Annotated in this window: 121 protein-coding genes (1 of these 121 cut by a window edge); 62 read left to right on the forward strand and 59 right to left on the reverse strand. The window is 44.6% G+C overall.

The genetic code is table 11. From position 1 onward, the window contains the following. Window positions 1-557: 557 nt before the first annotated feature. The 5 genes from NF543_RS09560 (at window position 558) to NF543_RS09580 (ending at window position 4,593) form a co-directional block, all read left to right on the forward strand. Window positions 558-1,712, forward strand: a complete 1,155-nt coding sequence (locus tag NF543_RS09560) for a CARDB domain-containing protein (protein WP_257667903.1) — start codon at window positions 558-560, stop codon at window positions 1,710-1,712. Between the two features lie 26 nt (window positions 1,713-1,738). Further along, window positions 1,739-2,263 carry a hypothetical protein gene (locus tag NF543_RS09565; protein WP_257667904.1) on the forward strand — a complete coding sequence of 175 codons (525 nt, stop codon included), beginning with the start codon at window positions 1,739-1,741 and terminating at the stop codon, window positions 2,261-2,263. Between the two features lie 213 nt (window positions 2,264-2,476). Then, complete coding sequence (locus NF543_RS09570) at window positions 2,477-2,974, forward strand: hypothetical protein (protein ID WP_257667905.1); 498 nt, start codon at window positions 2,477-2,479, stop codon at window positions 2,972-2,974. A gap of 141 nt (window positions 2,975-3,115) precedes the next feature. Then, window positions 3,116-3,274, forward strand: a complete 159-nt coding sequence (locus tag NF543_RS09575) for a hypothetical protein (RefSeq protein WP_257667906.1) — start codon at window positions 3,116-3,118, stop codon at window positions 3,272-3,274. A gap of 1,046 nt (window positions 3,275-4,320) precedes the next feature. Beyond that, window positions 4,321-4,593, forward strand: a complete 273-nt coding sequence (locus NF543_RS09580; protein ID WP_257667907.1) for a hypothetical protein — start codon at window positions 4,321-4,323, stop codon at window positions 4,591-4,593. Between the two features lie 132 nt (window positions 4,594-4,725). On the opposite strand, the gene NF543_RS09585 is transcribed toward NF543_RS09580, so the two are convergent. Beyond that, window positions 4,726-4,989 (reverse strand): hypothetical protein, encoded by a 264-nt coding sequence (locus tag NF543_RS09585; protein WP_257667908.1) that lies wholly within the window; start codon window positions 4,987-4,989, stop codon window positions 4,726-4,728. Between the two features lie 310 nt (window positions 4,990-5,299). Here NF543_RS09585 and NF543_RS09590 point away from each other — a divergent pair, with 310 nt between their 5' ends. From NF543_RS09590 to NF543_RS09600, 3 genes are all read left to right on the forward strand, one after another. After that, window positions 5,300-6,673, forward strand: a complete 1,374-nt coding sequence (locus tag NF543_RS09590; RefSeq protein ID WP_257667909.1) for a serine hydrolase domain-containing protein — start codon at window positions 5,300-5,302, stop codon at window positions 6,671-6,673. A 531-nt stretch (window positions 6,674-7,204) separates the two neighbouring features. Further along, the gene (locus NF543_RS09595; protein WP_257667910.1) at window positions 7,205-8,065 is read left to right on the forward strand and encodes a YciI family protein; all 861 of its coding nucleotides are present in this window, start codon (window positions 7,205-7,207) and stop codon (window positions 8,063-8,065) included. A gap of 14 nt (window positions 8,066-8,079) precedes the next feature. Next, entirely contained in the window at window positions 8,080-8,634 is a 555-nt protein-coding gene (locus NF543_RS09600; protein WP_257667911.1) for a DUF4287 domain-containing protein, read from the forward strand. Window positions 8,635-8,723: 89 nt separating this feature from the next. Here the strand turns inward: NF543_RS09600 and NF543_RS09605 are convergent, their stop codons facing one another. Beyond that, the gene (locus tag NF543_RS09605) at window positions 8,724-8,885 is read right to left on the reverse strand and encodes a hypothetical protein (protein WP_257667912.1); all 162 of its coding nucleotides are present in this window, start codon (window positions 8,883-8,885) and stop codon (window positions 8,724-8,726) included. Between the two features lie 318 nt (window positions 8,886-9,203). Here NF543_RS09605 and NF543_RS09610 point away from each other — a divergent pair, with 318 nt between their 5' ends. The 7 genes from NF543_RS09610 (at window position 9,204) to NF543_RS09640 (ending at window position 14,041) form a co-directional block, all read left to right on the forward strand. Further along, on the forward strand, window positions 9,204-10,247 hold the full coding sequence (locus NF543_RS09610; RefSeq protein ID WP_257667913.1) for a sensor histidine kinase: 1,044 nt from the start codon (window positions 9,204-9,206) through the stop codon (window positions 10,245-10,247). Continuing rightward, a complete protein-coding gene (locus NF543_RS09615) occupies window positions 10,241-10,948 on the forward strand; it encodes a LytR/AlgR family response regulator transcription factor (RefSeq protein WP_257667914.1) in 708 nt (235 codons plus the stop codon). Before NF543_RS09610 ends, NF543_RS09615 begins: the two co-directional genes overlap by 7 nt. Before the next feature lie 10 nt (window positions 10,949-10,958). Then, window positions 10,959-11,474, forward strand: a complete 516-nt coding sequence (locus NF543_RS09620) for a hypothetical protein (protein ID WP_257667915.1) — start codon at window positions 10,959-10,961, stop codon at window positions 11,472-11,474. Then, window positions 11,471-12,001: a hypothetical protein gene (locus NF543_RS09625; protein ID WP_257667916.1), complete on the forward strand. Its 531-nt coding sequence runs from the start codon at window positions 11,471-11,473 to the stop codon at window positions 11,999-12,001. Before NF543_RS09620 ends, NF543_RS09625 begins: the two co-directional genes overlap by 4 nt. A gap of 166 nt (window positions 12,002-12,167) precedes the next feature. Beyond that, window positions 12,168-12,623, forward strand: a complete 456-nt coding sequence (locus NF543_RS09630; protein WP_257667917.1) for a hypothetical protein — start codon at window positions 12,168-12,170, stop codon at window positions 12,621-12,623. 160 nt (window positions 12,624-12,783) lie between these two features. Then, window positions 12,784-13,413 (forward strand): dioxygenase family protein, encoded by a 630-nt coding sequence (locus tag NF543_RS09635; protein ID WP_257667918.1) that lies wholly within the window; start codon window positions 12,784-12,786, stop codon window positions 13,411-13,413. Continuing rightward, entirely contained in the window at window positions 13,406-14,041 is a 636-nt protein-coding gene (locus NF543_RS09640) for a YceI family protein (RefSeq protein ID WP_257667919.1), read from the forward strand. Before NF543_RS09635 ends, NF543_RS09640 begins: the two co-directional genes overlap by 8 nt. Window positions 14,042-14,381: 340 nt before the next feature. Here NF543_RS09640 and NF543_RS09645 read toward each other — a convergent pair whose 3' ends face one another. From NF543_RS09645 to NF543_RS09655, 4 genes are all read right to left on the reverse strand, one after another. After that, complete coding sequence (locus NF543_RS09645) at window positions 14,382-15,602, reverse strand: alpha/beta hydrolase (RefSeq protein WP_257667920.1); 1,221 nt, start codon at window positions 15,600-15,602, stop codon at window positions 14,382-14,384. A gap of 726 nt (window positions 15,603-16,328) precedes the next feature. Next, complete coding sequence (locus tag NF543_RS25510; RefSeq protein WP_373275001.1) at window positions 16,329-16,583, reverse strand: nuclear transport factor 2 family protein; 255 nt, start codon at window positions 16,581-16,583, stop codon at window positions 16,329-16,331. Further along, the gene (locus tag NF543_RS09650; RefSeq protein ID WP_257667921.1) at window positions 16,580-17,047 is read right to left on the reverse strand and encodes a zinc-binding dehydrogenase; all 468 of its coding nucleotides are present in this window, start codon (window positions 17,045-17,047) and stop codon (window positions 16,580-16,582) included. Before NF543_RS09650 ends, NF543_RS25510 begins: the two co-directional genes overlap by 4 nt. An 11-nt stretch (window positions 17,048-17,058) precedes the next feature. Beyond that, the gene (locus tag NF543_RS09655) at window positions 17,059-17,229 is read right to left on the reverse strand and encodes a hypothetical protein (RefSeq protein WP_257667922.1); all 171 of its coding nucleotides are present in this window, start codon (window positions 17,227-17,229) and stop codon (window positions 17,059-17,061) included. A gap of 35 nt (window positions 17,230-17,264) precedes the next feature. Between NF543_RS09655 and NF543_RS09660 the strand changes: the two genes are divergently transcribed. Next, window positions 17,265-18,134 carry an Rpn family recombination-promoting nuclease/putative transposase gene (locus NF543_RS09660; RefSeq protein WP_257667923.1) on the forward strand — a complete coding sequence of 290 codons (870 nt, stop codon included), beginning with the start codon at window positions 17,265-17,267 and terminating at the stop codon, window positions 18,132-18,134. A gap of 244 nt (window positions 18,135-18,378) precedes the next feature. Here NF543_RS09660 and NF543_RS09665 read toward each other — a convergent pair whose 3' ends face one another. The 10 genes from NF543_RS09665 to NF543_RS09710 form a co-directional block, all read right to left on the reverse strand. Continuing rightward, window positions 18,379-19,392, reverse strand: coding sequence for a terpene synthase family protein (locus NF543_RS09665; RefSeq protein ID WP_257667924.1), 1,014 nt, complete (start codon window positions 19,390-19,392; stop codon window positions 18,379-18,381). Window positions 19,393-19,398: 6 nt separating this feature from the next. Next, window positions 19,399-20,403: a terpene synthase family protein gene (locus NF543_RS09670; protein WP_257667925.1), complete on the reverse strand. Its 1,005-nt coding sequence runs from the start codon at window positions 20,401-20,403 to the stop codon at window positions 19,399-19,401. An 80-nt stretch (window positions 20,404-20,483) separates the two neighbouring features. Next, on the reverse strand, window positions 20,484-21,542 hold the full coding sequence (locus NF543_RS09675) for a terpene synthase family protein (RefSeq protein WP_257667926.1): 1,059 nt from the start codon (window positions 21,540-21,542) through the stop codon (window positions 20,484-20,486). Between the two features lie 179 nt (window positions 21,543-21,721). Then, window positions 21,722-22,705, reverse strand: coding sequence for a terpene synthase family protein (locus NF543_RS09680; protein WP_257667927.1), 984 nt, complete (start codon window positions 22,703-22,705; stop codon window positions 21,722-21,724). A 132-nt stretch (window positions 22,706-22,837) separates the two neighbouring features. After that, complete coding sequence (locus tag NF543_RS09685; protein ID WP_257667928.1) at window positions 22,838-23,833, reverse strand: terpene synthase family protein; 996 nt, start codon at window positions 23,831-23,833, stop codon at window positions 22,838-22,840. Between the two features lie 65 nt (window positions 23,834-23,898). Continuing rightward, on the reverse strand, window positions 23,899-25,086 hold the full coding sequence (locus tag NF543_RS09690) for a 1-deoxy-D-xylulose-5-phosphate reductoisomerase (protein ID WP_257667929.1): 1,188 nt from the start codon (window positions 25,084-25,086) through the stop codon (window positions 23,899-23,901). A 92-nt stretch (window positions 25,087-25,178) separates the two neighbouring features. Continuing rightward, a complete protein-coding gene (locus NF543_RS09695; protein ID WP_257667930.1) occupies window positions 25,179-26,198 on the reverse strand; it encodes a terpene synthase family protein in 1,020 nt (339 codons plus the stop codon). 91 nt (window positions 26,199-26,289) lie between these two features. Continuing rightward, window positions 26,290-27,522: a 4-hydroxy-3-methylbut-2-enyl diphosphate reductase gene (locus tag NF543_RS09700; protein WP_257667931.1), complete on the reverse strand. Its 1,233-nt coding sequence runs from the start codon at window positions 27,520-27,522 to the stop codon at window positions 26,290-26,292. After that, window positions 27,509-29,455, reverse strand: coding sequence for a 1-deoxy-D-xylulose-5-phosphate synthase (gene dxs, locus NF543_RS09705; RefSeq protein ID WP_257667932.1), 1,947 nt, complete (start codon window positions 29,453-29,455; stop codon window positions 27,509-27,511). The genes NF543_RS09700 and dxs overlap by 14 nt, the downstream gene beginning before the upstream one ends. A 129-nt stretch (window positions 29,456-29,584) precedes the next feature. Continuing rightward, on the reverse strand, window positions 29,585-30,556 hold the full coding sequence (locus NF543_RS09710) for a polyprenyl synthetase family protein (RefSeq protein WP_257667933.1): 972 nt from the start codon (window positions 30,554-30,556) through the stop codon (window positions 29,585-29,587). Between the two features lie 248 nt (window positions 30,557-30,804). Here NF543_RS09710 and xerA point away from each other — a divergent pair, with 248 nt between their 5' ends. From xerA to NF543_RS09740, 6 genes are all read left to right on the forward strand, one after another. Further along, window positions 30,805-32,400: a site-specific tyrosine recombinase/integron integrase gene (gene xerA / locus NF543_RS09715; protein WP_257667934.1), complete on the forward strand. Its 1,596-nt coding sequence runs from the start codon at window positions 30,805-30,807 to the stop codon at window positions 32,398-32,400. A 107-nt stretch (window positions 32,401-32,507) separates the two neighbouring features. After that, window positions 32,508-33,206, forward strand: a complete 699-nt coding sequence (locus NF543_RS09720; protein WP_257667935.1) for a DUF8737 domain-containing protein — start codon at window positions 32,508-32,510, stop codon at window positions 33,204-33,206. Window positions 33,207-33,348: 142 nt separating this feature from the next. Then, on the forward strand, window positions 33,349-34,281 hold the full coding sequence (locus NF543_RS09725; protein ID WP_257667936.1) for an ABC transporter ATP-binding protein: 933 nt from the start codon (window positions 33,349-33,351) through the stop codon (window positions 34,279-34,281). Between the two features lie 2 nt (window positions 34,282-34,283). Further along, complete coding sequence (locus NF543_RS09730) at window positions 34,284-35,468, forward strand: ABC transporter permease (protein ID WP_257667937.1); 1,185 nt, start codon at window positions 34,284-34,286, stop codon at window positions 35,466-35,468. Between the two features lie 206 nt (window positions 35,469-35,674). After that, complete coding sequence (locus NF543_RS09735) at window positions 35,675-36,238, forward strand: Crp/Fnr family transcriptional regulator (RefSeq protein WP_257667938.1); 564 nt, start codon at window positions 35,675-35,677, stop codon at window positions 36,236-36,238. A 69-nt stretch (window positions 36,239-36,307) separates the two neighbouring features. Then, window positions 36,308-36,787, forward strand: coding sequence for a hypothetical protein (locus NF543_RS09740; protein WP_257667939.1), 480 nt, complete (start codon window positions 36,308-36,310; stop codon window positions 36,785-36,787). A 232-nt stretch (window positions 36,788-37,019) separates the two neighbouring features. Here NF543_RS09740 and NF543_RS25515 read toward each other — a convergent pair whose 3' ends face one another. Then, window positions 37,020-37,196, reverse strand: coding sequence for a hypothetical protein (locus tag NF543_RS25515; RefSeq protein ID WP_373275002.1), 177 nt, complete (start codon window positions 37,194-37,196; stop codon window positions 37,020-37,022). A gap of 213 nt (window positions 37,197-37,409) precedes the next feature. After that, entirely contained in the window at window positions 37,410-37,595 is a 186-nt protein-coding gene (locus tag NF543_RS09745) for a hypothetical protein (RefSeq protein ID WP_257667940.1), read from the reverse strand. Window positions 37,596-37,814: 219 nt separating this feature from the next. Between NF543_RS09745 and NF543_RS09750 the strand changes: the two genes are divergently transcribed. After that, a complete protein-coding gene (locus NF543_RS09750; RefSeq protein ID WP_257667941.1) occupies window positions 37,815-38,540 on the forward strand; it encodes a superoxide dismutase in 726 nt (241 codons plus the stop codon). Window positions 38,541-38,577: 37 nt separating this feature from the next. Next, window positions 38,578-39,195 carry a trimeric intracellular cation channel family protein gene (locus NF543_RS09755; protein ID WP_257667942.1) on the forward strand — a complete coding sequence of 206 codons (618 nt, stop codon included), beginning with the start codon at window positions 38,578-38,580 and terminating at the stop codon, window positions 39,193-39,195. Here the strand turns inward: NF543_RS09755 and NF543_RS09760 are convergent. Next, complete coding sequence (locus NF543_RS09760; protein ID WP_257667943.1) at window positions 39,164-40,123, reverse strand: beta-propeller domain-containing protein; 960 nt, start codon at window positions 40,121-40,123, stop codon at window positions 39,164-39,166. The genes NF543_RS09755 and NF543_RS09760 overlap by 32 nt on opposite strands. A gap of 708 nt (window positions 40,124-40,831) precedes the next feature. Between NF543_RS09760 and NF543_RS09765 the strand changes: the two genes are divergently transcribed. Further along, the gene (locus tag NF543_RS09765) at window positions 40,832-42,250 is read left to right on the forward strand and encodes a phosphatase PAP2 family protein (RefSeq protein WP_257667944.1); all 1,419 of its coding nucleotides are present in this window, start codon (window positions 40,832-40,834) and stop codon (window positions 42,248-42,250) included. A gap of 98 nt (window positions 42,251-42,348) precedes the next feature. Here NF543_RS09765 and NF543_RS09770 read toward each other — a convergent pair whose 3' ends face one another. Continuing rightward, a complete protein-coding gene (locus tag NF543_RS09770) occupies window positions 42,349-43,029 on the reverse strand; it encodes a peroxiredoxin-like family protein (RefSeq protein WP_257667945.1) in 681 nt (226 codons plus the stop codon). A gap of 321 nt (window positions 43,030-43,350) precedes the next feature. Here NF543_RS09770 and NF543_RS09775 point away from each other — a divergent pair, with 321 nt between their 5' ends. Continuing rightward, window positions 43,351-44,787 (forward strand): dihydrolipoyl dehydrogenase family protein, encoded by a 1,437-nt coding sequence (locus NF543_RS09775; protein WP_257667946.1) that lies wholly within the window; start codon window positions 43,351-43,353, stop codon window positions 44,785-44,787. Window positions 44,788-44,904: 117 nt separating this feature from the next. Here NF543_RS09775 and NF543_RS09780 read toward each other — a convergent pair whose 3' ends face one another. The 4 genes from NF543_RS09780 to NF543_RS09795 all read right to left on the reverse strand — a co-directional run bounded on the left by NF543_RS09780 (window position 44,905) and on the right by NF543_RS09795 (window position 49,555). Continuing rightward, on the reverse strand, window positions 44,905-46,497 hold the full coding sequence (locus NF543_RS09780; protein ID WP_257667947.1) for a peptide chain release factor 3: 1,593 nt from the start codon (window positions 46,495-46,497) through the stop codon (window positions 44,905-44,907). Window positions 46,498-46,510: 13 nt separating this feature from the next. Beyond that, entirely contained in the window at window positions 46,511-48,052 is a 1,542-nt protein-coding gene (locus NF543_RS09785; protein ID WP_257667948.1) for a SulP family inorganic anion transporter, read from the reverse strand. A gap of 319 nt (window positions 48,053-48,371) precedes the next feature. After that, complete coding sequence (locus NF543_RS09790) at window positions 48,372-49,145, reverse strand: sulfite exporter TauE/SafE family protein (RefSeq protein ID WP_257667949.1); 774 nt, start codon at window positions 49,143-49,145, stop codon at window positions 48,372-48,374. Further along, window positions 49,133-49,555, reverse strand: coding sequence for a DoxX family protein (locus NF543_RS09795; protein WP_257667950.1), 423 nt, complete (start codon window positions 49,553-49,555; stop codon window positions 49,133-49,135). Before NF543_RS09795 ends, NF543_RS09790 begins: the two co-directional genes overlap by 13 nt. Before the next feature lie 358 nt (window positions 49,556-49,913). Between NF543_RS09795 and NF543_RS09800 the strand changes: the two genes are divergently transcribed. From NF543_RS09800 to NF543_RS09870, 15 genes are all read left to right on the forward strand, one after another. Continuing rightward, window positions 49,914-50,273 carry a DUF4180 domain-containing protein gene (locus NF543_RS09800; RefSeq protein ID WP_257667951.1) on the forward strand — a complete coding sequence of 120 codons (360 nt, stop codon included), beginning with the start codon at window positions 49,914-49,916 and terminating at the stop codon, window positions 50,271-50,273. Next, window positions 50,270-50,845 carry a hypothetical protein gene (locus NF543_RS09805; RefSeq protein WP_257667952.1) on the forward strand — a complete coding sequence of 192 codons (576 nt, stop codon included), beginning with the start codon at window positions 50,270-50,272 and terminating at the stop codon, window positions 50,843-50,845. The genes NF543_RS09800 and NF543_RS09805 overlap by 4 nt, the downstream gene beginning before the upstream one ends. A 136-nt stretch (window positions 50,846-50,981) precedes the next feature. Next, a complete protein-coding gene (locus NF543_RS09810; protein WP_257667953.1) occupies window positions 50,982-51,296 on the forward strand; it encodes a type II toxin-antitoxin system RelE/ParE family toxin in 315 nt (104 codons plus the stop codon). A 5-nt stretch (window positions 51,297-51,301) separates the two neighbouring features. Further along, on the forward strand, window positions 51,302-51,586 hold the full coding sequence (locus tag NF543_RS09815; protein ID WP_257667954.1) for an addiction module antidote protein: 285 nt from the start codon (window positions 51,302-51,304) through the stop codon (window positions 51,584-51,586). Between the two features lie 40 nt (window positions 51,587-51,626). Continuing rightward, window positions 51,627-52,121, forward strand: coding sequence for an ASCH domain-containing protein (locus NF543_RS09820; protein WP_257667955.1), 495 nt, complete (start codon window positions 51,627-51,629; stop codon window positions 52,119-52,121). Next, window positions 52,118-52,381, forward strand: coding sequence for an NAD(P)H-binding protein (locus NF543_RS09825; RefSeq protein WP_257667956.1), 264 nt, complete (start codon window positions 52,118-52,120; stop codon window positions 52,379-52,381). The genes NF543_RS09820 and NF543_RS09825 overlap by 4 nt, the downstream gene beginning before the upstream one ends. Window positions 52,382-52,737: 356 nt before the next feature. Continuing rightward, complete coding sequence (locus tag NF543_RS09830; protein WP_257667957.1) at window positions 52,738-53,637, forward strand: permease; 900 nt, start codon at window positions 52,738-52,740, stop codon at window positions 53,635-53,637. A 31-nt stretch (window positions 53,638-53,668) separates the two neighbouring features. Then, window positions 53,669-53,869, forward strand: a complete 201-nt coding sequence (locus tag NF543_RS09835) for a hypothetical protein (protein WP_257667958.1) — start codon at window positions 53,669-53,671, stop codon at window positions 53,867-53,869. A 161-nt stretch (window positions 53,870-54,030) separates the two neighbouring features. Then, a complete protein-coding gene (locus tag NF543_RS09840; protein ID WP_257667959.1) occupies window positions 54,031-54,360 on the forward strand; it encodes an ArsR/SmtB family transcription factor in 330 nt (109 codons plus the stop codon). 66 nt (window positions 54,361-54,426) lie between these two features. Next, window positions 54,427-54,993 carry a DUF6428 family protein gene (locus NF543_RS09845; RefSeq protein WP_257667960.1) on the forward strand — a complete coding sequence of 189 codons (567 nt, stop codon included), beginning with the start codon at window positions 54,427-54,429 and terminating at the stop codon, window positions 54,991-54,993. 119 nt (window positions 54,994-55,112) lie between these two features. After that, a complete protein-coding gene (locus NF543_RS09850) occupies window positions 55,113-55,550 on the forward strand; it encodes an arsenate reductase ArsC (protein WP_257667961.1) in 438 nt (145 codons plus the stop codon). After that, a complete protein-coding gene (gene arsB, locus NF543_RS09855; protein ID WP_257667962.1) occupies window positions 55,537-56,625 on the forward strand; it encodes an ACR3 family arsenite efflux transporter in 1,089 nt (362 codons plus the stop codon). The genes NF543_RS09850 and arsB overlap by 14 nt, the downstream gene beginning before the upstream one ends. Window positions 56,626-56,666: 41 nt before the next feature. Next, window positions 56,667-57,275, forward strand: coding sequence for a sigma-70 family RNA polymerase sigma factor (locus tag NF543_RS09860; protein WP_257667963.1), 609 nt, complete (start codon window positions 56,667-56,669; stop codon window positions 57,273-57,275). Window positions 57,276-57,580: 305 nt separating this feature from the next. Beyond that, window positions 57,581-57,829: a type II toxin-antitoxin system Phd/YefM family antitoxin gene (locus NF543_RS09865; protein ID WP_257667964.1), complete on the forward strand. Its 249-nt coding sequence runs from the start codon at window positions 57,581-57,583 to the stop codon at window positions 57,827-57,829. Further along, entirely contained in the window at window positions 57,829-58,083 is a 255-nt protein-coding gene (locus NF543_RS09870; protein ID WP_257667965.1) for a Txe/YoeB family addiction module toxin, read from the forward strand. The genes NF543_RS09865 and NF543_RS09870 overlap by 1 nt, the downstream gene beginning before the upstream one ends. 215 nt (window positions 58,084-58,298) lie before the next feature. Here the strand turns inward: NF543_RS09870 and NF543_RS09875 are convergent, their stop codons facing one another. From NF543_RS09875 to NF543_RS09885, 3 genes are all read right to left on the reverse strand, one after another. After that, window positions 58,299-58,883 (reverse strand): hypothetical protein, encoded by a 585-nt coding sequence (locus tag NF543_RS09875; protein WP_257667966.1) that lies wholly within the window; start codon window positions 58,881-58,883, stop codon window positions 58,299-58,301. Window positions 58,884-58,942: 59 nt separating this feature from the next. Next, on the reverse strand, window positions 58,943-59,515 hold the full coding sequence (locus tag NF543_RS09880; protein WP_257667967.1) for a Crp/Fnr family transcriptional regulator: 573 nt from the start codon (window positions 59,513-59,515) through the stop codon (window positions 58,943-58,945). 161 nt (window positions 59,516-59,676) lie between these two features. Next, window positions 59,677-60,537: a hypothetical protein gene (locus NF543_RS09885; RefSeq protein ID WP_257667968.1), complete on the reverse strand. Its 861-nt coding sequence runs from the start codon at window positions 60,535-60,537 to the stop codon at window positions 59,677-59,679. Between the two features lie 125 nt (window positions 60,538-60,662). On the opposite strand from NF543_RS09885, the gene NF543_RS09890 reads away from it, so the two are divergent. The 5 genes from NF543_RS09890 to NF543_RS09910 all read left to right on the forward strand — a co-directional run bounded on the left by NF543_RS09890 (window position 60,663) and on the right by NF543_RS09910 (window position 66,283). Next, window positions 60,663-60,905, forward strand: a complete 243-nt coding sequence (locus NF543_RS09890; RefSeq protein ID WP_257667969.1) for a hypothetical protein — start codon at window positions 60,663-60,665, stop codon at window positions 60,903-60,905. Between the two features lie 306 nt (window positions 60,906-61,211). Continuing rightward, window positions 61,212-62,189, forward strand: coding sequence for a sensor histidine kinase (locus NF543_RS09895; RefSeq protein ID WP_257667970.1), 978 nt, complete (start codon window positions 61,212-61,214; stop codon window positions 62,187-62,189). Between the two features lie 481 nt (window positions 62,190-62,670). Then, on the forward strand, window positions 62,671-63,387 hold the full coding sequence (locus NF543_RS09900) for an MIP family channel protein (RefSeq protein ID WP_257667971.1): 717 nt from the start codon (window positions 62,671-62,673) through the stop codon (window positions 63,385-63,387). Between the two features lie 137 nt (window positions 63,388-63,524). Then, window positions 63,525-63,725 carry an RNA polymerase sigma factor gene (locus NF543_RS09905; protein ID WP_257667972.1) on the forward strand — a complete coding sequence of 67 codons (201 nt, stop codon included), beginning with the start codon at window positions 63,525-63,527 and terminating at the stop codon, window positions 63,723-63,725. 71 nt (window positions 63,726-63,796) lie between these two features. Continuing rightward, a complete protein-coding gene (locus NF543_RS09910) occupies window positions 63,797-66,283 on the forward strand; it encodes a phosphocholine-specific phospholipase C (protein WP_257667973.1) in 2,487 nt (828 codons plus the stop codon). On the opposite strand, the gene NF543_RS09915 is transcribed toward NF543_RS09910, so the two are convergent. Continuing rightward, complete coding sequence (locus tag NF543_RS09915) at window positions 66,264-68,135, reverse strand: TonB-dependent receptor plug domain-containing protein (protein WP_257667974.1); 1,872 nt, start codon at window positions 68,133-68,135, stop codon at window positions 66,264-66,266. The two genes, NF543_RS09910 and NF543_RS09915, sit on opposite strands and share 20 nt — an antisense overlap. Before the next feature lie 77 nt (window positions 68,136-68,212). On the opposite strand from NF543_RS09915, the gene NF543_RS09920 reads away from it, so the two are divergent. Both NF543_RS09920 and NF543_RS09925 read left to right on the forward strand, forming a co-directional pair. Next, window positions 68,213-69,700: an aminotransferase-like domain-containing protein gene (locus tag NF543_RS09920; RefSeq protein ID WP_257667975.1), complete on the forward strand. Its 1,488-nt coding sequence runs from the start codon at window positions 68,213-68,215 to the stop codon at window positions 69,698-69,700. A gap of 149 nt (window positions 69,701-69,849) precedes the next feature. Next, window positions 69,850-70,407, forward strand: a complete 558-nt coding sequence (locus tag NF543_RS09925) for a collagen-like protein (protein ID WP_257667976.1) — start codon at window positions 69,850-69,852, stop codon at window positions 70,405-70,407. 3 nt (window positions 70,408-70,410) lie between these two features. Here NF543_RS09925 and NF543_RS09930 read toward each other — a convergent pair whose 3' ends face one another. Beyond that, window positions 70,411-71,358, reverse strand: coding sequence for a zinc dependent phospholipase C family protein (locus NF543_RS09930; protein WP_257667977.1), 948 nt, complete (start codon window positions 71,356-71,358; stop codon window positions 70,411-70,413). 323 nt (window positions 71,359-71,681) lie between these two features. On the opposite strand from NF543_RS09930, the gene NF543_RS09935 reads away from it, so the two are divergent. Both NF543_RS09935 and NF543_RS09940 read left to right on the forward strand, forming a co-directional pair. Then, the gene (locus NF543_RS09935) at window positions 71,682-72,683 is read left to right on the forward strand and encodes a glycosyltransferase family protein (RefSeq protein ID WP_257667978.1); all 1,002 of its coding nucleotides are present in this window, start codon (window positions 71,682-71,684) and stop codon (window positions 72,681-72,683) included. 3 nt (window positions 72,684-72,686) lie between these two features. Further along, complete coding sequence (locus NF543_RS09940; protein ID WP_257667979.1) at window positions 72,687-74,024, forward strand: GH1 family beta-glucosidase; 1,338 nt, start codon at window positions 72,687-72,689, stop codon at window positions 74,022-74,024. Here NF543_RS09940 and NF543_RS09945 read toward each other — a convergent pair. Continuing rightward, entirely contained in the window at window positions 74,013-74,174 is a 162-nt protein-coding gene (locus NF543_RS09945; RefSeq protein ID WP_257667980.1) for a hypothetical protein, read from the reverse strand. The two genes, NF543_RS09940 and NF543_RS09945, sit on opposite strands and share 12 nt — an antisense overlap. A gap of 16 nt (window positions 74,175-74,190) precedes the next feature. Here NF543_RS09945 and NF543_RS09950 point away from each other — a divergent pair, with 16 nt between their 5' ends. Next, on the forward strand, window positions 74,191-74,880 hold the full coding sequence (locus NF543_RS09950; RefSeq protein WP_257667981.1) for a DedA family protein: 690 nt from the start codon (window positions 74,191-74,193) through the stop codon (window positions 74,878-74,880). 17 nt (window positions 74,881-74,897) lie between these two features. Here the strand turns inward: NF543_RS09950 and NF543_RS09955 are convergent, their stop codons facing one another. Further along, complete coding sequence (locus NF543_RS09955) at window positions 74,898-75,938, reverse strand: metallophosphoesterase (RefSeq protein WP_257667982.1); 1,041 nt, start codon at window positions 75,936-75,938, stop codon at window positions 74,898-74,900. Between the two features lie 127 nt (window positions 75,939-76,065). Here NF543_RS09955 and NF543_RS09960 point away from each other — a divergent pair, with 127 nt between their 5' ends. The 4 genes from NF543_RS09960 to NF543_RS09975 all read left to right on the forward strand — a co-directional run bounded on the left by NF543_RS09960 (window position 76,066) and on the right by NF543_RS09975 (window position 79,329). Then, entirely contained in the window at window positions 76,066-77,289 is a 1,224-nt protein-coding gene (locus tag NF543_RS09960; protein ID WP_257667983.1) for an MFS transporter, read from the forward strand. Between the two features lie 67 nt (window positions 77,290-77,356). Next, complete coding sequence (locus tag NF543_RS09965; protein ID WP_257667984.1) at window positions 77,357-77,554, forward strand: FKBP-type peptidyl-prolyl cis-trans isomerase; 198 nt, start codon at window positions 77,357-77,359, stop codon at window positions 77,552-77,554. Next, window positions 77,551-78,447 carry an aldo/keto reductase gene (locus NF543_RS09970; RefSeq protein ID WP_257667985.1) on the forward strand — a complete coding sequence of 299 codons (897 nt, stop codon included), beginning with the start codon at window positions 77,551-77,553 and terminating at the stop codon, window positions 78,445-78,447. The genes NF543_RS09965 and NF543_RS09970 overlap by 4 nt, the downstream gene beginning before the upstream one ends. Before the next feature lie 24 nt (window positions 78,448-78,471). Continuing rightward, window positions 78,472-79,329, forward strand: coding sequence for a sugar phosphate isomerase/epimerase family protein (locus NF543_RS09975; RefSeq protein WP_257667986.1), 858 nt, complete (start codon window positions 78,472-78,474; stop codon window positions 79,327-79,329). 28 nt (window positions 79,330-79,357) lie between these two features. Here NF543_RS09975 and kdsB read toward each other — a convergent pair whose 3' ends face one another. The 3 genes from kdsB to trpS all read right to left on the reverse strand — a co-directional run bounded on the left by kdsB (window position 79,358) and on the right by trpS (window position 81,885). Then, entirely contained in the window at window positions 79,358-80,110 is a 753-nt protein-coding gene (gene kdsB, locus NF543_RS09980; protein WP_257667987.1) for a 3-deoxy-manno-octulosonate cytidylyltransferase, read from the reverse strand. A 163-nt stretch (window positions 80,111-80,273) separates the two neighbouring features. Further along, on the reverse strand, window positions 80,274-80,888 hold the full coding sequence (locus NF543_RS09985; RefSeq protein ID WP_257668278.1) for a deoxynucleoside kinase: 615 nt from the start codon (window positions 80,886-80,888) through the stop codon (window positions 80,274-80,276). Window position 80,889: 1 nt separating this feature from the next. Beyond that, window positions 80,890-81,885, reverse strand: a complete 996-nt coding sequence (gene trpS, locus NF543_RS09990; RefSeq protein WP_257667988.1) for a tryptophan--tRNA ligase — start codon at window positions 81,883-81,885, stop codon at window positions 80,890-80,892. Between the two features lie 160 nt (window positions 81,886-82,045). Here trpS and NF543_RS09995 point away from each other — a divergent pair, with 160 nt between their 5' ends. Beyond that, a complete protein-coding gene (locus NF543_RS09995) occupies window positions 82,046-83,146 on the forward strand; it encodes a fatty acid desaturase family protein (protein ID WP_257667989.1) in 1,101 nt (366 codons plus the stop codon). Here the strand turns inward: NF543_RS09995 and mazG are convergent. The 5 genes from mazG to NF543_RS10020 all read right to left on the reverse strand — a co-directional run bounded on the left by mazG (window position 83,141) and on the right by NF543_RS10020 (window position 90,569). Continuing rightward, window positions 83,141-83,944: a nucleoside triphosphate pyrophosphohydrolase gene (gene mazG / locus NF543_RS10000; RefSeq protein ID WP_257667990.1), complete on the reverse strand. Its 804-nt coding sequence runs from the start codon at window positions 83,942-83,944 to the stop codon at window positions 83,141-83,143. The two genes, NF543_RS09995 and mazG, sit on opposite strands and share 6 nt — an antisense overlap. A gap of 41 nt (window positions 83,945-83,985) precedes the next feature. Then, a complete protein-coding gene (locus tag NF543_RS10005) occupies window positions 83,986-86,520 on the reverse strand; it encodes a hybrid sensor histidine kinase/response regulator (RefSeq protein ID WP_257667991.1) in 2,535 nt (844 codons plus the stop codon). A gap of 115 nt (window positions 86,521-86,635) precedes the next feature. Next, complete coding sequence (clpB, locus tag NF543_RS10010; RefSeq protein ID WP_257667992.1) at window positions 86,636-89,227, reverse strand: ATP-dependent chaperone ClpB; 2,592 nt, start codon at window positions 89,225-89,227, stop codon at window positions 86,636-86,638. 181 nt (window positions 89,228-89,408) lie between these two features. Then, window positions 89,409-89,783, reverse strand: a complete 375-nt coding sequence (locus NF543_RS10015; RefSeq protein WP_257667993.1) for a GxxExxY protein — start codon at window positions 89,781-89,783, stop codon at window positions 89,409-89,411. A 75-nt stretch (window positions 89,784-89,858) separates the two neighbouring features. Next, window positions 89,859-90,569, reverse strand: coding sequence for an LOG family protein (locus tag NF543_RS10020; RefSeq protein ID WP_257667994.1), 711 nt, complete (start codon window positions 90,567-90,569; stop codon window positions 89,859-89,861). A 177-nt stretch (window positions 90,570-90,746) separates the two neighbouring features. Between NF543_RS10020 and recR the strand changes: the two genes are divergently transcribed. Then, window positions 90,747-91,361 carry a recombination mediator RecR gene (recR, locus tag NF543_RS10025; RefSeq protein ID WP_257667995.1) on the forward strand — a complete coding sequence of 205 codons (615 nt, stop codon included), beginning with the start codon at window positions 90,747-90,749 and terminating at the stop codon, window positions 91,359-91,361. Then, a complete protein-coding gene (locus NF543_RS10030) occupies window positions 91,342-92,163 on the forward strand; it encodes an SDR family oxidoreductase (RefSeq protein WP_257667996.1) in 822 nt (273 codons plus the stop codon). The genes recR and NF543_RS10030 overlap by 20 nt, the downstream gene beginning before the upstream one ends. A gap of 94 nt (window positions 92,164-92,257) precedes the next feature. On the opposite strand, the gene NF543_RS10035 is transcribed toward NF543_RS10030, so the two are convergent. The 5 genes from NF543_RS10035 to NF543_RS10055 form a co-directional block, all read right to left on the reverse strand. Continuing rightward, window positions 92,258-93,460 (reverse strand): MFS transporter, encoded by a 1,203-nt coding sequence (locus tag NF543_RS10035; protein WP_257667997.1) that lies wholly within the window; start codon window positions 93,458-93,460, stop codon window positions 92,258-92,260. A 63-nt stretch (window positions 93,461-93,523) separates the two neighbouring features. Next, entirely contained in the window at window positions 93,524-94,522 is a 999-nt protein-coding gene (locus NF543_RS10040; protein ID WP_257667998.1) for a metallophosphoesterase, read from the reverse strand. Continuing rightward, the gene (locus NF543_RS10045; protein ID WP_257667999.1) at window positions 94,497-95,258 is read right to left on the reverse strand and encodes a 5'-nucleotidase C-terminal domain-containing protein; all 762 of its coding nucleotides are present in this window, start codon (window positions 95,256-95,258) and stop codon (window positions 94,497-94,499) included. The genes NF543_RS10040 and NF543_RS10045 overlap by 26 nt, the downstream gene beginning before the upstream one ends. 176 nt (window positions 95,259-95,434) lie before the next feature. Further along, window positions 95,435-96,499 (reverse strand): EamA family transporter, encoded by a 1,065-nt coding sequence (locus NF543_RS10050; RefSeq protein WP_257668000.1) that lies wholly within the window; start codon window positions 96,497-96,499, stop codon window positions 95,435-95,437. A gap of 36 nt (window positions 96,500-96,535) precedes the next feature. Further along, window positions 96,536-97,033: an Lrp/AsnC family transcriptional regulator gene (locus tag NF543_RS10055; protein ID WP_257668001.1), complete on the reverse strand. Its 498-nt coding sequence runs from the start codon at window positions 97,031-97,033 to the stop codon at window positions 96,536-96,538. Between the two features lie 89 nt (window positions 97,034-97,122). On the opposite strand from NF543_RS10055, the gene NF543_RS10060 reads away from it, so the two are divergent. Beyond that, window positions 97,123-97,308 carry a hypothetical protein gene (locus NF543_RS10060; RefSeq protein WP_257668002.1) on the forward strand — a complete coding sequence of 62 codons (186 nt, stop codon included), beginning with the start codon at window positions 97,123-97,125 and terminating at the stop codon, window positions 97,306-97,308. Between the two features lie 131 nt (window positions 97,309-97,439). Here NF543_RS10060 and NF543_RS10065 read toward each other — a convergent pair whose 3' ends face one another. Then, on the reverse strand, window positions 97,440-97,730 hold the full coding sequence (locus tag NF543_RS10065) for a hypothetical protein (protein ID WP_257668003.1): 291 nt from the start codon (window positions 97,728-97,730) through the stop codon (window positions 97,440-97,442). Between the two features lie 7 nt (window positions 97,731-97,737). Between NF543_RS10065 and NF543_RS10070 the strand changes: the two genes are divergently transcribed. Both NF543_RS10070 and NF543_RS10075 read left to right on the forward strand, forming a co-directional pair. Further along, window positions 97,738-98,319 (forward strand): Crp/Fnr family transcriptional regulator, encoded by a 582-nt coding sequence (locus NF543_RS10070; protein WP_257668004.1) that lies wholly within the window; start codon window positions 97,738-97,740, stop codon window positions 98,317-98,319. An 88-nt stretch (window positions 98,320-98,407) separates the two neighbouring features. Beyond that, window positions 98,408-100,780, forward strand: coding sequence for a TonB-dependent receptor (locus NF543_RS10075; RefSeq protein WP_257668005.1), 2,373 nt, complete (start codon window positions 98,408-98,410; stop codon window positions 100,778-100,780). A 30-nt stretch (window positions 100,781-100,810) separates the two neighbouring features. On the opposite strand, the gene NF543_RS10080 is transcribed toward NF543_RS10075, so the two are convergent. The 7 genes from NF543_RS10080 to fsa all read right to left on the reverse strand — a co-directional run bounded on the left by NF543_RS10080 (window position 100,811) and on the right by fsa (window position 109,436). Then, on the reverse strand, window positions 100,811-100,981 hold the full coding sequence (locus NF543_RS10080) for a hypothetical protein (RefSeq protein WP_257668006.1): 171 nt from the start codon (window positions 100,979-100,981) through the stop codon (window positions 100,811-100,813). A gap of 55 nt (window positions 100,982-101,036) precedes the next feature. Beyond that, on the reverse strand, window positions 101,037-102,233 hold the full coding sequence (locus NF543_RS10085) for an AI-2E family transporter (RefSeq protein WP_257668007.1): 1,197 nt from the start codon (window positions 102,231-102,233) through the stop codon (window positions 101,037-101,039). 140 nt (window positions 102,234-102,373) lie between these two features. Next, window positions 102,374-104,503 carry a ribonuclease R gene (gene rnr / locus NF543_RS10090; RefSeq protein WP_257668008.1) on the reverse strand — a complete coding sequence of 710 codons (2,130 nt, stop codon included), beginning with the start codon at window positions 104,501-104,503 and terminating at the stop codon, window positions 102,374-102,376. 96 nt (window positions 104,504-104,599) lie between these two features. Next, window positions 104,600-105,316 carry a 3'-5' exonuclease gene (locus NF543_RS10095; RefSeq protein WP_257668009.1) on the reverse strand — a complete coding sequence of 239 codons (717 nt, stop codon included), beginning with the start codon at window positions 105,314-105,316 and terminating at the stop codon, window positions 104,600-104,602. A gap of 2 nt (window positions 105,317-105,318) precedes the next feature. Then, window positions 105,319-107,712, reverse strand: coding sequence for a penicillin-binding protein 1C (gene pbpC / locus NF543_RS10100; RefSeq protein ID WP_257668010.1), 2,394 nt, complete (start codon window positions 107,710-107,712; stop codon window positions 105,319-105,321). A gap of 490 nt (window positions 107,713-108,202) precedes the next feature. Further along, a complete protein-coding gene (locus NF543_RS10105) occupies window positions 108,203-108,667 on the reverse strand; it encodes a Fur family transcriptional regulator (RefSeq protein ID WP_257668011.1) in 465 nt (154 codons plus the stop codon). A gap of 109 nt (window positions 108,668-108,776) precedes the next feature. Next, the gene (fsa, locus tag NF543_RS10110) at window positions 108,777-109,436 is read right to left on the reverse strand and encodes a fructose-6-phosphate aldolase (protein ID WP_257668012.1); all 660 of its coding nucleotides are present in this window, start codon (window positions 109,434-109,436) and stop codon (window positions 108,777-108,779) included. Window positions 109,437-109,627: 191 nt separating this feature from the next. On the opposite strand from fsa, the gene NF543_RS10115 reads away from it, so the two are divergent. Further along, window positions 109,628-110,848, forward strand: a complete 1,221-nt coding sequence (locus NF543_RS10115) for an MFS transporter (RefSeq protein ID WP_257668013.1) — start codon at window positions 109,628-109,630, stop codon at window positions 110,846-110,848. A gap of 35 nt (window positions 110,849-110,883) precedes the next feature. Here NF543_RS10115 and NF543_RS10120 read toward each other — a convergent pair whose 3' ends face one another. The 7 genes from NF543_RS10120 to NF543_RS10150 all read right to left on the reverse strand — a co-directional run. Then, on the reverse strand, window positions 110,884-111,399 hold the full coding sequence (locus NF543_RS10120; protein ID WP_257668014.1) for a DinB family protein: 516 nt from the start codon (window positions 111,397-111,399) through the stop codon (window positions 110,884-110,886). Window positions 111,400-111,476: 77 nt separating this feature from the next. Beyond that, the gene (locus tag NF543_RS10125; RefSeq protein WP_257668015.1) at window positions 111,477-112,004 is read right to left on the reverse strand and encodes an SRPBCC family protein; all 528 of its coding nucleotides are present in this window, start codon (window positions 112,002-112,004) and stop codon (window positions 111,477-111,479) included. Next, window positions 111,994-112,467, reverse strand: a complete 474-nt coding sequence (locus NF543_RS10130) for an SRPBCC family protein (RefSeq protein ID WP_257668016.1) — start codon at window positions 112,465-112,467, stop codon at window positions 111,994-111,996. The genes NF543_RS10125 and NF543_RS10130 overlap by 11 nt, the downstream gene beginning before the upstream one ends. Before the next feature lie 12 nt (window positions 112,468-112,479). Then, window positions 112,480-112,794: an ArsR/SmtB family transcription factor gene (locus tag NF543_RS10135; protein WP_257668017.1), complete on the reverse strand. Its 315-nt coding sequence runs from the start codon at window positions 112,792-112,794 to the stop codon at window positions 112,480-112,482. Between the two features lie 124 nt (window positions 112,795-112,918). After that, window positions 112,919-113,827: a DMT family transporter gene (locus NF543_RS10140; RefSeq protein ID WP_257668018.1), complete on the reverse strand. Its 909-nt coding sequence runs from the start codon at window positions 113,825-113,827 to the stop codon at window positions 112,919-112,921. A 199-nt stretch (window positions 113,828-114,026) separates the two neighbouring features. Then, the gene (locus tag NF543_RS10145) at window positions 114,027-114,512 is read right to left on the reverse strand and encodes a hypothetical protein (RefSeq protein WP_257668019.1); all 486 of its coding nucleotides are present in this window, start codon (window positions 114,510-114,512) and stop codon (window positions 114,027-114,029) included. A gap of 12 nt (window positions 114,513-114,524) precedes the next feature. Next, a protein-coding gene (locus NF543_RS10150; RefSeq protein ID WP_257668020.1) for a hypothetical protein crosses the window boundary here: on the reverse strand, window positions 114,525-114,580 show its 3' portion. Its footprint extends 514 nt past the window's final position; 56 of the gene's 570 nt are visible here — the last part of the coding sequence; the start codon falls outside the window, past its right edge; its stop codon occupies window positions 114,525-114,527.

Below are 114,580 nucleotides of genomic sequence, written 5' to 3' on the forward strand. Positions count from 1 at the left end.
GCGCCATCAATTTCAAAGCGGAGAATATCCTCGGTGCTGAGCGTCGAAGTATGTATGAGGCATATGGCGCTACTGACCAGTATTATCAGCTTCGCATACCGGGGCGCAGCTTTAGCATTGGGTATAGTTATAATTTCTAGTGTCTATCTTTGTATAAGATTATACTAGAACTTTAATGAACTGCTTGGTAGATAGAAATGCCAAGCAGTTTGTTTTTCAAGCAGTTTGTTTTTATTATGCATATTTATTTCCACCAAACCTTCTGTCTTATTCATCGAGCCTCTTGTTATATTGCGCATTTGAGAAATATTTGGACATGCATATCAGCGAGGCCTACAAGAAAGAATATCATGGGTATAAATTCATACAAATGGCGGGGGAGGGAGATGTGGCTGAGCAAGCTAGATGCCGTGTTATTTTAGTCGGTAACCCCTCCAAGTTTATACAAGTGAACTGATTATATTGTGCTTTATTTGTTCATTATTTATTAATAATCAGATAATAATGAAAGGATTAGCTTTGGTTAAAATTCATCTATTAACTAATTAGTATTTTCCATGAAAAATTATTATCTCTCTTTTCTGGCTATTGTATTTACAATACAATCAATGGCGCAAGTAACCCCAAAGTATCATTTAGTTCGTGCTCTATCGGAGGATGCAACCTCTGTAGCAAATTATTGTAATAATGGGGTGCTTCCAACAACTTTTCAACTAGATCTAAATATCTACCTTGAGACTAAACTTCCGGTTAATACGGTGTTTATAGCAGATTTACAAAGTTCCGGCTCTTATAGGAAGTATTATGTAGTGGTTGAGTCGGGAGATTCTCCGTCGAGTAATCCTATTGAAACCATTACCAATTTTGCAAATTCTTGTGAAATTGTAGATTTCTGTAATGTTCCATTAAAGACATACAAAGGCCATAGATTTTATTATTTAGGAAGCACTATTTCCGGAATAGAATCTAAGTATTGTCAATATCTTCAAAACCCTCCAAGTAGCGGTATTAAAGTTAATGTTTTTAACACTATACCTTTAAAGCAAAATAGCGTGTACTATTATGACGGCGGAGAGCAAGGTTTAAGCAAAGGATATTATTTCATTGGGTATGCTGGAACAACTCCAAACGGAGATGAAGATGACAATATACATAATGTTGCCCTTTTACATCCTATTAGTTTTAATGATTCAGATTATGATGGTGTTCCTAACATATGTGATAATTGTGCCACCCAAGCTGGTCCTCCTTCAAATGGCGGATGTCCGTTACCACCTGCGGAGTTATCGTTAGATCCAGTGACCACTCATGTTTCCAGTGATTGCAGTACTTGCCCTCAATATTTAAGTAGCTTGGGGAGTAGGAGATATGAGATTGTTCGTAATGGGGGTGGAATGATTATGCAAGCCCGCATCAGAAACACTGGTCAGCAGTCGTCAGGAAATTATAAAATAAAGGTTTATCTTTCATCAGATGCGACTTTAAGTAGTGGTGATTTTAACTTTTACTCTTCAACAGTCTCTGCTTCATCAATTAACGCGGGAACAGTTAAGATAGAAAATATTACTGTATATGGAAGTCAATTTGAATATAATCAGGCTTATGGAAATTATTATATCCTCATTGTGTTAGATGCGGATAATAATGTTACTGAGGCGAATGAAAATAATAATTTGACGGCCGTTCCTATTTTATTTAAACAGAATTTTTAATTTATTTAAAACTAAAAGAAGAAATTATGAAAAATAATATTGTTAAATATGCTTTTATGCTTGCATTTGCGACCATTGCAATGTATTCTTGCAATCAGGACGAGGGACTTAAAGTCAATGGCAATGAAGAGTTAGACGAAGAAGTTTTTAATCACAGCTTCGGTCAACAAATCTTGGGCGGTGATCAAATTTTAAGATTGCCTATTTCAGAGTTGAATGGTGATAGTTCATTTTTAATGGAAAAGGCAGTTTTAATTTATTACAGTTTTGAAGGTGACAGTGCTGGTAATTGGCGTTCGGCTTTAAAGGTGGATCCCAATAAAGATTATCGGTTACATTTTTCGTTTGGGCAGAGTTCTGATAGCGACGCCTATGAACTGAGCATCGAGGCCCTTGATACTAATTCCACTGAACGTTATGGGAGTTCATTGAACTTTCGTGATGTAAGGATTTTAGCTCCCATGCATTCGAAGCTTAGGCCACTTAACAAAGCAGATTTGGATTTTTCGGATTATCATGCAGTAACCGAATATTTCGGATTAGATGATTAGCGAGTTACTAGTGTCCCGCTATTTAAGTTACGATATACATTAAAATATAAGTGTCCGGTCCTTTATTTATTGCCGGACACTTTTTTTGGAGTAAAAGCATAACCAAAAGAAATATCCTGTACAAACATAAAGCCTAAATACCTTAGCCAAAACTAAACACGCCATTGTGTAGCAGAATCGCTGTCTAAGTCGTTATCCAAAAAACTGAAAATTATGAAAACGAGATTTTACTGGATACTGTTGTTTGTTTTTGCAACCGCTGACCTATCTTGTGACAAAGAAAAAGATCCCTTCACCGATCTTACCGCTGATAACCTGACCGAATGTGCATCTTGTGACTTCCTGTACCAAGAGTCGACGCGTCTGGACGGCTTACCAGGCAATGCGATAGTCTTTCGATACAGAGCGTATTGGGCATCTGCGGATGGTACCTCAGTAGGCCCGAATTACAGCGGGCTGTCTTTTGAAATTCCCAGTGATAAGACTTCATTCAGTTACGATAAAAGTGTGATTACTACAGAGAAAGTAGAGCATGTTACCATGTGTATAAATTGCGGCACGGTTAACTTAGAGCCGGTTGATGGATTCATCAAAGGAAAGAAAGAGAAAAACAATAAATGGTTGGTGGAGGCAGAGGTTGCCTTGGCGGCCCCATCCGGTGAGATTATTGATACGGTGGCATTTAAACAATATTTTACGCCTGATAAATAAAATAGTTGGATACTCCCCGTATATAGCCCCGATGCCTGGGCTTACCGGCCAATCATCGTATGGGAGGAAGTGTTTGCATTGAATTTAACAAGATGCATTGATGTACAACCATCAGAAGGAAGCTAAAAAAAAGAGTGGCTGTTGAACACGCTGAAGTTAATGGAGATAAATTTCCAAACGATAGAGAAACGTCAAACTCTTGAGGAATATAACCAAGATTTGGAAGCAGGCGACGCTGAAATCGAACGCAGCGAATACATCACAGCCACCGATCTAAAAGACGAAATCAAGAAATGGTAACCGTTTGGAGCAAGCGCGCCAAACGAGAATTAACCAAAACCTTCGAAAAATACCGCTACGGCATACGTGACAATTGCAGATTAAGTTTACGTAACATTACGTGAAAGGCATATACTTTTTCATAGACATGGTTTACGTTTTCACAGACACGATATGCTTCCTCACCGACATGGTATAAAGTCCTCGCTGATTCGGTATACTTGTCCGGCGGCATAACAAATCCGCGGCGTAAACCAATATCCAATCTGTAAAACACTTCTATTGATGCGTGGAGGGTGTTTTATTGGTTGCCGAATGAGGATTGTTCCGCGGGAAACATAAACCGGTTCCCACGGAATTGGTAAACTGCGACGCGCGCCCAGTCTATAACTACGCACACTCAGCCTGTCAGGACACACACCCAGCATGTCGTTGTCCGCGGTTAATATGTTGCTGTGCGTAGGCGGTTTTCTTAATATCGATACTTATTATCTTTTTGATTAACCTTGTTTTGGTGTGCATCTACCCAGCTTGCTATTGAGTGGGAATGGGGTGCTTTTCCGTGGCAATTATACAGTTTTGCTGTGGACAGGTAGTTGTCCATACCCAGATAGTATTCCATTGTGTCGATACTATTGTCGTTTTGAGAAATATAGTATTGTTTATTGGTAATTTTATTTTGTTTTTTTGTTTCCGTGGATTGTTTTGGGTCATACAATTAATGCTTTGAGGCGGCTAGATAAGGTTTCCCATCACCATGGTACCGTCCTCATCGGGAATCATGTTGGTTTTTATTGAAAATGTGTTGCTTTTTTGTGGAACAATATTTCCTATAAAGAATGTTACGTAGTATCCATTCGGAAGCATATACTTTTGGGATGCTAGCAGACGGGTAACCAATCGGAGCGTTGAGGGTCTGGATTCTTCTGAATGCTCTGGAAATCAACCGGAATGGGTTGCTCGAAAAACAATCCTGATCCCTATATTTGTGGGACACCGGTATCGACCTGCTGGATGGAGCCGATGGATTGACAAACAGTCGATACGCCAAACGATATCGTTAAGACATGAAATATCAACGCGCGAAGGCAGGGTTTTTCCGTTACGCGGACAGCGAATTGCTGGTCACGGTTGGACGGATCGTCCGGACCATGAAAGCATCCACTGTTTTCACGGATCCGAAACCTTCCCTGGAAGAGGTGGAGGTTGCGTATGCCGACTATCAACGGAAGGTGATTGACGCGGCTGGGGCGGGTGTATCTATTCTACAGCCAAGCATGAGATTCGCCACTGGACTGCTGTATGGCAAACTTGGGAATAAAAGCTTCTACGGGGGATAGGATAAAGAGCTACAAAGACGTTACAGCCGGGCATGGCTGTGTGGAGACCCGGATATGCCACACCACCGGTTCGCTGGGATTCCTCGACGGCAGCGAAATCCCTGGGTGTTTGAATTCATCTATCGCTATGGGTTAGTGCTGATATGCTCCCCGGTCTATTTTACCCCCGGTAATACGGGGATGCCCGGCAAAATTCACGGCGCCGTGAAGCGATTCCGCGAGGATGGCCCCAGTGGCAACGGCCGGTGAAGACGGGGACGTGTGGAATTTGGCGCTTCCCGCATTGCTGAATTCAGGATCCTGGCCGTGCAACGAAGCCAAATCTACCAGCGAAGCCGATTGCCATTCGGCAAACGTGGCCTGTCCGGCACCGGACCATATCAGGCTAAAAGTCAATGCCGGTGCAGGTTCATATTCTTATGTAAGCTGGATATGGACGGTCAGATCCGTGACGCCAGCCTGATCCAGGAGCTTCTCAGGATAACTTCCGGCCTGAACCTATAGTACCCCTTCGAACTATCTCTTTATAGATGGTAAACGCATGCAACCTTTTTATATTTAACTCGTCTTTTCAATAATATTAATGGCAACCTTATTGCTATTTTCGTATAATAAAAAAGACACGTTAGACCTGATTTAAATGAAAGCACTTCTCTTTGTTTGTTTTTTACTAATGCAGTTGGCAACCTTAGCCCAAACCTCAACAGTGGAAAGTTATAAATCGGTGAACGATTCCGTGATTGCCCGCTATAACTGCAACGATTTTGAAGGCATCTATGCGCTGGGAAATGAATGGTTCAGAATAAATATCGATAAGGATTATTGCATCAACCGTTTCAAGGAAAATAGAGCTGTCACCGGTAAGATTCTATCAACCAGGCTAACGGATGACCTTGGTATGGTGAAGCACTTTGAATGGATAGGAGAAAATAGGAATCTGAACTTTGAGCTGAGGGTGGAAGATGGCCGTCTGAAACTTTTTGATATCAGCAATTTTGTCCGGCAAACAACTGATCCCATTAGACCTGTGCAGACCGACAACCCACTAAAAACCCATTTGGATTCCATTGTACAAAAATATGCGTTCATCTACATGAGTGATACAAGGTCTGTCGGGCTTTCCATCGGTGTATATAAGGACGGAAAGAAACAAATATATCATTATGGTGAAGCAAGAAAGGACTCGGGTATTCTACCAAACGACAGCTCTATCTACCAGATTGGCTCGGTAGCCAAAACATTCGTTGGCACCTTGCTTGCCAAAGCAATCATTGATAAAAAGATGAGTCTCCGTGATGACATCCGCAAATACCTGAAAGGCAATTATCCCAACCTACAGTACAACGGGCATGCCATACAGTTGAAGGATTTAGCTAATCATACCGGTGGATTTAACCAGTTTAACCTGATTGATTTTCCCAAAGATTTTGACAAGTGGGACGCCCATAAACAGAATGAATTCTTTTATGCTTACCCAACATCTAACTATATCCAAAACTGGCATCAACTGAAATTAGATACCATACCGGGCACGAATTATTATTATTCTTTGGGAGGTATTATGCTCATAAGGATGGCGCTGGAAAATGTATACGGTAAACCTTTGGATGAACTGGTAAGAGGTTATTTTGGTAACACTTTCCAGATGCATGATACCAAACTCAATTTGGCGAACACAGAAATAGCGAACCTGGCGGCACCTCATAGCCAAGGGGGAGAACCCATGGAACCGATGTTAAGATCAACCGAATCCATATTTACAATAAAATCCACTCCTGCCGATATGCTAAAATATGTTGAAGCTAATGTACGGGAAGAAGAATTAGCAATTCTTCTGTCCCATAAACCGACTTATGGAGACGTTAGGTGGTTTTCGTTAGGACTTACCTGGATGATAACGGATACTTGGGACAAGGGACTCCGTATCTTCCATAGTGGGCACGATGCGGGCTACAACACTTTATGTGCCGTTTATCCACAATCTGACTTAGGCTTCGTATTTATGTCTAACGAGGATGGACGCCAGGGCTACTTATTTAATCTTGAAAAAAAGATCTTTCAAAATATAGAAAACAGATAGCTGAAATTTCTTCGCTAAACCAAAGCCCGGCGTACCTTCGTCCATTTCACTCGACATAGGGAACGACATCATTCTTGTCGAGGTCCGGGCATTTAATCAACGTCCATGAATGGTTACCTGCAAATCTGCATTATGGCGCGGCACGAAAGGAAGATTTTTTACGAGTAAACCCCTTGTGGGCTTGGTCTTGGCTACTTTGGGATTGTCCAGAAATTTGCTTTAAAAACGCCGGATGGCCTTACCTTACAGGACATTTCCGGGCACTGTTGCAGGATAAGACTTTGAAGTGGCAGGCAACTGGCTGCCGAGGCACGAGGCTGCCTGTTGCGAAAACTGGGCGCAGCGGCCGAACGGAACGAAGTGTAGCAAGGCGGCTAAGACCAATGAGATAGCATCACTTTCGGAAGATATCCTTATCTTTATCTTTAGGATGGAAACTTGGTAAGCGGGCCGATATCATGTAGGCTTAAAAGAGATTGCACATCTTGTGTTACGCAAATTGTCCATTGGGAAAGAACAAACATAAAGACAATGAAATACATCTTGGCATTTTTGATCCTGTTCCTGACCGGCATGGCTTCTGCCCAACCGGTTTTTCCTGACTTTCTACAAGGGACCTGGAAAATGGAAAACAAAGAAATCTACGAGCATTGGGACAAACTCAATGACAATACCCTGAAAGGATTTTCGTATAAGGTAAAGAACGGACAAATGCTGATTTCCGAATACCTGGACATTTCCGGAAACGAAAATGAAACCATCTATACAGCCACCGTCCTGAACCAAAATCAGGGGAAAGGGATAAATTTTAAGATGGCGAAAACAGACAGCACGTTTACTTTTGAAAATCCCGATCACGGCTTCCCGAAAAAGATAGTTTACCAAAAACTGACGGATATGGAGATTTTTGTGCAGGTATCCGGCGGAGAACAAAAAGGCTTTGCTTACAAAATGAAAAGGCAAGGTGTAAAGCCTGTTGAAAAGGACAGCACTGTTTCAAATCCGAAATACGATGTTGCCCTAGCTGAAAAATTAGGTGCGGACGATTATGGAATGAAAAGCTATATATTGGCCATTCTCAAAACAGGGACTAACCTAACGACGGACAAAACCTTTATCAACAATAGTTTCAAAGGACATCTCGACAATATAAACCGATTGGTAGAACAAGGACAGCTCATCGTTGCGGGACCGCTTGGCAAAAATGACAACGGCTATCGCGGCATTTTCATCCTTAACGTAACGACTTTTGGAGAAGCTGAAAAATTATTGCAAACCGACCCGGCCATCAAAGAAGGATTATTGGATGTTAGCCTTTACAATTGGTTCGGCCCGGCGGCATTGCCCGAATATTTGGAGTTTTCAGACAAAATCTGGAAGGTAAAACCTTAAAAAGCAGCATAAACATGGATAAAGCAACGCAAACAATGATTGAAAACCTGTTCAAAAACACAGGCAGAACATTGGAACAATGGATTGGCATCGTTAGAAAAGAAAATTTTGAAAAACACGGGGAAACCGTCAAATTTTTAAAAGAGCGACACGCGCTGACCCACGGCTTTGCCAACCTTATTGCGCATAAAGCCAGGGGGTCGGACGCAGGCTCTTCCGAAAACCAGGACGATTTAATCAGCAGGCAATATCAGGGTAAAGAACATTTCAAACCACTTTACGCCAAATTGATGACTGAAATTCAAAAGTTCGGAGAAGACATAGAAATAGCACCTAAAAATGCTTATGTGAGTTTAAGGCGTAAAAAGCAGTTTGCAACATTACAGCCGGCGACAAAGACCCGATTTGAAATCGGCATTAACCTGAAAGGACAGGAGCCAGAAGGAAAATTGGAAGCTATCAACTCGACAAACGCAATGTGTTCCCACAAAATCAACCTTGCGAACATCAGCGACATCGACAAGGAAGTAATCGATTGGATAAAGGCGGCTTACGATAATGCAGGCTGATGGAATCACTGCCACCAATAACCAGATCATTCATAGTAAAGCTGTTTTAGGTGATTTGATTATTGGTTGTCCATTCATTCTTTTGTGATTTATTTTATCCACCCCACCCCTCTCCGCCATGCATTGAATCCAGTATCGGTATGCAAATCGCCTTGGCCACTCCCAGCCCGGTATTCCGTGATGATAGCTTCGGGTTGCGGTATCATCCCGACTTCCGTACGCAGCTTGTTCACCTTGCTTTTATCTTCCACGGGATATAATATCCCATCGTCATAGTGGGTGCCCTTGCATTTTGCCCGATGGCATAGATACAGGCTAGCAGTAATAAAACAATTGAGTGTTTGACCATAAGGAAAATGCCTGAATGGTTACCGCGGACAAAAGAAACGGAATAAAGCGCCATTCCGAAAAAAGTATACTAACTACCTAGAAAGTAGAGGAACGCCCGTTTACGTCTGATTTTACTACATTATTGCAAATCATCCGTACATTTAATCTACTTTTTGTGTAGTTGCTCTACTAAATTTGCCGCTCTTGCATATAACCCCTTAATTTACAACATGCAGCATATGATCAGCTCAAATATTAGGAATGGCTTAGCAGTAAAACGCCCATGGATCTATCTTGCCTACTGGGTGCTTGTTACCCTTATCTTTCTATATGACCGCACCTATCTGATTGAAAAAGCCGGTTTACCAAATTTCTTCATCTGTTCCGCGGTCAGGGTTACGCTGCTCATAGCCCTTGCATGGCTTAATATACACTGGCTGATACCACGTTATCTTTTGCGGAGAAAATATGGTAATTATTTCGGGTTGGTTTTCCTCTTAATCATAGGGTATTTACTGATGCAGAGCCTTTACGACCATTATCTATTTGGATATGTATTAGGCCCAAACCGGAACGTCCATCTTTCCGCTTCGCTTATCTATAATTTTACCCATACCTCGCTTTACCTGCTGTTAACCGTTGCACTGAAATTCAGTATCGACTGGTACGAGCAGAAAAAGTTATTGCAGGAAGCAGAGGTCGGTAAATTGCAGGCCGAAGTTAATTACCTCCGCTCACAGGTAAACCCGCATTTTTTGTTCAATGCGCTGAACAACCTATATGCCCTGACCATCAAAAAATCGGATAAGGCTCCGGATATTGTATTAAAACTATCCGAGCTGATGGAATATATGTTATACGAAAGTAATGAAACCTTTGTGCCCATAGAGAAGGAAATTAAATATCTCAGCAATTATCTGGAACTGGAGAAAATCAGGCAAGGCAACCAGGCAGATATCCGGTTGACGGTCACGGGCAATTCGGGCAACTGCCGGATACCACCGTTTTTAATATTACCACTGGTAGAGAATGCTTTCAAGCATGGCATCAGCAAGGCAGTTCATCACGCATATCTGCACGTCAGTATTTGCATAGGAAGGGAGCTTGAAGTAAAGATAGAAAACAATAAACTCAATTTTCAGCAACCTGACCAAAACGGAGGCATTGGCCTTTTCAATCTGAAGAAAAGATTGGAGCTGTTGTATCCCGGCAGCCATGATCTGAAAATTATGGACCAGCCGGATTACTACCGGGTACTGTTAAAAATTGACCTGCCATGTTGACCTGCGCTATCATTGACGATGAACCGCTTGCCAGGGAGATACTGGCAGGTTATATGGAACAATTGCATTATATTAAACTTGTGGGCAGTTTCAACAATGCCTTTGATGCTAGGGAATTTTTAAAACATAATGCCGTTGATGCATTGTTCCTGGATATCGAAATGCCAGAGATGAGCGGCATCGATCTCCTAAAGTCGTTGCCCAATCCCCCGATCACGGTATTTACCACCGCTTTCCGTGACTATGCTTTTGAAGGATATGAATTGGGAGTGATTGATTTTTTATTGAAACCGATATCCCTTTCCCGATTCCTTATATCGCTTGAGAAAATCAAAGACTTTCTTTCATTAAAAACGGATGATACCGATTTTGAAATTAGCAGCGATGAACCGGAATTTATTTTTGTTAAAAGCGGTGTACAGCGGATAAAGCTACTGTTTGGCGATGTTACCCATATACAGGGATTAAAGGATTATGCGATTATCCATACCGCAAAGGATAAAATTGTCATCAAAGGATCTGTCAAATCCATGCAGGAGCTCTTTCCGGAAAGCCAGTTTATACGGGTGCATAAATCATTTATTGTCTCCAGGGATAAAATCAGGCGGATGGAGAAAAACAGGATCATCATTGGCGACCACCAGATTCCAATAGGCAGAAACTATAAGGAGGAAATGGAAAGAAAAATTTCTAATACTTAAAACCAATCTTATGGAACGGGGAATGCAGCTATTTTTTGTAGCCATATTCGGCGCATTTTTAATGGCGATAAACGTTTATTGCCAAACAGCCTTTACAGGTAGTTCAACTGACTCCGTAATTTTCGTGGCGAGTACGCCCTGCAGTGCAGGAACACGGCCCCTGCCCGGTATCCCTGCAAAAGCGGCATGTGAGTTGATAAAATGGGAACTCAAGCTCTTCGGAGGCTCGGAGGCGCAACAATCCGGAACCTATATGCTGGATTGCGACTTTGGTGAGCCTAAGCAGGGCACCAAGGAACTGATGCATGGAGGAACACATCTCCATAGGGACGGGAAATGGATGATCGTGAATGGTACCGAAACCGATCCATCCGCAATCATCTATCAACTGGACCCTGATAAACCAGGGGAATCGGTTTCGTTTCTACGCTTAAATGAAAATCTCATCCACTTGCTGGATAATGAACAGCAATTGATGATAGGAAATGGCGGATGGAGTTACACGCTTAATCGAATAAAAAGATGAAACAGCTTATTTATATCCTATCGGCTTGTTTAGGTATGTGGCTACCCCTACATACCCATGGCCAAACGAAGGCATCAGACAACAAGATTTCAGAAAGTATTACCTTTTCCGAAAAACCAAAAGGTCTATCTGTATACGGAATATTTGAAGGGCGCACCCCAAGTGGCGAAATCAGCACGGAATGGAAAGTTCGTTTATCCCCCGCGGATGATCGCCTGAAATGGCAGATCATTCTGTTCAGGGATTCCCTGACCTTTAAGCCGACCACTTTTATATTGGAAGTCGGAATGTCACAGCGCCAAACGCAGAAAGGGACATGGAAAATTATCCAGGGCACAAAAACCAATCGAGTGGCCGTGGTCTACAAACTTGACGTCGGACCGGATGGCAAGCCGATCTATCTTTTGAAAGGCGATGAAAATGTTCTTTTTATCCTGGATGAAAACCTTGAATTCCGGACAGGCAATCAGCATTTCAGTTTTACGCTCAACAGAGTCCATAAGGTGCTGCGTTTGTCTAATCGGTAGTTAGGGCTAATTACAGAAAAACAACCGTTGCGATCATCCGAAACAAAAAACGGCTATTGGTCTACTACTTTGGTTGTTGGTCTACTATTTTTCTACTTCATTTACTTTTCGTTTAATATTGCTACCGGAGACTTATCAATTATTTTTTTATTTAATAGTTTATGTTATGCAACGCACAATATTCAAACAGGCATTTGCGCAACTATTTACACTTGTTACGCTATGCTTCATTGCAGTTGGTTTCACGACAGGGATAGGATTGGACAGTTACGAGATTTATCTTAACAACAAGCTCATCCTGAAACAGTCGGTGAACCAGCCCCTGAGTTTAAGAAAACTGCAACTGGGCAAGACAAATGACAATGACCAGCTACGCATTTATTACAAACATTGCACCGTAAAAGGGTCTGGTACGGACAGGAGCATTATCCTAAAAGATGAGAAGGGAAATATCTTGAAGAAATGGGAATTTGCCAATACTACCGGATCCAATACGGATATGGTGATATCAGCAAAAGAGCTGTCACAGTTAAAAAAGGACAATGTCCATCGTGATCTCAGCCTTCATTATACAGCACAGGAGCTTCCAAAAGGTGAAATGCTGGCATTCCTTTCGCCCTGAAATAAATGGTTTATGAAATTTGTTAGTCATGAGAACGAAAAATTTTCAGGGTTCATTGCTTTTACCACTACCGGCAGGCCCAATAATAATTTTTCCGATACTTAACAGTCATGTACTTAAATGTGTCGATGATTATAACCCCATTTAAAATTTTGTAAAAATGACAATATGTACATTGATCCTGGCACTTGTTTTATCATACACATCCTGCTATTCGCAGGACAGGAAACGGGGGAAAGCCAGCAGGGTTGGCGGACCCTGCGAGGGCTGTGAGGCCATTTACGAATATGGCGGGCGGCGTCTGGCCGCAATCGATACCCTCCCCGGATTCCGGGAAAACGAACCGAAAATCAAGGTAACGGGAACCGTTTTCAGGAAAGACGGAAAGACGCCCGCGGAAAACGTCATCGTATATATCTACCATACCGACAGGCAGGGGATCTATCCGACAAGGGGAAATGAAACAGGGTGGGATAAGCGCCACGGGTTCATCCGTGGTTGGATAACCACAGGCAAAGACGGGAAATATACCTTTTATACATTCAGGCCCGCGGCATATCCCAGCGGCGTGGAACCCGAGCATATCCACATATTGGTAAAGGAACCCGACAGGAATGAATATTACCTGGACGAATACGTATTTGACGATGACCCCCTGCTGAATGGCAAGGAACGGAAAATGCTTGAAAACCGCGGTGGTTCGGGAATAGTCAGACCCATTGCTGAAAAGGGGATGCTGACCGTAAAACGCGATATCATTTTGGGCCTGAACATCCCGGACTATGAATAGCCTGCCCCTTGCGATACCGGTGTGCCTGATCGTGCTGTTTTCCTGCACCGGCAAATACCGCTCTGATGTGCAAGAGGCCACCGTAGGCGAGGTTTCTGTTTCGACCGGCAGCCAGAATGGTGATACGTTGAAAATCGATCTGGACGCATCGAGCATCAGATGGAAGGGTACAAAGCTGCGTGCGACGAGAAAGCACGAGGGAACCGTCCGGCTCCGGCAAGCCTATTTATTGGCCAAAGGTAGACGGATAACCGGTGGGAACATGGTGGCAGACATGCAGACCCTCAGGGCTATGGACATCCCCGCACATGAAACCGAAGCTGAGCGGAACCTGAACGAACATCTCAGGGGTAGTGATTTTTTTGATGTGGAAAGGTATCCGGAAGCCGGATTTCGGATCATGGGAGTAACATACCGGGCAGGCAGCAGCCTGGACATCACAGGAAACCTGACGATCAAAGGCGTAACCAAAAGCATTGCGTTCGGTGCATCGGATAGGGACAGTATCTTTTCGGCAACATTCAGATTTGACCGTTTCCTGTGGGGTATTACCTATGAAGGCAACCTTGCCGAAAGAACGTTGATTGACCGTGATATTGAATTGACAGTCGAGCTTAAAATTGAATAAACGCACGTTCTACCGTTATGATACGGATGAGTCTTTCCGCACATTACGGTCATACTGGCTTTGATGAATTTGTCCATACGCCTTTTCTTATTTTTTCAGGTAAGCACATGGCACGTTTTTGGGGACATACCCAATCCCATAGGCATGTCCCAGCAACGTTGTGACGACTTTTGAAATCGTCACTTCATCCCAGGCATTTCGGGTAAAAGGCCCATAGTTCTTAAGCTATCAGCTTTCGGCAGCTAGCCTCTGCTTTATTTCCGTTAAAAAGTCCTTGTTCCATATTCCCTTAATCCATCACCAGATATTATAAAGTTGCCTATATCCAAACCCGGATCTTTTATTTCCCATAAAACTGGATCAAAATATCATCTAAACTTTGATCCCACATGGCCCCAGTATGGCCACTATTCACTTCCTTATAGACATGATCTATTTGATATTCTTCCAAACGATCATGGAACTGACGGCCTCCGTCAAGAAATTTGCTTTTTTCCTCTGGAAACTCCAGATCATAGGTGCCCACCTCGGTATAAATATTTTTCAAGGGGTACTTATCCTTTTTCGTTAAATAGACATCCAAAGCTTCATTAGCAAGTTTATTCATCAAAAGGGGATAGCTTCCAGTACCGCCACCTTGCGAGGATACATTCCCAAAAAAATCAGGATGACGAAAAGCGGTAACAATAGCACTGTGCCCGCCGGCTGATGCACCTATAATTCCCCGTTTATCGGGAGAACTGCTTACCCGAAAATTTTCTTCTACAAATGGGATCATCTCTTCAACAATCATCTTAGCATAGTCCGCACTTTGAGAGATGTACTCGTTCGACCTATCTTCGAATGCAACAAATACGACTACGATAGGCTCAATTTTTTCATCATAGATCAGGTTGTCCACCACATTGATAAAAGGCCTGAGATACATGGCCCACATGCCATCGTGCACGTATAATACAGGATATTCCTTATCTTTTGTATAATTATATGGCGTATAAACCCATATCAACCGGTCAGAAAACAAGGGGGTATCCGTTTTGAATACCCACCTGCTGGTGATACCTTTTTCAATATCATGGCGCGTATCTATGTATGGCGACCGTACAAAACCGGGCATTGAAAAGATATTACGATCACCATAGTCAAAACTTTGCGTTACCTGAGGGTTGTTTAAATCCATCACCTTTTTTCCATCAGCAATGAAACGGTACTCAAGTATCGCGTCTGAGGGAATCGTATAAGATATATGAAAGAAATCCCGGTTACCACAATCTATCCTGTTCAATGTTTCGGGGGTTGTCCATGACTTTTGCAGATCTCCCTCGATTTCTAACTTTTCAGCGTCCCCGTACCAGACAAAGTGAACGTTTTGCTTCCCCTCAATAATTGGCGTTGATTTTATTTCTGATAAGTACCGGTCAACCAGCAGCGATCTTTCAGCGACAGGCCTCTCCTCCAGCTTTTGTATGAAAGCTTCAAAAGGTTGATTTTCCTGCTCCTGTGCCCTACAAGGGAAGAGGACGCCAATTAGGGCAATAAGCACGTATATTTTCTTTCTCATATTCGTTTTCTTTAGGTTATAAAGATCTTTTCCGTAGCTTGATGTCCGCAAGCCAGCTTAATCGATCGTTCCTGCCAACTAGCTGGCGGATCACAGCTGGTAGCTACTCATCCCTTAAACTCTCCACCGGATTGACCACCGCAGCCTTAATGGCTTGGAAGCTCACGCTCCTTGCTTCTTACTCCTTGTTACCGTTTTTGCGGCCTAAACAACTATATCGAAAGGCCTTCCATATACCATCCGATATCCGTCAACTTTACCGATCGCGATAAAGTCAACAATGGCGATGATCTTTAATTTTTGCCATAATACTTTCGGTTACAGCGTGTTTTCCCTGAAAACCCGTATCAATAAAATTGCCAAACCCCATAAATGCGCCTGTGGGCCTTATTTTATGCATTTTCTATTTCATGGGACTGTCCGTTTCCGAACACTTGAATTCAAGTGTTCGGAAACGGACAGTTGATAGCAGGATATTACTATCTGAAGAATATGTAGGCCGGCACCTTAATTTGGTGATTTGATTGGTCTTAACCTGTGTATTTTATACAAAAAATCGGGAGTTGATCGTAAGCTGGTGAGCCCGTTACTTTGGTGCAGTCATTTGGGGGAATACCTGGTCTTTACTTTTGTATTGAACGTATCGCCCCCCAAATGCTGCATGAATAATGTGGTATCTTTAAAACGGGCTTCCAATGCGCTTTATTGTTTTCCCAAGGTCTTTTATCATCGTTTCCCTGATAGAAAAATACGGTTGCATTGCGGGCACCAACATCTTTTCAGTGATAGGAAAAGGGAGATAAAGGAGTCAACCAGTTCGGAAGGATTATTAAAAGAAGCAATGGTTTCTCCCTCTGTATTTTTAAATTCAGTGCGTGCATCCTCCGCTAAAACTTCATGTAATGATTCCCATTGCTTGGTATCCACATACCTGCAATATGCAGACATTATTCCCTGGATTATCTGAGTTGTGTCCGTCATAATGTTTCATTTACCTGTATAGCAATTTTCCCTTGCGTATGTACTTTTCCAATTTCAATGTGTGCTTCGGGTATGGCTTCAAAAGGAAAAACTTTGGAAACGTGTGGAATTAGTTTACCCTTTTTTAAAAGTCTGGCCACAAACTTCATATCCCCGCCACTATATTGGATGGCATTGTAAAAAGCGTTTACGCCTAACCGTTTGGCTTTGGTTGCTTCTTCCGGTGTAACACCTGACCATAAACTAATCAGGTTGCCACCTCGTTTTACGACTTCCATACTACGCAGAATGTGTCCGTCCGCTTTTACCGCTTCAACTACCAAATCTACATTTTGTACAACGTCTTCAAAACGCTGTGTTTTATAGTCCACGAATTCGTCCGCTCCTAAATTCAGTACGAAATCCTTTTTGGAAGCGGAGGCCAATGCAATAACATAAGCACCGTAATATTTGGCAAACTGCACCGCAAAATGCCCTACACCGCCACCGCAGCCGTTACAAATACACGGTCGCCTTTTTCGATGCCGACTTTATGAATGGGTTGCAAAGCGGTAAGCGCCGCCAAAGTGGAAACTGCGGCCTGTTCGTGTGTTATATTTTTAGGTGCCGGCGTATTGGTGGTGCAGTAATAAAACACTAAATACATTAGCTTTTAAGGGCTAGATATTTTATATTTGCTTCATGACCGAATCAAAACAGCCTACCATTGGGAAATTTATAGACCCACTAACGGACTGGGGTTTCCGCCATTTATTCGGGCAGGAGCCCAATAAGGAGATACTAAAGGAGTTTCTCAATGATTTGTTTCAGGGCGAAAAGCACATTGCCGACCTTGAATATGCACCCAACGAACATGACGGCGACAACGAAACGGACAAGCGCGTCATTTTCGATTTGCATTGCCGTGGGGATAATGGCGAGTATTTTGTCGTGGAGATGCAGCGCATACGTCAGGATTTTTTCAAAGACAGGGCGCTGTTCTATGTATCCCGGCTGATCCATCGACTGTTGAAAAAGGGGAGGGAGTCAAACGATTACCGGCTGCCCGAGGTCTATCTGATCGGCATCCTGGAGTTCAGCATAGATGCCAACGAAGATCAGCGGTATCTCCATGATATCGCATTAATGGAAAAGAATACCGGTAAATTATTCTATGATAAGTTGGGGTTTAAATTCTTGGAATTGTGTAACTTTGTGAAAAAGGGTGATGATTTGCTTGCAGACATGGACAAGTGGATGTACCTGCTGAAACACATGAGCACCTTGGATAAGGTTCCGACATTTTTGGATAAACGGGTTTTTCAGCTTATTTTCAAGATATCGGAAGTTGCAAAATTAAGAAAGGAGGAACGTATGGCATACGAAGCAAGTTTAAAGGCCAAGTGGGATACGCAGAATGCGTTTGACTCGGTCAAAAGGGAGACAAGCGAGCAGTTTGTGAAGAACCTAATTGGCAAATTTGGTTTTACGGATGAACAGGCTGCCGATGCCGCCGAAGTATCCATCGACTTCGTACGAAAAATCCGTTCGGCTTTGCAAAAGAAAAAATAGGTCTATATCTCAAAGCCGCCCAAGGTCGAAGATCTGCTTAAAACGCTTCCCAAAGAAGAGACCGCTCAATAAATGCGAATGCACTTTACTTTTCTTTAATTTTGATTTTTTACAGTGGTTTTTTCGGCATGAAGTCTTGAGCCTCTGCCCATTCACCAGCTTGTCGAAACGGTGTTTTACTGGAGCGCGTTTGTATGAATTTATGGTTACCGCGATTACGAAAATCGGTTGCCTGCCATTGATGTCAGGAATGATTGACAGTCTGCTCACGTGCTGGCCAGGGAAAACCTGATCCGTCAGAAGCATAGCGTGTGTTTTGATAATAAAAAGAATTCAACCCCTGTAACATGACACCTAAACCAAAAATGAATTGCTCAACCTGTTTATGGTGTAGTCCAAAATCAGGAAGGTCTGCCCGTAAGGCATCAAATTCGGCTAGATCTGCGTCATTTATCTTCATGGCTTCTGTCAGAGCATCTTTAAGCGAAAGATTACATTTCCGCTGTAAAACAATGATTAAATTCATGGTTTCTGAATTCATCCTCAATTCTTTCATTAAGCTATGGAAGTCATTTTGCCATCCTACCAACCTTGATACCAAAACCCGTAGGCGCTGTATCACAGGGTGTTCATCAATATCTTTTGGTAACACTGAATTAAATTCTACATCCACCATATACAAGTAGGGTATGCAGAGTACAGAATATTCCCGGAGTATCTGAAAATAGGCAAGCGATGGTACTGTCCCCGAATTCTTATAAGGCATTTCTTCGGCGGCACCGTACTTGGTTACGCGATGAAATCCTTCTATAAATCCTTCTATAAATCGTTCCAGCCATTCGTCTGGCATTACAGCACGGTATTCATTCCGGATAATCGCTGCCTGCCGAAACAATCCATGTTCCTCCGGAGTGGGCTGTGCCCCCTTAAATATAGTAACCAGACGTTCCCCGTATCGGCATACTTCTTCTTTTGTCAGAAATTCCAAGCTATCATCAAATGCAGTTTGAAAAAGTACAAATCGACTACAAGGCGTTACCCCTTCGTAGCTGGCATAAGGATACATGCGTCCTATGCAGTAATGCAGATTCATCCTTTTGTATTTCTTCCTGTGCTCTTCCGATAAATAGGTATAATCCGTATCGATCCAAAGCGCCTGATCTTCACCCATTTGTTCAATATGCGGATTCACATCGTTTGGCCAGGCATAGTGGCCAAATGGCAGGTAGTCCTGTGGGTTAAATTGTTCTGGTGTCATCTTGTTTTATAGTTTAAAAAGTCCTGTCTCCACCTCAGGCCAGGCAAAGCCTGATCCGCCGGGTAAATAACGCATGGTATCCTGAATATAAAAAGTATTAATCCCTTGTATCATAAGTCCAAGGTGATAGATATAGTTATCGACTTGCTCTTGATAAATACCAAATCCGCGAAATTCATCGTTCAAAGCAATAAATTCTGTCAGGTCTTCATTGTGGATGCGTAATCCTTCGATGCATGCTTCTGCTAATGAAATATGATGTTCCTGTTGCAATACCAGGATAAGGTTAAATACCTCTGTTTTTTTTGCTAGTTCTTTTGGAAGAGAATGAAAATCATTTTGCCAGGCAATAACTCTCACCATCAATGCTCTCAGGCGTTGTAGAATCGAATGTTCTGCAATGTGTTTTGGTAAAACAAAACCTGTTTGAATTTCTGCCCAACACAAATAAGGATACATGTTTACGGAATACTCTCGGATGGCTTTAAAAAGTGCAAGCGAAGGTGGACGGGTAGCTTTTTTATAAGGGGTTTCCACTTCTATCCCATACCTGGTGGTACGATAAAAGTCTTCTGTAAACCGTTCCATCCACTCTGCAGGCATAAAAACGAGGTATTCATCTCTCAGAAGTGCCGCATGACGGTATAGGCCATTTTCGCCTGGAGCTAGGTTGTCTCCTTTTAGTATTGCTGTAAAGCGTTCCCGTTGATGTTCAATTTCTTCAAGAGGGGCATGTTCCAATTGGTCGTCCATCGCAACATGGAAAAGCATAAATCTATTGCAAGGCATTGCTTGTTCATAACTTGCTTGTGGAACCATCCTGGCAGTGCAAGCATGTAGTCTCATTTTTTTATATTTCTCACGTTGCTTTTCTGTTAGAAAAGTGTAGTCATTATCAATCCAAGCATCCATATCCTTTCCCATTTGATCTACATGAGGGTTAATCAGGTTTGGCCAAGGATAACAGTTCAGAGGCAGGTAATCACTTGGATTATATTCTTCCGGTTTCATATTTATGTGAAGTTTGATTGAAAATAGAAATGTTTTGTTCCTACGTCATTGTTCTCCTTTATCATCTGGTCACACCTTGCTCAGCTTCTCCCGGAGTCCTGCTGCTTTGGGAAAGGCTGTTCCGTGTAACGGTCCGATTTGGAGTTTTGATATTCAGGCTCCACGTAACCACCCGGAACATAGCGGGATCTATCGTTGGTATGCCATGCATATACGCCTTGTACCATAATTCCTATCGTATGTACGTAATCATAGGCCAGTTCCTGCCATTGCCCGAAATTGGGCAGATGCTCGTGTAAAACCTTAAACTCGTTCAGGAGGTTGTCATGGAAATCCATCGCCATCATATAGGCTTCTTCCCATGATACATTATTTTCATTTTGCATAACTTTTATGATATTAATGACGTCACCTTTCCTGTTCAACTCTTTTGGTAAAGAAATAATATCGTTATGCAGTCCGATCATGAGGGCCGCCAATGTATGCAATCTCAAAATATGGGGATGTTCCAACACAGTATCCGGTAACATGCGAAAGTCCTTTTGCATCGCTACATATTTGCAAAAAGGTAATCCTCCACTGGTATCTTCGCGAAGTATTAAATAGACCGGAAGTGGCGGTATGGTATTAGTAGACATATAGCGCTTTTCATCCTGAAAACCTATAAGCAGGTTATGAATGCCGGCTATAAATCTATCATACAGGCGTTGTGGCATACCACATTTAATCGCACGCTGCCGTAGTAAATAGAACTGATGGAATATTCCGTGATCAGTGGGTTCGTCTTTATCCTGCCCATTGAGTAATGCCGTACTTCTTTCTCTTATGGCGTACATCTCATCGTAACTGCAATGGTCAAAATAGTCATCCATCATGGCACCATTAGCTGCCAAACTTGCAACCGGAAACAATTCATCCAGTGTTTTCAATAACGGCAGGCCGCGGGCCGCTATATCCGTTAGTATGTGCTTTTTATGTGTTTGCCGCGCTTTTTCAGAATGAAAGGTATAGTCTGTATCAATCCAATTATAATATATTTCCCGCATTTCTTGCGCAAACGGCGAGATCAGATTAGGGAAAGGATATTCCGGACGTGGCATATTTTGAAATAATGCATAGAATCCTTGTTCATTTGTCATTGTATTGAGTTTAAAAATGTAATTGTATTGAATATACCTGCTTCTCTATTTTTAAATCTTCTCCTATACTTTTCTGGCAAATCATTAGTTTGCCATAATTGTGTTTTTAGCTTTCTATCACACCTTACTCAGCTTCTCTCGCAGCTCCGTTGCATTGGAAGCTATCAGAACCGTAAATTTCAAACGGGCGGTTGACTATATTCCGGATAGGGGAATTCTGAGGGTACATAACGTACTGTATCACCTTGATACCATACATTAAGACCTTGTATCATCATTCCCATATGAAGTACATAATTATCCACATCCTTATGAATTGCCCCAAAGTCTGGCAGTGCTTTATGAAGTGCTACAAATTCCGCTACAAGTCCGTCGTGAATACGCAATGCTTCCGTGCAGGCTTCTTCCATTGACATGCTAAACTCATGCTGTAAAACAAACAGGATGTTTATTACCTCTGTATCCCGTTCCAGTTCCTTTTGAAGCGAGAAAAAGTCATTTTGAATGGACATGATCTGGCACATCACTGATCTGAGACGCTGAATGACCGGATGATTATTCACTTGTTTAGGCAGCATGAAATTAATAGCAGGATCAACCATGAGTGAATAGATAGGCACGGTAATAGAATATTCCCGCATAATCATCAGATGAGCTAACGAAGGATAGGTTCTTGTAAGCTTGTATGGAGTTTCTTCGATCATACCATATGTTATATATCTATAAGTGGCTTCGGCCACGCGTTCCATCCATTCATAGGGCATAAAGCGTAGAAACTCGTCGCGGGAATGCGCTATATCACGATATATGCCAATGTCAGTTGATTTGGGTGTTTCGCCCAGCAAAATTGCGACCAGGTGATCCCGGATAACCAACATTTCGCTAACAGGACATAATTCATAATAATCATCGAATATGGTAAGCCAGATCATTACTCTCGCAATTGGCCGCAAATGATCTACATTGGTTGTCGTACACGACATATGTTCAGCAGCGCTGACAAGTTGATGCCTGTTTTTATATTTATCATGAGTAGACGGTGATAAGAAATCATAATCTGTATCGTACCAGAAGAGCCCTTCTTCTGCCAGACGCCCTGTTAAAGGACTTTGGGAGTACGGCCATGGATATTTCGGAATCGGAGCTTTGAATTTAGTTTTCATAATTCTATTGTTTAAAAAGATTACTTTAGTAATTGCCAATGGTATATATCCTATCGGTTAAACTGCTCAGTGGTATCTTGCTTAAATTAAAAGGTTAATTATTCAGAGGCTTTATTATTTGTTTTATGTCATTCATTGTACGCTGTTTAACCTCTTCCGAAGTTCCGCTGCGTTAGGAAATTCCATCAAATTATAACGATCCAATTTGGTGGAAATATTCTTCCAGCCGCTAAGCACCATCCCCATATAATGCACCCAGTTTACCACGGCATCCTGCCATTCCCCAAAATCAGGAAGGGAGGCTTGCAGCATCACAAACTCTTTTAGGTCTTCATTGTGCAGGCGGAGGTCTTCCAAACATGCTTCTTCCAGCGAGATCTTATATTCATGCTGAATCACTTTCACAATATTGTAATAAATACTATCCGTTGCTTCGTCTTTCCCTACCGATTGTACCTCATTAAAATAGGTCACAAGATGGCAGGCCAGCGCCTGCAAACGCCGGATCACAGGATGTTGGTGTATCTCGGGCGGCAGAACGATTCCGGTTTCTACTTCTGTCAGTTGCAGGAACGGATACAGGCAAATGGAATCTTCCCGCAGGGCAATGCATTCGGCTACAGTAGGGAAAGTTTTGTGCTTTTTATAGGTCAGCTCCGTTTTCAGGCCGGCAAAATACCTGCTGATCATATCCGCAAAACGCACGATCGATTCCTGTGGGATAAACTGCAGTAGCTCCTGCCTTAGTGATGCCAGCATATCTCCCAAGGGTATTTCTGCTTCAACAGCACTCATCTCACCAGTCAGCACAGCTACCGATCTGGTGTGTACATAACCAATTCCTTCAGGCGTTCCCTCTTCGTACAGGTCATCGTTATAGAGTGTCCATAACATAAGCCTACATAAAGGTTTCAATCGTTCGGGGCTGGCGGTAGGAAACCATTGCGATGCAATGTGGGCAGTCTTTGTCTTTTTGTACTTCTTCCTGGTATCAGGAGCATCTTGATATAACCAGCGATATTCCCCATCGATCCACTGATTGTCTGTAATTTCCTGTAGAGCCACCGCATAAGGATTTTTAAGCATGGGAAAGGGGTAATGAAATTGGGAGAGCATGTGAGTGTTCATGGTATATTTTTTTAAATTGATTAATAAAATCAAAAAACCATCTTATCATAAGATAGTATCCTGTTTCATAGACTCACAGTTGCATTCTTTTGAATCAAAGAAGAGGCTACGTCACGAGCTTCGCAATTACAGGTTATATAATCATCCAGCGTCAGCACTTCCATAAAAGGAAGCTTTGAAAGGGTGCTTTCAATAATATTACTCATTTCAAGGAAACCGATACGATACTGCAAAAAAGCAGCGACGGCTATTTCATTAGCCGCATTTAATATACATGGCATATTCCCTCCCATATGCAAGGCCCCTTTTGCCAACGTGAAATTTTTAAAGGTATCACCATCTATTTTTTCAAAGCTTAGTTGCGCATATTGTTCAAAATCAACACGCGGAAAATGTCCTGTTATCCGTTGCGGGTAAGACAGTGCATATTGAATAGGTAAGCGCATGTCAGGAAGACCCATTTGGGCTTTAATGCTACCATCCTCAAATTGTACCATGCTATGTATAATACTTTGTGGATGTATTACCGCATCAATTTGATCAGGATGCACATTAAACAACCATTTTGCCTCAATCATCTCCAGTCCTTTGTTCATCAAACTGGCCGAATCAATCGTAACCTTTGCACCCATATCCCAATTGGGATGACGTAAAGCATCACTAGGTCTTATTTGTTCCAATTCATTGTTTTTCTTCCCTCTGAAGGGCCCACCAGAAGCCGTAAGAATCAGTTTTTCTACTTTGTTTAATTTTTCACCTACAAGACACTGAAAAATGGCGGAGTGTTCTGAATCTACGGGTAATATCGCTGAACCAGTTGCCCCGGCTATTTGCGTAATCAAGGCCCCAGCTACCACCATGGTTTCTTTATTGGCCAAACCGATTTTCTTTCCCCGCTCAACTGCCTTTAGGGTAGGTTTCAACCCTGCATACCCCACAATGGCTGCAATCATAATATCATAATCATCTATTTCAGCCGCATCTTCAAGGGCCGTTATACCGGCGGTAACGACCGTTTCCCTGCCAGATAGAGCTTCTTTTACCTGTCTATATTTTTCCGCTTTGCCAATCACAACCAAGTCGGCGTTGAATTCTAATGCTTGTTGTATCAATAAATCAGCATTGTTATAGGCCGTTAAGATGCTTACTTTGAACCGATCCGGATGCCGCCTGATCACATCCAAGGTTTGTACGCCAATAGAACCCGTAGATCCAAAAATGGCAACTCGTATTAAAGCAGGTGGAACTATCATCTGGCTTAATTATGGTGAATAATCATTGATGGTGCCCAAATTGTAACGTATCAAATCCTGGTATTGAAGACCTGATGGCGTTATTGCAGTTTTCAGACAGTTAACGGCTTTACGTATTCGCTTTCTGCATTAAGTGTCATGGAATGATAACGGACTGTGTCTGTAAAATACCAGTGATTCAGCCCGGCTATCATTTTTCCGAGATAGCGTGCATGCTCATAAACCTGTTTGTGTATCCGTTCATGATCCGGGCCGAAATGCGGGAGACCCTCCTGTAATGCCACAAATTCGGCAACATCTGCATCGTGAATGCGAACCACCTCTTTTACCGCCTCTTCAAGACTGATTTTTTGCTCGTGTTGTAAAATAAGGACCAGATTAATCGTCTCTTGTTTTCCATTCGCTAATTCTTTTGCAACAGAATAGACATCGTTTTGCAGGCCTATGATCCTGGATGTAAGGGACTGGAAACGTTGTATGATAGGATGTGCTGCAAGGTCCGAGGACAAAAAGGAATTTAATCCTATTTCCGGCCATAACGCAAAAATAGGTACAGAAACTGCGTACTCGCGAAGCAACAGATAAGAACCTGATTTGGGATACTGTCCGGTTGTTTTGTAAGGTGCCTCACCCATCATGCCGTATTTAAGGTATCGATCCATATTATTTGTAAATCGTACCAGCCATTCCACGGGCGCAATGGCCTTATATTCTTCTCTCATCCGGAGCATTTCTATGTCCATGGCAAGTGCTCCGGGTTCAGGATCCGCTCCTTTCAGGATGGCAACAACCCGTTTGCGGGCCGCATCCATTTCGGTTACAGTAGCTGGCCCGTAATAATCGTCGAATATGGTAGTCCATACCATTTGTCTACAACACACTCTTGCATGTGCATAGCTTATCGCCCCGGGTAGCATGCGGGCTGTCGTTAGGTGAAGCGCATTGCGATAGTACTTTTGTATCATTTTTTCGGATAAAAAAGTAGAATAATCATTGCGAAGCCAATCGTCTACATCCTTTTCCGTTTCGGCTACATAATCATTACATTCATGCGGCCAGGGATAAGTAAGAACCGCTGGGTAAGGGTTTTCGAAATACTTGTCTTGTTCCATAACTATTTGTTTTTAAAGTTTTTAAAAAAAATTGTTAATACGTTAGATTCTGTTCATCTTGAAAATGCTCATTTCTCCATTCGTTTTCCCGTCAGCCATCATTAACTACATGTTCTATCCGGATCGTATCAAGCGATAGTTTATAAAAAGAAAGTAATTTCCCTATTACATTTTCAATTAAAATGTCAGGGCAAGAAGCGCCACTAGTTAAATGGATCACTACAGGTTCTTGAATCGGTAAATAAGAAAAAGTGGTCTTTAATTGTTTCGCATGGATATCCCAATGATTAATTTCATTAGCGGATATGATGTTATCCTCCGATCGGATGAAATACGTTGGCAGCTTCGCTTCGCACAATTCAACCAGATGAGAGGAATTGGAACTGTTGAATCCTCCGACGACAAAAGCTAAATCCGCGTCTAGAGACAACATATTTGTCACGGCACTTTGATTGTCATGCGTGGCATAACAAAGTGTATCTTTCATATTGGCAAAATGATCGGCGACATTATCCTTCGTAAGGTTGTATTTTTCGTACATCGTTTGCTGTAGAAAATCTGCTATTTCCTCTGTATCTGTAGCAAGCAAGGTCGTTTGGTTCACAACCCCAATTCTCGATAGGTCATGAGCAACATCAAAGCCCTCTGAGTACCTGCCTTTAAACAGCTCATAAAAATCAATAGCAGCTCTCCTGTTCATGATAAAATCAGCCAATATTGTTGCTTCTTCCATGTCTTTTACAATCACAGAGGGGGCCACACTTTTACTATGTGAGAAGGTAGCCCTCGTTTCTTCATGATCAGGCTTCCCATGAACAATAACCGTATAATCATTATTGGCAATCTGAGAAACCCTGGTCCAAACTTTCTCTACGAAAGGACACTTACTTTTATAATAAATCTGTTTTATTCCTTTATCTCTTAAAATACGTTCCATTTCGAGCGTAGTACCAAAAGCAGGAATAATGATTACATCATCACTACTTATCTCATTCCATGGAATAAGTTGCTTACCGGCAGTATCCATAATAAACCGAACGCCATTTTCCAATAGAGCTTGGTTAACATGCGGGTTGTGAATGATTTCGCTTAACAAATAAATTCGTTTGCCAACATTCTCATTAATAGCCGTATAAGCCGTTTCTATAGCATTTTCAACACCAAAACAGAAACCAAAATGACGAGCTAAATGAATTTTAACTCGTCCAAAATCAAGTATTGACGGTGAGAAATCCTTCTTTAAATGGTCTCTTAACTGCCTGTCTTTTTTTATTGAACTTATAAACTCACTTTTATAGATTTCAGGGATGTTAAATGCTTTCATGATTTACAAGTTTTCTGATTAATGTTTGCTCTTGCAGCATTTCCCTGACTGCATCCTTAATTCCTTTTACATCGTACAGGCACTCCTGAAATAACTCAGCTGGTCTACCGTGCTCAATAATACGGTCGGGAACACCCAGAATACGTACAGTTGCTCTATACCGATGCATGGCCATAAATTCCAGCACGGCACTACCCAGTCCTCCTATTATGCAGCCATCCTCAACGGTAATAATGTGATCAAAGTTTTGAAAAACATGATGCAATAAGTCTTGATCGATAGGTTTTACAAATCGCATATCAACGTGCGCAGGACAAATCCCTTCCTTTTCCAATTGGTCGCAAGCATCACTGGCAAAGTTTCCAGGATGTCCGAACGTTAGAATGGCAACGTCCGACCCTTCTCTTAGGGTCCTTCCTGTTCCTATTTTTATCGCCTTTAGGGGCTTTCTCCAGTCAAGAGTAACACCTTGTCCTCTTGGATATCGAATAATAAAGGGTTGATCAATGCTGGGAAGCTGCGCCGTATACATTAGGTTTCTTAATTCCATTTCGTTCATTGGGGCGCTGATGATGACATGAGGCAGGCAACGCGAATAGGCAATGTCGTAAATACCGTGATGGGTTGCTCCATCCTCGCCAACCAAACCACCTCTATCTAGGCAGAAAATGACAGGCAAACGTTGTAGTACCACATCATGCACTAACTGATCATACCCTCTTTGCATAAAGGATGAATAGATATTGCAAAAAACTTTCAGTCCCTGTGTGGCCAATCCAGCAGATAGCGTAACCGCATGCTGCTCACATATGCCTACATCAAATGTTCTGTCGGGCATTTTTTCCATCATAAATTTCAGGGAAGATCCAGACAGCATAGCGGGCGTTATTCCCACTATCTTATCATTTGATTCTGCAAGCTCTACGATGGTATGTCCAAAAACATCTTGGTATTTAGGAGGCTGCGGAGCACTGATAGGTGGCTTATGGATTTTTCCACTGATCTTGTCAAAGAGTCCCGGAAAATGCCATAAGGTTTTCTCCCGTTCAGCAGGAAGGTACCCCTTTCCTTTAGTAGTCACCACATGAAGAAGCTTCGGCCCTGGAATACGTTTCAAATCCTTTAACACATCCACTAACTTTAAAACGTCATGCCCGTCAACAGAACCAAAATATCTTAAGTTTAGGGCTTCGAAAAAATTAGAATGTTCTGACACAAGGCTCTTTATCTGAGATTTAGCCCGATTCAGTATCTGCTTGGATCGTTCGCCTACCAGTGGCAATCGATCGATGGTATGACCAACATTCTTGCGTATCTTATTGTATGTTTTTGAAAGTGACAGGTGTGTTAAATACTCTTTTAATGCACCAACATTTGGGTCAATAGACATACAGTTATCATTTAGTATAATAATGATATCTGTACCTGCTATCCCCGCGTGGTTGAGTGCTTCAAAAGCCATTCCCGCAGTCATGGCTCCATCACCAATTACGGCGATATGCTGCTTATCAAGTTCGCCCTTATGTTTGGCAGCGATTGCCATTCCTAGGGCTGCTGATATAGAAGTGGAGGAATGGCCCGTTCCAAACGTATCATATTCACTTTCCGCCCTCCGTGGAAAACCACTAATACCTCTGTGTTTTCGAATGGTATTAAAAATAGCTCTTCTGCCTGTAAGTATTTTATGCCCATAAGCCTGATGACCCACATCCCAAACCAACTGGTCATAAGGTGTATTCATGACATAATGGATTGCAGCTGTCAGCTCAACGGTTCCCAAACTAGCTCCAAAATGTCCTCCGTTCAAACTAACTGCCTCGATAATAAATGATCGTAATTCGTTACATAATTGGGGAAGCTGTGAAGAGTGCATCTTTCGCAAATCTGCGGGAAAATGTATCCGATCAAGTAATGGTAATTTGAGATTCTTCATGGCTGGAGTATTTAATGATAAATAGGTAACTATCAGGAGTCATGCTAGCTCATACGCCAATCCATCAAAGGCCTATGTCTATTGTATCGGATTCATATCGCTTATTTGCATAGAAGCATATTCAATTATTTAAGATTGGCGGACCAGTAAAAAATTGGCTAATTCCGTAAGTTTTTCCTTCTTGTAAGCAGGCACGTCAATTTTGTCTAGACTACTAAAAGCAATATCTGTATAATGCATGATTGCTTCATTGGCCCATTGATCTACCTGCAGCTCTTTGTATAAGTCAATAACAGCATGGATTCTGCTCTCGCCAGGCTTCTTCATCGCGTCTTTCAGCTGTTTTTTCTGTTGTAGATTTGCCCCTTCAAAAGCCTTCAATAAAAGTGCTGTTTTTTTGTTTTCTAAAATATCACTCCCCACTTGTTTCCCCATTTTGGCAGTGTCTCCAAATGCGTCCAAAAAATCATCCTGTATCTGAAAAGCAATACCCATGTTTTTCCCGAACTCATACATGTAAAGCTGTTGCTGGGCATTTGCCGAACCAATAATGGCCCCAATTTGAGCAGCAGTTCCTAAGAGAACAGACGTCTTAAAAGTGATCATTTTGAGGTAGTCTGTATAACTGATGCTTTCAATTTCACTTTCCTCAAAATCGATATCCATTTGCTGCCCTTCACATATTTTGCAAGCCATTTCAGAAAACAAATCGATAATCAGTCCTCGATACGCTTCGTTGGTTTTGTTTAGAAATGAAAAGGCATGAATCAGCAAAATGTCTCCAGCCAATATGGCTGTATTTTCTCCATATTTAATGTGTAGGGTAGGGCGACCTCTTCGGAGTATGGAGCGGTCCATAATATCATCATGAACAAGTGTGAAATTATGAAATAGCTCAATCCCATTGCCTACCGTATAGGAATCCGGATGTATCTCATTAAAAAGCTCGTTGCTCATCAAGCATAAAACGGGCCTTATCCGTTTACCTGGATAATCCATAAAGTAAACAACTGAATCATAGAGGTTTTCGGGAGAAGATGGGAACCCTATAGATCCCAACTGGTTCTGAAAGAGTTCATAAATTTTTGCGAACGAGTGCATAGGCTTGCTGTTGGAAACAAAGAGTAGAACTTTTTAGAGATAAAATCCGTAGATTCTTTAGCATTAAAATCCTTGGAAAAAGTAGATGTTACACTTAAAGTTAGTTAAGTATTTATCATAATGGTTTGTTCGTTTTGTTCATTCTGTTTTGCTGCTATCCAACCGAAACCGGTTTTTTCCACTAATCGTTTATTTGTGACTTATTACGGGCATTTCGCTCGTTATTGAAAAAGAGGTCTCCTCCGCCCGTGAGAACAGGCAGAAGGAATGGGTTTGTTACCCTTATTCGGTTGAAACAGTTTGAAACCGGGCAATTCAAAGCGCAGATCAATGAAGAGATTGCCAATGCCAGCCAGCAGCTGTTCATCGGGAAGGAACAGATCGTGATTGCCAAGGAAGCCCTGGAACTGACTGCGGAGGCATTGAACCAGCGCATTGAGCGGCAGAAACTCAGAACGGCCATGCCCTTCGAGGTTTTCCAGGCGCAGCGGTTTTTCCTGCAAGCACAGCTGGATTACCTGCAAGCCGTCAGCGAATACAATAAAGCGCATTTTGCGCTGAAGGTGGCACGGGGGGGGACCTATAGCAATGTCAGTAAGCTTTCGAAGCTGGTGGGGTTCAGGGATTCCCCCTCTCGGAGATGCCGTTTTTTTTGTTCCCCGCAAATGATGATGTTTGCTAAAATAAAAGGCAATTCCTATCTTGGACGACACTTTCCAATTGAAATGGCGAGGCAGAAACAGATCATCTTACATCATGAGGTTATCGACAATAAGCCGGTGGCGTTGCTGCGCTTTCCGTTTGACCGCGACCTCATGGCTATTGTGAAAACCATCCCGGAGGCCCGTTGGCAAACCCGGGCCTGGGCTATACCCAGTTCGGATACCGTAGTCAGCGATCTACTCCAATTGTTCAAAGGAATGGCTTGGCTAGACTATTCCGGTTTCAAACCCGCGGAAAAACCCAAGTCGGTCGCCACCTCCGTCACATTGCCTCAATTGACGCTTGATGTCCGTGTTGCAATAGACCGCTTCAGTGATTGGATGCGGAGCAAACTGTATAGTGACAGTACGGTGAGGACTTATACCGGGGCCTTACAATTATTCCTTCGATATTTGGAAAACAAGCCCTTGGCTGAAATCGGAAATGAAGACCTTGAACAGTTTGTTAAAGGCTACATTATCGCTGGTAATTATTCTGCTTCATTTCAAAACCAGGTCGTCAATGGAGTTAAACTTTTCTTTCGTATCATCCAAAACAAAAAGTTGGATCCAGACCGAATCCACAGGCCGAAAACACCAAAACTACTCCCTAACGTTTTGAGCAAGGAAGAAGTAAAGGAGATTCTCGAAGCACATCGGAATGTCAAACATAAAATCATGTTGTCCTTGATTTATGCCTGTGGACTCAGGCGAAGTGAGTTGCTTAACCTTAAGATACACGATGTTGATTCCAAAAGACACTTGCTGATTGTCAGACGAGCAAAGGGGCAAAAGGATAGGGTTGTGCCGTTGTCAGATAAGGCACTTACCTTGCTACGAGACTATTATAGGAACGAAAAGCCGCTCAATTTCCTGTTTGAGGGAGATAGACGCGGTGAGCAGTATAGCGGAACCAGTTTGCAGAAAGTGTTAAAATCAGCCCTGGAAAAGGCTAAGATCAAAAAACCGGTCACGTTGCATTGGCTTAGGCACAGCTATGCCACGCACCTTTTGGAAAATGGAACAGACCTGAGATATATTCAGGAAATTTTGGGACAAAAAAGTAGCAAGACCACAGAAATCTATACACATGTGAGTACCAAAAGTATCCAGCGAATCAAATCTCCCTTCGATGATTTGTGAGAAGAAAATAATAATCACTATAGGTGTAACAAGCCGTCCGGATTTGGTGGGCTTGTTATCAAAAAGGTGTAACTATAAATGAGTTGTGGTGCATTTAAAACAAACAAATGACAGAAGGATTACCCAATTGGATTGAACTACTATTTCTGACTACGTGTTTAGGGACAATTGGATTTTTCTATTACTCAAATGGAAAGCCAAAAAAATTGACCTTATTGATAATTTTATGGTCGGTTGTTCATTCAGTTTTAGCCTATAATGGATTTTATCAAAACACCGAATCAATTCCACCAAGATTCGGATTAATTTTAATTCCAGCCGTTTTTTTTATCGTATTTGGTTTGCTTCCAAAACAACAAAAGTGGTTTTTAAAAGAAAGAAATACTAAAATCAGTACTTTTTTACATATCGTCAGACTTCCTGTGGAAATAGTACTCTTTGAATTATTTGTTCATAAAATGGTTCCTGAGCTAATGACCTTTGCGGGAAGGAACTTTGATATTTCAATGGGCATTACTGCACCGATTATAGGTTATTTGTTTATGGCAAATAAAATAAGTAAAAAGGGACTTTTGGTTTGGAATGTAATCGGACTAATATTAGTTCTATACATTCTCACAAATGGAATATTATCTGCCGAGCTTCCATTTCAACAATTTGGATTTGAACAACCAAATCGGGGAATTAATTATTTCCCATTTGTCCTATTGCCTGCTATGATAGTACCAATTGTGATTTGGACTCATTTATCTGATATAATTAAACTGAATAAAGAAATAAAAACGACACCACAACACAGTGTATAAGCCATTGCTTATTCTTACCCCTTCTGAAAATTACTGCGAAATTTTTAGCTTGGTGTGTACTTGCAAAGGTTCAAGTTAACCCACGCAACGGCTCATACACAAAACCGTTAGCGTTCATGCTGAGAAAAAAATCGAATAGTATATGATTGATAAAATGCAAAAAACAGTTCTTAAGGCTAATTCAATAAGCAAAGCCTTTTTGAATGTAAAAGCTGTGAACAATATCTCGTTCGCTGTAGAGCAAGGCGATATTTATGCTTTTCTGGGACCAAATGGTGCAGGGAAAACTACAACACTTCGCATGTTACTTGATATTATTAAACCGGACAGCGGACATATAGAATGGAATCTGAATGGCAAACAAAATCTGTTACCGGATGCCGAACATATTGGTTACTTACCCGAAGAGAGAGGCCTCTATCTGGATATTCCGATACTTAAATCATTGGTTTATCTGGCCACCATACGAGGAATGGAAAAGACGCATGCAAAAAAAGCTGCTTTGGAGTGGATGGAAAGACTGGGCCTTGCGGATCGAGCTAAAGAAAAACTTCAAGTTCTTTCAAAAGGAAATCAACAAAAGATTCAGTTTGTGGCTTCAATTCTTCATAAACCTGAATTTGCAATCCTGGACGAGCCTTTTTCCGGCTTAGATCCCCTTAATCAGGAAATATTTATAGATTTTATTAAAGAAATCAATAATCAGGGAACTACAATCCTGTTAAGCGCACATCAAATGTCACTGGTTGAAAAAGTTGCCAATAAACTATTTCTCATAAATAACGGCAAAGAGGTGTATAACGGATCTTTATCCGGCATATATCAATCATTTGGTGAAAAAATAATTATTGAACTTCAACTTGAATCCCCTTTTAATGAAACTACATTTCAAAATTTGAAGGGAGTTGATAGTGTAATCCGCGTTGATGATTTTCGTGCAAAAATTACATATGGACCACAATCCAGCATGAAAAATGTTTTGCATGATTTGACTAAAATTGATGGGATTTGTGATATAACCAGCCACAAGCCCGACCTTCATGAAATTTTTCTTCAACTTGTAAAAAAACAATGACTATGAAATATTTAAAACAAGTAATAACTGTAACAAGTTGGGAGTTCAGTCGATTTTTCAAACCCAAAAATGAGGCCCTGGGTATAGTAATTATGCTTGTGGTATCGACTGTTTTTTTCTTTGGTGGTAGATACGCGTTTTCCGACTCGGATAAAAAATTGGAAATCAGTGTGTTAAATAATACGGATGTTACATTAACCGAATTCCTGAATAGTCATTATGTTTTAAATGAGATTCCAATAGACGATAAGGCTAATTTTATCGGTGATTTGGGAAATGAAAGAGACAGAGTTCTACTGGAAGCATATTCAGATAATTTTATACTTCACGCCTATAAAAACACTAGTGATATTAATAAAATCAAAGCCCATCTAACCGAATATCATAAACAAAGTGAAATGCAAAAAATCGGATTAAGTCCCGATGAGTTAACTACTGTATTGTCGCCGGCACCAGTAATTGAGTCTTTTGTATACACCGATAATTCGGGTAAAAGAGTAGTGCTTTCCTATTTTTTTGCCGGAATCATGCTTATGGCAGTATTCCTTAGTTTTGCTTATCAGTTTACCGCTATTACAGGCGAAAAGCAGTTGAAAATAACCGAACAAATTGTTTCTGCCATAAGTCCGCAAGTTTGGATGGATGGGAAAATTTTTGGAATAACCTTAACAGGTATATCATCCATGCTCATTTATGCAGTTTTGAGTATCGTTGGCGGAATGCTTTTTTTTCAATTCAGGGGTTTGCCCGCATCCGGCATTCTTGATTATATATACTTGCCATCAATAGTTATATATTTGCCATTTGCCCTTGTCGGTATTTTAACATGGAATGCAATACTGGCTGCCATTGCTTCAATTATTACCGAGCCTAACAATTCGGGTAAAAGTTCACTAATGATGCTTCCCTTGGTTTTTGTTATAGCGTCATTTTTAGTAACACGCGACCCTGATAGCGGATTGTCAATATTTCTTTCATGGTTTCCATTGACTTCTGCAACATCAATGCCCATGCGTTGGGCCATTACAGAGGTGGGATATTGGCAACTGGCTGGCTCATTTATTTTAATGGTGCTGACATTCTATTTTTTACGCAAACTTGCAGCTAAGATTTTCAGGGTATCAATCCTGATTACAGGGAAAGAACCTACATTTAGTGAAGTATATAAACTATCAAAACAGGCATGAAAAAGCACGAAACGCTAACAAAGTGTATATGCCATAAGGGTTGCCGTGGGTATTCAAGCGTTGTAACCCGCTCAAACTTTCGTGTCGGTGGACAGAAAACTACTCCGCAATCCCTTACGACACATACACTCGACCGTTAGCGGCAACTCTTGGACACTGCCAACTTGAAACTTTGATGCCTTTAATGAACTTTTTTACAAACTACTATGACTGACTTTATTAAATTTTGCAACAAACTTTCACCTCTTAATCAAGAATCGGTAAACGACTTATTGAATAATCTGAAAACAAAAACTTATCAGAAAGGAGATTTGCTGTTGAAAGATGGAACTGTTTGCAAACATTTATATTTCATTAATCAAGGACTAGTAAAAACTTTCTTCTACAAAAAAGACAAAGAATTTATAATGCGTTTCTTTCCAGAGAATGTAATGTTTTCCATTCTTGAAAGTTACCTTACACAAACTCCGTCTAAGTTTATGATAATGGCTTTAGAGCCAACTATTGTTACCTTCATTCATCAAAACGATATGGAACAGCTTTGTACCAAACACCATTGCATTGAAACTCTATTTAGAAAATTACTCTCTATTGCATCGCTGAATATGATGAAACGAATTAGTATAATGCTTGAAGATAATGCAACGGAACGCTACAATAAATTTGTTACGGAAAACAATAAATTACTTCAACGAATAAGTCTTGGGGACTTAGCAAGTTATATAGGCATCACACAAGTTTCGTTAAGCAGAATAAGAGCAATAAAATGACTATTTATCATTTGTTAAAAGATAGTTGGTTTCATCCATCTAAATTTGTAAAAATTAAATTCATAAAATATGAAAACTAAGTTTTTCAACAACCTCTTATTATTTTCTCTTTTCGGCATCGCACTTTATTTTTTCGGCATCCTTTACGAAGGAGTTGTTTATGGTCCGAAGTTGTTAGATACCACAATGGAAAGAATGCTTTTCTGGAAAAACTTCACTTCAGTCATAAATCCAATGATTTATTATGTTCCGTGGGTTTATTTAGCTACAATTGTCTTAATAGTTTTATATTTCAAAACTCCTAGGGAAAAAGCACAACTTAAAAACAGATTAAAATGGGCAGGTATATTCCAAATTATTTCATTAGTATTTACAATTTATATCCTCTCACAAATCAATTTTAAAATGAGTTTTGGTAACTTAGATAAATATGCAGATGCAATTCCAAGTAAAGTAATTCTCTTTAATATTTTCAGCATTCTTCGGATGGTATTCGGTGCAATTAGCTTAACATATACTTTCAGGGCGTATTCAACAAAACATCTATAGCGTTATCTGCAAAGTTAGACAGTTCTGCTTCGGACGAAAAATAGAGCAGCCGCTAACCGCCGCTAACTGTGATTGCTAGTTTTTGGTAATTGTATTTTCATTTTCACAAAGAAACATTATCTCGGCAGAGAGAACTCAGTCCGCTTTTACGCAACCACAGTTAGCGGCCAAACGTTAGTGGCAAGCTGACCGAACCACACCGATAACCGAAAGACTAAACGAACAAGACAACTTAACAATCCCCATTCTCAACATCCTTTAATGACGTGACTAAAAATTTTCGGACTTGCTTCAACTCACGAATTTTTGTATCAACTTCACTAATTTTGTTTTGTACTATTTCAATCTTCTTACTTGCCGACAGTTTATTACTAAACCAATCATTCAACGATTTTTTTATTTCTGACAAAGTGAAACAAGGTCTACACTTTCCGCAAAAGAATTAGGAGAGTTTATAAAAGACCAATATCAGTTGAGCGAAAATTTCACTTGTGAATTATTTAGGACAGGAATGAATCACACTACCCGCGGACAACAACCTCATGTTTCATTTCGTCTATCGTGAAGTGTATCATAAACGGGAAACGCTTTACTGGTAGACAGCGGACATCATCGTATCACGTCATCCCCAGGCCAACAGCCGTTCAGGATTTTCATCTGCTTTGCGTATACATTCCCTCACCAATTCCTTCTGTGTTTTGGTGATCTCAACATCTTCCACAAAAGCTTCTATGCCCAATTGCTTGGCCAACTCCATAAAAAAAGCAAACTTACTATCCGGCACTTTTAATGTAACTTCTTTCATCATCAACGCTGTAGTAATAATAAACTTAGATAAAATTAGTGTTATATGCAAGCTTCATGTATAATCGATTTTTATCGGTATCTCATCTGCCACTGAATTGCGGAGCAATTTGCGAAGGCGAAAACAGGCAAAAACTTGTAGAGCGTGTTGGAAAAGCCGTATAAAAACATTACGTTTGAATAACAGCTAACCATTTTTGGTAATCAGCAAATATCAAACACTATGGACAGAAAAGGATTCTTGAAAAATAGCATGATTATAAGCGGAGCTACCATTCTCCCTGCGGGCAATGTGTTTTCCCAAAATGTTACCGAAAATGGTATCGACAGGCTTACGGATAGCAATGGTCAATTTATACTGAAACCGCTTCCCTATAGCTTTAACCATCTTGAACCCTATATGGATGAGGAAACGTTGGGCCTCCATTATAAATTTCACCATGGTGGGGCGGCCAATGCCGCCAACAAGGACATGGAGATGGTCAAAAAAGCCATGGATGACGGCAACTTTGAAAGTGTTGATTACTGGACAAAGAAGCTCGCTTTCCATTTTTCATCGCATGTACTGCATTCCATCTTCTGGACCAACCTGACCAACAGGCAGACTGCTCCAACAGGCGAATTGAAGAAGCGGATTGAAAAGCATTTTGGAAGCTACGACCGATTGAAAGCCTACATCGCCGCGACTTCTAAAAATGTGGATGGCAGCGGTTGGGGCATCCTTGGCTACCAACCGTATTCGGATAGCCTGACCGTATTGCAATGCGAAAACCACGAAAAACTGACCCAATGGGGTGTTATCCCCCTGCTTGTGATCGATGTTTGGGAACACGCGTATTACCTGAGGTACAAAAATAAACGGGCCGATTTCGTCGATGCACTGTTCAATATCATCAATTGGGACAACGTGGCACAACGGCTTGATATCGCCACAAAACTTCTTAAATAAATCGTAATGTGCGAAAAATCGTAATCAATTCCTAATCATGCTATACATTCTTTATATCATAGCAATTACGGCGGAGGCCATGACTGCATCTTTATCGGCCGGAAGAAGAGATATGGATTGGATAGGTGTACTAATTATTTCCTGGATCACTGCCCTCGGTGGGGGAACCATTCGTAATGTTTTATTAGGGCACTACCCCATGAATTGGGTTGAACACCCTGAATACCTGTTAATAGTTGCCATAGCCGCGATATTTACAGCTTTTATAGCAAAATTTATGAATCGCTTAAAAAAGTTATTCTTATTACTTGATGCCGTCGGACTGGTCGTATTCACCATCATTGGTTGTCAGGTAGCCCAAGATATGTCGATGCCTATTGTCATTATCATGCTTAGCGGGATGATTACCGGATGCGCTGGCGGAATTATGCGGGATGTTTTATGTAACGACATACCCCTTATTTTTCAAAAGGAAATATATGCCAGTGCAGCACTGATAACGGGGGGCGTATACGTAACGATCTCCCACTTCTTCGGAAACGAATTTCATTATGCCATTTTTGTTGCCTTCATTGTAGGCCTAGCGATTCGATTATGTGCGCTAAAATACGATTGGCAAATGCCTAAATTTGTTTACCGTGACGAGTGGTATTAGACGAAACAGAGATATAATTACCTTTTTCTACTAATAAGGTTACGTTACCATTCAGATCGGTCTCAAATAATTGAACGGTTTCAAATGGTTTTGATAAACCTTCGTAGAAAATGCGATCGTCGGGACTAACAAAAATTCGGTTTACATTTACGCCTTTAGGTGACAGTCTTTTGATCACGCCATTGGCAATGTCTAACATATATAATGCCTCCGCAGGTCCCATTAGCCCTGGCATCTCCTCATCATCCGTAACATTTCCCGCATTAAAGAAAAGCCAGTCTCCGTCAGCACTATAGAAAAAACTATCCGAACTGGATAAACTATAATCTTTACCTATTAATTCTTCAAAACTCACTGAATCAACCACCTTACCCTGCAAATCTAATGTAAATAGCTTTTCTAAGTTATGGGCAACTATTTTATCTTTCCCTTTCCAAGTTGGGCTATAATAATCAATTTCAGCAACGCTATCGAGCATTGTATAACCACTATTATCTGCTTTAATTACCCCCACCTTCCAGGTGCTCTTACTATTAAATATGTTAAAAGCGATATGTGCTCCATCGGGTGCCCAAGTGGCACCATAGAAATTCGTTGACGGCACTTTTAAGGGCACCGACTGTTTCGTCGCTAAATTAAATAAAGAGATCGTTCGATCTTCACTCCCAACAATGCGCGTGTAAGCAACTATTTTCCCATCGGGCGAAATAGAAGGGTCCAACCAATCAGCAGTATCATCTTTATTGAGCGTAATGATACTGTCCTGCTGTAGAAGCACCTTATTATCGTCCATATATACCAATGCATCTTTCTCTGATTGATTCATCGTGCTCGAATCTTCGACATTAGCTGATTGATGGCCAGATTGGCAGGCCGGTAACAATGGAGCCAAAGCAATTGACATTAAAACTATTTTCAACGTTTTCATAAGAAGATAATTTGTTTTTTAATGGTCTAATGGAACCTGCATTTTCATCGCCTTTTTAGTCAGTAGGCGCTGACATGGCAGGTTTCATCTTATCTTTTTTTATATGTACTCGTCTATGATTCATTAAATAGCGAGGTTAAAAGTTAAATGATAATTCTCTGTAATTTCCGATAAAATCATGCTTCCCTTTTGTTCGAGATCTTGTAAACTTTCTTTGTTAAATAACTCCTTCTGATCCAGGTCAAACCGTACCTATACCCAAAGGATGCCCGCAGGTTTTTCTGTTCAATTTTTAGATCATTCGTCATATTAATTGTTTAAACAATTATAATTGTGGTTTATATTGAACATTAATTTACACCCCTAAATTACAAATATTTCAGAATTATTTGTCTTAGCGCCTGTTTAAAATTCATCTAATAGTTTTTTTACGACTCTTTTTCGGCTGCATCTTCGTTGAATTTTTCGCCTTAGGCGTTTAGACTAGGGCTACAAAACCGAACGAAGTGAGCTCACCGAAGGTAATTCGCCTCGATTTGTTCGATAGCCCGTTTTTAAAGGCACTCACAGAAAACGCTTCGCTAAGTACACTCGAAAATAGTGCTTTACCCATCCAGCCCGCCAAAAAGCACTTAATTAATTTTGGAAAAATGAATAGATTAACTTACCTTGCTGCACGGTTATACTCAGATAGCCACTACCAACATTATGAAAAAAAGCATTATGAAACTATTTTTCAAGGTTTTGATTTTTGGTTTTTATTCACTTATGACCCTTTGCTATTTAAAAGCGCAAACTTTCCCGCAAAATGACAGCCTATCTAAAAGTCTGGACAGTCTGGCCCTAGAGAATGTCAAAAAATCCTTTTTCAAGCGAGATGCTGTCAGGATAGGCTTACCGCCGGCCATTTTTTTTGCGGCTAGTGCCGCTACCTGGGGCAGTAGAGAAAAGATCAGAGAAGTCCGCAATAGATACATTCCCACCTTTGCCCATCATTATGATAACTATATGCAGTATATGCCGGCCGTAAGTGTTTATGCTTTAAACCTATCGGGCGTAAAGGGCCGTAATAAGCTCGGGCGTGCAACTATATCTTATGCGGCAAGTGCCGCCATCATGGGGATTATTGTCAATGCTGTTAAATATACTGCCAAGGTAGAAAGGCCCGATGGTTCGCGGGCAAACTCCTTTCCTTCCGGGCACACCTCCAATGCGTTCATGAATGCCACTTTCATGCACAAAGAGTTCGGCCATCTCAACCCCATGTACAGTATTGCGGGCTATTCCATGAGTACCTTTACCGGTATTGGAAGAGGATTAAATAACCGGCATTGGATTTCCGATGTGCTGGCGGGGGCCGGTATCGGTATCCTATCAACCCAACTGGGTTATTTCTTTGTAAACAAATTCTATAAAAACCAAGGAGACCGTCCGAGTGATTTCCGCTTTGACAATCCCTTGAATAAACCTTCCTACTTATCTTTAAAAGTTGGCTTTGCCTCTGCTACCCGTAATCTTGTAGAGAATCTCGAGCTCGGCGTACGGTCGAAAGCAGGTTTCGAGGCAGGTTTAGAAGGAGCCTATTATTTTACTAAGAGTTGGGGTTTAGGCGGTGATTTCTCTTTTGTGAGTTTCCCGATAAGCACGAGTGAAATGACCATTTCAGACCCGGATTTTGGCCCTTCTACTTCCTCCATTGTCACACAATCCATGGGAGCGCTCAATTTCACGATTGGCCCCCATTACACTTATGAGATAACGCCCGACTGGCTGATACAAGCAAAAGTGGGTGCCGGTATAGCCGTCGGAGCTACCGGAAAAATTTCCGTTAAATTTGAGGATGTTGATGATGACAATAATATCGTCAATGATGAGGTTGACCTGTTAACGTATAAACCAGAACGCGCCTTCAAAATGAATGGAGGCCTTGCACTTACCCGCATGTTGAACGCTGAGCTGGGAATCACCCTCTACGCTGATTACCATCATTTAAAACCTACTTTTACCTATACCATATCAGAAGATTTTGAGAATCCAGATCCTGGACCATCGGCAGTACAAACAATTAAAGAAAAGAACCAAATGAATTATATAGCGACAGGCTTAAGGTTAACTGCATTTTTTTAATCAACTGGAATAAAACCAGCCCGATTATTTACATTACTCCGTAAGAAGTGCTTTGGTGAAGCTCGATAATAGGCCATTTCATTTTAGCATATTTCGCGCTATTCTTTTTCAGATAGGGGCAAATTATTTAAAATATCATCAATAGACGCTCGCTCTTTATAATCAGGATTGAATTGCCTGTAAACTACTTTACCGTTGGTGTCTATAATAAAAGTGGCCGGAACGGGTAATACCGCACTTTTACTAGCATTTGTTTCGGTTATGGAAGCATTTAGTTCGTCTTCAATCATCGTATGGTAATCTTCCGTAACATCAAACTGAACATCAAAGGCTTTCATAACACTGCCATCAATATCTGAAATTACCGTAAAATCCATTCCCGTTTTTTCAATGGTAATATCGGCCTTATCATAACTTTCTGGGGTAACCGCAATAATTCTGGCGCCCGCGTTTTCAATTTCAGCCGCTCTTGCTGCAAACTCCGATAAATGTTTATTACAAACAGGACACCAATAGCCTCTATAGAAGATTACTACGAGCGGCCGATCGTTGTATAATTCCTTTATTGTTATTTCTTTCAAATCAGAAGTTTGCATGGCAATGTCAGGGACAGTGTCGCCTATCTTTAATCCTTTTGGATGGGTTGAATTTTCTATTCCGTAAGCGGTTAAATCGGGATTATCTGCTGATGAACCAGTAGATTTTTCCTGATTATCTGCGCTATTTTGGCAGGAAACGATCAAGGTAGCTGCAAATGCGCATAACATAAATTTTTTCATCACTTTGAGTTTTAATTTGATTAACAATATCCACCACCATCATAGAAATAGGTGCTGCCTGAAATAAAAATATCATTACGTCCCAATGCAGTTAACGCCGAAGCTGTTTTATCACATATAGCCAGCGATTGATGGTATCGGTGTTGCCTCCGGCGTGTCCGCGCTCATCCATTAAGTAAAGATAATAATTTAATGCGACCTATGCTGGTACCCCTATCAAAGTTAATACAGGTTGATCCATTAATACAGCATTAATTATCAATACCTTTAAAACAGAAACAGTAACATGTCAGGTTTATGAATTTTTGAAGACTAATGGTTATGGATCAAAATAAATACGACATCATCGTAATCGGTTGTGGCTCGGGAGGATTAAGTGTAGGGCTTTTCATGCGAATGGTAGGCCTGAACGTGCTGATGGTTTCGAAATCGGACCATGACATCGGTGGTGATTGCCTGAATGATGGCTGTGTGCCGAGCAAAGCGTTGATACATGCGGCCAAAATAGCCCATTATGCGAAACAGGCACAAAATTTCGGCCTTTCGATCGAAGGGCGTATTGATATCAAAAAGGTGACTGACTATATCAAAAGCGGCCAGGAAAAAATCAGGGTACATGAGAATGCTGCCTGGTTAAGAGAACAGGGAATAGACGTCGCGTTGGGTGAAGCTTTTTTTGTCGGTAAAAATGAAATAGCGGTAAGTGGCACCCGCTATCAAGCAAAAAAAATTGTCATTGCAACCGGTTCAAGTCCGAAGAAACTACATGTGCCCGGTGTGGAAAAAGTGGCGTACTACGATAACGAAAATATCTTTAACATAGCTACTGTTCCGAAACGTTTACTGGTTATTGGAGCCGGCCCCATAGGCATGGAGATAAGCCAGGCCATGAGTAGACTTGGCAGTAAGGTTACCGTTTTAAGTCATGGTAAGCATTTATTACCGCACGACGATCAATCCGTGTCAACCGTTTTACTGGAACAGTTAAAAAAAGAAGGGATTACGCTTCAATTTGATGCAGAAATAACCTCTTTTTCTTCGCCAAATGAAGCTGTTGTTACTCGACAAGATGGAAGTACTGAACATATTTTTTTTGATGCTGTATTTGTAGGTATTGGTCGCAAGATTGTGCTGGAAACACTACACTTGAACAATGCCGGTATTGAGGTACAGGGAAACAAAATCAAAACCGATGCCTACCTAAGAACAAGCAATAAGCATGTTTTTGTATGCGGGGACGTGGCAGGGGATCTTCAGTTTTCGCACGCGGCGGAATTTCACGCGCGTATCCTGCTGAATAATTTCTTTTCTCCATTTCGTAAAAGACTCCGTAACGATCATTTCTCCTGGGTAACCTTTACCGATCCCGAGGTTGCCACCTTTGGACTAAGTGAGCAAGCGCTGAAAGAACGCAATATAAGCTATACGAAGCTGGAACAGGATTTTAAAGACGATGATCGGGCGGTGACCGACAACTATCAATACGGCAAGCTGATCCTTTATTTAACACGGAAAAACATTTTCGGAAAACAGCGCCTATTGGGAGGAACAATGGTAGCTCCCAATGCTGGAGAATTAATCCAGGAGCTGGTCATGGCCAATAGCCAGGGACTTTCCGTCAACGCCTTATTTGATAAGATCTATCCGTATCCTACCGCTTCTCGTATTAATCAAAAGGCCATCGTCGACTTAAAATCCCGGGGATTGGGTTCTGTGGTTAAAAGGTTATTGAGAGTCACCTACAAACTTTTCAGCTGATGCATTTATTTGAAACAGTTAACGAATGGTTCCTAAGCCTCGGAGCGGATTAAGATAAGGGTGTTTTCAATAATAAATAAATTGAATGGAGCTCGGAATGGATTACAGCGTAAGGTGTTACCGCTGCCGTTGCCATTCTGAGTTGTCGTGTAAACGGATGTCCGGATGTTTTTCCAACGCGTATGTAATATCCCATGCGGATGAAGACAGGAATACGGGATTACCGTCTTTGTCGAAAGCGATGCGTCTCGATTGTTGTTGCAGGAAATTTTGGAGCTTCACAGGGTCTGATGAGCTTATCCAACTGGCTTTGGTATATTCCACAGACCGGAAGGCACAGGAAGCACCGTATTCATGCAGCAAACGAAACTTGATGACTTCAAATTGCAGCTCACCCACAGTGCCCACGATTTTTCGGTTGCCCAGCTCCTGGAAGAAGAGCTGAGCCACTCCCTCATCAATTAATTGATTGATGCCTTTGTCCAATTGCTTGGATTTCATGGGATCCGTGTTTTCCAATAGGCGAAAGATTTCCGGTGAAAACCTGGGGATGCCAAGAAACTGCAGGTCTTCCCCTTCCGTGAGGGTATCACCTATCTTGAAGTTTCCCGCATCATACAATCCCACTACGTCACCGGGCCAGGACTCATCGACCACACTTTTGCTATCGGCCATGAAACTGGTAGGCGATGCAAATTTCAATTTCTTCTGCAGCCGTGTATGGTAGTAAAATGTATTGCGCTGGAATTGTCCGGAGCATATGCGGCAGAATGCAATTCGGTCGCGATGTTTGGGATCCAGGTTGGCATGTATCTTGAAAATGAATCCGGTGAATTGCGGTTCATCCGGCTTGATGGTTCGTTCGTTTGCCGAGCGTTCCAAGGGTGGGGGTGCGATATCAATAAAGGTATCCAGTAATTCCCGTATGCCGAAATTGTTGATTGCACTTCCATAAAATACAGGGGCCAGGTATCCCGATCGGTATAGGGATAGGTCAAACGGTTCGTATAAACCTTCCAAAAGTGAGACATCGTCACGTAGTTGTTGGGCGGCATTGTTGCCAAGCGTACGCTCCAGCATCTTGTCGTCCAGATCCTGCACCGCGATAAGGTTTTCGGAAACCCCTTTTTTTACCGGTTCATAAAGCTTCAATCCCTTGGCCTGTAGGTGATACACCCCTTTGAAGGTATGGCCGATGCCGATAGGCCAAGTAAGTGGCCTGGTGGATATATTGAGTTTCTTTTCCAGTTCATCGAGCAGGTCAAAAGGATCCTTGCCTTCACGGTCCATTTTGTTGACGAATATGATAACTGGGATATGGCGTAAGCGGCAGACCGCCATCAGTTTTTCGGTTTGCTCTTCCACACCCTTCACGCAATCGACCACAAGGATGACCGAATCCACGGCCGTAAGGGTACGATAGGTGTCTTCCGCAAAATCCTTGTGGCCCGGAGTATCCAGGATGTTGATTTTTTTGCCTTTATATTCGAAACCCATGACCGATGTTGCCACCGATATACCCCGCTGTTTTTCGATCTCCATAAAATCCGAAGTGGCAGTTTTACCCGGTTTGCTGCGTTTGACCGTACCGGCCTGCTGTATCGCACCACCAAAGAGCAACAACTTTTCAGTCAGCGTGGTTTTGCCTGCATCCGGGTGGCTGATGATGCCAAAAGTCCTTCTCTTCTTTATTTCGTTTTCAAGCTTCATGGATTCGTTTTTGTTATTTTACCTGATCAGTTACTACATTATAGGTGGGGTCTTCCATAATATTGACTTCAATCAAGGCGCCGGCATTATGGAGGAGCCTCCTGCAATCAGGGCTTAAGTGTTCCAAGTGCAGTTTTTTCCCTGCTTGATGGTAGCGTTCGGTGAGTTTGTTTAATGCTTCGATACCCGACATGTCGGCCACGCGGCTCTCCTTGAAGTCGACGACCACCTCATCGGGGTCATTCAACATGTCAAACTTCTCATTGAAGGCCGTGATGGAACCAAAGAACAACGGTCCGTAGATTTCGTAGTGTTTTACGCCTTGTTCATCAACATATTTCCTCGCACGGATCCGTTTGGCGCTTTCCCAAGCAAATACCAATGCTGAAATGATAACGCCGATGAGCACGGCCAAAGCCAGGTTGTGCAGCAGGATGGTCACCGCCGCGACCAGCACACCCACAAAAATATCGTGCTTGGGCATTTTACCAATCATGCGGATGCTGATCCACTCAAAAGTGCCCACCGCCACCATGATCATAACACCCGTGAGGGCCGCCATGGGTACTTTTTCAATCAAGGGAGCACCGAACATGATGAATACCAAGAGCATCACAGCGGCTACAATGCCGGATAAACGTGCGCGGGCGCCGGCCGAAATGTTGATGAGGCTCTGACCAATCATGGCGCAACCGCCCATGCCGTAGAAGAATCCACTCAGGATATTAGCACCCCCTTGTGCCACGCATTCCTTGTTGCCCCGGCCTCGGGTGCCCGTGATCTCATCGATGAGATTCAGTGTAAGCAGACTCTCGATAAGCCCCACGCCGGCCATGATGGCCGCATAGGGGAAGATGGTGTTGAATGTCTCCCATGTAAAGGACACTCCGGGGATATGGAAAGGAGGGAACCCACCCTTGATGGAAGCGATATCACCTACGGTCTTGGTTTCCAGCCCGAAGCTGGCCACGAGGATGAAGACCACGATGATGGCGACCAATGATGCCGGTACGGCCTTGGTGATTCGGGGGAGGAATACCATGATGCCAATGGTGAGGGCTACCAAACCAATCATCATGAATAGCGGTTGCCCGGTGAGCCACACCATTTCATCGCCCACTTTCATTTTAAACTGATTCAATTGCGACATGAAGATGATAACGGCCAGACCATTGACAAACCCAAACATCACGGGATGTGGTACCAACCGGATGAGTTTGCCCAAGCGGAGTACGCCAACAATGATTTGAATGATACCGGCCAATACGACGGTTGCAAATACATATTCGATGCCTTTGGTTTTGGCCAAGGCTACAATGACTACGGCTATGGCACCCGTGGCTCCGGATATCATGCCGGGGCGGCCACCAAAAATTGCGGTGACCAATCCCAATACAAATGCCGCATACAATCCCACCAAAGGGGGGAGGCCGGCAATCATGGAAAAGGCTACCGCCTCTGGGATCAGGGCCAAGGCTACGGTCAAACCGGCGAGGATCTCGATTTTGTAGTCGACTTTCTGTTTAAAATCAAATAAACGTAAGTAAGGGTGCATAAGGATGGGGTAAAGCGAAATGATGGATAAGTATAAACTAAATAATAGATAAGACAAAAATAGAATCCCGCCATGTTGGTATGCCGGGAGAAAATACATCACAGCTGTTGGTGTGAAGCGCTACCTTAAATCAAGGCGGTGTAACAGGGCTTTGCTGAATAGAGAATCGCATTTCGGCCGCAAAGATAACATAATAGTTGATATATCCTAAACACCCCCGGATCGAAAATGGGGCGCACGACAAATTTCCTTTCACGCCGGGTTCACGCGAAGTTACCAAGGCGCCTTTCCGCCAGCTGGCGGACAAAGTACGCGGAAGTCAAATCATCCCCGCCCCCAACGCCAACGAAATGAAGATAAGCATCACAGCCACCAAGACTTGTATGAATCTGAGTTTTACCTTTTTTAATAGCTTATTGCCCAGGTAAGCCCCAATAATAGCAGCCACGATAGCACAAACTACCAGCAATAGGTTATCCTGAAGCCCGGCCTTGGTAAATCGGGTGGCATAGACAGAAAGTCGGGTAAAATCGACAAACGAGGATACAACAACAGTAGTGGCCACAAAGGCCTCTTTGGACAAGCCTGCCTTGATCAGGAAAGCGCTACGTAAGGCACCCTGATTTCCCGATAGGCCTCCGAAGAATCCACTCAAGGCACCACCTATGGGTAGCTTGTCTTTGCCGAACTGTAATTTGTTGAAGAGGGGAACTAAGTCAATGATTGCAAACAGGATGAGCAAGATGGAAATGATGAACTTGATGGGGTAAACCTCAAACGTTTTGCTTCCGATCGAATAAGCAAAGAGGGGTTCGAAATCAGCCATGTGCAACAAAAGCCATGCTCCAACAAATGCAGCGAGCACTGCCGGAATACCGAAGCGGAGCAATACTTGCCGGTCTGCTTGTTTGCCAACCAGCACCAGCTTAAAGATATTGTTAAAGAAATGGACTACGCCTGTGAGGGCTATGGCCAGATCCACCGGAAAATAAATCATGAATACCGGGGTGAGGATGGTTCCGAGGCCAAAACCGGAGAAAAAGGTAAGCAGTGCGATAAGGAATGCTGCCAATGAGAGGATTAGGATGTCCATGGCTTACTGATTTTTCCATCGAGTGACCATCGACCACCTCCTTTGATAAGAAGGAACAAGCTACCCAATAACATGGCCCAATCTGTACGACTGCCATGCATCATCTCCCAAAAGCCTTCATTAGCCAGTACGTCCGCTTTAGTTGTAGCGATGGCTACTACCATGATGCAGAGTAGGGGGATGGCGGCAAACCGCGTGAATAAACCCAGCAACACCAGCGTACCACAGGTAATTTCGAAACCACCCACAAAAGGGCCTAGAAATTCAGGATTGGGCAAGCCTATTTTGGCAAAACGACCTACCCCAAGTTTTTCCGCAAAAAGGAACTTCTGAATGCCTTCCGATAGAAAGACAACGCCCACCATCAAACGGATGATGATCGTGGTGGCGGTGGCATCGGTATTTAGCATCGGTTTCACTTGGTCGTTATGCAATGTGGGTATGTGATTAAAGTAAATTAATCTACCTGACAAAGGTAGTACGGCAAAATATCTTATCCATGGTCTATTTGAAAATATAATGGTATCGCAGCAAGCTTTTTTTGTAACGTTTGTGGTACGTTGTTCGAGTTCAACCCGTTCCACATACCTTTCATGATGTTTCCTATCCCTCACGCAGGAAGGACATTAGATACCGACCTTTTCAAAGCAGCGCTGATCTAAAATACCATGCCAACCATATTTGAAAACTTTGTGTAATTTTATCCCCACAAACCATTAGCGGGCATTGTAAAGGGCTACCTACAAGAAAAAATAACAGCATGACAAAATGAAAATTAAAACCCACAACATAGACGATATAAAAATTGCCGAAGTAGTTTCGGACGATACTATCATAAACAAAACTGAAGACGGATTAGACTTATTAGGCAACTTATACTATCAAGGTTTCGACAAGATTGTAATTCATGAAAAAAACATCACTCCTGATTTTTTTGACCTTAAAAACGGGATTGCGGGAGAAATACTTCAAAAATTTTCGACTTATCGCGTTCGTTTGGCTATAGTTGGTGACTATTCTAAATATACAAGTAAAAGTTTAAATGACTTCATTTATGAAAGTAACAAAGGCAGACAAATCAACTTTGTAGCTTCAACAACAGAAGCAATAAACATTCTTTCAGGATGAACAACAACACATACCAATACATGGACAACGGCGCCGCGGCGGCAAACCCGACGGATTTGTTGACCAACTTGCAGCCGGGAACGTTCGGTCTGCGGCCATTGACGTTCGGTATTGCGCATTTGCCGAATGTTTTCCATGATGATATTTTCCGCTGCGCTCCAACACCGTTCGGTATCGGACAAATACCGATCAGCAAATACCGAAAACCACTCGGTACCCAAACGGGGAAAAACACGGCAACCCATTTACCGATTGGCAACCCTCAAAACCCAATCGATGCCTGCCGTGTGGTGATTGTATCCAAACAGAAACCAATCGGCATGCACCAACCACCGATCGGCATCATTGAAAAACCGATCGTCAATCCACGCCTTGTTTTCCTCTCCGGTCATTTACCGAATGGTAACCGTCGGGAAATTTGCACATGCACCAGCAAAACAAACGGTTCTAGGCAAATACCGAACAGTGCTAAGCAAAAAACGATCGGAACCGGCCAAAACATAATCGTAAAATCTACCAAGACGGTTCCCGAAACCGGTATACCAGGCGGCGACAGGTCTATTAAACTTTAGTGCTAAATTGAAACTTTCAGCTTCTAAATCTGCCACTTCATAAATACCCAAACCGTTGTGGTGTATTAGAACCAAGCTGCCGAAAAATTAAAATCAATTACATTGATTCAGAAAAATAATGTAAATTTGTATCCAGTTGGATACAATACTTATGTTCTTTATCGAAAAAACATCTGAGTTTGATAAGTGGTTGAGAAAGCTAAAGGATTTGAGAGCAAAGGCCAAAATTATCTTTAGAATTCAGAAAATAGAAAACGGCGGACACTTTGGAGATTGCAAACCTGTAGGCGATGGAATTAGCGAGTTGCGGGTGAATTTTGCTAAAGGTTATAGAGTTTATTTCAAAGAAAAAGACGGAAAAATAATTGTATTGCTTGTTGGTGGAGATAAATCGTCTCAACAAAATGACATTAGGAAAGCAAAAGAAATCTGGGAAAAATTAAACAAATAGAAATTATGGTAACTTCAAAATTTGACATAGCGGATTATTTGGACAGCAAAGAAATGATTGCAGAATATCTCAATACTGTTTTAGAAGAAGGAGATAATGCAGACGTAATTAATGCAATTGGACATATTGCAAAAGCGATAGGAATGACTAAAATATCTGAAGAAACAGGATTGAGCAGACCAAGTTTATACAAAGCTTTGTCTGACGGAGCCAAACCTCAATTTGAGACAATAATGAAAGTTTTAAAAGCGATTGGTGGACAAATTCAAGTGAATCCTATGCCTGCCTAGAAAAATAACGACACCACTACAGCCGTAAAATGACAAAAAAATGAATCTGATTGCTGATTTTTGGAACGGATTCCTAAAACAAAACCGTGACCATAAGCATTACAAACAGCCCCCATCTTATTATTTCTGTGATAATAAAAAAGACGCTGATGAATGCGCCGAACTTGTCCTAAAAGGAATTAAGCAAGCTTCATCACCATCAGTTTGGTGGTTTCAGAAAAATAACGAAGAGGTACCGGAAGTTGGAAATTTAGCGATTGTAACAAATTGGAATGGCGAACCCAAAGCAATAATTCAGACCATTAAAATTGAAATCGTTAAATTTAAGGACATAACGCCTGAATATGCCTTTATAGAGGGAGAAGGTGATAAGAGCTTAGCCTATTGGAAAACAGTACATTGGGAATATTATGCCAATGAAATGAAAGAAGATGGTGAATCGCCTAATCAAGAAATGGAAATTGTTTGCGAATACTTCAAAACGGTTTGGTCAGGCCAGCATCTAGACAAAAAAACCAAAGACACAGAAATATGACGACAATGGTAGTTGGAGCAAGCGGCGCGACAGGAAAGCTGTTGGTGGAACAATTATTAAAATCAGGACAGCGGGTCAAGGCAATCGTTCGTTCAACTAGTAATATCCCTGACGCTTGGGGCGACAACGATAGGGTAACCATAATCAAGGAGAACATTACACTAATTAGCGTGGACGAGATGGCAAACCACCTTTCTGGCTGCAAAGCTGTGGCATCGTGCCTTGGACAATGTTCAATCCGGGAAAAACAAGCCGTATAAACGTAGGACATTTTATGGCGAAACTAATAACAGATGAGATTGCTTGGAGTAGGTGGAAAGGGCAAATGCCCGTGATTTACAATAACGTTCATTAGTGCGGGGTTGTTCTGCGGATGTCTTTCCTGAATTCCGCAATCTTGATGTGCTGGTTGGGCTCAATCTTGTTTTTGATGGCGAAATCCGTGAGCATACTTCTCCTGATGGGATAAATTTAAGGCTTAAAGGTAGTGTTTCCCTAGCAACCTGACTACTACAGTCGATTTTTTTTGGAGCGTTGTGACTTTTTTGTCCGTTTTCCGACTACCCTTATGAAACAGATGATTAGTATATCGTACATACAAACAAATAAAATTATCATGAACACATTAACGGATACCCTTCAATATTTTTTTATCATTTCTCTTGAATTGATTGGACTTTTTCTGCTTATCAGCACAATAGTTGGCTTAATCTTGATGCATATACCGGAAGAGCGTGTACGGAAAAAACTCGTAGGTAAAGGATTATATGGTAATGCCATTGGTGGATTATTTGGTGCCTTGACACCATTTTGTGCCTGTTCCACCATCCCGATAACCGCAGGTTTCTTACAAGCCCGTGTGCCATTTGGTGCCATCATGTCGTTCCTCATAGCCTCTCCTTTGCTCAATCCCATCATCATTGGCATGTTGGGTGCCATGGTGGGGATTAAGGCAGCAGCCATCTATTTTGTTGTCGCATTTGGTTGCGCCGTTATGTTTGGATATTTTTTAGAGAAGATAGGTGCGCAACGATATGTCAAAAACATCCGTATCAAAGGAAATGCATCCAGACAGGTACAAGAAGAAAACAAGGCTTGGCCATGGTCAAGGAAAATCAGCCATGCTTTTGGGGAAGCCTGGAATGGAATGCGCCCCGTACTGCCTTACCTTTTTATTGGTGTAGGAATAGGGGCGGCGATATATGGGTATCTGCCCGGAGATTTCGTGCTGAAAGTGGCTGGGCAGGATAATATGTTGGCCATCCCCATTGCAGCAGTGCTGGGTATACCCCTTTATATACGCGCGGAAACAGCTATTCCCATCGGCCTAGCCCTATTAGGCAAGGGGATGGGAATAGGGGCGGTAATCGCGCTGATTATTGGCGGAGCGGGGATGGCTATCCCTGAAATGAGTATGCTCGCCAGCCTTTTCAAACGTAAACTAGTGATCATGATTATCGCGGTAATTTTCCTTACCGCGGTCGCCGCTGGTTATTTATTCAACGTCCTCAGTTAGTTCATTCACATCAATAATTAAATTAGATATCATGGAAAATCAAAAATCAACAGGTTTCTTGAGCAAATTGTTCAAAGCCAAAACGAACGATTGCTGTGCCGTACAAATCGAAGAGGCCAACGAAGACGCGCCGGTAATGCGGGAAGAGACAAAAGAGCATGAGAATGCTAAGAATGGTCAAGAGAAAAAAGTGCTTATTGCTTCTGACAAGCAATCTTCAGGTTGTTGCTAACGGATGGCGGCAAGAGTTTGCCTAACCCCTTGATATACTAAAACCATGTCAAGGGGTGGCATTTCCTTATAATTGGCTTGCTACCGTATTTTTGTAAAACTTTTTTCCTTGTATGAATTTGTTTCAGTCATTTATTTATCGTAATATTGCAATATAATATTATGGGACTTACAAGAACAGAGATTTTCACCCTTGAGCAAAACCAATTGGCGGTATTGCTTAAAGCGCTTGCGCATCCCGCGAGGATAGCCATCCTGCAACATATTATCGCGACCAAAAGTTGCGTCTGCGGTGACTTGGTGGAAGAATTGGGGTTGGCACAAGCCACCATTTCCCAGCACCTTAGGGAGTTGAAAAATGTGGGGATTATTCAAGGCACCATCGAAGGAGTCAGCGTGTGCTATTGCATTAATGAGGAGGTTTGGGGAGTATTGCAGGAGCAACTTAATAATTTCTTTAACGCCTACCGGGGTACTTCCGGCTGCTGTTAAGGAAAGCAGAAGTTAATAATATTTACTCATGTAATAGCTAATTATTCATCGTAAAATTGCAATATTATGAACAATATGGATTTAATGACTTGGGGCACGTTTAAAGAAAAACTAACGGCACATCCGTATATGGTGCTGCAATTCCAGTATGCCGAGGGGCATTGGGTGGATGCTTCCTATCACATTACTGAAATCAAACAAGCGCCCATCACTTCTGTAGACTGCGGCGGGGTATTAAACGCATGGACGGAAATCATCGTGCAACTTTGGGAGCCGGCGGGCAAAGAGCAAAGCCGTGCCATGGAAGTTAGCAAAGCCTTGGCTATTGTCGGCGTAGTCGAAAAGTCGCTACCACTCAACCCTTCCGCCATTGTAAAAATCGAATTTGGCAACTCGCAGTTTGATACTCGCCAAATGTTTCCGGGCGAATTCATCCAAGAAGGCGAAAACTTGGTGGTAAACCTCATTCCCGATGCCACGCAGTGCAAAGCCATAGGCAGGGGTGGCAGTTGCGGCACAACGGCAGCTGGCAAAGAATGCTGTGAAGACTCGGTAACGCAACCAAAAAAGAAAGTGGAAATGGTAAAGTTAGCCACGGTGGAAGTTTGCGAACCGGGTTCTGGATGCTGTTAAATGGAGTTATAAAATAAAATGGCGGAACTTGGGTGACGCTCGTAATATGGGTATATCATCAGTGAGCATCCGTTACATCTGTGTTATCCGTGTTCTATCAGCTCATAAATAGTAAATAAATGAAGCGAATACTTGTTTTATGCACCGGCAACAGTTGCCGAAGCCAATTAGCAGAAGGGTACCTAAGGCACTTTGCCCAAGGCAAGGCCGAAGTGTACAGTGCCGGGATTGAAACCCATGGTGTGAATCCCAAAGCCGTCCAAGTGATGAAAGAGGATGGCATCGATATATCCGGCCATACGTCAAACCACGTGGACGAATACAGCCACGTGGACTTTGACTATGTCATTACCGTTTGTGACAATGCGCGGGAAAGCTGTCCTTATTTTCCCACTAAGGCACTGAAGTTGCACCATAATTTTCCAGATCCAGCCAAAGCAACGGGTACACCTGAAGAAGTGATGGATCAATTCAGGTCGGTAAGGGACCAAATCAAGGACTACAGCCATAGATTTATCCGAGAACACATCAATGGAGAAAGACATGTCAGCGACTAACTGCGCACCCGCTGTTGGACGCAGGAAACTGGGTTTCTTGGATCGCTACCTCACCCTTTGGATTTTTTTAGCCATGGCGATCGGGGTAGGGTTGGGGTATTTCGTCCCGTCCAGTTCGGCATTTATTAACACTTATAGCAGTGGAACCACCAATATTCCTTTAGCCATTGGCCTCATCTTGATGATGTACCCCCCTTTAGCTAAGGTAAAATACGAACAGTTGGGCAAGGTGTTTAAAGATACCAAGATACTCAGCGTATCCCTTTTGCTTAATTGGGTCATTGGTCCGGTTTTGATGTTTATATTAGCCATTGTCTTTTTGCATGATTATCCAGAATATATGGTTGGCGTCATCCTGATTGGGTTAGCGCGCTGTATAGCCATGGTCGTGGTATGGAACGAGTTGGCCGAAGGCAATCGGGAATATGCAGCGGGGTTGATTGCGTTAAATAGCATCTTTCAAGTGTTGTTGTATAGTATATTTGCCTTCTTTTTCATCACGGTACTGCCCCCATTGTTCGGCATCCGAGGAGCCGAGGTGGATATCACGATTGGCGAGATTGCCAAAAGCGTTGGCATTTATTTGGGTATCCCCTTCCTGATGGGTGTGCTGAGCCGGTATGCCTTGATTGCGCTGAAAGGGGAGGAGTGGTTCAATAAACGGTTTGTACCCTTTATTTCGCCCATCACGCTGATTGCCTTATTGTTTACCATCGTGGTGATGTTTAGCTTGAAAGGCGAACTTATCGTGCGGATTCCGATGGACGTGGTGCGGATCGCTATCCCCTTGGTCATTTATTTCGCGTTTATGTTTGTGTTCAGCTTCCTCATCGGTAAGCGCCTAGGAGCGGATTATTCCAAGAATACGGCCATAGCTTTCACCGCCACGGGCAATAATTTTGAGTTAGCCATAGCCGTAGCCATCGGCGTGTTTGGCATCAATAGCGGACAGGCGTTTGCTGGCGTGATCGGGCCGTTGGTCGAGGTACCTGCGCTCATCGCGCTGGTTAACCTGGCTTTTTGGTTCCGGAATAAATACTATGGCGAGGGTGCCTCCGCAACGGCAGCGTCCTGATGCGGATACCGCCTTGCCATAATCATCATAATCGGTTTACGATGAACAAACAAAGGGAAGCGTGTTGCGATATCAACGAGGTCGTCAATGAGCACTATGGCGCCCTCCAGGGCTATGCCCTTAAGAAAGTGGGGGATGGGCCCACGGCCGAAGATATTGTGCAGGAGGTGATGTACCGGGCTGCCAAAGTGCATGCCGAGGGAGCGGAGGTGAGTAACCCCAAAGCATGGCTCTACCAAACTACACGCCATGTCATTGCCGACCATTTCCGAAACAAAGCGCGGGGCGCCCAGATTACATTGGAAATCACCGATTTGGAGCAACATGCCGACGAGGGAACGGATTTGAAACTGAGTGACGGCATGGTGCACCTGATTAAGCTACTACCTGAGGAATATGCCATGCCCTTGCATTGGAGCGATATCGACAATATTCCCCAGCGCGAAATCGCACGCAGACTCGGCATCGGCCTTTCTGCCGCGAAGATGCGCATCCATCGCGCCCGCAAAAAACTCCACGGTATTTTTATGGCATGCTGCGATATTGTATATGATCGTTACGGCAGTGTCGTAGACTGCACCATCAAAGACAGCTGCGAGCCGTTGCTGCGTATCGAAGCCGAGCTGCACCGGCGGGCCGGCGGTTGGTAGGCTGTTTTCCCAATGATATGTCTTTTTCCACTTTTCTCCGACTTCTTAGGTGAATTATCGATTCTTAATATGGCTTAAAGTTTTTAAACTTTTCGACTTCGTCTGAATTTATGGTGCGGTTACTGCCAGCAAGAAAATCTTATTTCTGCAAGGCCTGCCAGCTACCCTGACTTTGGCAGCTTTATTGTTCGGAAAACGAGGAAGTCGGGGGTTTATTCTGGTAAGTGCGGCAACTGGAAAAGCCATTTGGAAATGTTATTGTACAACTTGTTGTACATTAAAAGAATGTTTGGTATATTTGCAGTATGATTACGACATATTCAGATTTCAGGCAAAAATTAAAAACCTATTTGGACCAAGTGTTTAAAAGTAACAGTCCATTACATATTACACGCACCAAAGGGGAAAATATCGTGGTTCTTTCAGAATCGGATTACGAAAGCATCATGGAGACGTTTTACTTGTTGAGATCCCCTAAAAATGCGGAAAGACTTCAACGAGCGGTAACACAATATCAGCAAGGAAAAGGGGAAGTCAAAGCGCTTATTGAATAATGAAGGTCATTTTCATGAATGATGCGTGGGACGATTACCTGCACTGGCAGCAAGTTGATAAATCCATATTGAAAAAGATCAATGGGCTCATTAAAGAGATTTTCAGGACGCCATTTGAAGGAACAGGAAAGCCTGAAGCGCTCAGGGAGAATTTAGCAGGATTTTGGTCCAGGCGAATAAACTTGGAACATCGTTTAGTGTACAAAGTGGAACAGGAAGCGGTTGTCATCCTTCAATGTAGATATCACTATTGAGCATAATTGTTCTTTGCCGTTCTTGATCCGTTAAATGGGCGACGGCATCACTGAACTTAGGGTCGGTAGGCTTTTGATGATCATCGTAATATGCTGCTGTATGGCACCCTCCGTGGCACATCGGCCTTTCTGCCGCGAAGATGCGCATTCAGCGCGCCCGCAAGAAACTCCACGGTATTTTTGTGGCATGATGAGATATTGTGTACGATCGTTAGCTAAAACTTCCATCCAACGGTAACTGATGGACTGGGATGGACGCTTCGCAGCCGATAGGTCGCTGGTCCTACGACTTGCCTATCGGGCCGGAAAATCAAAAAATTGACCGCAACTTTAGGCATGATATAGAAGTGATTCTCCTTAAGTGGGAACCAGAGATAACCGATGCAGGGTGATAGGAAGCCGTTCAGGTCCCTTTGTTCAGTTTGCTGATAGCTTACCCTAAACTGTTCGATGCCGCCACTGAATTCGGCAAAGAAGCCTTTGTAATCTGAAGAAAAATGGCGTCTAGCCAGCAAGCTTGCCACCCAACTAAGCCGGGTGTCCACCTGATCCAGGTTTTCCCCATCAAAGACAAGACCCTTCCCCGTGCCAGTAATCCGTTGGCCAGTAATGGATACGCCATATGACATCAGGTTATTTGACGGATAGTAGAATACTTTGAAATCGTAGCCGCGCTGGAAGAAGTTGGTGATGCGGGCTTCGATAGAAAAGGCAGGTTGGGCAGGCGTTTCGCTTTGAGCAGCTAGTTTGGAAAAACTGCCCATGATTGCAATCAGGATAAGTATTTTTTTTGTCACCATAATCTTTGATATCTGGCTACAAAACTAGGCACGTTAATCACGCGAAATCTTCACATATGTTAAGAAAGTTTCAGCAACTTCTTTTTTATCCTGCTGAGGCTCTGCGATGCGATCCCCAAATAGGTGGATAGCTCGTATTGGGGGATTGCCTGTAATATGTATGGGCTCTCCCTGATCAATTTTTCGTAGTATGCCTCAGCGCTAAGGCTCAGCAAGTCATTTATCCGTGCCTGACATTTGATTAATGTGTTTTGGAGAATTTGTCTAAACAGGCCCTCCAATACGGGATGCTTATCCATGAGCGCCATCAATGCGTTGTATCCAATGGCATGGATTTCCGCATGTTTGGTAGCCCTTAGCATGTCTTTGCTTGGCTCCCTCGTCGTGAAACTCTCCATGACCGTAATAAAATCATTCTCTTTGGCGATGTGGCGGGTGAATAATTGACCGTTGATTTCGCTGGTCAACACGACAAATCCACTGTCAATGAAGAATATCTTATTGGCTACCCTCCCTTTTGGAAGTAAAATATCACTTCGCTTGCTTACGGGTTTGAATTTAGATGCCACGTCATTTGCTACATCATCACCGATATGGCCTGATTTCAGAACACGATATATCTTCTCATTCATGATTGGAAGTGGTATTGTTGCCTTTGCTCACAGTAAAGTTAAAAATTGTTACGTGTTCCGAAACCCTAGTTAATCGAAGGATGTGGCGGTATCACGGGTAAAGATATTGGCAATTTGTCATTTTCCAACAGTCTATTCCAAGTTCATCCCCGTTGGGTGGGTTACTTGTCGGTGTTGAGCTTCTTATGCCATTCGAGATAGCGGTCTTTGTCCAGCGGAAAGCCGTTCGGCCATTTCCCGAATACATCAACGTAAGCCACTACAGCGTCACTGGGCAATTCCTTGTCGACCTGTTTGAAATAATCTTCTAGATTCGGGGCGCTCGTAATGCCAAGTTTGTGGTCATTTTCATTGGCATAATATGGTGCCAAATCTTTTGTCTCGCCTGCTTGGTAGGCGCTGCAATACCCGATAAACTCCAAAACCTCATAATCTACGTATTCCCAATGAAAGTCGGTTTTGTGCAAAGCCTGAAAGAGATAACGCATTAGTGGAATGAGATTGGCTTCGATGATCAAGATGCGCTTTTCCCATGGGATAAAAGGGAGGTGATATGGCCTCTCGGTGGTGATTCCTTTATCTCGTGCTACAATCTCCGCGGCCGAATGGGCTACAGGGGGATTGACTTCATAAAAAAATGTGTCATTCTCACGGTTGAATTTTCCGCTGTGACATATGGCGCTAAGCGCATCAACAAACAAGCTACATAACTCCTTTTCAGGATAGAATGGTTTAGGTTCGTGTGTAAAGGCGAAATTTTTGAATAATGTTTCTAAGTCTACAGCATCGGAGTATTGGTGTTTCAGTACCCCAAATCGTTGTTCATATTGTGTTTTGGCTAATTTGCTGAGCAATGTCCGCAATAGCTCTTCTTCTGGACTAAAGTGGAACAGCGGGTAATACGGGCCTTGTTCCCAACCATCCGGAGCCACATCTGCCAGCACGCGCGGCAACTGATCGAATACTTCATTAAATAGTTGGATGATGGTTTTGCGCGGAAGATATTTTAAGTTGTCAATCATAGGAGGTTATTTGTTGTAAACATGGCTGCTAAATATACTTTCTATCGCTAAGAACTCCAAATTTTTGTTGAAATTGTCCGTTAGGCAAGCTTATCGACACCGCGTTACGGAGCGGAGGGAACACCATGCCATCCGGAAGCACTTACCGAAGGACAAGAAGTATCACCGTCCGGTCCGACGGTATCACCGTTAGCTCCGGAAGGTCTGCCATCGCGGACAGCCTGTACAGCGGCTCGGCCAACCGGAGTGCAGCAGGTAGACCCGATGGGCCGAAAGGTTCACCAGATGAACCGGAAGGTATACCGGATTGGGCTGACCGGCGCTGCATTCTTCAACGGTTGCATGGCAACGAAGATACGGAATTATAGAGTATACGTAATTGAAAGCAATATCATCCGGGACAGGGTAAACGTTCGCTGGTCCGTAATTGACAACTGGGATGTGTTGGTCGCGCAAATCAAGCTGGCAGACCTCTATATACAAACTGGCTGCCTTCCGCCCAACAATTGCTGGGGAGTAGCTGTGAAGGACTTGATTCATTGCCCAGCGAAAATTTTGAAGTTTAAATTATTTTGTACCTTAGGGTCGGCAGAAACAGTTCAAGGGATGCCGTATCAATGAAAAACAAATTTCTTTATTATCCGCTTTTGATGATCATCGTAATATGCTGCTGTATGGCAGCATGCCAGCGGCGGCCTGTACAATCCAAAGTGAGGATGGATCATGTATTGCCGCTGTATGAAAATGGAAATTCTCGTCAGGATCACCTTGCGGAATTACCATCGCAAAACAGGCAGCATGTGATTCTCTTGATCATCGGCATTGTTGCGCTGCTATTGGTGTTGAGTATTGTCTACCTTATTTACAGCAATTGGCAACGATCGAGACAAAGCATCAAACGGCTGACGGCCTTGAATAAAAGCATCAGTGAAAAGAATGAAAAACTCCAATTGGCCTTGTTAGCTTTACAGGATAGCCAACAAGACAATACCCGTATTATAGCCATGGTGGCCCACGACTTAAGGACTCCTGCGGCGAATGTCCAAATGAGCGTAGATATGCTGAAGCAAAGTAACGGACTACTATCGACTGATGATCGGGACTACCTTGAAATCATCAGTAAATCCACAACGCAAACGTTGAACCTGATTCAGGAGCTGATGCATAGTTATGAGAAAGATACATCGAACAGTAAAGATGCGATCGATTTGGAAACCATGGTGCATGATTGTGTCGAGCTTATGCAATTGTGGGCTAATGATAAGCAGCAAACTATTACGGTGAACACCGTGCCGATCATTTTTAGCGGTAGTCGGGAAAAGATTTGGCGGGTCATCAGTAACTTGATAATCAATGCCATTAAGTTTACCCCCCGCCATGGCCATATCCAAGTGAGGTTGGAACAGAAGGAGCATGAAGCAATCATCCAGGTGCAAGACAATGGGATCGGTATCCCCCTGGAATTCCAGGACAAGCTTTTCGAAATGGGGAAGGTCACCAGGCGCCAAGGTACCGAGGGGGAACAGTCCACGGGATTCGGCCTTGCTATAGTCAAACAGATCATACTAGCCTACCACGGAAAAATTTATGTTAATAGTTTACCCAACCAAGGCACCACGTTCCATGTGCATTTACCCATTATAAATAAATAGGATTGTATCCTTGAAGATTCCCGGATTTGTTGACGATATGTTAATCGCGGCTTAATGGCAGGATAACAGGGTCGGACTATCTTTGCCATTGCAAATGCAAAGGTTTTATCATTTTGTTAGGCTATCCATAAGTATGTCTATTTTCTATGGAATGGATGAGCAAACAGAACGATTTTAAATAGCATTCATTTTGTTAGGTTTTACCCGTTTCGTGTTTGTTTTAATAGGCCGGGTAGAGCAAACAAAATGAATTTTAAAAAGCATTCATTTTGTTAGGTTTATCCATAAACGTGTCTGTTTTCTATGGCATGGATGAGCAAACAAAATGAATTTTAAAAAGCATTCATTTTGTTAGGTTTGGTTAAATGGAAAGGCTCCGCTGTGAAGCGTGGCCTTTTTTTGTGGATATTTTGTAGTGATAAAATTAATGTTGTTTTTAAAAGAAAGATGCTACCTTTGGTTATACCAATTTTCAAAAATCATGGAGATAAAAACATCAACTAAATTCGTAGCCGAATTGGTTGGCACCTTCGGACTGGTGCTTTTCGGATGCGGCGCTGCTGTTGTGGCAGGAACTGACACACTCGCAGGCCTTTCGGGCTTGGGCTTATTGGGGATTTCATTTGCCTTTGGCTTGGCGGTCGTCGTGTTTGCGTATGCCATCGGTGGCATCAGCGGTTGCCACATCAACCCAGCCATCACCATTGCAATGCTGGTAAACGGAAAAATTTCCGTTATGGACGCTATTGTCTACATCATTGCGCAATTAATCGGTGCATTGCTGGGAGCCTTTGTGTTGCAACAGGTGCTTAGCGGACAATTGGCAGGGTTTACGGCAGGTGATTGGGCTTATGGTTCCAATGGTTGGGGAGCTGGATACCAGAATGAATATGGTACTTCCGCAGCATTCCTTGTCGAAGCCGTGCTTACTTTCCTGTTTTTGTTTGTGATATTTGGCGTTACCTCCAAATGGGGTAATGGTAACATGGCTGGACTGGCAATTGGCCTCACGTTGGTGCTTATTCACTTGGTAGCCATCCCGATTACGGGTACTTCCGTGAACCCGGCACGTAGCTTTGGACCAGCCTTATTAGCCGGAGGTGTGGCATTGAGCCAATTGTGGCTATTTATCGTGGCACCAATAGTGGGAGCTGTGGTTGCTGCAGTGGTGTGGCGTATTCTGGAGCCTAAGGGATAACTGTACGGATTGTATATGGTTAAATTAAGCCCTTGGGAGGTTCACAACCTCCCAAGGGCTTTTTTCATGTCATCATAAAACTTAACTCAAGATTAATACTAAGAGCCTTACTTTTGGAGCGTTAAACAAATGGACAAATGGATGGTCAATTATTGGAACGGTTGCGGACCGGAGAGATTGGTGCATTCACCGAATTGTACAACCAATATTGGGAATCGCTGTATAACTCTTCTTTGAAACGCATTGGCAACGCGGATGATGCAAAGGATTTGATTCAGGATCTTTTCGTGACTATTTGGACAAGAAAGGATCGACTACCTGAAACCATCATCAATTGACAGCATTAATGAAAAACCTTGGTGGTTGCAATAAAATCTGTATTATTGGGAGCCAATAACATCACTTAACCATGGAATCAAGAAGAACCTTCCTTAAAAAAGCTGCGCTGTTGGCCGGTGCCACGGCAACCGTCCAAATGATACCCGAATCCATCCAACGGGCACTCGCCATTGACGCGCAAGCGGGTAGCACCTACCTGGATGCTGAACACATCGTTTTTCTGATGCAGGAAAACCGCTCATTCGATCATTGCTATGGTACATTGCGCGGCGTGCGCGGATTTAACGACCCGCGCGCTATCCGCTTGCCCAATGGATTGCCGGTTTGGGTGCAGACCAATAATAAGGGAGAAAGCTATGCGCCCTTCCACTTGGACATCGAGCATACGAAATCGACATGGATGGGTTCCCTGCCACATGGTTGGAAGGACATGGTGCATGCCCGTAACAACGGTAAGATGGATACGTGGTTGGAAGCCAAGAAGGCCGGCAACCCCGATTACCAGCACATGCCACTAACCATGGGCTATTATACCCGTAAGGATTTGCCCTTTTATTACGCCTTTGCCGATGCATTCACCGTATGCGATCAGCATTTCTGCTCGTCGCTCACCGGCACCAGTGCCAACCGCTCGTATTTCTGGGCTGGGGCGATACGTGAGGAGCCGCATAACCCGGATTCCGTCGCCCATGTGGACAACGGACAGATCAACTACAAGGACGTAGGCTGGAAAACCTACCCCGAACGATTGCAGGAAGCGGGTGTCGAATGGAAAGTATACCAGAATGAACTGAGCCTGCCTGTCGGATTCGAGGGAGAGGAAGAAGATTGGTTAGCCAATTTCACGGACAATAACTTGGAATTTTACGGGCAATACAAGGTACGTTTCCACGTGGCCCATCGTGTTTATATGGAACGTCGGCTTGTCGAATTGGAAGGATTGCTTGGCCGTGGTGAAGTGGTCGGAGACGAACGCAATAAGCTGCAAGAGCAGTTGACGCGGCTGCGTCAAGATATCCGGCAGTACAATGCAGCTAATTTTGATAAGCTCGCGCCTTTTGAGCAGGAAATCCATCGTCGAGCATTTGTAACCAATACTGGAGATGCGGATTACCATCGGTTGGAAACCCTCACTTATACCGACGAGGGAACGGAGAAGACCGTGGAAGTACCTAAAGGCGATGTTTTCTACCAGTTTCGTAAGGACGTCAAGGAAGATAAGCTGCCCACCGTATCGTGGTTGGTGGCACCATGCCGGTTTTCGGATCATCCGGGGTCGCCTTGGTATGGGGCTTGGTACGTATCCGAAGCATTGGACATTCTGACGAAGAACCCCGAAGTGTGGAAAAAGACAATTTTCATCCTAACGTATGATGAAAATGATGGCTATTTTGATCATGTGCCGCCGTTTGTACCACCCCATTCGGGCAGGGAAGAAAGTGGTGCGGTGCCTCAACATATCGATACCGCTGAGGAATATGTGACGGCTGAGCAGGAAAAAATACGGACGGGAAATCCGCAGGCCACGCTCGATAGCCCCATTGGTCTGGGATTCCGCGTTCCGATGGTGGTAGCATCGCCTTGGACAAAAGGTGGCTGGGTAAATTCGGAGGTGTTCGACCACACTTCCACTATTCAGTTTCTGGAGCATTTCTTGGCGCGGAAGGTGGGAAAGATGGTGGTCGAAACGAATATAAGCGCTTGGCGCCGACTGGTATGCGGCGATCTCACCTCGGTTTTCAGGCCGGTGGAATACATGGGTAAACCCACGTTACAATGGGTAGACCGCAACACCGACGTAGCGCGCATCTATTCCGCCAAGACGAAGAGGTTGCCGGGCAATTACCGGTTGCTACAACCCGATGAGCTGGATCGAATGGCACAAAATATCCACGACGCATCGTTGCTGCCGCAACAAGAACCAGGCACGAAACCAGCATGTGCTTTGCCGTATGATGTTTCATTGACGTTTCGTGTTGACCACAAGCTACAGCGATTGTCCATACTTTTCGGGCTGGATGGTAAATTGCCGAAGACCAAGCAAATCGGAATGCCTTTTCGGGTACACTGCCCCGTTGCGTACGGTGACGATGTGCAGATAGGACGCACATGGGATTTCGCCGTAAAGCAGGGCGAGCAGTTGCAATATCATTGGCCTTTGGTGGATTTCGAAAATGGACGATTTCAGCTGGAAGTACACGGGCCGAACGGCTTGTATGGGATGGTTACGGGCGATCGCGATATGCCTGGTTTTGAGGCGACGGCAACAGGGGATATCACCTCCGGTGATATTGAACTCTCGTTTATGGGATCCGAAAACTATAAGCTACATATTAAAGACCTTGTTTACGGCAATCCACCGGAGATGCTGAAGATAAAGGGGAAAGGCCGGCAAACTGGCCTGACCTTCCCCTGTAGGCATGGATGGTACGATGTAGGAATAACCATCGAGGATGTTTCAGCCTTTGACTTACGCTTTGCCGGACACGTAGAGACGGGCTCGGTGAGCATCACTGACCCATTAATGGGGAAAACACTTAACGGAGCGCATACTTGAGTCCGAGGCTAACCCACCTCCCCGGCATGGGGACAGCTGCGGCTTCTATGTATCGCTTATCAAAAATATTATTGGCGTCTAAATACAGCTGATATGCGCCCAGGCTGAGGGTAGCCCGTACGTCAGTCAGGAAATACCTTCGATAGCTGATGCGTTCCACAAAGCGTTCTGCGGCAGTGAGTCCTACTTTTCCGATGTGGTAATTCATCATGGCTACTGCTTGGTGTCTTAGGCTCTCAATTGCATAGCGTGACAAGTTGTTATCATCATATTGTTTAAACTTCGGATCAAGGTAGTTATAAGCGAACGTAATGTATCCATTACTGGGCTGCTGTGTGGGCCAGCGATAAGAAATACTTAAGTTCACGCCGTTTGTATTGTTCTGCAGAAAATTGTCCGGTACCCAAGGGTCCTCCAATGATTTACGGGTCCAGTCGATGAAATCATCGATGCGACGGTAAAAATAGGAGGCGTTCAGCTGCCATTTTGGCCCGATGAATTTCAGCCCGCCTTCTGCGTAATAGGCATTTTCGGATGTCAGGTTTGGATTACCCCGATTGCCGGCCCCTTGGTAATAAAGGTCCGTAAATGTAGGGATGCGTTGACCGGTTCCGGTATTGACAAACACCTTCCAATTACCGTAGAAATTGTATCCGGCATCCAGACCGGGGTAAACACGCCACCCAAAATCACTGTTATAATTGAGGTATGCCCCTAGGCTGAGGCTCAGTCGATCGACTTTATCTGCCCTAAATTCGCCATAGAAACCGTAATTGAAGCGGTTGCGGTCGCCCAAGCTCGTGCTTCGGATGATATCATTGCGGAGTTCCGCTCCGAAACCAAGCTCACCAAAGTTGCCCCGATAGCGTGAATTGAACTCATAGCTGATCACCTGGGAGCGATGCATGTTCCGGTATTTACTGAGGTCGTCCTTTAGGTAACGGTAGTCGTCGTAAGCGAAGCGATAAGCTATACGCGGCGTGAGTGTCCATTTCTCGTTCAATTGACTGGTATATTGGATGCTTCCAAGAGCGGTTTGGATAATTTCCTGTGAATTGCTGTCGCCGGGAGCGGCATAGAAAGCGTTGGCGCCAAAGTTGTTGTAGGCATAGCCCGCCGTCCAGCTCAATAGGTCATCTTGGTCCACGATCGCGTCACCCTGATAAAATAGTTTCGTGTTCAGGAAATCCGTATTATAACGATAGCCGTTTCCTCCATCATAACCGCCGTACAGCAGGTGCCTACCATGCTCACCGGCTATGCGGCCGCCTAGTTGTACACCGCGACTGTTATACAGGTCGTCCGACTCCTCATCGCTTTTGAAGCTCGATCCGGCATATACGCGCCCCTCAATACCGCTGTTGGCCACTTTACGGGTTACGATGTTGATGGCACCCGTTAAGCTGTTGATTCCATAGATGCGTGCTGCAGGTCCACGGATAATTTCTATGCGCTCGATGGCGTCTGTTGGTATGGGCAATGACATGCTGTTATGACCAGTCTGCGGGTCGTTCATCTTTACACCATTGACGAGAATTAACGTTTGGTCAAATGTGCCACCGTCTATGCTAATGTCCGCTTGGGCTCCCCAGGGTCCACGCTGTCGAACGTCTATACCAGCCACGTAGGCGAGCAGTTCATTGATAGAACGTGCAGGACTAGCGGCAATCTCATCCCGTGTGATGATGTGAATATTTCGGTTCTGTTTGGCAAAAGGTATTTGGAGGCGGTTTTCGGTGATGATTATTTCGGCGAGGTTAATCGTACTGGTATCGGACAACGTGGTTTGGCCATAAGCGGTGGTTGAAAGGGATAAGATGATTAGGAGGCAACTGGTAATGTATATCTTCATGAAAACAGTAGTTATATGTTAAACTTTGCCAAAAGTCGTATCTTGCCGGCACATCATGATGTGCCAGTTTTAATTTTATGGATAGTCCGGTTTTGGTTCCCTATCGAAGTTTTGTTCAGGTAGATCGGCAATCTGCCACGCCCGTATACTTGCAGGTGGCCCATCAGCTTATCAATGCCATCCAACGAGGCTATTTGATGGAAGGGCATAAGTTGCCGGGAACTAGGCAGATGGGCAGGCTGTTGGGACTCCATCGCAATACCGTGGTGGCCAGTTATGCTGAACTCGATGCCCAGGGGTGGATAGCGACGTACCCGAGCCGCGGAACATTCATCAAGAATGGCAAGGTAGACAAACCGCAGAAAATAAAGGGTTATGATGGGGATGCGCTGGTAAGCTATCCTAAATCCACAGGATTTGGTTTTAAGAAATGGACTGTGCTGGACAACCCCTTCGATGATTCCGCAGCAACATATAGTTTTGACGATGGCCTGCCGGATGCCCGGCTGTCGCATGTGGATTATCTTTCCCGATTGTTCCATACCAATATGAAGCGCAAATCCAACCGGGCCAAATTGGGACATGGTAACCTGACAGGAAATGAATACTACAAGGAAAACCTTGCCAATTTCCTGAACCTGACAAGGGGATTGCATGTCTCAAAAAAAAATATCCTTGTCACGCGTAGCCTTGAACTCAGCATTTATATCGTTGTCGAAACATTGATCACTCCGGGCGACCGGGTAGTGGTAGGGGAGCTGAGTTATTTTGCGACCAATATGATTCTCCAGAAAGCCGGGGCGCAGATACTTACCGTGCCTATGGATGAAGGCGGGCTCGATGTTGCGGCCATCCGTGAACTTTGCGAACAACATCCGTTCCGGATGCTTTATATTGCACCGCATCACCATTATCCCACTACGGTTACGCTTAATACGCAACGCCGCATGGAGCTACTGGAGCTTTCGGCAAGGTATGGGTTTATCATCCTCGAAGATGATTACGACTACGACTTCCACTATGATGGCAGTCCGCTGTTGCCCATGGCCAGTGCCGATACGGAAGGGATGGTGGTTTACGTCGGAACCTTCGGGAAGTCCTTGGCGGCCGGTTTCCGCTCCGGTTTCATCGTAGCGCCAGAAACATTGATCAGCGAAATGGGGAAACTTTTGGATATCATGGATCGGCATGGTGACATCCTGACCGAGTTGGCATTGGGTGAGTTAATTGCTGATGGTGAAATCCATCGTTATCTGAAAAAGGCCACCAACGAATATCGTTCCCGTCGTGACCACCTTGCCCAGCTGCTGAGGGTGCAATTAGATGGCTATGTCGATTTCAGCTTACCTAGCGGAGGCTTGGCGATATGGACGAAATGGCCACGTGACCTTAATTTGATGCAATTGCAGAAAGCTTGTTCCCAGCAAGGCCTGTACTTGCCCCGGTTTTTACTTTACCAATCAAAAGAACATTGCGCCATACGTTTTGGCTTCGGAAGTTTTACAGCGGAAGAACTTACCGAGGCGATTGGTATCATCGTCCATGCAGCTCAACTAAGCCGTTGACACGATAGTCCTTTTTTTATAATTATTTGTGTCATTGATTATTATACACCAAAATGGGTATTGTTTTTAGTTTTCATAACTTCCGATATTTGTGTTAGTAATTATCAAAAATAAATTTCAATAATCACTAACATTCAAATCAAACAACCATGAAACATTGTAAATTTTTGCTTATAGCCGTAGGGGCTGTGGCTATCGGCCTGTCAGCCTGCAAAAAGGGCGACTTAGGGCCGATGGGCCCCCAAGGCGAACAAGGGACACAGGGAGAAAAAGGAGAAAATGGTGACAAGGGTCCTGCAGGCACGGCCAATGTCATCTACAGCAATTGGGCGACCCTTACGGAAAGCCAGCGCGATACCATTATTGATGGATCGCATTTGAAAGTAAAAAACTTATATGCTCCCAAGCTTACCACAGGAATCCTTAACAATGGAGTGGTATTGGTGTTCATGCGGTTTTCGAGTACCGCTTACCTCCTTCCCTATATCAGCGATGCTGGAGGTAAGTCCAATACGATTGATTACCGAACCAAGGTCGGCGTGATACACATCACCCGATTTTCGCATGACGACTCAGGCAGCATAGGCCTAGGCGGATCCTTGGAATTCAGGTATATCCTGATACCCGGAGGGGTGAGTGCATCCTTGTCGCAGGTGAATTTACAGGACTACCATGCGGTGAAATCCGCTTTGAGTATATACGATTAAGCTTTAATGCCACTCCTCCCTGCCCAATATCTTTTGGGCGGGGGTTGGGGTTGCTAGGGAATCCTGGGTGAGCGTTTGTTTAGTAAGATGCCTGATGTCGGGTTGCCCGGCATCCACCCATGCTGAATACCAGAAGCTCCCCACACTGATGATGGAAGCCCGCAACCTACGTTCCACCATGCCTTGCAGCGCCTCATGGTAGGCGAGGGAGTATTCCTCGGAATAAGCCCTGATCAAGGAGCGGTTACGTTCCACATAAGCATACTTCCGGTCGGCTGGAAACCGTTCATTCAACTGGGCTTCGATGCCCAACACGGAATCCACCAAGCTGAAGCTTTCCTTCACAATACGCCAAGCGTCGTTCAAAGGTGACTCGATATAATGGGCACGGCCAACGAAAAAATTATATCCATCGGAAAATAATTCGGGTAACCTACTCTCCCAAAACGCATGGATACCTACTTGATTGGTGAGTTGACCATTGTAGTTGCTGGTGGTGTGCAAGGGTACATGGGCATCGGCCAAATAATGACCTATATCTGCTGAATAGCGCAATATCCGTTGGAAATCCTTTTCACCCAGTGCCGTGACCAAATTATGGTAACTCCGGTTGATCTGCCATGGTAAGATACCCGAAGCCAGCAACCTGCGTTCGGTGAATTTGCCAGCAGCTGCCGTCCAATGAATGGGGATGCTGTCAAAAGGTTGTTCCCCATAATCATCCACATCAATGAAATGCCGAGGTGATTCGGCCGTATCCACATAACACCGCTTGTCGGCATCTATGGCGTGTTCGGTTATGTAATCTGCATGGTGCTTATAGAATCCAGCGATGTCGGTTGGCAAGGCAAATACCGCCATCCGATTGATGAGCTTATGGGCGTGGAAGCCCCACGACGATAGCATGATAATCACAAGCACTGCTAACAGTAATAGGTAGATTCGGTTCATGACCTAAAATTAGTTGAATTATCGAAATATCACAAATTTTTCACCTGTTTTTAATGTTGGGGTAATGTTAAATAGCGACATTGTCAGAAGGAAAATTGGATATGATCATGGTGAAAAGAATAGTAAAATGGATTTCGGGTTTGAAAAGCCGTATTTTTTTACGTTTTTTGGCCTCAGCGTTCAGACATTAGGTAGTTGGAAAGTTGAGAAGTTGGAACACGGATAACGCAGATCATGCGGATTCGCACTGATGGTTATTTTTAATCTTTGCGAGAAAGAAGCCGGGAAGCTGATACTGGAAGTCTAATGTCCGTTGTGTCAATATGAAAATTTTATACGCAGTACAAGGAACGGGCAACGGCCACCTAAGCCGGGCAATGGATGTGGTACCCTGCCTGCAGCGGCGTGCGGAGGTTGATGTGCTGGTCAGTGGTATCCAAGCGGATTTGGAACTGCCTTTCCCCGTGAAGTACCGTATGCATGGGCTCAGCTTTATTTTTGGCAAATCCGGAGGGGTTGATCTATGGAAAACGTTCATGAGTTCGACCGTACGGAGGCTCGTTCAGGAAGTCAATACGCTTCCTATTGAACAATATGATTTGATCATCAATGATTTTGAGCCGATTTCTGCCTGGGCTTGCAATACGCGTGATAAGGAGTGCATCGGCCTCAGTCACCAAGCGGCTGCAATGGATGCCCAATCGCCAAAACCAAAGGAAGCGGATATGGTAGGCAAATTCATCATGAAAAATTATGCACCCGCCACAATCAATTATGGATTTCACTTCAAGAAGTATAGCCACCGAACTTTTACACCGGTCATCCGGCAGCAAGTGCGTCAGCTGGATGTGGCAGACCAAGGGCATTATACCGTTTATCTTCCCGCGTATGACGATACCAGGTTACTCAAGCATTTGATGCGTTTTCCCGATATCCGTTGGCAAGTATTTTCCAAACATAATAAAACCCCATTCGAGATGCGCAACGTTAGCGTCCAGCCCATCGCCAATGAGCTTTTTATCCAAAGTATGGCGACATCGGCAGGTGTGCTATGCGGTGCCGGGTTCGAAACCCCGGCAGAAGCGCTCTTTCTACAAAAAAAACTATTGGTCATCCCCATGAAAAATCAATACGAACAGCACCTCAACGCGGCCGCGCTTGAGGAGATGGGCGTGCCTGTGATCAAAAACCTGAAGCCCAAAAATGATGTAGCTATTGAAACTTGGCTGAATGGTAAACAAACCATTTCGGTAGATTACCCCGATTGCACGCAGGCAATCATCGATAAGCTGTTGGAAACGCATGTGGCTAAGGCATTGGTATAGCGAATGGTAAGGGAGGATTTCGGACAAGATTTTCAATGGGGGGTATCCAGTGCGGCTTTTCAAACTGAGGGGGCAGTTGATGCCGATGGTAAAGGATCATCGATATGGGACACTTTTACGGGACGTAAAGGTAAAATCAAGCATAATTATCACGCCCGTGTGGCAAATGATTTTTACAACCGGTATCAAGAAGATATCGCATTGGTGAGGGAGATGCATATTCCCAATTTCCGGTTTTCCCTTTCATGGCCCCGTGTTTTCCCAAATGGTATTGGCCCCGAAAACCCTAAAGCTATTGCCTATTACGACCGATTGATTGATTACTGCCTGGAAAAAGGTGTCACACCTTGGGTAACACTCTACCACTGGGATTTGCCCCAAGCTTTGCAGGATCGGGGCGGTTGGACAAACCGTAACATCATTTTTTGGCTGGAAGAATATGCAGCATCTGCTGCTAAACACTTTGGTGACCGTGTGCAGCACTGGATGGTGCTTAACGAACCCACGGTATTTACCGGTGCCGGATACTTTTTCGGCGTGCATGCACCTGGACTTACCGGGCTACGGAATTTCTTTCCCGCTGCACATCATGCAGCCTTGGCGATGGGTAGGGTAGGACGCCTTCTCCGCTCGGCATTGCCGCAAGCGCAGCTGGGCAGTACCTTTTCCTGTTCCAGTATCCATCCATTCAGTTCAAAGCCACGTGACGTACGGGCGGCTACGCGGGCAGATGCATTGATAAATCGCCTGTTCATCGAGCCACTGCTCGGGCTGGGTTATCCCATAGCAGATTTGAACGCCTTACAAGGAATGGAAAAATACATGCTTGCAGGGGATGATCAATCCCTGCCCTTCGATTTCGACTTCATTGGTATCCAAAATTATACCCGTGAAGTGGTGAAGCATTCCTATTTTGTGCCTTACCTGCGGGCACGTCTTGTGGAAGCCAAAAAACGCAAAGTCGAGGCAGTTACCGAAATGGGGTGGGAGGTGTATCCGCCTGCTATTTATGAAATGATCAAAAAATTCAGTGCATATCCCAATATCCCCAAGATTTATGTCACTGAAAACGGGGCCGCTTTTCCCGATGAGGTGAGGGAAGGGAGCGTACGTGACCCCTTACGTGTGCAATACCTAGGGAGCCATATGGAGCAGGTGCTACGAGCCAAGCAGGAGGGATGTAACGTGCAGGGTTATTTTGTGTGGACATTGACCGACAATTTCGAATGGGCGGAGGGGTACCACCCGCGTTTTGGCCTGGTGCACGTGGATTTCGAAACGCAACAGCGGATTGTGAAGGAATCGGGGAGATGGTATGGAGCGTTTTTGTCAGGCCAATGATTTTGTTGGTGGCAGGTGATGGGTTGTCAGTCCTTTTGTCACCATAATGACATTTCTTTTTGCGGATTCAACAAGTTGGTCGTTTTCCAAGTAACATGGCATGGTTTTGTACTGGTTCATTCCAGGATTAGGTAGTTCTTTTGCTTTCATTTTTGCGTTATTATCAGTGGCTGAATTTCTCGAATTTATCAATAACCTCACGAATCCAGATTGGATTGTCGAACACGGTGGCCTTTATTTATTGTTATTCATTGTTTTTGCTGAGACGGGTATCCTGATTGGCTTTTTCCTGCCGGGTGATCCCATACTCTTTATTGCTGGGATTATCATTGCCAACATCTCGCTTGGCCCCCTTGATTCCGTGATGACCCTCTTGTATTGGATTGCCTTGATATCTGTAGCGGGAATTCTGGGTAATTTTGTGGGTTATTGGTGCGGTAAATATTTTGGACATCGATTGTTGAAGCAGAAAGACACGTGGTTTTTCAAGAAGGCATATGTTTTTAGGGCCCAGGAGTTTTACCACAAAAGGGGAGGGATGGCGATTATCTTTGCCCGTTTTCTCCCCGTTGTGCGCACATTTGCCCCGATAGTGGCTGGCATTGTGGAGATGGATTTCAAAAAATTCGCCTTATATAATATCATTGGAGGTATTCTTTGGGTAGGCAGCTTGGTTACATTGGGCTATCTGCTTGGTGAAAATGAATGGGTACAGCGCAACTTGGAATATGTGATTATAGGCATTGTGGTGCTGGCGACAGCTCCGGTACTCGTGCGGATGATTACGGGCAAGAAAAAGGTGGTAACGGCGGAAGCCGGGACTGAACCGGAGATCTTTGAAAGGGAAGAGTATTAATCGCTCATCATTAATCGCTATGGTGAAACCATGAGCGGGAGTGTACCGCCATCAATCAGCCCTCGGGCATAAATGCCTTTTTCATATAACAATATTTCCCCGTTTTTGCCGGATTGTACGGAGGCGTCTATGGCCAATAATTTACCATTAAACATGTTACGGATTTCTCCTGAAGGTGTATGCCCTACTATTATCCGGCGTTTATTGAAGTAATGTAGGATATCGACCATATCTTCCTCACGGAATTTCCCACTAAAATACCCGCGATACCAGAGAGGACCCTTACTTGTTGCCAGAAAATGGAGTTGCTTATCATACCACCATTTGGTCTTGGATTGGGGGTATATGCTATCGATAAATAGGGTGTTGATTTGGGAAATAGAGAATGCGTTATCCACCAATTCTGGCGATGCGCCTGCATGGGTGATGAGGTCATCATTGATGGTCAGCATAATTGGGCGCTTATGTAGCCACCGGCCTAACAAGGTACTGGGGCCGTACAGCTCGTGGTGGGTTGTTCCCATAAGCGTGGCGGTAGTAAGGTATTTTTGGTCTACATACCCCAGGTCATCGTCCATGACCATGGCCTCATGATTGCCACAGAGAAAGTGTACACGGCCACCGGCTGCCAAGGCTTGGCTCTCTAATTTATAGGTAAGCCAAAGGGCTTCAGTCACACCTATGCCCCTGTCCATGATATCGCCCAGTATGATGAGGTGACCCGCACCGTATGACCAATTAAGCGCAGAATCGATGATACCATGTGCTTTCAACAGTATTACGTACAAGTCAAATTGACCGTGGATGTCGCTGATGGCCGCATAGTTGGCAATGCCTTCGAATTGGTATTGCCGGCCATAATCTTCACTCAACATATGGGTATAATGCGGATAGGGATTGAAACCGTATATGCTTTCAAAACCATTGGCATTTTCCGATCGGTCGAACAGTGATTTAACAACACCACTATCTATCCAACATACGAGGAATCCGGAATCCGTTATCCATACATGAGGCCCTTCGTTAAAAAGGCTATCGCGTAATTTTGCTCCGAGCATCTGTGAGGGTGTAACAAGTATTATACCTAAATACAGATGAAGGGTAACAATGGGGATGATATTATAAGACTTAACTGAAATCTTAGGTCAGGATTTTTACCTTTGCACAAATATCATTTCCGTACATATGGACACCGAAGAATCCACCAATACTAAAGAAGTTTCTAGAACCATATACCCCGTATTATTTGCATTGAGCTTTTCGCATTTGCTCAATGACACCATCCAATCCCTCATCCCAGCCATTTATCCGATTGTAAAGGGCTCCTTCCACCTGAGTTTTGCACAGATTGGGGTGATTACACTTGTTTTCCAGCTATCATCTTCTTTATTACAGCCGCTCGTTGGCATATTTACGGATAGAAAACCTTATCCTTATGCGTTGCCAGTGGGGATGGGGTTTAGCCTCACTGGGCTGGTCATGCTCGCCATGGCACCAAGTTACCTTTGGCTATTGGTCGCAGTTGCCTTCGTAGGAGCGGGGTCATCGGTGTTCCACCCTGAGGCCTCTCGTATGGCTTATGTAGCTTCAGGTGGCAGACGAGGGTTTGCACAATCGCTTTTCCAAGTGGGAGGCAACGCTGGGAGTGCGATTGGCCCGCTATTGGCCGCTATGCTTATCGCCCCCTTTGGGCGCTTCAATGTCATTTGGTTTTCGTTTGCAGCGTTGGTCGCTATCGTCATCCTTTACCGAATTGGCAAATGGTATAAACCGAAATCCATCCGCAATTACATCCTGCGTAAAAACAAAGTCAAGGAGGCAGTGCAGCAGACCTTGCCCCGTAAAACGGTAGTGGTATCTATCGTTGTCCTGCTGGTGCTCATTTTCTCGAAATATTTTTACTTCGCAAGCATTACCAGTTATTATACCTTTTATGTGATGGATAAATTTGGTGTATCGGTACAGCAATCGCAGTTATATTTATTCGTTTTCCTCTTCGCGGTCGCTGCGGGAACCATGATTGGGGGGCCTTTGGGCGACCGTATTGGGCGCAAATACGTGATATGGTTATCTATTTTGGGGGCTTCACCATTCACATTGATGTTGCCTTATGCCAACCTGTTTTGGACCATTACCCTATCATTTATCATTGGGATGATCATCGCATCCGCATTTTCGGCGATTTTGGTGTATGCACAAGAACTGTTGCCCGGAAATGTGGGCATGGTATCGGGATTGTTTTTTGGCTTCGCATTTGGTATGGGTGGGATAGGATCGGCTGTGCTTGGTAAGTTGGCGGATACCCAGGGTATTGGCTACGTCTACCATATATGCGCTTTCCTGCCACTCATCGGGATAGTCGCAGCGTTTTTGCCAGATTTAAAGAAAACAACCTCAAGGAAAAAATAAGTGTGTATATTTGACACTCCAAGAGCAAAAACCTATGGGGTTTTATCAATTTTAGATTGAACATGATATGAAGTTGACATTTATAGTGACAGGGATTATGATGCTCGTGGATGCACATTACCGATTTTATGTCCCCTACAAACTGGGTTATGGTTCGAGCGGTGCGGGCCAGCTTATTCCCCCGTATAGTGTGTTGATATTCGATGTCGAACTTATTGCGATTCAGAAAAATACAAGCGGAGAACAGGTAGTAGAAAACGAATGAACCAGTTAGGCAAATCGGATTTGTACGTCAGCCGTGTCAGCTTCGGCTGCATGTCATTGGGTGAAAACCAAGCGGCTAACAGTGAAGTCTTGCGTAAAGCAGCCGATAGGGGGATCAATTATTTCGATACGGCCGACTTGTACCAAAAGGGACTGAATGAATTATACGTAGGGGAAGCGCTTAAACCTATCCGCAAGGATGTGATTATTGCCACAAAAGTAGGCAACCAGTGGCGTACAGATGGTAGTGGTTGGGATTGGAACCCAAGCAAGGATTACATCCTGAAGAGTGTGGAGCAGAGCCTCAAGCGACTCAAAACGGATTATATAGACCTCTACCAATTACATGGGGGAACCATCGAAGACCCCATCGACGAGACGATAGAAGCGTTTGAGTTGCTCAAGCAACAGGGAAAAATACGATGGTACGGTATCTCATCCATCCGGCCAAACGTAATTAGGGAGTATGTAGCGCGATCCAATATGGTCAGTGTGATGATGCAATATAGCTTGCTGGACCACCGGCCGGAAGAGGAAGTGCTGCAATTGCTCCATGATCAAGGTATCAGTGTGGTATGCCGTGGGGCAGTTGCCCAAGGCTTGCTCCTGGGGAAAGAGGCCGAAACCTATTTGCAATACACAGACAGTGAGGTTTCTAGGGCTGCAAAGGCGGTGGCCAAAATGGCAACCGAAGGTGGGCTGTCTAAACTGGATGTAGCATTGGGCTACGTATGGGGGCACCCGGCGGTAGCTACCGCAGCGCTGGGTATAAGAACGTCTGCGCAATTGGATGAGGCTATCCATGTGTTGCAACATGCCAAACCGTTGGCCGAAAGCCAGCGAAGCCAATTGCACCAATCGGTTAGAAACTATACCTATGAGGTACATCGTTAACTAAATAACTAATTATAAATGAACATGAAACAATTTTTTAAAATGAGTATCCGTAGCATTGCATTTGTGGCGTTGAGTGTGATTTCCATGCAAATGGTCGTGGCGCAACAATACCCAGAGAAGAAACTGGGTTGGTATCTCTCAGTCCAAACATACACGTTCAAAGAATACACGTTTTTCGAAGCGGTGGATAAGACACGGAATGCGGGCCTGCGGTCGGTAGAGGCTTATAACGGACAGGAGATTGGTGGTGGTATTGAGGGCAAGATGGATTATAAGATGGATGCGACAAAGCGTAATGCCATTAAGAAGGCTTTGAAGAAGAAGAAAGTGAAGCTGTGTGCATTTGGCGTGGTAAATGGCAATACCGAAGAAGAATGGAAACAATTATTCGAATTTGCCAAGGCGATGGGTATCAAGGTCATCAATTCGGAGCCGAAGGAAGAGTTTTTGCCATTGATCGGTCAATTGGCCACGCAATATAAAATAAAAGTGGGTATTCATAACCATCCAGAACCTTCACATTATTGGAGCCCGCAAGTGGTGCTCGAGGCCATAGCCAAAGCCAATAGTGAATATGTGGGGGCCTGCGCCGATATCGGTCATTGGGTGCGGTCCGGATTGGATCCCGTGGAAAGCCTGAAGAAATATGAAGGACACTTGGTAAGTCTTCATTTCAAGGATTTGGAGGAAAAGTCGCGTAAAACACATGATGTACATTGGGGTACCGGTGTATGCAATGTGGAAGGGGTGATTGCTGAGTTGAAGCGTCAAGGCTTCAAGGGGAATATTTCTGCGGAATACGAGCACAATTGGGAGAACAATGCTGGTGACGTAGCCCAAAGTGTAAAGAATTTCAGGGAAATTTTGACTAGGCTTTAGTTATTTTATTAGTCGATAATCGGCAGGCTTATAGTTTATTGCCTGCCTTTATCACTTTCTCCATATCTTCTGGTGTATCCACCGCGATAGTTTCATGGGTGGTTTCCGCCGTTTGGATACGATAGCCATTTTCCAGCCAACGCAATTGTTCCAATGCCTCGGCTTTTTCCAAGGATGAAACGGGGAGCTTGGTCAATGCAGCCAATATATCGGTGCGATAACCATAGATGCCTATGTGTTTATAGTATGTATGTAGGTGAAGCCAGTCTTGTGACGGTGCATTGCGTTGGAATGGGATGGTTTGCCGACTGAAATAGATGGCGCTCCCTGCATGATCAATCACCACCTTCGGTATACTGGTGTTGAATAGTTCCTCGGTAGTGGTGATTTTCTTAACCAATGTGGCGATTTGAACATCGGCGATTTCAAAGCATGCAACCAATAAATCAATCTGTTCGGGGTCGATATACGGTTCGTCACCTTGGATGTTGACGGCTATATCAAAACCAGGGCACGAAGCAATAACTTCCGCGCAACGATCCGTACCGCTTTGGTGCGTATCAGATGTCATCAGGGCCTCACCCCCAAAAGATTTGACGTGAGTGAAAATACGGGCATCATCAGTAGCTACCAATACCCTGTCGAGCTTTTGACTCTTGGAAACCTGTTCATACACCCGCTGGATCATGCTTTTCCCTGCAATATCTATCAGCGGCTTTCCGGGGAAACGGCTTGAAGCATAACGCGCAGGGATAATTCCGATGGTTTTATGGTTAGACATGAGATATAAGACGTGAGATTTTAGATATGAGATTTTAGATTTTCGTATAGCTCGATTTAATGGAACAAAGATGACACGGATAGTACAGATAACCTAGGATCGACTAAACTAATAAGCTGTATAAATCCGCTTAATCTGCGTTATTCGTGTTCCGTCTTTCGACTCAAAACAACCCAAACAGTTCAGCGTCGATTTTTTGGATGACGAAACCCAGGTCTTCGGGTTTGTTAGCAAAATCCAATTTGTCTTTATCCAATACCAGTAGCTTGCCATCTTTGTAGCTCTTTATCCATTTTTCGTATTTGGCATTGAGCTTGGATAGGTAATCCAAACGAATTCCTGATTCATATTCACGGCCTCGGAGCTGAATATTATCTACCAACGTGGGCACGGATGCCCGAAGGTAGATAAGTAAGTCGGGGGCTTTGATATAAGAGATAATACTCTCAAATATATTGCTGTAATTCTCAAAATCACGAGCGCTCATCAGTCCCATGTCATATAAATTCTCGGCAAAGATATAGGCATCTTCATAGATGGTCCGGTCTTGGATGATGTTGGTGCCTTTTTCCTGCAATTGTACGATATGCCTAAACCGGCTATTGAGGAAATAGATTTGCAGGTTGAACGCCCAGCGTTTCATATCGCTGTAAAAATCCTCTAGGTATGGGTTGTCATCCACAGCTTCGAATTGCGGCTCCCATTTGAGGTGATTGGCCAACAGTTTGGTGAGCGTGGTCTTTCCTGCTCCGATGTTTCCTACAATGGCGATGTGCATATTAAAACTTCCTAAAACCGATAATTTCTCGTACATCCGCTATGGTTTTGCGGGCGCTTTCTCGTGCTTTTTCATTTCCCTGATGAATCACTTTGCTAATATAATCGTTATCATTGGAAATTTCATGGATATGTGCACGAACAGGTTCGGTAGCAGCAACCATATCTTCCGCCAATTGTTTCTTAAAGTCGCCGTAGCGGATTTCACAGGCATTATATAAATCGTCGAAATGCTTCAAGGTATCTGGTGAGGAAACGGCTTCCATCAGCGTAAACAAGTTTTGGATGGCCTCCGGCTTTTGTTGGTTAGGTGTTGTTGGCCCACTATCAGTCACCGCGCGCATCACTTTTTTGCGAATGGTTTCCGGTGAGTCCGATAGGTAAACCGCATTGGCTTCCCCTTCAGATTTTCCCATCTTGCCCTTGCCATCCAATCCGGGTATTTTGATCAGGTTTTTGCCGAAGGAAAATGCATGCGGTTCAGCAAAATATTCAGTTTTATACATCCGGTTAAACCGGTTTGCGAACGTACGTGTCATTTCAAGGTGCTGTTCTTGGTCTTTGCCTACCGGCACCTTAGTGGCGCGATGCAGTAAAATGTCTGCCGCCATCAGCACGGGGTAAGTAAGCAGTCCGGCATTTATGTTATCCGGGTTTGCCCTTACCTTATCTTTGAATGAGGTGGCTCGTTCGAGCTCGCCCAAATAGGCATTCATATTAAGGTAGAGATACAATTCAGCCACTTCAGGCACGTCGGATTGTATATATATGGTGGCCACATCAGGGTCAATACCGGCGGCGAGGTATTCAACTACCACTTGGCGGACGTTGGTGTAGAGGTCTTCCGGAGTGGGATGTGTGGTCAATGAATGCAGGTCGGCAATAAAAAAATAGCAATTATGCTCGTGCTGCATCTGCACGAAATTTCTAATTGCCCCATAATAATTCCCTAAATGTAACTTTCCGGTACTTCGGATACCGCTCACAACTGTTTCCATATTGGTCGCGAAATTAAGGAATTATTGGTTAATTAGCGGGAATCTGTTGAATTTACATATGCAGCTGACAAAATTTTGTAATGATTAATCATTATGCCACACGCTTCTAGTATATAATTCCTATTTTTGTGCTTGTAACCCATGTAAGAGCAATTAGTGTATGGAAGGACTTATTAAGCCAACATATAAGAAAGCCGGCCCTGATGATTTTTTCAAGAAGCTTCAGAAAGAGGTGCATGAAAAGGTGCTCTCCAACAAAAGCATTCAGCGGAGAAATATTACCAAGTCGATCCTTTTGTTGGTGCTGTATTTCACCTTTTATATTTGCATCCTATTATTTGGCAACTATACTCCCTTGTTGTTCCTTTTCTACATTTTTCTTGGGTTTTCCATGATTACATTGTTTATCAATGCTTTCCATGACGCTGCACATGGTGCGGTTTTTGCAAAACGAAAGCATAATACCATGTTCACCAATGTGCTGGAATTGTTTGGGAGCAACAGCTGGCTGTGGTCCAAACGGCATTTGTTGCTGCATCATCCATATCCCAATATCCAGCATTGGGATACAGACATCAAACAGAGTGATATGGTACGGATATTTCCCGATAGCCCGCACCTCAATCAACATCGTTACCAACATATATACATGTGGTTGCTTTACCCGATGTACACACTCAATTGGCTGTTTATTCGCGATTTCAAGGATTTTTTCGGTTCCAAGGACAACTATGTTAAGCGTGTTGTCAAAATTCCCCGTGTTGAATATTACAAGCTGTTTGCTGCAAAATTATTTAATGTCTTTTACCTGATAGGCATTCCCATCTTGGTGCTCAATCAACCTTGGCATATGGTGGTGTTGGCATGGTTGGCGATGCATATCTGTGGGAGTATGCTGGGTGTCATCGCCCTGATATCTACCCATGTAGATGAAACGGCTATTTTCCCCTTACCTCCGACAGACGGCAAGATGGGAGTGACTTGGGCAGCGCATCAAATGATGGTAACCAAGGATTTCAGTGCAAATAGTCCGTTAGCTAATTTCCTCTTTGGGGGGTTTACGCACCATGTGGCACACCACTTATTCCCGAACGTGGCCCATACCTATTATCCACATATTACACCTATTATCAAAAGGTATGCAGAGGAATATAATTTGCCGTATACCTGTTACCCAGCATACAAGGCGGTACTTTCCCATTTCAACTTGCTCAAGAAACAAGGGATGGCCGAAAATCTTTTCCGTACAGGTGAACTATAGTTTTTTGGCTTCTTCCCAATAAACGTCCATCTCGGCAAGGGTCATTTCCTTAAGGCTCTTGCCGGTTTCCTTGGAACGATTTTCAAGATGTGAAAAGCGCTTGATGAACTTCTTGTTGGTACGTTCTAGTGCATTTTCGGGATTAATGCCTATAAAGCGGGCATAGTTGATCAAGGAGAAAAGTAGGTCGCCAAACTCAGCCTCAGCCTTTTCTGTATCGATGGCTTCGGTAGCCATCACATCAAACTCTTCCTTGAATTCGGCCAGTTCCTCTTCCACCTTTTGCCATACTTGTTGCTTTTCCTCCCAATCGAAGCCCACACCACGTACCTTATCTTGGATGCGGTAGGCCTTTACCAATGCCGGTAGGGAGCTTGGTACACCGGCAAGGACGGATTTATTGCCTTCTTTCAGCTTAAGTTGCTCCCAATTGCGTTTTACGTCTTCTTCATCGTTCACATCCACATCGCCATAGATATGTGGATGGCGGGAAACAAGTTTTTCACACACCCCATTGAGTACATCCACGATGTCAAAGGCTCCTTGTTCTTCTGCGATTCGGGCATAGAACACCAAGTGCATCATTAAGTCGCCCAGTTCCTTTTTGACCTCTTCTAAGTCGTTATCCAATATGGCATCACCCAATTCATACATTTCCTCAATACTCAGGTGGCGGAGGGTCTCCATGGTTTGCTTCCTGTCCCATGGGCATTCCGTCCGTAACGTATGCAATACGGTAAGTAAGCGTTCGAAGGCTTTTGCGGGAGTCTGTTGGATCGGGGGAGGGGTATGGGGCATATATGGTTTGTAGTTTTATGCGCAAACTTAATGAATTTTGGTTAAACGGTTACTCCGCTATTATTGGTATAGATTTGCAATTGTTGTATAAAGTCGGTAAGCTGAATAAGGGTGTACTCAAATTCCGATGTTTTCGGTAATTCACCATTACGCGCATCGATTTCCATTTTCCGCAGCCGGAAAGCAATTTTATCTGCACCAATTTGGGCGGTACGCCCGGCAATGCGGTGCAGCAGCAATTCTGTATTTGCTAAGTCGTGTTTTTTGTAGTGGTTTTTGAGGGTAGCGATATCCGAAGTGGTATCTTCCCTATACAACGTGATAATTTTGTTGGTTTCTTCTTCGTCGCCCAATGCAAAATGCTGGATGGCCGTCACATCGGGCCGGTTAGCGTCGTTGGATCGGTTATCGGCCGAAGTGATGCCGAGCAAATTGAGCAAATCTGCTTCTCTGAAGGGTTTGAGCAATAGACCATCAAACCCTTGTGAGCGGATTTCTTCCTGTTCTTCAGGGAGCACCTGAGCGGTACAAGCATAAATATTCACCTCATCGGTATCGATTTTCTGCCGCAGTTCGCGATTAAGCTGCGTGCCATCCATTTCGGGCATCCGGATATCCATTAGGATGGTCTTTGCGTCAGGATCCCAGTCTGTGGCCAATACCTCTTTCGGAGAGGTGAAACATCGGTAGGGCACGTGATACTTGTCGAGAATGCTCTGGCATAGGCTTAATATCAGACGATCATCGTCTATGATCCATACACTGCCCTCAAACCGCTTACCCGCATCGTGGGTCTTATGTTGGATGGCTTCTGTTACGCCGGAAGCTACCGTTTTCAGTGGTAAATTCACCTTGAATACGGATCCGAATCTTTTCTTACTTTCTACGCGAATGTGGCCATCCATGCTTTCACAGATGGTCTTCACGATACTTAGGCCCAATCCGCTGCCGAAGTGAACACCCGAATTGGCATGCTCGGATTGCTCGAAATCATTGAATATGCGTTCCAGATCTTCTTGAGGGATACCCTTTCCAGTGTCTTTTACCACGATGTTGAGTTCCGTCTTCTCTCCATAAACTACCGTACTTACGTGGAGTGTAACCTTTCCTTGCTCGGTGAATTTTATGGCATTGCTAAGCAAATTAAATAGGATTTGCCGGATTCGGAAGGCATCGCCGACCACATTGCCCGATCCTAAAATACGTGTGCTGAGTTTCATCTCCAAGTTTTTGGCGTGAGCTTGTGTTTTCATCACGGCCACCACATTGTTGACCAAATCCGCAACGGCAAACGGTTTTTCATTAAGCACAATCTTACCTGAAGTGATACGGCTATAGTCCAATATCTCATTTACGATTTGTAGCAGGTGTTCTGATGATTGATAGATGGCATCAATCTTTGCTTCATCGGTCGTATCACCCTGCTTCAATTGTTCGGAATACCCGATGATGGATTGCAGTGGTGTGCGTAGTTCATGGCTCATATTGGAGAGGAAGCGTTGTTTCGCGGCGGCATGGTATTCGGCTTCTTCCTTCGCGATTTCCAAGGCAATGCGATATGCGTTGTTTTTACGGATATCGGCTAAAATCAAGTACACCGTGATGGCGATGCCGACAAAAAATACGAGGAAAATGACGCTGATTCTCCAAACACTGTCGTTCACTACGGCTTTTGCTTGTTGGTTATCCACCTCCATTTGTTGCATGGCTTCGTTTTCAACGACATGCAGGATGCTCAACATGTCGCTAATAAGCGTATTGCCGGCGATGGTCAACTCCATTTCCCGGTTGACAAACAGCTCACGCTGCTGTTGTTGTCGCATTTGGAAAAGCTGTACGGCGCTGTCGATACGGGCGAGGGTGCTGTCGTGTTGCGTAGCCGTTATGGTGTCCACAATGGTTTCTTGCTCTTCTTCCACCATCCGTCTTATTTCTGCCTGTTGGGGAGGGGAGAGTTCTGGCCGTTTGCGCGAGAAGAGCCGTGAGAAAAATCCCCTATTATCCTCATCATTAGTTACAGTGGTATCCAACGTATCCGTATCATCTGCTATGGTCCTTGTACGTCGTATTCTTTCAGTGGTGACGATGGTACTATCGGAGCTTGGTTCGTAGATGACGTCACTGAGCGATTGCAATTGTTCCGAAAATTCATGGCTATCTACCACCTTTTCACGCACCTTTACATATGCATTGAATAGTCTGTCACGTTTGGTGAGCAGACTTTTCACCGAATTGATGCGCGCCTGCTGGATATCGCTATCGTAGTATAAATATTTAAGTGAATCAAGGGAGGCCACGATGGCGGCGGATTCCTTTGAAAAGCTTCGGTATGAGGTATTGCCACTGAATGCTTGGGAGCGTTGCAACTGGTCGAGCCGCATAATATTTCTGGAAATTCGGCTAACCATTTCCAGCTTGGGATCCGGGGTGGTGATGTTTTCCACGGTATCCATCATTTCCGTGAACGCCACGCGGCTGATTACCCATGCCAATAACAAAGCTGCAGCGCAGGTGACAAATACAAAGATAACTTTGCGCCGCACGCTCCCCGTGGATTGTATGTGTGGTGTTGGCATGGAAACGCTTAAAACCTCCTATCTTTTTGTAAAGATAACCAAAAATTATGCTAAACTATCTCGACGCGGGTAAATAGCGCGGGGTGGTGGGACGCTGATAACTGAAAGCCGATATCTACTGATTCAAAAACACAAACTTATTGTCAAACATATCCAGTTTGATCGTGCTCTCTTTGTCAATTTTGTCGGCCAGGATTTCCTTGGACAGCTCATTTAGGATATGTTTTTGTATCACGCGTTTGAGTGGGCGTGCGCCATACTGTGGGTCATAACCCAATTGAGCCAACCAATCAAGCGCTTCCTCGCTGGCGGTAAGATGGATACCCATTTCGGCAAGCTGCCCTTGTACTCGGGCAAACTGCAAATGCACGATTTTTCCTAGCTCCTCCCTCGTGAGTGGAGTAAACATGATAACTTCATCGATACGGTTGAGAAATTCCGGCCGGATGGACTTCTGTAGCAGCTCAAACACCTCGTTTCGGGTTTTGGCCACTACTTCCTCCCGGTTATCATCGCGCAGATCACTGAAATTCTCTTGTATGAGGTGCGATCCGATGTTGGATGTCATGATGATGATGGTATTCTTGAAGTTTACCACACGTCCCTTGTTGTCCGTAAGATGTCCATCATCCAATACTTGCAACAGGATATTGAAGACATCCGGATGTGCTTTTTCGATTTCGTCCAGCAGCACTACCGCATAGGGCCTACGCCTAATGGCCTCTGTAAGCTGTCCACCTTCGTCATAACCCACGTATCCTGGAGGCGCGCCGATAAGACGTGATACGGAGTGCCGTTCTTGGTATTCGCTCATGTCAATACGTACCATGGATTGCTCTTCGTTGAAAAGGAATTCGGCCAATGCCTTGGCCAGCTCGGTCTTGCCCACGCCCGTGGTGCCAAGGAAGATGAACGATCCAATGGGGCGGTGTTTGTCGCTCAATCCAGCACGCGATCGCCTGATGGCATCCGAAATGGCTTCGATTGCTTCTTCTTGCCCTGCTACGCGTCTGTGTAATTCTTCTTCAAGGTGTAGCAGTTTGTCACGTTCGCTTTGCACCATTTTGGTGACCGGAATACCCGTCCAACGCGATACGACACCAGCGATATCTTCAGCAGTAACCTCTTCCTTGAGCATACGGCTGTCAATTTGTTTTTCTGCGAGCTCTTTCTTGAGGGTTTCCACCTTGTCTTGTGATTCCTTGATGCGTCCGTAACGGATTTCGGCTACTTTACCGTAGTCACCAGCACGTTCAGCTTGGTCGGCTTCGATTTTATAGTTTTCGATTTGTTCCAATTCATGGTTGATGTTGTCCACCAATGTTTTTTCACTTTGCCATGCCGCACGTAGGGAGTCGCGGTCAGCAGTAAGGTTAGCGATTTCTTCGCTCAGCTCGCTTACTTTCTTGCTATCTTTCTCCCGCTTAATGGCCTCTCGCTCGATTTCAAGCTGCATGATGCGGCGTTCGATTTCGTCTACCGCTTCCGGTACGGAATCCATTTCCAGCCTCAGTTTGGAGGCGGCCTCGTCCATCAGGTCTATGGCCTTGTCGGGCAGGAAACGGTCGGCAATATAACGTTGCGACAGTTCCACGGCTGCGATGATGGCTTCATCCAAGATACGTACCTTGTGATGGGTTTCATAACGCTCCTTGAGGCCCCGCAGAATGGAGATAGCATCTTGGGTGTCGGGTTCCCCTACCATCACTTTCTGGAAACGGCGCTCCAGCGCCTTGTCCTTTTCAAAATACTTCTGGTATTCATTTAGGGTAGTGGCTCCAATGGCACGCAGCTCCCCACGCGCCAGGGCCGGTTTGAGGATGTTGGCCGCATCCATGGCACCTTCGCCGCCTCCGGCGCCCACGAGTGTATGGATTTCGTCAATGAACAGGATGATTTCCCCATCGCTCTGTGTCACCTCCTTCACTACCGCCTTGAGCCTTTCTTCAAACTCACCCTTATACTTGGCACCGGCAATCAATGCACCCATATCCAATGAGTAGACAGTTTTTGCTTTTAGGTTTTCAGGCGCATCGCCCTTGATGATACGATGTGCAATACCTTCAGCGATGGCGGTTTTACCCACACCGGGTTCACCCACCAATAGGGGGTTGTTTTTTGTTCTGCGGGAGAGTATTTGGATGACCCTGCGGATTTCGTCATCACGGCCGATAACCGGATCGAGCTTGCCAGATTCAGCAAATTCATTGAGGTTGCGTGCATATTTATTGAGCGCATTGTAAGTGGCTTCGGCATTTTGGTCGGTTACCCGTGCGTTACCCCGGAGGTCACCGATCGCTTTTTTTAAGTCTTTTTCGGTGATACCCTGATCTTTGAGCAAGGCAGCGGTCTTATCGCCCGTATTGAGGATACCCAATAAGATATGCTCGATGGATACAAACTCGTCCTTGAATTCCTTTAAGTACGATTGTGCTTTCTGTAAAGCCGTGTTAGCGCCGGATGATAGGTAAATGTTGCTGCCACTTACCTTGGGGAAGGTGCCGATTTGCTTATCAAGCTCTTCCTCCACATGCCTTACGTTTACGTTCAGTTTTTTGAGCAGATGGCTCACTATGTTTTCATCCACCACCAACAATGCCTTTAGCAAATGTGCCGTTTCAATGGATTGCTGCTGGTTGCCCACGGCAATTTCTGAAGCCTTTTGGATGGCTTCCTGTGCTTTGATTGTATAGTTGTTGAAATTCATTTTCTTGATTTTACAGGTGTAACATCAAAACAAATACCATGGGTGATTTGATTGGGGAATCGGAAGTTTTGTCTGGGTTAACTTAAAATAAAGTGACTAAATGTCTGTTTTTTAATACATTATACTGAAATAATTGCAGGTAGATGTTTCACGCAGAGCCCGAATGTTTCTTTTTATCTTTTTAAAGGTTGTTGACAATTCGATGAACGTCATCTTTTAGCAGAAATGTATTAAAATTAATAAGTAGGCCCAATTTTAATCCTGATAACTTTAGGTAAGTAAGTGTCTGAGCATAATGAACGGGAGCTAATTTGTCTACTGATTTGATTTCTACAACGACGCTATTCTCCACCAGTAAGTCTATACGATAACCGATATCCTGTTGTATTTCTTTATAATAAAACGGCATGGCAACTTGTTGCCTAACACTCAACCCAGCCTCTCGGAGGTCATAAGCCAATGCATTTTCATATACAGATTCTAATAACCCTGGCCCAATTGCTTTGTGTAGTTCTATTGCTTTTCCAATGATTTGATAAGATATTTCGTTTTCCATAGATAGCTAATGGTTTCTTTGCGACCTCTGCGAAAAACTTAGCGCTCTCAGCGTGAAACAAAAACTTGGTGAATCCTAAAAATTCGGTTTGAGCAGATACTTATCATAGAACCGGAAGATGTGTTCCGCCGCTTCCTCCGCGGTATCCACCAGCCGGTAGAGGTTGAGGTCTTCAGGGCTGATGTTCCCAGCCTCCAGCATACGGCTCTTTACCCATTCAAACAATCCACCATAATAGTCGGTTCCCACCAAAACGATGGGGAAACGTGCAATTTTCCCTGTTTGGATCAGTGTGATGGCTTCAAAGAGCTCATCCATGGTGCCAAACCCTCCCGGTAGTACGATGAAGCCCTGCGAGTATTTCATGAACATGACTTTACGTACGAAAAAGTAATTGAATTGCAAAAGCTTGTCGCTATCGATGTATTGGTTGTGGAACTGTTCAAAGGGCAGTTCGATGTTGATACCTACGGATTTGCCACCAGCCTCATAGGCACCTTTATTGGCCGCCTCCATGATGCCTGGCCCGCCGCCGGATACTACGCCGTAGCCACGTTCGGTGAGTAGTCGTGCGATATCCTCGGCCAGTTTATAATATTGATGGTCTTGTGGAGTCCTCGCAGAGCCAAACATAGACACGCAGGGACCGATTTTGGCGAGCTTCTCAAACCCATCCACAAATTCCGCCATGATTTTGAAGATTTGCCAAGAGTCCTTGACCTTGATTTCCTGCCAGGTCTTATTTTCAAAGGCCCTCATGATTTTGTCTTCCCTTGTTCTTGCCATAAATAATGGTTTTGATTTTTGCTAAAGTAGTAAATTTTAGACTTATTTGTTTAGTATACCAAAGAAGCCAGCTTGGCGCGCGCTGCGTAATGCGTCTTTGCGTGCTTTGCTAGAAACATAGATTTGTTAAGTGATTCCTTATATGCCTTTGCGAGCGCTTTTTTTTATCTTTGTTCCATGAACTTCTCCTCCAAGTTATTGGAACAGGCTGTAACGGAATTCGGTCGCCTACCGGGGGTAGGGCAGAAGACCGCCCTGCGGTTGGTGTTGCACCTGCTGAAACAGCCCGATGCCGATGTGTCGCGTTTCACGGAAACTCTTGATCGGTTAAAACGCGAAATCAGGCACTGCAGCATCTGTCACAACATTTCGGACAATCCGGTCTGTGAAATATGTGCTTCGTACAAAAGGAACAAAGGGTTGATTTGCATAGTGGAAGATACCCGTGATGTGATGGCCATCGAGAATACCAACCAATATCATGGTGTGTACCATGTGCTGGGTGGGCTGATATCGCCCATGGATGGCATCGGGCCCTCGGATCTCCAGATAGAAAGCTTGATAAAACGTCTCCAAGCTGGTGAAGTGCATGAGGTCATTTTGGCCTTGAGCGCCACGATGGAAGGCGATACGACCATCTTTTACCTCTATAAGAAACTAAAGCAATTTGGTGTGCAGATTAGCACCATCGCACGGGGTATCGCCTTTGGTGGCGAATTGGAATATGTGGATGAGGTGACCTTAGGGCGCTCGATTGCTACACGTGTGCCTTATGAGCGGAGTATTGCTTAATAAAACCGTCATCATCACTGGTGCTTCCTGCGGCATTGGGCTTGCCTGCGCTGAAGTGTTTGCACGGCATGGAGCCAATTTGGTACTCTGTGCCAGGCGTTATGTGGACTTATGCAAAATTGCTCAATCAATAGAAAAACAGCATGGCGTACGTGCCGTGGCCGTACAATGCGATGTGGCTAAGGAATCGGATTGCCGGATATTGGTGGATCAAGCCATAGCTACCTTTGGTGGCGTGGATGTATTGATCAATAATGCAGGTGTCAGCATGCGGGCATTATTTATCGGGTTGGACTTGGATGTGCTCCATCGATTAATGGATGTCAACTTTTGGGGTACGGTATACTGCACGAAATATGCCATGGCCGAATTGCTGCGAAGCAAAGGTTCGGTGGTAGCTGTATCATCCATTGCCGGCTACCGTGGATTGCCGGGCCGTACAGGATATTCAGCGTCCAAATTTGCAATTAATGGTTTCATGGAATCCCTTCGAGTGGAAAACCTCAAAACAGGCTTGCACGTGATGGTGGCTTGTCCCGGCTTTACGGCTTCCAACATCCGGCAAACGGCATTGAATGGTATTGGAAACGAACAAGGTGAAACCAGCATGGACGAAAGCAAGATGATGAGTGCAGAGGAAGTGGCTGAGCGGATTGTGCATGGTGTCATCCGCCGCAAGCGTACGCTTGTGATGACTCGACAAGGGAAATTGGCCGTGCTGATGAATAAACTGCTGCCTGCCTGGGTAGATCGACAAGTGTACAGGCTGTTTGCCCAAGAAAAGGATCCGTTGGTGAAATAAGCAATAGAACGCTGAGCTTTGCCAGCTAGCTACTCGCTGATGATTTTATGGTGATCCGCTTAATCAGCGTCATCCGTGTTCCATCAAATCTTTTTCACATTTTTCTGACCACCAGATAAAACCCCGTTGCTACCCCAACGAGTACAGCTGCGGTACCCCACCATAATGTATTGAAACCATAGCCATCTGCGATGCGCGTGCCGAGGAATGGGGAGAACACATGCGCAGCTGAAAAAGCCAATGCATTGAGCCCCATGTAAGCCCCTTGTGTCTGTCGGGAAGCCCGCTTTACGGCTACCGAGGCCATGAAAGGCATCGCCAGTATTTCGGAGATGCTGAGTAGAAAAATGGATGCATAGAGTATCCAATATCCAGTAGGGATAGGAAGCAGGGCAAAAGATACGCCGCAAAGGGCCGTACCCCAAAATATGCTGCTTGCATAAGAAAGCCGTCGCTCCGCAATGTGCACCAAGAGCATCTCGAACACGACCACCACAAAACCGCTGAATCCTAAGATAATACCTACCTGCTTTTCATCGAGAAAATGTGCCTTTTGATAGAATAGGGGTAAGGTGCTCAGCAATTGGAAGAAACAGATGGCATAGATGCAACAGAGTAGGCTGAACAGCAAGAAAGCCCAGTCGCGGTAGGGCGACCTTGGGGGTGCAGCAGGTACTCCGGCGGTGTCGGATGGTTTCGTCCTTACCGTTCCTTTACGTTTATAAAAGAATAGGATGAAAATCAAGGTCGCGATGAAAGCTCCCAATGCATTGCCATAGAAGATCCAGTTATACGAGATGGATGCCAAAAAGCCGCCCATCGCCGGCCCTATGGAAAAGCCGAGGTTGATGGCCATGCGATTAAGCGAAAAGGCCCGTGTGATATTCTCGGGTTTGGCATATCGGGCAACGGAAACGGAATTGGCCGGCCGGAATGTTTCCGTCACGACACTCAAGATATAGATGGCAGCAGCCAGTGTTTCTACCGAAGTAAACAAAGGAACAATCAAGAATACCGGAACGGATAACAGGAGACTCAGTGTCTGCACCCAAAAATTGCCAAATCGGTCCGTCAACCATCCACCAAGCCATGAGCCGGTAACCGCCCCCAAGCCGAAACATGCCAATACAACCCCCACTTCTCTGATGGTGAAGCCAAGGGCTTGCGTCATGTAGATACCCAAGAAGGGCAATACCATAGCACCGGTGCGGTTGACGAGCATAACCAGCGCCAACATCCAAGCCGGTCGCGATAAGCCCCGATAGGAATCAATATATATGCGTAAGAGTGCTTTCATTGAAATTGTTCACGCAGAGGCCGCTAAAGTGTTTGCGCAAAGGCCGCCGAGTATCTGCAAGCGCTATGTTATATAATTTCTCTGCGTACTCTGCGAGTTCTTAGCGCCCTTTGCGAGAAACATATTTTTCGAGATTTCATGCGTGCTTGCCGTCACCAATCTTTTCTTTCCCGATTGCCGTTCGAAGACATAGTCGAGGCGACCGAGATTGATGCCCGCAAAGCCTACCTGATTGACAATGGTTTCCTCGCCATCAAGGTTGCGGATAAAATCAGGCTTAGGCATAAATGTGTGTGTATGCCCACCGATGATCAGGTCGACATGCCGAGTGTTTGCCGCCAGTATGACATCGGACACCTTGCCGTCGCCATACTTATAGCCCAGGTGGGAGAGGCAGATGACCAAGCTGCATTTATAGTCGTGCTTGAGCCGTGTGGCGATGCTATTGGCTGTGGCAATGGGGTCGAGGTAAAGCACATCCCCGCAACGGGTGGGGTCTACCAACCCGTCCAACTGGATGCCCAATCCGAACACGCCGATCCGGATGCCCTGTTTCTTGAAGATGATGTAGTCTCTGGTTTGGCCTTTTATTGGGGTATTGCTGACGTCATAGTTAGCCGTGAGGAACGGGAAGTTGGCATAGGGCAGCATGCTGGTCAGCCCTTCCAATCCATTGTCAAACTCATGGTTGCCCAGTGTACTGGCGTCGTAACCCATCTTGCTCATCAGCTCCAGTTCTACCTTGCCGCCAAACAAGTTGAAATAAGGCGTGCCTTGCACGGTATCCCCGGCATCGAGCAGCAGTACATTACGCTGTTCACGCCGGATGTTTTCCACCAGTGTGGCCCTTCGGGCTACGCCGCCCAGCCCCTGGTTGCGCGATCCATCCATCGGGAACGGTTCGATCCGGCTATGTACATCGTTGGTGTGCAGAATGGTGAGCGAAACGAGGTCGCCATTGGCAAAAGCTGAAAGGGGTATGCCGCCCACGGCAGAAACCGCGGCGAGGGTGCCGGCTTGTTTCAGGAAATTACGTCTATTGATTGCGGGTGATCCTTCCATCGAGTTGTGTGTTTATATGTTTGCCAGCTTGGGTTTGCCCATTGACATAAGCTATCAATGCTTCGCGGACCTTATTGCCTAGGTCGGTCCGTTTTACCGGATTGTCCAGCCCCTGCAAGTTATCGCCGCCGTTGGCGAGATAGTCATAGGTAAGCAGTTTGTAGGTGCGCGAGGCGTCAAACGGTTGGCCTGCGATCTGGATATCCGTGGCTTGGCCATCCTTGATTTTCAGGCGCATACCTGCTGTCGGCTGTCCGCCGGTACTGGCGATGAATTGGGCCAGTTGCTGCACGCTTTGGGATGAAAGCTCCAGTATAACCAGTTCGTTTTCAAAAGGCATGAGCTCGAAGATGTGGCCGATGGTGATGTCTCCCTGCTGCAGCTCAATGCGCAGTCCGCCCTTTGTGCCAAAGGAGAAGTCTACATCAGGATGCAGCTTTCTTCCTTCGGACAGTAGTGCATCGGCAAAAAAATTGCCGAGCAGTGTTTCAGGCGCGTTGCCCGGCTTGGTCAAGCTCACATCAGCATAACCGATGACCCGGTTCATTTCCGCTTCCAACTGTTGCTTGTATGGCCCGTAATACCTGATGTAAGCCGAATCGGGCGGTATGTCGCTGTTGATTTTGTGCTGTTGGTACTCGTGTGTAGTAAGCACGAATTTCTTTGGTCCCGAACAGGCTGCGAAGCCCAGCGTGGCGATAGCAGCTAAAAACCAGATATTTGCGGAATGATTCATTTATTTTTCAGCATGTGTACCCTGTCAGTATCTGCCGACAGCGTTAATTTGACTGGTAAAGGTAACCAACAACTCACGAAAAATGAAAAGATATACGGTTAAGCTTTGGTGAATTTCATGTTGGCAGCCACCTGCTTTATGTGCTGTTCTTGAGCGTAATGCCTTGTTGTGCCCGCTTAAAGCGGCATTTCTTCTCCAGTGGTGCTATCGGTACGGGCCGCGGCGGAAGTCCTGATTTTTGCCCTGACCCGTACTTTCGCCCGCATACGCATGAATGGTTGTTTTTTAGCGAAAACCTTGGAAAGGTTGTAAGCATCCCAATTGATAAGGAATACACTGAGTAGGATGACCACCAGTCCGGTCATTTGGGTGGGCGTTACCGATTCATTGGCGAAAAATACACCCAGAAGCACGGCAACGATGGGATTGACATAGGTGTGAGTGCTCACCTCCGTGGCGGGGCGTACCTGGAGCAGCCAGATGTATGAGCTATACGCGATAACAGAACCAAACACGATCAGGTAGGCGATGGCCCACCATGCGGACATCGGCACAGTATCGAAGCGAAAGCTGCTCACTTCGCCCCGGATAGCGGCCGTCAGCAAGAACGTTACGCCAGCAATCAGCATTTGCCATGCCGTACTGACCACGCTGCTTTCTGCCTTTGTCTCGGGCTTTCCATAATATTTGGAGTATAGCGAGCCGACCGTCCATGCCAAAGCACCGAGGAGCAACAACAGCATGCCCACCACGTTGGCTTGCCGTTCCGAAGCGTCCATGGATTGTGCCACGCGGTCGCCAAACAGCATCACCACGCCAAAGAACCCCATGAAAAGACCGGCAATGGTTGGGAGGTTGCTGAAATTTGCTTTCCACTTGGGTTTATCGAGAATGATGAACCAGATGGCCACCGATGCGGACATAATGGCCACCAGGCCGCTAGGCATGAATTGCTCTACCCAAATGATGATGCCATTGTCGATGTAAAGCAATAGCAGACCCATCAGTCCTGCGCGGACTATCGTGCGCTTGTTGAATAACTGGTAGCCTTTGTATCTACACCACGCCAGCATGAGGAGTCCGGCTGTGGTAAATCGGAACGCGCCTAACAGGAATGGGCCGAAGCCGGCCAGTGCTTTATGGATAAAAAAGAATGTAGACCCCCACACGATGTATACCATCGCGAAGGCGAGAATGACTTTCCATTGGAAGTGTCTGTCTGTTGTGATTGTTGCTTGCATTTGCTGCTTTTCCTCTCAATCTTTTATGTTTGTTCCTCATTCCTTATTTACCGTTCCTTGTTCCGATGGTATCACCAGTTTTTGTTCCTCTTTCACAGTTTCGAGCACGATGGTGGTACGTGTGGATATGATGTTCGGAATCTTGGCGAATGAACTGCGCATGAGCTCCACCAACGCGGCGGAATCCGCTGTGCGCACTTTCACCAGGTAACCATCGTCGCCTGCGATGTCATGCACCTCTTGTACCTCCGGAATGGCCGCAAGGGCCTGTCCCGTAGTAGCACATCCGATGCCATCGGCCGCCCGGATGAAAATGAACGAGAGTAGTTTCTGGTCCAGTGCAGCAGGACTGATTTTGGCATTGTATTGTAGGATGATCTCTTTTTGCTCCAATTTCTTCACGCGCTCCAATATGGCGGAAGGAGCCATGCCCAGTTCCCGGGCAATATCGGCATTGTTGATACGCGCATTTTCCTGCATCAATCTTAAAATATGATAATCTACCTGATCTAAGTTATATTCTATATTGCTCATAATTCTGCAAAAGTAATAATATTTAGAATTATATTCAAGATATATATAATTATTATGAATTATATTCTTTTGTAATAATATTTACACCAATGCCGTTATGTGGACTGTCGTACGACAATACCGCAAAAGCAGGGGACAATACAACAAAAGTATATGGCAAATGGGGGTATTTAGCGTTGGTGCTGGAGTTCAAAACGTTGAAAAGGACATTAATTGTGTTTTCTGCGATGCCGTTGGGAATTGGGTGCTGTATTGGCTTTATTGGTGATCGGTAATACGCTGTCCGTTGTGGGCAACTATCGATCTGGTAGCGCTGGCAGGCCTCGAGATGAAAAATACCATCCTGTTGGTTGACTTTATTAATCAACAGCGTCGGGACTGCATGATCGATGTGCCACTTAGGTTTTTACCCAATGGCCGGTACCGCGCGGTTCGATACAAAGATGCACCTGATTCGGTGCAGCACCCCAATAAGTTGGTTAAAGAAGAGCTTGTAGTAAGCGGCGGTGGCATCATCTAGATGAACCTGATCGGCGGGGGTGGGGAGGTTTTGCAGCTGGAACCCATTGGGACTGCTGAACGTAATGATTAGCTTATTCTGCGGCTTTGCTTCCTCAATGGTCGCTCTTGTTAACGAATATGTTTTTGCCAAATCGGCATTATTGGTTATTTTGGCCAAGATAAATGCGGATAACACCTTTTCTATGTTTGATAGTTTAAAACTATATTTTAGAAAATTGGCACCAGAGCTATCACAGGACGCCTGGAATGCTTTTCAAAAGTGCTTGACGGTAAAACGGTATAAGAAAGGGGAAACCATCAGTGAAGAGGGAAGGGTGAATAATATTGTATGCTTTATAGAAGAAGGGATAGTGATGGTATACAACCTTATTGACGGCAAAAAGAATATATACAATTTTTTCTTCGAGCACGAGTATACAGGCGATTATGAGAGTTTTCTTACCCGTAAGCCTGCTAACTACGGGATTGAAGCGATTGAAGACACAATCACATTCAATCTGCATTACGATGGCCTACAAAAAATGTATGCCGATTTTCCGGAGTTTGAACGGGTCGGTCGATTGGTGGCAGAAGGGCAGTTCCTGCGCCTTACCGAACGAAATGCTTCCTTGTTGGCCGAAAAGCCCGAGGACCGTTATGAAAACCTGGTAGTGGCCAAACCGCAGGTGGCCCAACGTGTTCCGCAATATCTCATCGCTTCGTATCTGGGGATTACACCTGAAGCACTGAGCCGTATCCGCAAACGGCTTGTGTCGAAATTCTAACCGCGATACATGGTGCTTTATTGATCCAAATCAATGAAAAAGGGAACTTGCTTCTTTTTTTTTGTAAGCAAATAGTTTACAAGAAAATATGAGCACCATTATCACCTCCTCTCTATTCATTTTATTATGCATGGCCAGTTCAGTAGGATTGGCGCAACCTTCTACGCAAACCGTGCGAGGCAATATCAGGGATGAAGCGTCAAGAATCCCTTTGGTGGGTGTCACTGTTCGATTGCTGGATGGCGACAGTCAAATCATTACAGCAAGCGATGCGCTTGGTAATTTTCGGCTTACTGATGTGCCCCTTGGTCGGCAAACGTTTTTAGCCACCCACCAAGGATACCAGCCAGAAACGTTCCACCACATCATTATAACTGCAGGCAGGGAAGTGGTGCTGAACCTCATGCTGACCGAAAGCGTCACTTCATTGGAAGAGGTTATTGTAAATTATGGCCGACGTGAGGATTCCCGTTTCACCAATAGTGACATGGCAGCAGTCAGCGCTCGGCCGTTCAGCATGGAAGAAACCAAACGGTATGCGGGGTCATTGGGAGACCCTGCCCGTATGACGGCGAATTTTGCCGGAGTGGTATCCACCAATGATACCCGAAATGATATCATTATCCGTGGCAATTCGCCCAATGCCATGCTTTGGCAACTGGAGGGGCTCAATATACCGAATCCCAATCACTTCGGTGCATTGAACAGCATGGGAGGGTCAGTAAGCATGTTGAACAACAATAATTTGGATAAATCTGATTTCATGACAAGCGCTTTCCCTGCACAGTATGGTAATGCGTTAGGAGGGGTTTTTGATTTGCGCTTACGTGATGGGAACAACCAAAAACACGAATTCCTTGCCCAGATGGGGTTCAACGGTTTTGAAGGAGGAGCAGAAGGCCCTTTGGGCCGTACGAACAGGGCTACTTATTTGGTGAATGTCCGCTATTCTACACTTGCAGCTTTCCAGCAGCTTGGGCTCAATTTTGGCGCCGGAGGAGCTACGCCGGAATATATGGATATCAATTACAAAATCAGCGCGCCTGTTGGCAAACGAGGAGTGTTTTCCGTGTTTGGGATATGGGGTGAGAGTTTGTTTACCTCTTTAGGGAGTGAATACGATCCTGATGGACAGGCATATGGCAACGATTATTCCAACCGGTTTGCGCGCTATAATACCAATATCAGCGGATTGCGTTATGAACACCAGCTGGGCAACAATACCACAGCCAGCCTGGTACTGGGGTATAGCCGTACCAATGAACGGTTCGATAGGGATTCCGTCAGTACGGAAGACCCTGCTGTTTTTACCCCGAACTGGCAATGGCGGTTCGTCACCGACAAGTATTCTGGGGTATTGACCTTGCACCATAAATTTAGTGGAAAGCATAACATGGTAGCTGGTGTTGTAACGGATTTTACCAATTATTCCCTCTTCAATAAACGCATCTATGATGGTATGGTTGATCGGGTGTTTTCCGATAGGGAAGGGTGGCTGAATTTGACACAGACTTACTTGCAGTGGAGATACCGGATGACGGATCGCTTGACGATGATGTCAGGGCTCCATCACCAATATCTCGACCTGTCTAACAGCCAAAGCCTGGAACCCCGCATGGGGTTGAGGTACCGGGTGAATCATGCACATGCCATCGGACTTGGATATGGTTTGCATAGCCAAATGGATAATTTGCTGACTTATGCTACGATTACCCGCACTCCTACTGGAAATGTCTACACCAATGAGTCTTTGGGATTGGGAAGGAGCCACCATGCCGTGTTGTCGCACGACTGGGGCTTGTCATCCAATACCTATCTGAAAACGGAGGTGTATTACCAGTGGTTGTTTGATATCCCCGTGGAAAGGCACCCCAGTTCGTTTTCGACCATCAACTTAGGTGCAGAATCTATCCCGACCTTGCGTGACAACCTGGTGAATGAAGGTACTGGGAGGAATTATGGTCTCGAATTTACGTTGGAAAGGTCATTTGATCGGGGATTCTATTACCTAGTTACGGCCTCCATCTTTGATTCGCAGTATAGAGGTAGTGATGGTGTTTGGCGAAATACAGCCTTCAACATGCGCAATGTATTGAATGTACTGGCCGGTAGAGAGTGGAAGCTTGGCCGTGATGTGTTTGGAGCAGGAGCCACAATATCCTGGGTAGGTGGGCGGTATCTGTCGCCAATCGATTATGAAGCCTCCGCAGTGGACGGGGAAGTGCAGTATGCTGAGGCGGCGGCCTTCTCACTGCGGCAACGTGACTATTTCAGGACGGATGTCAAATTGTCCTTCCGTAGAGAATATCGAAGAGCTACGCTGGAAGTAGCATTGGATCTCCAAAACATAACGAATAACGAGAATATTTTCCGTCAGGAATGGAATGCCCGTCAACTAAGGGTGGTGGATAACCTCCAACAAGGGTTCTTCCCGGTGCCTTTCATAAGGTTTACGTTTTAACAGGTGCGCTTAACCGTTGCGTAAAAAATATTACTCACCTTCATTTTTGGTCTGCCCTGTCCGAACACCTCCGGCATTGGGTACACCTTGATGGCGTTTGAGGGTCTTTGTATCCTTGAATGATTTATCGGTAGTAGAGCTACCGATTTCCATATTGCGGCTCTTGTCCTGCGTTCCTGTTACTTTTTTCTGCTTTTTCATAGTCACCCCTTGCGCTAAATCCTCTGGATAAATAACAGCAAGCCGGACTGATTGTTCATTCTTTTTTTCCGTTATCCGCTACAGGGGGCTTTTCTTGCACTTCCGCCTCCTTTTTTTTGCGCTCCTTGATTTCCAGCAGCTCCTTTAGATTCCAGCGCTTGAGTAGGATTTTGGTGGAGTAGCGTTTGAGGTGGTATTTTTCGGGCTCCCCGATGAGGAAACCAAACGCATTCATGGAGGGAATAGCATCGAAGATGACCTTGATGGTAGCTGTGATTGGAAGCGCCAATATTAAGCCAGCAAGTCCGAAAAGCATGCCGCCAAGCAGGATGGAAATGATGGCCATCAAAGGGTTTATACTTACCTTACTGCCCACAATGTTCGGCGTGATGACATTACCTTCCAGAAATTGTACCACTTGAAACCAGGCGATAACCCCTACAGCATACCAAGCAGTGTCCTTGGTAGCCAATGCGAAAAGTGCAGGCAGGATGGAGCCGATGGCGATACCGATATAGGGGAGCAACATCAGCAACGAAGCCAATGTGCCAAAAAACCAAGCATATTGGATGCCCAAGATCCACAATCCCACTGTATTGAGTATGGCCACGATACCCATAACGGTGATGAGCCCAAGTAGGTAGCTTTGCACCACATTGTAAATCTTATTAAGGGTTTTATGTACGGTTTCCTGTGGGGTAGAGCGGAATGCCCTGAAGAAAAACTCACGGAAAAAAACCCGATAATACAGTAAAAAGAATGAAAACAACGGTACCAACACCAAGCCAGCAAGTACGTTTCCCAAAGATCCAAAAGCCGTTGATAGGTGCCTGCCCGCATGGGAAAGAATTTCATTGGCCTCCGACCTCAACCGCTCGGCCACTTCTGTGGGCTCTATGCCGAAACGGTCCTGCAGTAATTTTTGTATGGTGTCGAAGATGGATAGGAATTTGTGCTGGATTTCCGCACCATCCTTTCCAATGATAATCACTTGATGGATGATGAACCACATCAGGCCCGAAAGCACGGCTATGGCTAAAATAACAGCAAGAATAGCCGAAAAGGCCTTACCCAGTCGTAACCTTTCTAGGAACCGGGCAACCGGATAGAGGGAAATGGCGATGAGGATGGAGAACATCAGTGGCAACAACACACCCTGCAACACATACAATAGTGTGATGATAAGTGCTAGGGAAATGAGGCTTGCTGCCAATTCCAGGACGTAAGGCCGTTTAATAGGGTTCTCTTCCATAGGAAACCGGATTAGCTATTTTTTCTGTTCATTCCTACCCAAAGATAGCATAAAAAAGGAATTTCTCAATGCCGCCGAACTGCGGATGAGTAAAATGACCGTGTCTAGGTTAGCATGGCGATAGGTGCATCAGTGGGAACCTATGACACTAACGTAAAATCAATCTGCCGCTTCGCCAAGTCCACTTTTTTCACCTTGATACTTACCTCGTCACCAAGCTGGTACCGTTTCTTTTTGCGCTGGCCGATGATGGCATAGTTCTTCTCGTCCAAGGCGTAGAAATCATCGGTAATATCGCGTAACCTTACCATTCCCTCACATTTGTTCTCTTCGATTTCTACATACATGCCCCATTCGGTCACACCGGATATGATGCCGAGGTAAGTTTCACCCACCTGGTCCTGCAGAAATTCAGCTTGTTTGTATTTCACAGATGCTCGTTCTGCATCGGCCGCCTTCTTTTCCATCTGTGAGGAATGTTCGCATAATTTCTCGTAGGCTTCCCCATTAACCGGTTTGCCGTCCGTTAAGTAATGTTCGAGGAGACGGTGCACCATCACATCGGGATAGCGGCGGATGGGTGACGTGAAGTGGGTATAGTAGTCGAAAGCCAGCCCATAGTGACTGGTTTTCTTGGTAGTGTAGATGGCTTTGGCCATGGAGCGTATGGCGAGTGTGGTTAGTACATTCTGTTCCTTGGTGCCTTCTATCCGTTCCATCAAGGTGTTGAGCGAGCGGGCGGTTTCGCGGTCTGATTTGGTGCTGATCTTATGCCCGAATCGGGCAGCGAACTGCGCGAAACTGGCAATGTTCTGTTCATCGGGTGCATCGTGCACCCTGTATACGAAAGTCTTTTTGTTGTTCCCCTTGCCTTGCTTGCCGATGAATTCGGCCACCCTTTTGTTGGCCAATAGCATAAAGTCCTCGATAAGTCTATGGGCATCCTTGCGTTCTTTGACATATACACCCAATGGCTTGCCGGTTTCATCGAGATGGAATTTAACCTCGGTGGTTTCGAAGCTGATGGCTCCATGCTTGAACTTCCGGTCGCGGAGGATATAGGCCAAGTTATTGAGCGCGAGGAGTTCTTCACTGTATTCCCCAGCTTTTTGGTCGAGAACTTCTTGTGCTTCTTCATAGCTGAACCGCCTGTCCGAATGGATGATGGTACGACCGAACCATTCACTGATGATGTTGGCGCGGCTGTCCATTTCAAATACAGCGGAGAAGCTCAGGCGATCTTCGTGGGGACGTAGTGAACACAGGTCGTTGGATAGCCGTTCAGGAAGCATCGGAATCACGCGGTCCACCAAATAGACCGATGTGCCACGTTCGAAAGCTTCTGCGTCTAAAGGCGTGTCTGGTTGTACGTAATACGTGACATCGGCGATGTGCACGCCCACCTCGTAGTTGCCATTGGGAAGTTTTTGGAAAGAGATGGCATCATCGAAATCCTTTGCATCCACGGGATCAATAGTAAACGTCGTTATAGGGCGGAAGTCGCGGCGTTTAGCAATTTCGGATTGTGGGATTTCAGCGGGGAAAGCCTCCGCTTCTCGTTCCACGGCATCCGGGAATGCGAGGGGGAATCCGAAGTCGGCCAATATGGCATTCATCTCCGTATTATTTTCGCCCTTTTTGCCCAGCACATGCTTCACCTTGCCTACGGGGTTTTTACTGTCCTGCGGCCATTCGGTGATGGTCACTACCACTTTTTCTCCGTCTTTGGCCCCATTGAGATCGGCTAGGGGAATGAAAATATCGTTCAACATCTTCCGGTTGTCGGCTATGAGGAAAGCGAAGCGGGTCGATATGGTGATGGTACCCGTAAATTCGGTACGCGCACGTTCAAGGATCTCCACCACTTCGCCTTCCTTGCGCTTGCCACGGCGTTTTTCATAAGTATGTACCTTTACACGGTCGCCATGTAATGCTTGTCGAAGCTTGCGTGGTGCGATGTAGATATCGTCCTCAAATTCGTCTTCGGGCACGATGAAGGCGGAGCCGTCTGCCGTCATGTCTACCCGGCCTATCACGAACGCCTTAAGTTCCTTGAGTGCATATTTACCTTTTTCGACTTCCTTGAAAGGCCCTGCGTTCGCTTCTTCCTGCAGGATATCGAGGATGGCATTTTTCGATTCGGGATCAGTTAGGTTGAGCTTGGCGGCCACCTGCTTGTAGTTCATCGGCTTGTTGCTCGATTTTTCAATGATATCCGTGATAAGTTGTGTAAGTATATGCCTGAATGCACTGGTTTTCTTGTTTGACATGGTTGTATTGCTTATTGATAATTGAACGCGGATGACACTGATTATGTAGATGGCCGCGGGTTCTTTATTTATTGATTTCCAATTGTACCCATTTGCCTATTCATCGGCAAAGCTGATATTGTCCGAGGCGATTAACGTTTCGCTGCGCAATTTACGCAAGATCTGTGCCGTAGTGATGACATCCTTTTCACAATAGACACGAATGCGTTCCAAATTGTTTTCCTCATAATATACGTGGTATACATCTTCGCCGCTGATGTCATCTTTTGGAGTGGGGATACCTAGCACTGCCGCCATCAGGTTGAGCGATACATTGTTGCGGTAATCGCCGAACCGCCACAGTTCCATGGTGTCCAAATGGTTGATTTCCCAAGGTTTTTTGCCTGATATGTCGAACTGGGCAGGGATAGCCAAGCCATTGATCAACATCCGTTTGCAAATATACGGGAAATCAAATCCCTTGCCGTTATGTCCACAAAGGGTGAGGCTGGGTGGTTGTTTTTGCAGCAATCGGGCAAAATCCGCCAAGAGTTCGCGTTCATCATCTTGTACGAAGGACTTCACCCGAAAGCCCATTTGCCCTTGTCGCTGATGGAATGCGCCCACGGATATACAGATGATTTTGCCAAATTCCGGATGTAGTCCGGCATTGCTGTATACATCAGCGGCTGTTTCATTCTCCTGAAGGCTTTTTTTTACCTTATAGGCCCATAGTTCTTGGAAGTGATCGGGTAATTCGGCGAATAGGGCCTTTTGGGATACCGTTTCGATATCCAAAACCAACACTTGTTGTAAATCTATCTGTTCAAGCATAGTCATTTCTGTAAAATCTCAAATCGCTGGCTGATGCGTATACCATCGTCGTCCACCAACGTGATGCGGTGCAATCCTGCAGGGACATTCAGTGCCATTTGGTGGAAACTTTCCGTTTCACCCACGAAAGCGTTGTCGAGATGCCAGTATATTTTACTGCCACGTTTGCGGTGGGCAGCATTGAAAATAACCTCCCCACGTTGGCCGTCAATTTCTAAAGGTATATAAATTTTTGCATTGTTCTTGGGATAAATCATTTCCATCACTTGACCTTCATCCATATTGGTACATCCCATATCGAATGGGGGCAATTCACGATAACTGCTATGCCTTGTTTTATAATAATATTCCATGGCTGGTGGCAGTATAAACCATTTGGATGCCACTATGTTTTCCGGAGCCGTGCAATCGGCCGTTACTCGGAACGTGCCTTCGGAATTGGTATGGATGATTCGGTGGTACGGGCATACGGTTGATTTAAGGCCGGCCACGGGAAGATAAACGGTATGGGGACGGGGACAGTCAGCCCCGGCCAAATGGCCGCTTTCACGGCATACGGCGGTCTGCACCATGCGGTTCAACGGTACCTCGAACCAACCCGATGTGGGCAATAGGCTGAAAATGTCGAAGAGTATAGGGGCTGCTGTTTCAATACCGGTGAGCCCCGGACGCCCTTCGCCGTCGGCATTGCCCACCCATACGCATACCACATGGCCTGGAGTGAGCCCAATGGCCCATCCATCACGGAAACCAAAGCTTGTGCCCGTCTTCCAAGCGATTTTTTTTGATGAGGCGAATTGCTCCCATAGGGTTTCCTCCCCGGGACGCATCACCTCATTCATGGCTTGGAAGGTGAAATACAGGGAGGCATGGTCAATAATGGAGGCCCGTTCCATAGCCTTTACCGATGTTATGGCGGTGTTTTTCAGGTAAGATGGGGGATGGTAGTCGGCAGGATTGTAATCGGCCTTGTGCCGCCCGTAATGGTTGAGTGTGCGTGCCATGCTGGCATAAGTACCAGCCAATTGCCACATGCTTACCTCGCAGCCACCTAAAATCATGGATAGGCCATAAAAATCTGCAGGTCGGCTAAGCGTATGGACACCTGTTCGTTTGAGGAAGGAGTGGAAACGTTGATATTTGTATTGCTGCAACATCTTTACAGCAGGTATGTTGAGGGAACGGCTTAGGGCGCGTGAGGCCGGTATAGCGCCGTCGTAACCCAAATCGTAGTTTTGTGGTGTATATCCGCCGATCTGGGTGGGTATGTCGGGAATGAGGGTATGGGGCAGTATCAACCCATCGGTGAGCATGGCAGCATAGAGAAAGGGCTTCAATGTGCTGCCGGGACTTCTCAGGGCGGTGATCATATCCACATAGCCTTCGGCTTCAGTCGTATGCACATTGCCAACATAAGCCAGTGCCTTACCGGTTTCCACTTCCAACACCAGTGCAGCAGCGTTGTGGATTCCATTGGCGCTAAGGTTACGATGGTAACGAGTTATGATGTCTGCTACCTGTTGCTGTAGACCCGAATTTAGGGATGTTTCGACACGCGTGACATCGATATCGAGCTGCTTATACTCCTTCTTGAACCGTTCAAGGAGGTGTGGGGCGAGACGGGGTAGGGGGTGAGGCTTATCGGGCAGTGGCTCCAATTTAGCGAGTTCCGCCGTGCTTTGGCTGATCGTACCGTTTATTGCCAATCTGTCGAGCAGCGCATTGCGCTTTATAAGCAATAATTCCCGGTTTCGTCCAGGATGCACTAGCGAAGGGGCGTTCGGTAATACGGCGAGCATCGCCGTTTCTGCCCACGAAAGCCGTCCTGGGGCCCGTCCGAAATAACGCCATGCAGCTGCATCCAGCCCCACCACGTTGCTGCCAAAAGGAGCATTTGCACTATATAACCGAAGAATGGAGGCTTTACCGTAGCCCACTTCCAGTCTGATGGCTAAGACGGCCTCGATAAGCTTTTGCCATATGGTGCGGGGTTTGTTACGGCTCATGCGGACAACCTGCATGCTTAGCGTGCTGCCTCCGCTCACTATGCGCTTACCCAGGGAGTTTTGATAGATGGCCCTAACCAGGGCTATTGGGTCTATCCCGGGATGGTAACGGAAACGCTTGTCTTCAAAAGTAATGATGCATTTGGCGAATTTTTCTGGGATAGTATCCATGGTAGGAAAGCGCCATTGCCCATCTTCGGCAATGGAAGCACCCATGAGATTGCCCGCTTCGTCCGCGATAACAAATGAGGTAGGGGAGCGGAAAAGTGGCTTAGGCAATGAAAAATAGAACAGGATGAGTAGAATTATGGCCGACACCAAAACAACCATGCCTTTCTTGGTTTTGCAAAAGCCAATAAAATTCCTCACACGTGTTTTTATCCAAGCCATTGTCCCCGCTAAAATAAGAAAATTTTATCTGCTTTCATGATATGGTGTTCCATCATTAATTGCTAAAATTACTTAGAAATGTATCATTTATGTGATTATGTATAAACTATTGTATTCTAACATAATATTTATATTTTGCTATAATTTTATCATGAAATTAATTATTTGTTTTAGCATAGAATCTGCGTTTAGATTAGTTTTAAGCACTTTTCAAAAAAGATGCTTGATTTGAATGAGTTTTGCTAAAATTTTGTCATACATTATGACTATATATGATTTATATAAAGAATTATTATATAATTATTTATGAATTGAATGCTATAATTTTAGTGGGTTGTTATTTTGATGTTTAGTAATTGGATTTTGAGTTTGGTCCGCGTTATGCACAAGCCGGAGGCCGTGATACTGGGAAGTAAATTTTACTGTTTTTGTGATGGATAGCAATGGGCCATTGAAGGTATGCTACGGTTGCTTTATGGGTTCAAATCCGTTACTCCGCAAGCGCTTTGCATTGGGCGCAGCGCCCTACGGCATTGATGCCAACAGAGTCGAGTTGATAACCTTCGGGAAGGTTTATCTTGGGAAGTTTGATATCTTCAAGGCAATAAATGCTATTACATATCGAACAGATGAAATGTACATGTTGATCATGGTGATGATGCTCATCGCATTCTGTCGAGCACAACGCATAGGTGGCCGTGCCATGGAGATCGAATATTTTATGGAGGATGCCTTTTTCCTCGAAGGTAGCCAATACTCGGTAAAGGGTCACACGGTCTATCTCGTTTCCGAGTAGTTTTTCGAGCTCCGGTTGGGAAATGGCGGTATCCTTGTCGGAAATGATTTGTAATACGCTAAGCCGGGGTTGCGTTACCTTGAGTTTGTTTTTGCGTAACAAGCGGACAAACTTTTCATTGGCCACCACAGGTTCTGTATCAATTGCTTTAAACATCATGTGCAAAATTACATAGGATTGCAATATACACAAAAAAAAGAAGCAAAAAAAGGGAAGGAGTCCATTCCCTTTTTTGCTTCGATGTACCTAATGGCGTATTTGATATGCCTTATTTTCCTGAAGCTTTGGCGTGATCCGCCAAAAATTGGGCCAGTCCACTATCGGTAAGTGGGTGCTTGAGCAATCCCAATATGGCCGATAACGGGCCTGTCATCACATCCGCCCCAATTTTGGCACATTCGATGATGTGTATAACGTGACGTATGGAGGCTGCCAAAATCTGGGTTTCATATCCGTAATTGTCGTAAATCAACCGGATATCCTCAATCAAGCTCAATCCGTCAGTAGAAATGTCGTCCAATCGTCCGATAAAGGGTGAAACGTATGTGGCGCCGGCTTTTGCGGCTAATAGCGCTTGGCCTGAAGAAAACACAAGCGTACAATTGGTCTTGATGCCATTGCTGCTGAAATATTTAATCGCTTTGATACCGTCTTTAATCATAGGCGCTTTCACTACGATTTTGTCGTTGAGCTTAGCCAATGCTTCACCTTCTTTGATGATGCTCTCGTAATCGGTGGCAATGACTTCCGCACTTACATCGCCTTCCACGATATCACAGATGGCCTTGTAATGATTGATGATGTTTTCTTTCCCTGTGATGCCCTCTTTGGCCATCAGGCTTGGGTTGGTGGTTACCCCATCCAGTACACCCAAATCCTGGGCTTCCTTGATTTGTTGAAGGTTGGCGGTATCAATGAAAAATTTCATGTTCTGGTATGTAATTATTAAATGATGATGTACTTATTAATGTATTAGATTACAGCTTGTAAAAATAGGAATAATTACGGTAAAAATCCTGAAAAAGTTGATAAATGATGCAGTAAGAGAGAAGCCCTATATGGTATGGATTTTGTGTGCCTATACATAATTCTTGCTTTACCATCCCTCAATTTTGAAGCATGCACATTTTTCGGGCTTTCAGACATCGGAATTATCGATTGCTTTTCATTGGGCAGGCCATATCTTTGATGGGTACCTGGATGCAACGTATAGCCGTGAGTTGGTTGGTGTATCGGCTCACTGAATCGGCTTTGGCGTTGGGGCTGGTATCCTTTGTATCGCTGATTCCATCGCTGGTACTATCGCCCTTTATTGGGAGTTTCGTAGACCGGAGTAATAAATACCGAATTCTGCTCACCACACAGGCAGGCTTGATGATGCAGGCCGGTACATTGGCCCTGTTGGTTTTCCTGGGCGATTATAATGTCATATGGATTGGCCTACTTAGTTTCATCCAAGGAGTTATCAACACGTTCGATGTCACGGCAAGGCAATCATTGATTGTGGAATTGGTGGAAGATAAGGCAGATTTGCCCAATGCAATTGCACTCAATTCCTCTGCCTTCAACGCTGCCCGCATGCTTGGCCCCGCCGTGGGCGGAGTGCTGTTGAGCACCTACGGGGAAGGGGCCTGTTTTACGGTCAATTTCGTAAGCTTCATCGCGGTCATCGGGACATTGTTGTTGATAAAATTGGAACACAAAGTTTCTCCAACCCGAAAGGAAAGTACTTGGCAGGGATTGAAGGAGGGGTATCGATACCTGCGCAATTCGCCACATCTCTCTACACTTATCTTATTGCTGACGGCGTCCAGTCTTTTAGTCATTCCTTATACGACATTGTTACCAGTGATTGCAAGGGAGATGTTTGATGGCGACGCCACCACGTTCAGCTGGTTTGAAAGTTCGGCAGGATTGGGGGCTATGGCTGGCGCCGTATACATGGCGAGACTTAAATCGGGCACCAACCTACGTTTCCGTGTGATGAAAGCCTCCGGTTTGTTCGCTTTCGGGATTCTCCTGCTTTCTTTTGCCTCATGGTTACCGCTCGCCTTACTGAGCACGATGCTTGCGGCGATGGGGATGATGGTACAGAACACAAGCATCAATACCTATATCCAGACACATGCGATGCCCGCCTTCAGGGCACGGGCCATCAGCTATTACATCATGGCCTTCCAAGGTATATTTCCCATTGGGAGCTTGCTCATCGGGGCATTGGCGCAAACATTGGGTATCCACTATACCCTGGTACTTCAAGGGACGGCTGGAGCACTGATTACGATCGGTTTTGTCGCATATATCCGGCAACATATCCAACGGCGATATGTGCAGGTTTAAGCTGTCGGCTAAGCCGATAGCCGACAGCTTATGACTTATCTATCCCAGAATGGTGGCGGTTCGATGCCCAAAGAACGGAGATAGACATACCCTTGTCCGCGGTGGTGTATTTCGTTGTCGATGAAATAGAACAGATGCCACCAAATAGGTCCTTCCCATTGTCCGTAAGCGTTATCAACTTCCTGCAATCGGGTGGGGGGCACTTGTGGCCAGACGTTATTGATGTATTCCGTGCTCCAATCCCACAGGCGAAGTATGCCTTCTTTTGTCGTAGGGGAGAAGTCCAGTCCTTCGGCGCCGGGTAAGTCTTTAAGATCTTTCCATTCACCAGTGGCAATGCCATGAGCTCCGTTCGCACCCATGCGATTGAGCTCCATGGCCAGCTCGGCAAAAGTACGCATGCCACCAATAGAATGCGAAAAGAGTTTGTCTTCAGGAAAAGCGTCGACGACCCTTCGGGTAAGGCCACGGTGTCCTTGCCAATGCGCTAGCAGCTGATCCAAGTTGATCGTGGTTTCCAGTTTCGGTGTTACCTGATTTTGTGTTTCCATTGCTCGTTGTTTTTTAATGATATAAACAAAGAAACGACCGACAACTGACAACCCTATGGCAGGCTTATTGAATGGTTTTAAATTAATTTTCCATACACGGTCTCCATATAGGTATGTACAGCCCAAAAGCCCTCAGGTACCTGGCCTGCCAACTTGGCCTCCAAGATGCCCAAATGCGTATGCCAACCACTGGCCACGCTGATACGTGTTTCCTGTTTATCTTCGAGTTTTCGGTGGGTGAGGGTCAGGAGCACCTTGCCGTCCGACTGCTCTTCCAGCGCGATGGTCACTTCAGATCCATCTCCCCATGTGAAAGCCAAAAGGTGGGGCGGATCGCATTGGCGTATTTGACCGGTGAAACCGTGCCCCTGTTCATAATGCCGATATTTGTCTGGAAGTGTTTCTTGATGCGGCGATAGGTCGGCATGGAAAAAGCGCAATTCCACCTTGCCCCCCACATGGAGTTCCATGTCGCCGTAGGCGAGCCATTGTCCCCTTTTTTCGGATTCGGTGAGGTATTCCCATACACGTTCGATGGGCCCCGGAAGCACCCGCCTGAAACGTAGTGTGCCCGGAGCAATAATTTTCCCGTATTTATTGTCCATGTGATACCACCTCCTTGGGGAATTTGTCAGCAATCAAGTTCAGGTTGATCCCATGTTCCAGATAGGCCTTTAGTCCATCCAGTACCGTGGTAAACCCTCCGGTATTATCGTTTATCTCAGTTAATAATTCCGCTCCCGTTGTAAGGAAGCCGTAATGGGTAATGACTACATACGTGGAATCAACGTCTATCGACTGAAATTCAAAATCGACAGAAGTAGCTGGTTCGCCCCAATCAATCGATATCTTCTTATTGGGGATGATCTCTTTGACCAATACTTGGGTGGATACATTATACATTTCCCATTCCCAATTAATGGTTTTACCAGCTTCCAGTTTGTCACTTCCTTTGGTAAACCAAAAATTTTTCGTGATTTCTGGATCAATGAATGCTTCAAAGACTAATTTTGCCGGTTTTCTGATGAGCATCTGTGCTTCAACACAGGGTGATTTTTTAGCTGCCATAGTTTGATTTTTTTATTCGGTTTCTTTCAATAAACTTTCCAACGTATCCAAGCGGTCATTCCAAAATCTACGGTATTGGTCCACCCATTGGGATACCTCGTTCAAGGATTCCAAGTTAACGTTACAGTATCGCTCGCGTCCCCGTTTCTTTATAGTAATCAATCCACACTCTGTGAGGATGCGGATATGCTTGGAGACCGCAGGGCGGCTGATGTCAAAATTGTCGGCCACCGCATTCAGGTTAAGTGGCTGCTGGGCAAGCATATGGATGATGGCCCTCCGAGTAGGATCCGCTATTGCCTGAAATACATCTCTACGAGCTTCCATTCTTCTTTATATAGGTAACTATTTGGTTTTGTAAATATATGGGTAACCATTTGGTTTCGCAAATTTTTTTGAAAAATTTTAAAAAAATCTAACAGGTTTTCATCCATAGGGTTAGGACTTTTTATTAAGTTTTTAATTTTTTTATACGATAACTTCTGTTGATAAAATAAACCCCAGATAGCGTTACCAATAAGGCTACTGCGGTCAACCAGGTAAGCCTTTCATCCAAAAAGAAATAGCCCAAGAGCAGGGCAATGAACGGATTGAAGTAGGCATACACGGAAGCGAGTCCAGAAGGCAAGTGCTTAAGGGCATATAAAAAACACCCATAGGAAGCTAATGAACCAAATAGGGTAAGGTAGACCAACGCCCAAAGGCTATCTGAAGAAACGGAATTTAACCTAGTGAAATCATCAAAGAATGCGCTGGCGATGAGCAACACCAAACCACCACTGGTTAGCTGGAAAGCTACATTGACCAATGTGGTGGCCGAAGAAGGTTTATGCTTGGTATATACCGTACCTGCTGCCCAGCAAAAACAGGCGAAAAAAGCGGCCAATACGCCATAAAGATAGTTTGCATTGGCTAAGTCAGCCAAATTATCCCTAAAGATGAGCCCTACCCCAACACATCCAAGCAACAACCCAACAATTAGGTGCATATTGACTGCTTTCCGGTCAACACCCGATACATACCCGATTAGTACGACATAAACAGGCATCACTGAAACAATAAGTGCAGCCAATCCACTAGGAATGTAACGCTCGGCCCATCCCACCAAGCCATTCCCAAAGGCAATCATCAATGTCCCTGCAACAAACTGACGGGTGATATCGCGACGACTGATGCTAATTTTGATGCCAAAAAGAGGCAGGAGCAATAGCAGCAGCCCCCCGGCTGAAATCTGGCGAATGGCCGAAAATAGGAATGCAGGGAATGTTTCTACCCCGATGCGCATGGCAAAATAGGTGGTACCCCATACGACACAGACCACCGCCAAGGCCAGGTAAGCATTGATTAATTTCTTGTCCATAAGTGTTTGTCGATAATTTTCTTTTGGAATAGTATATGAAGAAGCAAGTATATTAAAGAAACGGATTTGCTGCACAAAACTCGGTAAAAACGGGTATGGGTGTTGACACGGCATTGTCAATTTTGTAAGTAATGACGGCACGGATGTGCATCATCACGTGGCAAGCAGAAATAGGGTATTTTTTTCTGGAAGCGGATGCTTATGCTATGGGAAAATCACGCTTGTCATCATGTTCCGTGGAACGTATAATTGGTGCCTCAGCAGCTACCTCTTTATGCTTCCGTCTAATTGGGGTAATCAGAAAATAAACACAGGCTAAGCACCAGGTGCCCCAAAATAAGTAGCCACCCGAATGAAAATCCATTTTCATCAGGCGATGAGAGGTGGTGGTGAAATCCAGGTAAGTAAAATAAGCACCGGTCAATCCAAAGAGTAGAAATAGGAGGAAGGTCACTAAGGAAAGCCTACGGCCCAATAGTCTTTTGATTAGCCACAGCACGAAAATCAATGCCAGTTGGATAGCAAAAAGCAGGAGAGCTGTCTTCCACCAGATTTTAAAAATACCGTATTCCCGGTACATTACGCTGATGCCTATTTTTCCGATAAACGACATCTGAGACATCAACATCCCAGAGATGGCGGAGAGCAATGCCTGCACGGCAATAAGGGTACTCAAGCCTTTCATCAGTATACCTGGTTATTTGGTGACTTCCCAACCCATCTCTCCATTGAAGCGGAGTTTGTAGGTTCTTT

It is taken from the genome of Parapedobacter tibetensis, assembly GCF_024704835.1.
Lineage (GTDB): Bacteria > Bacteroidota > Bacteroidia > Sphingobacteriales > Sphingobacteriaceae > Parapedobacter > Parapedobacter tibetensis.

What these genes read in the sequence shown, in the direction of transcription:
- NF543_RS09920 (WP_257667975.1), top strand. Translation starts at nt 68,213, where the DNA reads ATGGATAGTCCGGTTTTGGTTCCCTATCGAAGTTTTGTTCAGGTAGAT.
- NF543_RS09680 (WP_257667927.1), bottom strand. Translation starts at nt 22,705, where the DNA reads ATGAAAACTAAATTCAAAGCTCCGATTCCGAAATATCCATGGCCGTAC.
- NF543_RS10030 (WP_257667996.1), top strand. Translation starts at nt 91,342, where the DNA reads ATGAGCGGAGTATTGCTTAATAAAACCGTCATCATCACTGGTGCTTCC.
- NF543_RS09780 (WP_257667947.1), bottom strand. Translation starts at nt 46,497, where the DNA reads ATGAAGCTTGAAAACGAAATAAAGAAGAGAAGGACTTTTGGCATCATC.
- NF543_RS09755 (WP_257667942.1), top strand. Translation starts at nt 38,578, where the DNA reads ATGCTATACATTCTTTATATCATAGCAATTACGGCGGAGGCCATGACT.
- NF543_RS09865 (WP_257667964.1), top strand. Translation starts at nt 57,581, where the DNA reads ATGATTACGACATATTCAGATTTCAGGCAAAAATTAAAAACCTATTTG.
- NF543_RS09720 (WP_257667935.1), top strand. Translation starts at nt 32,508, where the DNA reads ATGACAGAAGGATTACCCAATTGGATTGAACTACTATTTCTGACTACG.
- NF543_RS10130 (WP_257668016.1), bottom strand. Translation starts at nt 112,467, where the DNA reads ATGGCAGCTAAAAAATCACCCTGTGTTGAAGCACAGATGCTCATCAGA.
- NF543_RS09795 (WP_257667950.1), bottom strand. Translation starts at nt 49,555, where the DNA reads ATGCTAAATACCGATGCCACCGCCACCACGATCATCATCCGTTTGATG.
- NF543_RS09770 (WP_257667945.1), bottom strand. Translation starts at nt 43,029, where the DNA reads ATGAAAAAATTTATGTTATGCGCATTTGCAGCTACCTTGATCGTTTCC.
- NF543_RS09640 (WP_257667919.1), top strand. Translation starts at nt 13,406, where the DNA reads ATGAATAGCCTGCCCCTTGCGATACCGGTGTGCCTGATCGTGCTGTTT.
- NF543_RS10015 (WP_257667993.1), bottom strand. Translation starts at nt 89,783, where the DNA reads ATGGAAAACGAAATATCTTATCAAATCATTGGAAAAGCAATAGAACTA.
- NF543_RS09595 (WP_257667910.1), top strand. Translation starts at nt 7,205, where the DNA reads ATGAAATACATCTTGGCATTTTTGATCCTGTTCCTGACCGGCATGGCT.
- NF543_RS09910 (WP_257667973.1), top strand. Translation starts at nt 63,797, where the DNA reads ATGGAATCAAGAAGAACCTTCCTTAAAAAAGCTGCGCTGTTGGCCGGT.
- NF543_RS09935 (WP_257667978.1), top strand. Translation starts at nt 71,682, where the DNA reads ATGAAAATTTTATACGCAGTACAAGGAACGGGCAACGGCCACCTAAGC.
- NF543_RS10085 (WP_257668007.1), bottom strand. Translation starts at nt 102,233, where the DNA reads ATGGAAGAGAACCCTATTAAACGGCCTTACGTCCTGGAATTGGCAGCA.
- NF543_RS09775 (WP_257667946.1), top strand. Translation starts at nt 43,351, where the DNA reads ATGGATCAAAATAAATACGACATCATCGTAATCGGTTGTGGCTCGGGA.
- NF543_RS09785 (WP_257667948.1), bottom strand. Translation starts at nt 48,052, where the DNA reads ATGCACCCTTACTTACGTTTATTTGATTTTAAACAGAAAGTCGACTAC.
- NF543_RS10075 (WP_257668005.1), top strand. Translation starts at nt 98,408, where the DNA reads ATGAGCACCATTATCACCTCCTCTCTATTCATTTTATTATGCATGGCC.
- NF543_RS09615 (WP_257667914.1), top strand. Translation starts at nt 10,241, where the DNA reads ATGTTGACCTGCGCTATCATTGACGATGAACCGCTTGCCAGGGAGATA.
- kdsB (WP_257667987.1), bottom strand. Translation starts at nt 80,110, where the DNA reads ATGTCTAACCATAAAACCATCGGAATTATCCCTGCGCGTTATGCTTCA.
- NF543_RS10040 (WP_257667998.1), bottom strand. Translation starts at nt 94,522, where the DNA reads ATGGAAGGATCACCCGCAATCAATAGACGTAATTTCCTGAAACAAGCC.
- NF543_RS09850 (WP_257667961.1), top strand. Translation starts at nt 55,113, where the DNA reads ATGAAGCGAATACTTGTTTTATGCACCGGCAACAGTTGCCGAAGCCAA.
- NF543_RS09620 (WP_257667915.1), top strand. Translation starts at nt 10,959, where the DNA reads ATGGAACGGGGAATGCAGCTATTTTTTGTAGCCATATTCGGCGCATTT.
- NF543_RS09900 (WP_257667971.1), top strand. Translation starts at nt 62,671, where the DNA reads ATGGAGATAAAAACATCAACTAAATTCGTAGCCGAATTGGTTGGCACC.
- NF543_RS09630 (WP_257667917.1), top strand. Translation starts at nt 12,168, where the DNA reads ATGCAACGCACAATATTCAAACAGGCATTTGCGCAACTATTTACACTT.
- NF543_RS09995 (WP_257667989.1), top strand. Translation starts at nt 82,046, where the DNA reads ATGGAAGGACTTATTAAGCCAACATATAAGAAAGCCGGCCCTGATGAT.
- NF543_RS10080 (WP_257668006.1), bottom strand. Translation starts at nt 100,981, where the DNA reads ATGAAAAAGCAGAAAAAAGTAACAGGAACGCAGGACAAGAGCCGCAAT.
- NF543_RS09765 (WP_257667944.1), top strand. Translation starts at nt 40,832, where the DNA reads ATGAAAAAAAGCATTATGAAACTATTTTTCAAGGTTTTGATTTTTGGT.
- NF543_RS10120 (WP_257668014.1), bottom strand. Translation starts at nt 111,399, where the DNA reads ATGGAAACACAAAATCAGGTAACACCGAAACTGGAAACCACGATCAAC.
- NF543_RS09905 (WP_257667972.1), top strand. Translation starts at nt 63,525, where the DNA reads ATGGATGGTCAATTATTGGAACGGTTGCGGACCGGAGAGATTGGTGCA.
- NF543_RS10140 (WP_257668018.1), bottom strand. Translation starts at nt 113,827, where the DNA reads ATGGACAAGAAATTAATCAATGCTTACCTGGCCTTGGCGGTGGTCTGT.
- NF543_RS09750 (WP_257667941.1), top strand. Translation starts at nt 37,815, where the DNA reads ATGGACAGAAAAGGATTCTTGAAAAATAGCATGATTATAAGCGGAGCT.
- NF543_RS09870 (WP_257667965.1), top strand. Translation starts at nt 57,829, where the DNA reads ATGAAGGTCATTTTCATGAATGATGCGTGGGACGATTACCTGCACTGG.
- NF543_RS09600 (WP_257667911.1), top strand. Translation starts at nt 8,080, where the DNA reads ATGGATAAAGCAACGCAAACAATGATTGAAAACCTGTTCAAAAACACA.
- NF543_RS09760 (WP_257667943.1), bottom strand. Translation starts at nt 40,123, where the DNA reads ATGAAAACGTTGAAAATAGTTTTAATGTCAATTGCTTTGGCTCCATTG.
- NF543_RS09685 (WP_257667928.1), bottom strand. Translation starts at nt 23,833, where the DNA reads ATGAACACTCACATGCTCTCCCAATTTCATTACCCCTTTCCCATGCTT.
- NF543_RS10060 (WP_257668002.1), top strand. Translation starts at nt 97,123, where the DNA reads ATGCCGTTATGTGGACTGTCGTACGACAATACCGCAAAAGCAGGGGAC.
- NF543_RS10045 (WP_257667999.1), bottom strand. Translation starts at nt 95,258, where the DNA reads ATGAATCATTCCGCAAATATCTGGTTTTTAGCTGCTATCGCCACGCTG.
- NF543_RS09790 (WP_257667949.1), bottom strand. Translation starts at nt 49,145, where the DNA reads ATGGACATCCTAATCCTCTCATTGGCAGCATTCCTTATCGCACTGCTT.
- NF543_RS09815 (WP_257667954.1), top strand. Translation starts at nt 51,302, where the DNA reads ATGGTAACTTCAAAATTTGACATAGCGGATTATTTGGACAGCAAAGAA.
- NF543_RS09635 (WP_257667918.1), top strand. Translation starts at nt 12,784, where the DNA reads ATGACAATATGTACATTGATCCTGGCACTTGTTTTATCATACACATCC.
- NF543_RS09915 (WP_257667974.1), bottom strand. Translation starts at nt 68,135, where the DNA reads ATGAAGATATACATTACCAGTTGCCTCCTAATCATCTTATCCCTTTCA.
- NF543_RS10055 (WP_257668001.1), bottom strand. Translation starts at nt 97,033, where the DNA reads ATGAGCAATATAGAATATAACTTAGATCAGGTAGATTATCATATTTTA.
- NF543_RS25510 (WP_373275001.1), bottom strand. Translation starts at nt 16,583, where the DNA reads ATGACGGACACAACTCAGATAATCCAGGGAATAATGTCTGCATATTGC.
- dxs (WP_257667932.1), bottom strand. Translation starts at nt 29,455, where the DNA reads ATGAAGAATCTCAAATTACCATTACTTGATCGGATACATTTTCCCGCA.
- NF543_RS09730 (WP_257667937.1), top strand. Translation starts at nt 34,284, where the DNA reads ATGAAATATTTAAAACAAGTAATAACTGTAACAAGTTGGGAGTTCAGT.
- NF543_RS09830 (WP_257667957.1), top strand. Translation starts at nt 52,738, where the DNA reads ATGAACACATTAACGGATACCCTTCAATATTTTTTTATCATTTCTCTT.
- NF543_RS10070 (WP_257668004.1), top strand. Translation starts at nt 97,738, where the DNA reads ATGTTTGATAGTTTAAAACTATATTTTAGAAAATTGGCACCAGAGCTA.
- clpB (WP_257667992.1), bottom strand. Translation starts at nt 89,227, where the DNA reads ATGAATTTCAACAACTATACAATCAAAGCACAGGAAGCCATCCAAAAG.
- NF543_RS09690 (WP_257667929.1), bottom strand. Translation starts at nt 25,086, where the DNA reads ATGATAGTTCCACCTGCTTTAATACGAGTTGCCATTTTTGGATCTACG.
- NF543_RS09960 (WP_257667983.1), top strand. Translation starts at nt 76,066, where the DNA reads ATGGACACCGAAGAATCCACCAATACTAAAGAAGTTTCTAGAACCATA.
- NF543_RS09825 (WP_257667956.1), top strand. Translation starts at nt 52,118, where the DNA reads ATGACGACAATGGTAGTTGGAGCAAGCGGCGCGACAGGAAAGCTGTTG.
- NF543_RS09965 (WP_257667984.1), top strand. Translation starts at nt 77,357, where the DNA reads ATGAAGTTGACATTTATAGTGACAGGGATTATGATGCTCGTGGATGCA.
- NF543_RS10035 (WP_257667997.1), bottom strand. Translation starts at nt 93,460, where the DNA reads ATGAAAGCACTCTTACGCATATATATTGATTCCTATCGGGGCTTATCG.
- NF543_RS09940 (WP_257667979.1), top strand. Translation starts at nt 72,687, where the DNA reads ATGGTAAGGGAGGATTTCGGACAAGATTTTCAATGGGGGGTATCCAGT.
- NF543_RS10105 (WP_257668011.1), bottom strand. Translation starts at nt 108,667, where the DNA reads ATGATGTTTAAAGCAATTGATACAGAACCTGTGGTGGCCAATGAAAAG.
- NF543_RS09645 (WP_257667920.1), bottom strand. Translation starts at nt 15,602, where the DNA reads ATGAGAAAGAAAATATACGTGCTTATTGCCCTAATTGGCGTCCTCTTC.
- NF543_RS09890 (WP_257667969.1), top strand. Translation starts at nt 60,663, where the DNA reads ATGCCATCCGGAAGCACTTACCGAAGGACAAGAAGTATCACCGTCCGG.
- NF543_RS10115 (WP_257668013.1), top strand. Translation starts at nt 109,628, where the DNA reads ATGCACATTTTTCGGGCTTTCAGACATCGGAATTATCGATTGCTTTTC.
- NF543_RS09660 (WP_257667923.1), top strand. Translation starts at nt 17,265, where the DNA reads ATGACCGAATCAAAACAGCCTACCATTGGGAAATTTATAGACCCACTA.
- NF543_RS10145 (WP_257668019.1), bottom strand. Translation starts at nt 114,512, where the DNA reads ATGAAAGGCTTGAGTACCCTTATTGCCGTGCAGGCATTGCTCTCCGCC.
- NF543_RS10125 (WP_257668015.1), bottom strand. Translation starts at nt 112,004, where the DNA reads ATGGACAATAAATACGGGAAAATTATTGCTCCGGGCACACTACGTTTC.
- NF543_RS09725 (WP_257667936.1), top strand. Translation starts at nt 33,349, where the DNA reads ATGATTGATAAAATGCAAAAAACAGTTCTTAAGGCTAATTCAATAAGC.
- recR (WP_257667995.1), top strand. Translation starts at nt 90,747, where the DNA reads ATGAACTTCTCCTCCAAGTTATTGGAACAGGCTGTAACGGAATTCGGT.
- NF543_RS09565 (WP_257667904.1), top strand. Translation starts at nt 1,739, where the DNA reads ATGAAAAATAATATTGTTAAATATGCTTTTATGCTTGCATTTGCGACC.
- NF543_RS09695 (WP_257667930.1), bottom strand. Translation starts at nt 26,198, where the DNA reads ATGGAACAAGACAAGTATTTCGAAAACCCTTACCCAGCGGTTCTTACT.
- NF543_RS10005 (WP_257667991.1), bottom strand. Translation starts at nt 86,520, where the DNA reads ATGCCAACACCACACATACAATCCACGGGGAGCGTGCGGCGCAAAGTT.
- rnr (WP_257668008.1), bottom strand. Translation starts at nt 104,503, where the DNA reads ATGTCAAACAAGAAAACCAGTGCATTCAGGCATATACTTACACAACTT.
- NF543_RS09745 (WP_257667940.1), bottom strand. Translation starts at nt 37,595, where the DNA reads ATGATGAAAGAAGTTACATTAAAAGTGCCGGATAGTAAGTTTGCTTTT.
- trpS (WP_257667988.1), bottom strand. Translation starts at nt 81,885, where the DNA reads ATGGAAACAGTTGTGAGCGGTATCCGAAGTACCGGAAAGTTACATTTA.
- NF543_RS09805 (WP_257667952.1), top strand. Translation starts at nt 50,270, where the DNA reads ATGAACAACAACACATACCAATACATGGACAACGGCGCCGCGGCGGCA.
- NF543_RS09800 (WP_257667951.1), top strand. Translation starts at nt 49,914, where the DNA reads ATGAAAATTAAAACCCACAACATAGACGATATAAAAATTGCCGAAGTA.
- NF543_RS09985 (WP_257668278.1), bottom strand. Translation starts at nt 80,888, where the DNA reads ATGCACATCGCCATTGTAGGAAACATCGGAGCAGGAAAGACCACGCTC.
- NF543_RS10135 (WP_257668017.1), bottom strand. Translation starts at nt 112,794, where the DNA reads ATGGAAGCTCGTAGAGATGTATTTCAGGCAATAGCGGATCCTACTCGG.
- NF543_RS09820 (WP_257667955.1), top strand. Translation starts at nt 51,627, where the DNA reads ATGAATCTGATTGCTGATTTTTGGAACGGATTCCTAAAACAAAACCGT.
- NF543_RS09675 (WP_257667926.1), bottom strand. Translation starts at nt 21,542, where the DNA reads ATGACAAATGAACAAGGATTCTATGCATTATTTCAAAATATGCCACGT.
- NF543_RS10020 (WP_257667994.1), bottom strand. Translation starts at nt 90,569, where the DNA reads ATGGCAAGAACAAGGGAAGACAAAATCATGAGGGCCTTTGAAAATAAG.
- NF543_RS09670 (WP_257667925.1), bottom strand. Translation starts at nt 20,403, where the DNA reads ATGAAACCGGAAGAATATAATCCAAGTGATTACCTGCCTCTGAACTGT.
- NF543_RS09845 (WP_257667960.1), top strand. Translation starts at nt 54,427, where the DNA reads ATGAACAATATGGATTTAATGACTTGGGGCACGTTTAAAGAAAAACTA.
- NF543_RS09625 (WP_257667916.1), top strand. Translation starts at nt 11,471, where the DNA reads ATGAAACAGCTTATTTATATCCTATCGGCTTGTTTAGGTATGTGGCTA.
- NF543_RS09930 (WP_257667977.1), bottom strand. Translation starts at nt 71,358, where the DNA reads ATGAACCGAATCTACCTATTACTGTTAGCAGTGCTTGTGATTATCATG.
- NF543_RS09875 (WP_257667966.1), bottom strand. Translation starts at nt 58,883, where the DNA reads ATGGTGACAAAAAAAATACTTATCCTGATTGCAATCATGGGCAGTTTT.
- NF543_RS10050 (WP_257668000.1), bottom strand. Translation starts at nt 96,499, where the DNA reads ATGCAAGCAACAATCACAACAGACAGACACTTCCAATGGAAAGTCATT.
- NF543_RS09740 (WP_257667939.1), top strand. Translation starts at nt 36,308, where the DNA reads ATGAAAACTAAGTTTTTCAACAACCTCTTATTATTTTCTCTTTTCGGC.
- pbpC (WP_257668010.1), bottom strand. Translation starts at nt 107,712, where the DNA reads ATGGCTTGGATAAAAACACGTGTGAGGAATTTTATTGGCTTTTGCAAA.
- NF543_RS09610 (WP_257667913.1), top strand. Translation starts at nt 9,204, where the DNA reads ATGATCAGCTCAAATATTAGGAATGGCTTAGCAGTAAAACGCCCATGG.
- NF543_RS09710 (WP_257667933.1), bottom strand. Translation starts at nt 30,556, where the DNA reads ATGCACTCGTTCGCAAAAATTTATGAACTCTTTCAGAACCAGTTGGGA.
- NF543_RS09735 (WP_257667938.1), top strand. Translation starts at nt 35,675, where the DNA reads ATGACTGACTTTATTAAATTTTGCAACAAACTTTCACCTCTTAATCAA.
- NF543_RS09580 (WP_257667907.1), top strand. Translation starts at nt 4,321, where the DNA reads ATGAAATATCAACGCGCGAAGGCAGGGTTTTTCCGTTACGCGGACAGC.
- NF543_RS09655 (WP_257667922.1), bottom strand. Translation starts at nt 17,229, where the DNA reads ATGTATTTAGTGTTTTATTACTGCACCACCAATACGCCGGCACCTAAA.
- NF543_RS09955 (WP_257667982.1), bottom strand. Translation starts at nt 75,938, where the DNA reads ATGCTCGGAGCAAAATTACGCGATAGCCTTTTTAACGAAGGGCCTCAT.
- NF543_RS09860 (WP_257667963.1), top strand. Translation starts at nt 56,667, where the DNA reads ATGAACAAACAAAGGGAAGCGTGTTGCGATATCAACGAGGTCGTCAAT.
- NF543_RS09975 (WP_257667986.1), top strand. Translation starts at nt 78,472, where the DNA reads ATGAAACAATTTTTTAAAATGAGTATCCGTAGCATTGCATTTGTGGCG.
- arsB (WP_257667962.1), top strand. Translation starts at nt 55,537, where the DNA reads ATGTCAGCGACTAACTGCGCACCCGCTGTTGGACGCAGGAAACTGGGT.
- NF543_RS10095 (WP_257668009.1), bottom strand. Translation starts at nt 105,316, where the DNA reads ATGCTTGAACAGATAGATTTACAACAAGTGTTGGTTTTGGATATCGAA.
- NF543_RS09925 (WP_257667976.1), top strand. Translation starts at nt 69,850, where the DNA reads ATGAAACATTGTAAATTTTTGCTTATAGCCGTAGGGGCTGTGGCTATC.
- fsa (WP_257668012.1), bottom strand. Translation starts at nt 109,436, where the DNA reads ATGAAATTTTTCATTGATACCGCCAACCTTCAACAAATCAAGGAAGCC.
- NF543_RS09560 (WP_257667903.1), top strand. Translation starts at nt 558, where the DNA reads ATGAAAAATTATTATCTCTCTTTTCTGGCTATTGTATTTACAATACAA.
- NF543_RS09880 (WP_257667967.1), bottom strand. Translation starts at nt 59,515, where the DNA reads ATGAATGAGAAGATATATCGTGTTCTGAAATCAGGCCATATCGGTGAT.
- NF543_RS09970 (WP_257667985.1), top strand. Translation starts at nt 77,551, where the DNA reads ATGAACCAGTTAGGCAAATCGGATTTGTACGTCAGCCGTGTCAGCTTC.
- NF543_RS09895 (WP_257667970.1), top strand. Translation starts at nt 61,212, where the DNA reads ATGGCAGCATGCCAGCGGCGGCCTGTACAATCCAAAGTGAGGATGGAT.
- NF543_RS09665 (WP_257667924.1), bottom strand. Translation starts at nt 19,392, where the DNA reads ATGACACCAGAACAATTTAACCCACAGGACTACCTGCCATTTGGCCAC.
- NF543_RS09945 (WP_257667980.1), bottom strand. Translation starts at nt 74,174, where the DNA reads ATGAAAGCAAAAGAACTACCTAATCCTGGAATGAACCAGTACAAAACC.
- NF543_RS09840 (WP_257667959.1), top strand. Translation starts at nt 54,031, where the DNA reads ATGGGACTTACAAGAACAGAGATTTTCACCCTTGAGCAAAACCAATTG.
- NF543_RS09835 (WP_257667958.1), top strand. Translation starts at nt 53,669, where the DNA reads ATGGAAAATCAAAAATCAACAGGTTTCTTGAGCAAATTGTTCAAAGCC.
- NF543_RS09570 (WP_257667905.1), top strand. Translation starts at nt 2,477, where the DNA reads ATGAAAACGAGATTTTACTGGATACTGTTGTTTGTTTTTGCAACCGCT.
- mazG (WP_257667990.1), bottom strand. Translation starts at nt 83,944, where the DNA reads ATGCCCCATACCCCTCCCCCGATCCAACAGACTCCCGCAAAAGCCTTC.
- NF543_RS09885 (WP_257667968.1), bottom strand. Translation starts at nt 60,537, where the DNA reads ATGATTGACAACTTAAAATATCTTCCGCGCAAAACCATCATCCAACTA.
- NF543_RS09700 (WP_257667931.1), bottom strand. Translation starts at nt 27,522, where the DNA reads ATGAAAGCATTTAACATCCCTGAAATCTATAAAAGTGAGTTTATAAGT.